Origin of the sequence: Pseudomonas sp. 1912-s, assembly GCF_029269205.1 — a bacterium.
Lineage (GTDB): Bacteria > Pseudomonadota > Gammaproteobacteria > Pseudomonadales > Pseudomonadaceae > Aquipseudomonas.
The window spans coordinates 1-115343 of record NZ_JARIXR010000015.1 but is presented as its reverse complement, the minus strand read 5'-3'; the positions used below and the strand labels follow the sequence as shown (position 1 = coordinate 115343).

Genomic DNA, 115343 nt, shown 5'->3' with positions numbered 1-115343 from the left:
GTGGCTGGCCGATGCCGACATCAGCTTTTCCGAAATCGCCACCCGTCTGGGGTTTGCCGACGCCAGCTCGTTCTACAAGGCGTTTCGCAAGTGGTCGGGCTCAAACCCGGGGCACTATCGCAGCCTGATATTGAACGAAGCGATGAGCCAATAGGTCACTGCCAGGCTGGACTGCTTATCCACGGCTTTGATGATCTGGGTCACTTTCCTGTGCCGCAATGCGTGTGATATTCGGCGCCACCACTCCATCGTTTGTTTCCTGACGCAGCCTGATCGGCATTTGTCGCGATCAACGTCTACGCCATTTCCCTCATTCAAGAGCAGGATTTCATGGCACTTCACAGAACCGTAGAGACCCAGGACCAAGCCATCGAAGACGTCTATTCGAGTGGCTCTGCCCAGCACAAGCTCCCCAAGTACCGCCTCCCGGACCACTCGACCACACCCTCGGCCGCCTACAACCTGGTGCGTGACGAACTGCTGCTGGACGGTAACTCCCGGCAAAACCTGGCGACCTTCTGCACCACCTGGGTCGAGCCCGAAGTACAGCAGTTGATGGCCGATGCCCTCGACAAAAACATGATCGACAAGGATGAATACCCGCAAACGGCCGAAATCGAAAACCGTTGCGTGCACATCATTGCCGACCTGTGGCACGCACCGAAGTCGTGGCAAACCGTCGGCTGCTCCACCACCGGCTCCAGCGAAGCGGCGATGCTCGGAGGTCTGGCCCTTAAATGGAGCTGGAAGAAGCGCCGCGAAGCCGCAGGCTTGCCCACCGACAAACCGAACTTCGTGTGCGGGCCGGTACAGATTTGCTGGAAGAAATTCGCCCGCTATTTCGACGTGGAGATTCGCGAAGTGCCATTGCGCGGCGACGCCCTGGGCCTGCGCCCGGCCGACCTGCGGGAATATTGCGACGAAAACACCATCGGCGTGGTGGCGACCTTGGGCGTGACTTTTACCGGGATCTACGAACCGGTCGCCGCCCTGGCGGCCGAGCTGGACTCGATGCAACGTGATCTCGGCCTGGATATCCCGATCCATGTCGACGCAGCCAGCGGCGGGTTTATCGCCCCGTTTATCCAGCAGGAATTGCAATGGGACTTCATGATCGAGCGTGTCAAATCGATCAACGCCTCGGGCCACAAGTACGGCCTGGCACCGCTGGGTGTGGGCTGGGTGATCTGGCGCTCCACCGAAGACCTGCCGGAAGAGCTGATCTTCTACGTCGATTACCTGGGCGGCAACATGGCCACCTTTGCCCTCAACTTCAGCCGGCCGGGCGGTGAAATCATCGCCCAGTACTACAACTTCCTGCGGCTGGGGCGCGATGGCTACACGCGGATTCAACAAGCGTGCTCGGATACGGCGCAATGGCTGGCGTCGGAAATTACCAAATTCGCCCCGCTGGAACTGGTGTACGACGGCAAGGACGGGCTGCCGGCGGTTTGCTACAAGCTCAAGGAAGGCGTTGATCACGGTTTCAGCCTCTATGACCTGTCGGAGCGCGTGCGCATGCGCGGCTGGCAGATTGCGTCTTACCCGTTGCCGTCCGATCGCCAGAACATCGTGGTGCAGCGCATCCTGGTACGGCATGGGGTGAGCCGTGACCTTGTAGCGCTGTTGCTGGAAGACTTGCGCAAGGCAGTTGCCTACCTGCAGAAAAACCCCGTGGAGCATTCCGACGCGGGCCCAAGCTTCAGCCATGGCGCCATTGCCGACCCGGTCGTGCCGGCCGACACCCCGAACCTCGACTGAACGCACTGAACACTCACCGGGCCTCGAAGCCCGGTGCCTTTAGCGTTGCATCGCCAGGTACGCATCATCGTGATTGCCTTCTTCAGTTTCCTGCACGACAACCCTTACATCCTGCTGTTCCTGGTGGTCGGCCTGTCCGTCTGGGTCGGGCGCGGTACCATCAAGGGCTATGGCCTGGGCGCGGTGGCCGGGGCCATCGTGATCGGCTGCGCGATTGCGACCTGGGCGTCGTACTACGGCGTGCATTTCGAACTCGATAACTTCACCAAGAGCCTGTTTTATTACCTGTTCATGTACGGCGTCGGCCTGCGTGTGGGGCCTTCGTTCATCAACAGCCTCAAGGGCGATGGCCTGAAGTTCACCTTCCTGGCGATTCTGTCCTCGTTCCTCGGGCTCGGCATCGTGGTGCTTGGCGTGCGCCTGTTATCGCTGCCGGTAGGCGCGGCGGGCGGGATTCTTGCCGGTTCGCAAACCATGTCGGCGGCCATTGGCTCCGCCGAACAGGCGATTACCTCGGGCGTGGTGCCACTGCCGCCTGGCACCACGGCGGCAGCGGCCACGGCGATGATCGCGCTGTCCTACGGCATCACTTATATCTGGGGCACGGTCGGCATCATCCTGATCTGCAAATACCTGCCGCGCTGGTGGGGTGTGGATGCGCGCAAGGCGGCCAAGCAATATGAAGTCGAGCACGGCGTGCCGAACGTCGATGATGCGGGGCTCAGCGGTTATCGACCGTTTGACCTGCGGGCTTATCGGCTGGTGAATCCGGAGCTGGTGGGGCAGAGCATCGCGCAGTTTCGCGAGCGGTTTGCGCTGTACCAGATCGAGAACGTCGAGCGCGGTGACCAGTTGCTGGGGGCCGATCCGACATTGGTGTTGCAACTGGGCGACGTGATTGCGCTGGGTGGGAGCCTGGACGCACTGACCGATCACATGGGCCTGATCGGTCCGGAAGTGCCGGATGCCCGGGCGCTGAATATACCGCTGGATGAAGCGGTGATTCTGGTGACCCACAAGGATGCCGTGGGCAAGGCACTCAAGGAATTCAGCCAGTCGCCGATTGCCGGGCAGGTGCAGTTGGTGGGGATTGAGCGGGGTGGGGCGCCGATTCCCGTGGGGTTGGAAACCCGTCTGCAACGCCTGGATGTGATGCACCTGATTGGCCTGCGCAGTGCTATCGACAAGGCCACGGCGTTGTTGGGCAAGGCGGGGCGGCAGAGTACCGCGACTGATTTGCTCACGTTGTCCCTGGGCATGGTGCTGGGCTTGCTGATCGGGCTGATTCAAGTGCCGGCGTTCGGTGCGGCGGTTGGGCTGGGGAATGCCGGTGGGTTGCTGGTGTCGGGGATTATTGTTTCGTCGCTGGTATCCCGGGTGCGGTTTTTTGGTAATACGCCGAACGCGGCACGCAACATCCTCGAAGACATGGGGCTGATTTTCTTTGTTGCGATTGTGGGGGTGAATGCGGGGGCGAATCTGGTTTCGCAGATCAGCGCGATTATTGCGTTGAAGATCTTTTTGCTGGGGTTTGTGGCGTGCACGATTCCGCCGTTTATTGTTTGGGCGGTGGGGTTTCATCTGTTCAAGATCAACCCGGCGATTCTCATGGGCGGTGTCGCAGGGGCGCGCAGCCACTCGGGGCCGGCGCGTGAGGCGGCCAAGGAAATCGACAGTACTGTGCCGTGGATTGGGTTTCCTGTGGCGTATGCGGTGTCGGGGATTTTGCTCACTGTGTTTGGGTATTTTGCCATGGTGCTTGCGCGGTAGCGGTTTGAGGGGGCATATCCATTATTTAGGTAACGGCTACCTATGGTTTCGCTCTTACAGCGAGTCACTTTGCAAAAGCGGCAAAGTAACCAAAACGCTCTGCCCCGCCTGTCGGCACCTCGCTAGGGCTCGGTGTTCCCTCACTCCGGCGATGCTCCGCGGGCCGCCGCGATGGGCCATCCTTGGCCCAGCGCGGCTAAACCGGCGTCCTGCCGGTTTACCCGCTCCGCACCGCCTGCGTTCGGCCTCGGGCTGAATGGGGCAGTCAGATCAAGATCAAGATCAACAGCACGGCGGCCTGAAAGCCGACCTGAGTGTTAAAAACAAGATCCAGAGCGAAAGCAGAGCTGCTTTTCTGTAGGAGCTGGCTTGCCGGCGATGCGGACAACTCGGTACATCAGACACACCGAGGTGATGCCATCGCCGGCAAGCCAGCTCCTACAGGGGGCGTGCCCGCTTTAGATGTTGATGTTGCCTTTGCTTCACCACACTCAAGCCGGCCTGTAGGCCGCTGTGCTCTTGATCTGCTTTTGATCTTGATCTTAGGCGCCCCGTTAAACCACGATGGCCGCAAGTAGGCACGGTGGAGCGGGTAAATCGGCAAGGATGCCGATTTAGCCGCGACGGGCCAGGGACGGGCCGTCGCGGCGGCCCGCGGAGCCGTGCCGGAGTGCGGGCATGCCGAGCCTAGGCGAGGCACCGAGTGGTGGGGCAAGAGCGTTTTGCTTACTTTTGCGCTTTTCAAAAGTGAGCCGCTGTAAGAGCGGAACCCATAGCGGCCCTGACCGAAATAACGGATATGTACACACCACAAATGAGCAAAAAAAAGCCCCGCGACCGAATGAGGGCACGGGGCAAAAAATTGGCTGGATGCGACCAACCAAAGGAGCTCTTTAAATCACATCACTTGGCACTGGCGATGGTGGTACTCGGCTGCCAGCCACCCCCCAACGCCTTGTAGATCGCCACGATGCCGCGATACAGATCCACCTCGGCCTGAGCCTGGGAGTCCTCGGCGGCCAGACGCTCACGCTGTGCGTCCAGCAACACTAGGAAGTCCACGGTCCCTTCGCGGTAGCGAATCTCCGCCAGATCGGCAGCAGCGCGGCTCGACTCACTCTGACGAATCAGCGACACCAGGCGCTGCTGGCGTTTGCCGTAATCACTGAAGGCATTTTCCGATTCTTCCAGCGCCAGCAACACCTGCTGCTCATACGTCGCCAGGGCACCATCAGCCTCGGCATCCGCACCCCGCAACCGCGCCCGCACGCTGCCCAAATCGAACGCCGCCCAGGTAATGCTTGGGCCCAGCGACCAGGCATTGGCTGCTGCCGAACCAATCTGCGAACCACGCCCGGCAGTAAAGCCAAGGAAACCACTGAGGCTCACCCGTGGAAACAGATCAGCCTTGGCCACCCCAATCCGCGCGGTGGCTGCTGCCAATTTACGCTCGGCACTGAGAATGTCCGGACGACGCTGCAACAGTTGCCCCGGATCGCCAATCGGCAATGCCTTGGCAATCGCCGGCAAGTCTTTCGGGCTCAGGTCCACGGTCAACTTGTCCGGGCGCTCGCCGAGCAGGGTGGCGATGCGGTTACGCTCGCGCACTTCCTCGGCCTGCAGTTGCGGCACGCTGGCTTCTACAGCGGCCAGACGCGCATCGGCACGCACCACGTCGAGCTGATCGCCCACACCGGCATCCCGCAGGCTGACGGTGATGCCCCGTGAATCTTCCTGGTTCTTCAGGTTGGCAACGGCGATTTTCTCGCGCAGTTGCGCGCCCCGCAGTTGACCGTAAGCATCCACCAGCTCGGCAATCATGGTGACTTGCAGCTGATACAGATCGGCTTCGGCTGCCTGTTGGTCAGCGTCGCTGGCTTCCAGGTTGCGGCGGATGCGCCCGAACAAATCCACTTCCCAGGCCATGTCCAGGCCCAGGTCATACCGCTCGCTGTTGACGCGGTTGGTGGTCTGGCCGGGAATCTGGCCTTTGCCCACGTCGCTGCTGACGCGGCTGGTGATCACCGGCATCACGTCGTTGGCGGCGTCGTCACGAATCGCCCGGGCCGCCCGCAGGCGGGCAAATGCCACCCGCAGGTCACGGTTGCCGTTCAGGGATTGAGTCACCAACTGGTTGAGGGTCGGGTCGTCGAACTGCTGCCACCAGATACCTTCGTACTTCGCGTGGTCGTACTGCTTGGCGTCGGCGGCGGCCGTTACGTTGGCCGCCTCCAGTGGCTGGGTTTTATAGTCCGGGCCCACGGCACAGGCGCTCAGCGCCAGTACCAGCAAGCTCGGCAGAAATACTTTCACGCTCATTGCTGTGTCTCCAGCTTCAAGGCCTTGGCCGCTTTGCGGGCCTCACCGCGCTCAACAAACCGGCGGATCAGTACATAGAACACTGGCGTCAGCAGCAGACCGAAGAAGGTCACACCGATCATCCCGGAGAACACCGCCACACCCATCGCATGACGCATCTCGGCACCGGCACCGCTGGACAACACCAGAGGCACCACACCCATGATGAAGGCGAACGAGGTCATCAGGATCGGCCGCAGACGCAGACGGCAGGCTTCCAGTACCGCGGCGAGCGGGTCGAGGCCTTCCTGCTGTTTATCCTTGGCGAACTCGACGATCAGAATCGCGTTCTTACAGGCCAGGCCCACCAGTACGATCAGGCCAATCTGGGTAAAGATGTTGTTGTCGCCGCCGGAGATAATCACCCCGGTGATGGCCGACAGCAGGGTCATCGGTACGATCAGGATCACCGCCAGTGGCAGGCTCCAGCTTTCGTATTGGGCGGCCAGTACCAGGAACGCCAGCAGTACGCAGAGCGGGAACACGAACAGCGCGGTGTTGCCCGAGAGGATTTGCTGATAGGTCAGGTCGGTCCACTCGTAGGTCATGCCGTTGGGCAGTTCATCTTTCAACAGTTTCTCGATCGCCGCCTGGGCCTGGCCGGAGCTGTAGCCCGGTGCGGCGTTGCCGTTGATCTCTGCAGTGATGAAGCCGTTGTAGTGCATCACGCGGTCCGGGCCCGAGGTGTCGCTGACCTTGATGAAGGTCGCCAGCGGTATCATCTCGCCTTTGTTGTTACGCACCTTCAACTGACCGATCTGGTCTTCATCCAGGCGGAACTGTTGATCAGCCTGCACGTTGACCTGGTAAGTCCGGCCGAAGCGGTTGAAGTCGTTGGCATACAACGAACCCAGGTAGATCTGCAGGGTGTCGAAGATGTCGCTGATCGCCACGCCGTGGGTCTTGGCCTTTTCGCGGTCGATGGCGGCATCGACCTGGGGCACGTTGACCGTGTAGCTGGTGAACAGGCCGAACAACTCAGGGGTGGTGCGGCTCTTGGTGATGATGTTCTGCACTTCTTTGTACAGTTCTTCATACCCGAGGTTGCCACGGTCTTCGATCTGCAGGCGGAACCCGCCGATCGTCCCCAGGCCCTGTACCGGCGGCGGCGGGAAGATCGCCATGTAGGCTTCCTGGATGCCGGCGTACTTGCCGTTCAGTGCGCCGGCAATCGCGCCGGCCGACATGCTCGGGTCTTTACGCTCGTCGAACGGTTTCAAGGTCACGAACACGATGCCGCTGTTCGGGCTGTTGGTGAACCCGTTGATCGACAGGCCGGGGAACGCCACGGCGCTGTCCACGCCTGGCTGTTTCAGCGCGATGTCGGACATGCGCTTGATCACGTCTTCGGTACGGTCCAGGCTCGCGGCGTCCGGCAATTGCGCGAAGGCCACCAGGTATTGCTTGTCCTGGGCCGGTACGAAACCGGTAGGTGTGTGGGCAAAGCCCAGCCACGTCAGGACCATCAGGCCGGCGTACAGGAACAGGGCGATACCACTGCCGCGAATCACTCGGCGCACAGTGCCGACGTAACCATGGCTGGCCTTGTCGAAGAAGCGGTTGAACGGTTTGAACAACCAGCCGCCCAGCAGTTTGTCGAGGAACTTGGAGAAGCCGTCTTTCGGTGCGTTGTGACCTTTAAGCAATACCGCGGCCAGTGCCGGCGACAAGGTCAGCGAGTTGAACGCCGAAATCACCGTCGAGATCGCAATGGTCAAGGCGAACTGCTTGTAGAACTGCCCGGTCAAGCCGCTGATAAAGGCCGCTGGAATGAACACCGCACACAGCACCAACGCGGTCGCGATGATCGGGCCGGTCACTTCGCTCATGGCTTTTTCGGTGGCCTGGAACGGTTCCAGTCCCAATTCAATGTTCCGCTCGACGTTCTCCACCACCACGATGGCGTCGTCCACCACGATACCAATGGCGAGTACCAGGCCGAACAGCGACAGCGCGTTGAGCGAGAAGCCAAACAGGTGCATCACCGCAAACGTACCGATCAACGATACCGGCACCGCCACCAACGGAATGATCGAGGCGCGCCAGGTTTGCAGGAACAGGATCACCACCAGCACCACGAGGATCAGGGCTTCGAACAGCGTATGTACCACCGCCTCGATGGAGCCACGCACGAAGATGGTCGGGTCATAGACGATGCTGAAGTCCATGCCTTCCGGGAAGCTCTTTTTCAGCTCCGCCATCTTGTCGCGTACTTCGTTGGAGATCTCGATCGCGTTGGAACCCGGGCGCTGGAAGATCGGGATTGCCACCGCCGGTTGGTTGTTGAGCAGCGAACGCAGGGCGTATTGGCTGGAACCCAGCTCAACCCGTGCGATGTCTTTGAGGCGGGTGATTTCACCGTTGTCGCCTGCGCGAATAACGATGTTCTCGAACTCTTCCTCGGTGACCAGGCGACCCTGGGTGTTCACCGACAACTGGAAGCTGGTGGCATTCGGTGCAGGTTGCGCACCCAGGGCACCGGCGGCCACTTGACGGTTCTGCTCGCGAATCGCGGTCACCACATCCGTGGCGGTCAGGTTGCGCGAAGCGGTCTTGTTCGGGTCCAGCCAAACACGCAGGGAGTAGTCGCCCATGCCGAACAGTTGCACGTCACCCACGCCGCCCAGGCGTGCCAGCTCATCCTTTACGTTGAGCAAGGCATAGTTGGACAGGTAGAGCATGTCGTAGCGCTTGTCCGGGGAGGTCAAGTGCACAACCATGGTCAGGTCGGGGGAGGCCTTGTCCACGGTAATACCGATACGCGTCACTTCCTCAGGCAGCTTTGGCTGAGTCCGGGTGACACGGTTCTGTACCTGCACCTGCGCGTTGTCCAGGTCGGTGCCCAGGGCGAAGGTGATGGTCAGGGTCAGCTTGCCGTCGGCGGTCGACTGCGAGGACATGTACAGCATGTTCTCGACGCCGGTGATCGCTTGCTCCAGCGGGGCGGCTACGGTTTCACCGATGACCTTGGGGTTGGCGCCCGGGAAGTTCGCACGTACCACGACGGTCGGCGGCACCACTTCCGGGTATTCGCTGATCGGCAGCTGGAACAGCGAGATCGCACCCGCGATCAGGATCAGCAGCGAGAGCACCGCTGCGAAGATCGGCCGCGAAATGAAGAACTTGGAAAAATTCATCTTGAGTTGTATCCCTTAACCGCGTGGAGTCGCGACACTGGCGAGCTTGGGCGCGGCTTTATCCGGCGCCACTTGCTCCAGGTTGCTGGCTTCAAGCGCTTGTCGTTGTTGTGCCAAGGCGGCGAGGGTTTCCTTGCTGGCCATCGGGATGGTTTCCGGCGCAACCGGCGACCCCGGGCGAACGCGCTGCAAGCCCTTGACGATGATCGTGTCGTCCTTGTTCAGGCCGCTGCGCACGATGCGCAAGCCTTCGATCTTCGGCCCCAGTTCCACGGCGCGATAGGCGGGCTTGTCGCCGTCCATCACCAGTACGAACTTCTTGCCAAGGTCAGTGCCCACGGCTTCATCGTTGATCAGCACGGCGGAGTAGGTGCCGCTGCCGACCAGCTTCAAGCGGGCATACAGGCCAGGGGTGTATTCACCCTTGCTGTTGTCGAACACGGCGCGACCGCGAATGGTGCCGGTGGCCGGGTTGACCTGGTTGTCGACGAAGTTCATCTGGCCCAGGTGCGGGTTGCCGTCTTCATTGGACAGGCCCAGGTACACCGGGGTGGTAGCGCCACGGCGACCCTGGCGTGCGAGTTCGGTGTACTTGAGGTACACGCGCTCATCGGCGTCGAAGTAGGCGTAGACCTTGTCGGTGGACACCACGCTGGTCAGCGCGGTGACATCGGCGGTGACCAGGTTGCCGGCGGTGATCTCGGCACGGCTGACACGGCCGCTGATGGGCGAGGTGACGCGGGTGAAGCTCAGGTTCAGCTTGGCCAGGTCCAACTGCGCCTGGATCCCGGCTACCGTGGCGTGGGCTTCCTGGGCGGCGGTGGTGCGCGAGTCGGCCAGTTCGGCGGAGATCGCATTGCTCTGGCGCAGGCGTTCGCCGCGCTGGGCTTCGTTATCGCTGCGGGTGGCGGCGGCCTTGGTTTGGGCAAGTTGTGCTTCGAGGCGGCGCACTTCAGCCTGGAACGGACGCGGGTCGATCTGGAACAGCAGGTCGCCTTTCTTGACCAGTGCGCCTTCGGTAAAGGCTACCTGATCGATCTGGCCCGACACGCGCGGACGAATCTGTACGGTTTCCGGTGCTTCGAGGCGGCCGGTGAACTCGTCCCACTCGTTGACCGGTTGTTCCAGCACCTTGGCCACGCTGACGTGGCTCGGTGGCATGGCGGCCGCTTGTTCTGGGGTCTTGCCGCACGCGCTCATCACCATCACGGCCAAAATGGCCAGGGGATAGCGCAAATGTTTGAGTGACTGTTCCATGAGGTGCATCCGCCAATGTATTTAAGATGGGCGGATCATGCTCGGCGGGGTGCTATCTCAGAAATCGAATGAAACAAAGGTAACTATCATTCGGAATGATATAAGCGTAAAGCGAGCCCTCTAGGATGAGGGTTTCGTTAGGGAGCTATCAATAGCGTTGATGACAAAGGACTGTTGCGCAGGATGCAAGGAACAGCGCGCCGTGCAAACTGTCGAGGGTGGTTGCTATTCGAATGTGCACAGCGCGGGGTTGGTTGCCTTGCATTCGTTTCCTGTCCAGGCGCTGCCAACAGGCTTGGCGTTGGCTTGGTTTTTCAGGGTCATGCTCACCGGTTCATGGTTCTGATCGAGGTAGTGGCACGCCACAGACGACTGACCCTGGCTGCTTTGGATCACCGCCTTTTCGAACTGGACCTGGTGCAGGTCCGTCTGCTCTGTCATCGGGTTTTGCCCGGTCCATTGCTGACCGCCCGGGCCGGACGCGGTGTAGGCAACCACTTCGCCGGACGGCGTCTTTTTGAAAGCATCTTTAAGGGCATTGGTGGGCGGGCAGGCGCCAGCCCCAGCATAGGCGTTGCCCACCAACGCCATCAGGGTAATCACGAGGGCTGAGGTTTTCTTGAGCTGCCTATTCATCACGCGTGCTCCTGATCTTGAGAAACAGTGACGTGAAGACTAGCCCAAACAGGCAACGCCGGACGCTGTTAAATCCACACGTCGTTGATCGCGGTGCGCTCCCCACCTTCCGTGCCGGTGTTCAGCACGCCGCAGGGCTCGATCAACAGCAACTTGACCTCACCCAATGCGTGGGGCTTGTGCTCGACGCCTTTGGGCACCACGTACATTTCCCCCTGCCTGATCGTCACGGCGCCATCGCGAAAATCGATGCGCAGCGTGCCTTCCAGCACGATAAAGGTTTCATCGGTGTCGGCATGGTCGTGCCAGATGAAATCACCCTCGATCTTCACCACCTTGAACTGGTAGTCGTTCATTTGCGCGACGACCTTGGGCGCCCATTGCTCGCTGAACAGGGCGTATTTGCTGGCGAAGTTGACCGGTGTGTAATTCGTCGAGGTGGAGGTGGCGGGCATTTGGAGGTTCCAGGGTTTCAATAGGTCGGAGCCCTAAGTTAGGCGCATCGGTCCCGCCGGATATTGAATGATCGTGCAGCGCGCAACGCTGGGGTGTGGACGCAACTGTTGGCTGGGCAACAGCAGTCGGACAGTTGTGGTTTGCGCGGGACAGCGCAATACCGGCGGTTGTTTTCATCCAGTTGATTTTATTGATATTTATTTGTGGCACGGGCTCTGCAATACACACAGGTGAACCCTTTCACCCGTCGCTCAGCGGAGCCTTGTATGCCTTGCACCTTTTTCTCGCGTTCACGTTTCATCTGGCTGGGCGCAGCGCTCTTGCTGGGTCACGCCGCCATCTCCCAGGCCGCCGAGGGCGATGACGCGGTGCCGTCCCTGGTCGGCAAGCGCATTGCCGTGAGCATGACCGGCACCAGTCACTATTTCGATATCAAGGCCTTCCAGGCACAGGTCGACGAGATCAAGCGTCTGGGTGGCACGCCCATCACCCTGGATGCCGGGCGCAATGACAAGAATCTGGTGACCCAGTTGCAAACCGTGGTCACCCAGAAACCCGATGCCGTGATCCAGACCCTCGGCACCCTCAGCGTGATCGATCCGTGGCTCAAGCGCATCAGCAAGGCCGGCATTCCGCTGTTCACCATCGACGCGCCTTCGCAGTACAGCCTCAACAACACCACCTCCGATAACGTCGCCACCGGCAAGGCCCTGGCCGACCAGTTGATCAAGGACGCCGGTGGCAAGGGCAAGATCCTGGTGTTCAACGGCTTCTATGGCGTGCCGGTATGCGCGATTCGCTACGACCAGCTGAAGCTGGCGCTCAAGGATCACCCGCAACTGGAGATCATCCAGCCGGAGCTGCGGGATGTGATCCCCAACACGGTGCAGGATGCCTATTCCCAAGTGTCTGCGTTGCTCAACAAGTACCCGGCCGGCAGTGTCTCGGCGATCTGGGCGGCGTGGGACATTCCGCAACTCGGCGCGAGCAAGGCGCTGATCGATGCCAAGCGCACCGAGATCAAGACCTATGGCGTGGACGGCACGCCTGAAGTGCTGGAACTGCTTGGCCAGGCGAACTCGCCGGTGGGCGCGGTTGTGGCCCAGCAACCGGCGCTGATCGGCAAGACCGCGGTGCAGAACGTCGCCCGTTACCTGGCCGGGCAGCGCGACCTGCCCAAGGAAACCCATGTACCGACGTTGCTGACCACCGCTGCCAACCTGGCGCAGGTCCAGCAATTGCGGGGTGATTGATGGCGGCGTTGCACCTGCAGCATCTGCGCAAACGCTTCGGCGCCACCCTGGCGCTGGATGATGCGAGCTTGAAAGTCGAGCGCGGCACCATTCACGGCCTGGTGGGCGAGAACGGTGCCGGCAAGTCGACCTTGATCAAGGTGTTGGCGGGTATCCATAAGGCGGATTCGGGGCAGGTGAGCATTGACGGCCAGTCGTACGCCTCGCTCTCGCCGCGCCAGGTGGACGCGCTGGGTGTGCAGTTCATTCATCAGGAGCGGCTGTTGCCGGCGAGTTTCACCGTGGGCGAAGCGCTGTTCTTCGGGCACGAGTTGCGCCGGGGCCCGTTTGTCGATCGGCGGCGGCAACAGCGCGAAGCCGAGCGCTTGCTGGCGGACTATTTTGAACTGCAACTGCCGGCCGGCGCACTGGTGGGCGAGCTGAACAGCGCTGAACGCCAGGTGCTGCAAATCACCCGGGCGTTGATTCGCCAGCCGAAGATCCTGGTGTTCGACGAGCCCAGCGTGGCCCTGGTCAAGCGTGAGGTCGACCAGTTGCTGCGGATCGTCAAGCGTTTGCGGGACCAGGGGTTGTCGATCCTCTACATTTCCCACTATCTGCAGGAAATCGACAGCCTGTGCGATGAGGTGACGGTATTGCGCAATGGCCGCGATGTGGCGGTGGTGCAGCCGCGGCACACCTCCAGCGCGCAGATTGCGCGGTTGATGGTCAATCGCGACGTCCAGGAGATGTACCCCAAGGCGCAGGCCGAACTCGGCGAGCCGTTGCTGCAAGTGCGCGGGCTGAACCTGGCCCGGCGCTACCGGCAGGTCGACCTGGAACTGCGCCGGGGCGAAATCGTCGGCCTGACCGGGCTGGTCGGCTCGGGGGCCAAGGATTTGCTCAAGACCCTGTTTGGGGGGGTGCGTGCCGACAGCGGCAGCATTCATCTGGAAGGTCGTTTGTTGCGCCTGCGTTCCCCTGGCGACGCCATCGCCCAAGGGATTGCCCTGGTGCCGGAAGAGCGCCGCAGCCAGGGGATTTCGCCCCTGCTCTCGGTGCTGGAAAACCTCACTCTTGCTGGCCTTGAGCGCTTCAGTCGCTGGGGTGTGCTGAGCAAACGCCAGGAACAGGCTGAAAGCCTGCGGCTGATCCATGAATTGGCAATCAAGGCGCCGGGCCCGCAGGCAGCGGTCAGCCAGTTGAGCGGCGGCAACCAGCAGAAGGTTGCCCTGGGCAAATGGCTGAGCCGGCGCTCGGCGGTGTACCTGCTGGATGAGCCGTGCGTGGGGGTGGATGTCGGCGCCAAAGTCGAAATTTATCGCCTGATCGGGCGTCTGGTGGAAGAGGGCGCTGCGGTGCTGGTGTTGTCCTCGGACCTGCCGGAGCTGCTGGGCATTTGCGACCGCATCCTGGTGTTGCACCGAGGCGAGATTGCCGGCGAATTCCAGGCCGGTGAGGCGGACAGCGATCAACTGCTGGCGTGTGCGACGGGCGCGGTGCTACCCACCGCATCCGTACCGGTGAAACAGGAGGTGGCGCATGTCCCTGCTTGAAACGGCTACCCCGGGTTTGTCCCAGCGATTATGGGTGCTGCTGTTGCGCCGTGGTTCGGCGGGGGTGTTCCTCGCGATCTTGCTGGGGTTTGCCGTCTCTGCGCCGAACTTCCTGTCGGTGGGCAATATTGCCAATGTGTTCAGCCAGTCGGCGATCCTCGGTGTACTTGCCTTCGGCCTGACCTGCGTGATTATCGGCGGCGGCTCCAACGTGGTGGCCGGCGGCCTCGACCTGTCGCTGGCGGCAAACCTGGGGCTGTGTGCGGCGGTGTTCAGCCGGCTGAACAACGCCGGGCTCGACCTTTGGGCCAGCCTGTTGCTGACCCTGGCCTGCGGCCTGACGGTCGGCCTGCTCAATGGCCTGGCCGTGGTGGTGCTGCGCCTGCCACCCTTGCTCGCGACCCTGGCAAGCATGAACGTGCTGGCCGGGCTGGAGCTGGTCCTGACCGAAAACACCGTGGTCTCCACCGACTCGCCGTTGCTCGACCTGCTCAGCGGCGGGACCTGGCTGGCCGTGCCGGCGCTCGCCTGGGTGTTGCTGGTGACAGCCTTCCTGCTGACGTTGTTGATCCAGCACACCGCCTACGGGTTGCGCCTGCATGCCGTCGGCGAATATCCACACGCTGCCGAGGCCGCCGGGATTCGGGTGCCGGCCTATGTGCTTTCCAGCTATTTGCTGTCGGGGCTGTGTGCAGCGGTGGCGGCCTTGTGTTCAGCCGCCTTTTTCAGCGGCAGCACCACGGGCTCCGGCGACATGCTGTTGTCGGTGGTGGCGATCGCTTTTCTCGGGGTGGTGTTTTCCCGGCGACTGGTGGCGAGCATTCCCGGGACCTTGCTGGCGACCTTGTTGATCGGTTTTTTGATCAACGGATTTCAGTTGCTCAACCTGTCGAGCTTCTGGGTCAACGGTGTGCAGGGCGTGCTGATTCTGCTGGTGGTCGCGGCTTCCAGTGCATTGAACCGGGGAGAGCGGTCATGAGTCGGGTCATAGCGTTAAAGGTGCAAGGCGGCTGGCGTTCGCTGTTGCCCCTGACGTTGCCGCTGGTATTCGTGGCAATCGTGCTGGTGTTTGCCTGGCAGGCGCCCGCATTCCTCAGTGGCGGCAACCTGAAAAGCCTGGTGCTGAACAACTTCGTGCTGCTGGGGATTGTCGCCATCGGCATGACCTACGCGGTGGCGGCGGGCGGCATTGATTTGTCGGTAGGCACCGCGCTGGATTTCGCCAGTTTCAGCTTCGTGGTGTTGCTGAATGCCGGGCACGGGTTGGGTGTGGCGATTGCTGGCGCGTTGGCCGCCGGGTTGTTGGTCGGGCTGTTCAATGCCGGGTTGATCGCGGGGCTGCGGATCAGTCCGTTCCTGGCAACCCTGGGCACCTTGTTTATCGGCACCAGTGCCCAGCAGTTGCTCTCGGACGGCGGCCAGCCGATCTACATCGCCCAAGGCTTCAAGCCGGAGCTGGCGAGCTTCAGCCTGTTGGGCGTGCCCTTGCCGTTATTGATCGTGCTGGTATTGGCCGTGGTCTACGGCTTGTTGCTGGCCCGTGGACGCCTGGGGCGCGAACTGCTGGCCCAGGGCACCCAGCCGTTGCTGGCGTATTACTCGGGGCTGTCGGTGCGGCGCATCGTCACCACCACGGTGCTGTCGGCGGCGCTGGCGTGCGCGGTGGCGGGGATTCTGCTCAGTTCGACGGTGAGCGCGTATGTGCCGTTGTCGGGCAATGCGTTCCTGCTGAACGCGATTGGCGCGGTGTTTATCGGCACCACGCTGAATCGCCAGGGCCGGGCGAATATCCCGGGCACGCTGCTGGGGGTGTTGTTTATCAACGTGATCGCCAATGGCCTGCTGCTGATCGGCTGGAATTTCTACTGGCAGCAGGTGGCCACGGGCGTGCTGATTTTTGTCGTGCTGGCCTTCAGCTTCGTGAGCCGAAGGATGGCCCAGCGCGCCTAGGGTTTATTCAGCCCTGAGCAGGGTCATGCTGGTTTTGACCAGGCCGGCAAGGTCGTTCTTGCTGGTAAAGAAGTAGCCGTAGTCCTGCAGGTAAACCACCGTGCTGGTGGTGACGAGTTTTGCGCCGGTGCTGGTACAGCTCAGTTCCTTGGCGGAGCCACTCAGGTCTGCGTTGATCTTACTGGCCGGCAGTTCGCGCTTGACCACGCAGGAATCGGTACGCGGCAGTACCCGGTCTTCTTCGGCCGTATTGCGGTTCAGCTCTTTCAGACTGAAGCCCAGGGTGGCGCCCACCGGCATCTGTTTCCAGTCACCCGTGAAACTGAGTGCTTCAACGTTGCTGGCGTACGAGATAGTCAGGCCATCCCTTTTGGATTCGGCCTGGTAATTCAGATTGAACAGCCCGCGAAACATCACTTTTTGGGTGGTGGAGTATTTGCCCACTTCACGAACATGCACTTGTGCGCTGCGGGTATCCGGTTCAATGAACAACTCGGATTGCACGTTGCCGACGCCGAATTCGCTGCGCTGCACCAGGTGATGCAAGGGCTTGTTGGCGTTGGGCAGGCCCAGTGCGGTGATGGCGTCGAGCACCGGCGCCGGGATGGCGGGCGGCGTTACGGTCAGGGGGACCTGGGTGCGGGACGTTGCAACCGGTAGCTGCTCGAGTGCCGTTGAGGGCGTACAGGCGGCGTTCAAGAGGGCCTGCGTATCGGCGTCGGCGGCGCTGAACGGTTGGTCCTGGGGCGCCGTTTGCGTCTGGCCGAACGTCACCAGATTGTCGGTCGTGAGCCCGAAGGTGGCGAGGGTGCGATAGCTCTGGCGACTGCAACTGGCCTGCAAACGCATGCGCTGCTGGACGTACGGCATCTTCTTTTGCTTGTTGATCAGAATATGCGGCTCGTCGAACGCGCCCCAGAACTGCAACTGATCACCGGTGGATTTCAGGCTGGCACGGTCGATCAACAACCAGCGCTCATTCGCTGCCCCTCTGACCACGCGCCAGTCCGGCCGGGGCGTGCGGGCACAGGCTTCGATAAAGCCGGGGTTCTGTTGCAGATTAACGACCACCGCCGCCGTCAGGTCGCGCATCACCGTGAACCGTTCGGGCTGACCGCTGGCGGTCAGGGTGCCGGGAGACTCGACGAACAGCAGGTTTGCCGCTGGCGTGCTGCACGAGGCCCGAATCTGCGCAATATCAGGGGTGGTTGCGGTTTTGGCTGACACGATTTGCGCCTGGTAGCTCAGTTGGTCGCCATCGCGCATGACCGAATCCGCCAGCGGCGGCTGTTTGAGCATGTCGCCAAAGAGTGCCTGGCCATGGCTGACGGTGCTTGAGGGCTGAAGGCTGCAACCACTGAGCAGGCCAAGGGTGACAACAACCGCGATGCGTTTCATGAACCTTCCTTGCGATAGACGAAATCTCGATGAACAAAGGCTTTCGGCAGGGCGGGGCGGTTCTTGAGGGGGGAGTGAGGGCAAGACACCCGGGGCAGGCGCCCCCGGGTGCCTCTTTTCTTGCGGCGCTTATTTCTCCCAGTCAGCCTTGGGAATCAACAGGCCGTGGTTGCCGTTATAGGCGGCGCGCTCGGGTTGTTTCCAGCCCTCCAGCAGCGCGTCGTCGAGGCGGTAGATCTCAACCCCCAGCGGCCGGCAGACCTTCAGCGGGTCTTCGGCGTCCGGCCCCCACATCGGCAGCGACAGGTCGCCACCGGGGCAGGTGGAGAGGGCGCACAGCAGGTCGATTTCGGCAAAGAACTCCAGGTAGTCGCCCTGCTTGGCCGGGCAGGCTTTCATGAAGTACATGTCGTCGTGGTTGAGGCCGGTGCACTGGAAGATGTTCAGCACGTCGTGCACGTCGAACTCGGTCAGGCCGTGGGGCAGCACCGCACGGGTCAGGTTGGAGTGGCAGTGGTGGTGGAAGTCTTCGCCGGTGAGCATCTTGTTCACGTAAGGGTCGCAGCGCGTGCCCAGCAAGTCGTGCAGGCGCCCGCCGTGCTCGTCGATGCCGTAGTCGGCCAGGCTGTCGTCGGTGATGGTGACCATCGGCCGCAAAAACGGCAGGTTCGACCACAGGCGGTCGTAGGTCGTGACGTGGGCGCCTTGCAGTTGGCGGGTACGCGCCGCCCACATGCGTTCGCGGGGGTCGTTGGCGCTCCACACATTGAAGTCGCCGACCTGCGGGCCAACCGGTGTGGTCACGCGGAACACATGGCCCGCCGGGACTTTCCAGGCGCGGCCGGTGCGGATCGGCACTTCGAACTGCTCGATCAGGGTGCGGCCATCCCGGGACTCGCGCACGCGGTCATAGAAAGCCTTGTCGACCTGCAAGGCAGCGCCTTTGCTGACTTGGTAGGCCGCTGGGTAGTCCTTGTACATGGTGGGTCCTCGCTTCAGGGTTTTGGATGGCTGCTGAGGATGTCCAGCAGCAGCGATTCGGAGTCGTTGAGGTAGCTGGCGAGGGCTTCGCCGGCGGCTTGTTTGTGGCCGTCCACCAACAGGTCGTGGATCTGCCGGTCACGTTCCAGCCAGGGTCTCTGGAAGGTTTCCTCGCTGGGCGCGTTGGAAAACACCAGGCGCATCTGGGCCGCAATATGGGTGAAAAACTCGTCGAATAACGGGCTGCGCATCAGCCCGACGATGTGTTGGTGAAACCGCAGGCTGTGGGTACCGAAGGCTTGCCAGTTCTCGCGGTCCTGGGCCAGTTGCGCGGCCTCGATGGCTTCCAGCATCAGGTCGGACTGGTACTCGCGCAGCGGCTTGCTGGCGGCAATCGCCTGCAACTCCAGGGTGCGCCGCACCTTGAAGATGTCGCGCACTTCATCCACGCCCAGGCGGCGCACGATCACGCCTTTATTGCGCACGTAACTGGTCAGGCCTTCACGGCCCAGGTGGTGCAAGGCTTCGCGCACGGTGTTGCGCGACGCGTTGTAGGCGTTGACCAGCTCGCTCTCCACCAGCGGCATGCCGGGCAGCAGGCGGCCGCCGATGATGTCTTCGCGCAGTTCGATGGCAACCTGGTCGGCCAGCGACAGGCTGGGTTCCTTGGCTTGACTCACGGTGGGGCTCCTTGGGCTCACGCCAGTTGGACGTCTTTGAGGAACTTGGTCATGCGTTCGCTGCGTTGTTCGAGCATGTCACGCGGTGCGGCGTCCTGGATAATCTCGCCGCCTTCCATGAACACCACGCGATCGGAAAGCCTGAACGCGAAGTTCATTTCATGGGTGACGATGACCATGGTCATGCCTTCGCGGGCCAGTTCTTCGATCACCGCCAGCACGTCACCCACCAGTTCCGGGTCGAGGGCCGAGGTGGGCTCATCAAACAGCATCACCGAAGGCCGCATCGCCAGGGCCCGGGCAATTGCCACGCGCTGCTGTTGGCCGCCGGACAACTGGTGCGGGTATTTGCCGGCATGCTCCAGCATGCCCACCTTGCGCAACAGGGCGAGGCTCAACAGGCGCAGTTCTTCGCCGCCGCCATGGGCATGGTAGACGGGCGCCAGCATCACGTTCTCAAGCGCGGTTTTGTGGGGGAACAGGTTGAACCCCTGGAACACCATGCCCACCTGCACGATGCCGCGCATATGCACCTTGTGGCCCAGTGCGCCTTGCGGCTCCCGGGTACCGCGCAGGAACGGCTGGCCTTGCAGGGTGATTTCGCCCCGGTCCAGGCTTTCGAGGCCGTTCATGGTGCGAATCAGCGTGGTCTTGCCTGAGCCCGACGGGCCGATGATCGACACCACCTCGCCCCAGCGTACGTTCAGTTCAACGCCCTTGAGCACTTCCAGGTCGCCATAGGCCTTGCGCACGGCGCGGGCCTGCAAGGCGAACTCGCCGGGTTCGGCCTGGCCGGCTGCGCGCCGTGTCGCCACCCCGTCGAGTTCGGCGGGGGCGATGGCCTTGGGTTTTCGGCGGGTCACGTCCAGGTGGTTTTCCAGCACACGCAACAGCCAGCTGAACACCGTCACGATGAACACGTAATAGAACGCCACGGCCAGCATGGTCTCCATCACCAGGAAGTTCTGGGTGTAGAGCTGTTGGCCCACCAGCAGGATTTCCGAGAGCGAAATCACCGACACCAGCGAGGTGAGCTTGACGATAGTGATGTACTCGTTGGCCAGGGTCGGCAGTGCCACCCGCAGCGCCTGGGGCACCACAATCAAGCGCTGCACGCCGCGATAACCGACGCCCAGCGCCTTGCCGGCTTCGCGCTGGCCCTTGACCACCGCCAGCAGGCCGCCGCGATGGATCTCGGCAATGTAGGCCGCCTCACTCAGCACCAGGGCGATCAGGCCCGCCGAGTAAGGGTTGGACAGCACCACGCTGGTGGACGGAAACACCTGCGGCAGGTTGTAGACGAAGATCAGCAGGACCAGCAACGGCAGGCTGCGGAAGAACCAGATGTAGACGCCGGCGGAGTCCCGCAGCCAACGGCGTTCCGACTGCCGGGCCAGCGCCAGGAAAAACCCCAGCACAATGCCCAGCAGCCAGGTTTCCAGGCTCAGTTCAACCACAGTGCCGACGGCTCGCCAGAAGTCGCCGTTCCATAACAGGCCCAGGGTGTAGTGCCAATCGAATTGCATACGTGTGCTCCGTGTTTCAGTTACCCAGTGCCGCGCTGATCTCGGCGGCGTTCGGCTCGGCCAGGTTGTAGCGCGCCAGCAGCTTGCCGTAGCTGCCGTCCTGCTTGATCTGGCTCAGGGCTCCGGTGAGTTCCTGGAGCAGCGCTGGGTTTTCCTTGCGCACGGCCAGGCCGACCACCACCGGGTAGATCAACTCGTTGGAGCTGATCACGGTCTTGCCTTGCAGTTTTTCCACGGTGATCTTGGCCACCGCCGCGTCTTCCATCTGCACATCGACCGCCTGGGCCAGCAGGGCCTGGGCGGCTTCCGGCGAGGTCGGGAACTCGCGGGACTCAATCGCCGGCTTGCCCGCTGGGAGGCAGTATTCAGCCGAGACTTTGTTCAGTTTCGGCACCCAGGAGGCGCCCTTGATCGAGCCGACGCGCTTGCCGCACAAGTCTTCCGGGCGCTGGGGCTTGAAGTCGCCGGCGCTGAGCACCATCAGTGAAGAACCGGTCTTCAGGTAGCTGAGGAAATCCACCTGCTTGGCGCGTTCGGGCGTGACATACAGCGCCGAGGCCACCACGTCGAAACGTTGCGCGTTGACGCCGAGGATCAGGTTGGCGAAACGGGTGTCGAGAAAACGCGGTTTCACCCCCAACTGCTTGCCCATCAACTGCATGAACTCCGGGTCGAAACCGGCGGGAGTTTTTTGCTCAAGGTAGGTGTAAGGCGGGTAGGTGAGGTCAGAGCCGATCGACAGCTCGCCCGGTTTCAGGGTGCCTTTGATCTCGGCCGCCGACACTAGCGGCGCCACACACGCCAGGGTGATCGCTAGCCCCAGGGTGCGCATGGTGTTCTTGCCCGTCAGACCTTTTTGCATGTTCGTCGCCTCGGTTGCTGGATACAGGGGGGTGATTTGGATTGTTCAACAATCCTGTATTAGCTAGTAAGCGGTTATCGTGCCAACTAAGAGTCTTGCGAGGTTTTTGATGGGTTTTGACGCGTGAGAGAGCCGTTTTTTGTAAACGCGCACACCAATTCGGGGCAATTCGTTACCGGGCGCCACGTTGTGAGGCAGGCATTTCGCGGACCATAAAGGACGCACTTATTGATAAAGTGCCGATTCAAAATCGTGAGTGACCCGCAATGACGTCGATGTCCCAACGCCGCTCAACCCTGATTGCCTTGCTGGTCGCCGTCACCTTCTTCATGGAGAACCTCGATGCCACGGTGATCGCCACCGCATTGCCGGACATCGCCAAGACCTTCGGCGTGGGCGCGGTGGACGTGAACATCGGCATGAGCGCCTACATGCTCGCCGTCGCGGTGTTCATTCCCATCAGCGGATGGCTGGCGGACCGCTTTGGCTCGCGCCTGGTGTTCGGTTGGGCGATCGTGCTGTTCAGCCTGTCGTCATTGTTGTGCGGCTTGAGCGACAGCCTGCAGACCTTCGTCGCCGCTCGCGTGCTGCAGGGCATCAGCGGGGCGATGATGGTGCCGGTAGGGCGCCTGGCGGTGTTGCGGGCTACCGAGAAAAAAGACCTGGTACGGGCGATTTCATTTATCACCTGGCCTGGTCTGGTGGCCCCGATACTCGGGCCGCCGGTGGGCGGGTTTATTGTGACCCATGCGTCCTGGCCGTGGATTTTCTACCTCAACCTGCCGCTGGGCCTGCTGGCATTGATCGCCACGCGGATGTTGATCCCCAAGCATGACGAGGTCGATTCCAGGTCGTTCGATTTCAGGGGCTTCCTGCTGGTGGGCGTTGCCAGTGCGGCGCTGCTGTACGGTGTCGAACTGCTCGGTCAAAGCCGTGGCAGCTTGTTGCAGGGCCTGTTACTCAGCGGTGCGGGCGTGATGCTTGGTGCCTTTGCCTGGCGCCATATGCGCCGGCATGCGCAGCCGTTGATGGCGCTGGGTGTGGTGAGCGTGCGCACGTTCAGCGTGTGCCTGTGTGGCGGGTCGGTTTTCCGGGTGGCCATCAGCACTTTGCCGTTCCTGCTGCCGTTGATGTTTCAACTGGCCTTCGGGCTGTCTGCCTTCGATGCGGGGTTGCTGGTGCTGGCGGTCTTCGCGGGCAACCTGGCGATGAAACCCTTCACCACCTCGGTCATGCAGCGTTGGGGCTTCCGCCCGGTGCTGATGATCAACGGCATCCTCGGCGTACTGGCGATTGCGGCGTGTGCATGGCTGGATGAGCGCATGAGCTGGGCGCTGATCCTGTTCATTCTGTTCGTGGGCGGCCTGTCACGCTCGATGCAGTTCACCTTGTTCAACACCCTGGGGTTTGCCGATATTCCCAAGGCGCAGATGAGCGACGCTTCAACCTTGTTCAGCATGTTCTTCCAACTGAGCATGGCCATGGGCGTGGCGATTGGCGCGCTGTTGTTACGTTTTGCCATGAATTTACACGGCAACACCGGGCAGGCCGCGACCGCCGATTTCCAGCTGACGTTTCTGTGGGTGGCGGTGATCGCGGGCGTGGCGTTGCTGGATAACCTGCGGCTGCCGCCCCGGGCGGGTGAGTCGGTGCTGCAGCGAAAGTGAACCACGATACCTTCGGGGTATGAAGCCACACCTATTGAATATTGGACGGCCTGCATCCCCGGCATCACCCTGCGTTGAAGTAGGGCTTTAGGGGCCAATAATAATAAAAGAGGCGCAACCATGACCGTGCTATTGAGTGAGCGCAGCCAGATATTTGATCGTGCCGATGCCTATGTGGTGTCGGATTATGTCAACCAGCATGTGGGCAGCCACCGCATCCGCTTGCCCCCGAAGGGGCGCCCGCAGGCCAGTATCAGCCACCGGACCTTTTCCAGCCTGGACCTGTGCCGTATCAGCTACGGCGCTCCGGTCAGGGTGACGTCGGTCGCGCTGCAAACGATTTATCACCTGCAGATCCTGCTCAACGGCCATTGCCGCTCGGCCGCCCGTGGCGAGGAGCAGGTATTCGGGCCGGGGGAAATCCTGCTGATCAACCCGGATGACCCGGTGGACCTGACCTATTCCGCGGACTGCGAAAAATTCATCATCAAGCTGCCGGTTCGCCTGCTGGAAAACGCCTGTCTGGAGCAGCACTGGACGCTGCCCCAGGATGGCATCCGGTTCGCGGCGACGCGCCATGTGCTGACCGAAATGGGCGGATTCCTGCCGTTGCTGGGGTTGATCTGCCACGAAGCTGAAAATGCCGCAGAGCCCGAACTGCAAGGCCTGTATGAACGTGTCGTGGCCAACAAGCTGCTGGCGCTGCTAGGCAGCAATGTGCCGCGTGTGATGCCCCGGCCCGATCAACGCGGCGGCTTTGAAGCGGTGCGCGAGTTTATCGAGGAACATCTGACTGCGGACATCAGCATCGAACAACTGATGGCCATCGCCAAGGTCAGCGAGCGCTCGTTGTATACCTTGTTTGAACGCCAGGTCGGCGTTTCGCCACGTGACTATATTCGCCAGCGCAAACTGGAGCGGGTGCACGCGGTATTGCTGCGGGGCAGCGCGCGCAGCGTCACCGAGGTGGCGCTGGACCACGGGTTCGTGCACCTGGGACGCTTCTCCGAGGCCTACCGCAAACGCTTTGGCGAGCTGCCTTCCTACACCTGGAAGCGCCGACTTGCGCCAGGCGGATAACGAATTGCAGCCAGCGGATATTGACGGGTAGGGCAAGCACATAAGGTGGAGGGGCCTGATACAAGAACAACCGAGGGCCTACCCCATGATCAGCACATTCGACCGACTCGCCCGACAATTGCGCGACTCCGTCCAGGAAGATCCCGCCACCGGGGTGTTCCGTTGCCGCCGCGACATCTTCACCGACCCCGACCTGTTCGACCTGGAGATCAAGCACATTTTCGAAGGGGGTTGGGTCTACCTGGCCCATGAAAGCCAGGTGCCAGAGATCAACGATTACTTCACCACCTGGATCGGCCGCCAACCTGTGGTCATCACCCGTGATAAACAAGGCACGCTGCACGGCCTGGTCAACGCCTGTGCCCACCGTGGCGCCATGCTCTGCCGCCGCAAACAAGGCAACAAAGGCTCGTTTACCTGCCCGTTCCACGGCTGGACCTTCAGCAACGCCGGCAAGCTGCTCAAAGTGAAAGACGCCAAGACCGGCGCCTATCCCGACAGTTTTGACTGTGACGGCTCCCACGACCTCAAGCGCCTCGGCCGCTTCGAAAACTACCGCGGCTTTCTGTTCGGCAGCCTCAGCGAGACAGTACCGGAACTGAGCGATTACCTGGGGGAAACCCGGGTGATCATCGACCAGATGGTCGATCAGGCACCGCTGGGCCTGGAGGTGCTGCGGGGCAGTTCGTCGTATGTCTACGACGGCAACTGGAAGCTGCAGATCGAGAACGGCGCCGACGGCTATCACGTCAGTTCTGTGCACTGGAACTACTCGGCGACCATGGGCCGGCGCAACTACGAAGCCGAGGGCACCCGTACCGTGGACGCCAATGGCTGGTCGAAAAGCCTGGGCGGCGTGTACGCCTATGAGCACGGCCATATCCTGCTGTGGACGCGCCTGCTTAACCCTGAAGTGCGCCCGGTGCATGCCCACCGTGAGGCGTTGGCCGAGCGCCTTGGCCAGGCGCGTGCCGATTTTATCGTCGATCAAACCCGAAACCTGTGCCTCTACCCGAACGTGTACCTGATGGACCAGTTCTCCACGCAGATCCGTGTGGTGCGGCCGATTGCGGTCGACAAGACCGAAGTCACCATCTACTGCATGGCGCCCAAGGGCGAAAGTGCCCAGGAACGCACCACGCGGATTCGCCAGTACGAAGACTTCTTTAACGTCAGCGGCATGGGTACCCCAGACGACCTGGAAGAATTCCGCGCCTGCCAGACCGGCTACCAGGGCGCGACCACCCTGTGGAATGACCTCAGTCGCGGCGCGAAACAGTGGGTCGAAGGCCCTGACGAAAACGCCCGGGCCATGGGCATGAACCCGCAGCTCAGCGGCGTGAAAACCGAAGATGAAGGCCTGTTTGTTCGTCAGCACGCCCATTGGGCGCAAAGCCTGCAACGTGCGATCCAGCGGGAGCAGCAAGGCCTGATCGCCACGGACAAGGAGGTGCTGTCATGAGCGCTTCCCGTGACCGCCTGCTGGACTTTCTGTACCGCGAAGCCCGCCTGCTGGATGACCGCCAGTGGGACGAATGGCTCGAATGTTACTCACCCAAGGTCGAGTACTGGATGCCCGCGTGGGACGACCACGACACCCTGACTGAAGACCCCCAGAGCGAAATCTCGCTGATCTATTACCCCAGCCGCGACGGCCTGGAAGACCGCGTGTTCCGGATCAAGACCGAGCGTTCCAGCGCCAGTACGCCGGAGCCTCGCACCGCGCACCTGATCACCAACCTCGAAGTGCTGGCCGATGACGGCCAGAACGTGGAACTGCGTTTCAACTGGCAGACACTCAGTCATCGCTACAAGACCACGGATACGTATTTCGGCACCTCGTTCTATCGCCTTGACATCAGCGCCGACCAACCGCTGATCACACGCAAGAAGGTCGTGCTGAAGAACGATTACATCCACCAGGTCATCGACATCTACCACATCTGAGGACGCGCCCATGACGTACTCCATTGCCCTGAACTTCGAGGACGGGGTGACCCGTTTCATCGACTGCAAGGTGGGTGAAAAGGTCCTCGACGCGGCCTTTCGCCAACGTATCAACCTGCCCATGGACTGCTCGGACGGGGTGTGTGGCACCTGCAAGTGCCACTGCGAAACCGGTGCCTACGACTTGGGTGACGACTATATCGAAGACGCCCTGAGCGAGGATGAAGCCAGTGAACGCCAGGTACTGACCTGCCAGATGGTGCCGCAATCGGACTGTGTGATTGCCGTGCCGGTGGCGTCCGGCGCCTGCAAGACCGGCACCGCGCAGTTTGCCGCGACAGTGGCGAGCATTACCCGGCACGCCGATGCGGCCCTGGAGGTGAGTTTCGAACTGGATCAGGCGCCGGTATTTCTGCCGGGCCAGTACGTGAATATCGGCGTGCCCGACAGTGGGCAGACCCGCTCGTATTCCTTCAGCAGCCGTCCCGGCGACAAACGCGCCAGCTTCCTGATCAAGCATGTGCCCGGCGGTTTGATGAGTGGCTGGCTGGAACGTGCCCAGCCGGGGGACGCCGTGCCGATGACCGGGCCGCTGGGCAGTTTTTACCTGCGTGAAGTGGCGCGGCCCTTGTTGCTGCTGGCGGGCGGCACCGGGTTGGCACCGTTCCTGTCGATGCTGGAAGTGCTGGCCGAACGTCGGGAAGCCCGGCCGGTCACGCTGATCTACGGCGTGACCCGGGACCAGGACCTGGTGATGGTCGAGGTGCTGGAAGCCTTCGCCAAACGCCTGCCCACCTTCAGTTTTGTCACCTGCGTGGCGGACCCACAGACCGCGCACCCCCGCCAGGGCTATGTCACCCAGCACATGGCTGCCGATGTGCTGAACGACGGCGACGTGGACGTGTACCTGTGCGGCCCGCCACCGATGGTCGACGCGGTGCGCCAGCACTTCAAGCAGCAGGGCGTTACCCCCGCGAGTTTCCACTACGAGAAGTTCACCCCCAACGCCATCGTCACCGGCGATGCCGCCTGAGGAGTCCCCATGAGTCTACGTTTTAACACCCGGGTTGCATTGGTCACCGGCGCCGCCCAAGGCATCGGCCGGCGTGTTGCCGAGCGGTTGCTGGAAGAGGGCGCCTTGCTGGTGGCGGTCGATCGCTCGGAACTCGTGCATGAATTGCAGCATGAGCGGGCGCTGATCCTCACCGCCGACCTGGAACAGCACGCCGAGTGCGCCCGGGTGATGGCCGCCGCGAAGGCGCGCTTCGGGCGTATCGACATCCTGGTCAACAACGTGGGCGGCACCATCTGGGCCAAACCGTTCGAGCACTACGCCGAGAATGAAATCGAGGCTGAAGTGCGCCGCTCGCTGTTCCCGACGCTGTGGTGCTGCCATTGCGTGTTGCCCTACATGCTGGAGCAAGGCAATGGCGCCATCGTCAATGTCTCGTCCGTGGCCACGCGCGGGGTGAATCGCGTGCCCTACGGCGCCGCCAAGGGCGGCGTCAATGCCCTGACCGCGTGCCTGGCCCTGGAGACCGCCGGCAGCGGCATTCGGGTCAACGCCACCGCACCGGGCGGCACCGAAGCGCCGCCACGGCGCATCCCGCGCAACAGCCAGCCCCAGAGCGACCAGGAGCGCGTCTGGTACCAACAGATTGTCGACCAGACCCTCGACAGCAGCCCGATGAAACGCTACGGCAGCATCGACGAACAGGCCGGCGCGATTCTGTTTCTTGCCTCCGATGAGGCTTCCTACATCACCGGCGTCACGTTGCCGGTAGGAGGCGGCGACCTCGGCTGACCCACCGCTGTACCTGCAGACACTGACTCACAACAACAATAATGAGAGCACTGCCATGCGTACCCATGACGTCAATTCGATTATCGATAACGCCCGTTTCAACCGTTTCCACTGGCTGGTGGTCAGCCTGTGTGCCTTGCTGTTGATCTTTGACGGCTATGACTTGTTCATCTACGGCGTGGTCTTGCCGTCGATCATGAAGGAATGGGGCCTGACGCCCTTGCAGGCCGGCGCGCTGGGTAGTTACGCGCTGTTTGGCATGATGTTCGGAGCGCTGGTCTTCGGCAGCCTTGCCGACAAGTTCGGTCGCCGCAAAGGCATCGCCATCTGCTTTGCCTTGTTCAGCGTCGCCACGGTGATCAACGGCTTTGCCAGCAACCCGACTGAGTTCGGGATCTGCCGGTTTATTGCCGGGCTTGGCTGTGGCGGCCTGATGCCCAACGCGGCCGCACTGATTACCGAATACGCACCGAAGAAAATGCGCAGCATCCTGATGGCGGTGATGTTCGGCGGTTACTCCCTGGGCGGCATGCTTTCAGCCGGTGTGGGAATTTTCATGCTGCCGCGTTTTGGCTGGTCGTCCATGTTCTTCGCGGCGGCGATCCCGCTGCTGCTGATGCCGCTGATTGTGTATTGGCTGCCCGAATCCATCGGCTTCCTGATTCGCCAGGGCCGCAAGGAACAGGCGCGTGAGCTGCTCAAGCGCCTGTCGCCTGATACCCGGATCGACCCGGACGATGAGCTGCACGTCAGTGCCGGCAAGGGCAAGGGCGCCTCGGTGCTGGAGTTGTTCCGCCACGGCCTGGCCTTGAGGACGGCGGCGATCTGGGTCGCGTTTTTCTGCTGCCTGTTGATGGTCTATGCCCTGAGTTCCTGGCTGCCCAAGCTGATGGCGGGTGCCGGTTACAGCCTGGGGTCGAGCCTGTCGTTCCTGCTGGCGCTGAATTTTGGCGGCATCGCCGGGGCGCTTGTCGGTGGCTGGCTGTGTGACCGGCTTAACCTGGTGAAGGTGGTGATCGGCTTCTTTATCGCCGCGCTGGTCTCCATCAGCCTGCTGGGGATCAAGAGCCCGATGCCGGTGCTGTACCTGCTGATCTTTTTTGCAGGCGCCACCACCATCGGCACGCAAATCCTGTTGTACGCCGGCGCTGCACAACTCTATGGCTTGAACATTCGAGCCACCGGCCTGGGCTGGGCTTCCGGCATCGGCCGCACCGGCGCCATTGTCGGCCCGCTGCTGGGCGGCGCGCTGATGGGGATTGAACTGCCGCTGCACCTGAACTTCATGGCCTTTGCCATCCCCGGGGCCATCGCAGTGCTGGCGATGACGGCGTATGCGCTGAATGAGTGTCGAGGCCGGCTTGGGGTGATCGCCGCCCCGGCGCAGTAACTGTCGATAACAATAACCAAGAGCAACGACATGAAGACACAACGTATCTGGCTGTCCCTGCTGGGCATGCCCCTTGCGGCGACGGCGGCCGAGGGTGGTTTTATCGAAGGTTCCACGGCCACCTTGCAGGCCCGTAATTACTACTTCAGCCGCGACTTCTCGGACATCGTCGGGGCCAACAAACAGTCGAAGGCCGAGGAGTGGGGCCAGGGTTTTATCCTGACCTACAAATCCGGCTACACCCCGGGGCCCGTCGGGTTTGGTTTGGATGCACTGGGCACCCTGGGCCTCAAGCTCGACAGCAGCCCGGACCGCACCAATACCGGCTTGCTCCCGGTCAAGGGCGATGGCAGCGTGCCGGACGATTACAGCCGTTTGGGGCTGACGTTCAAGGCCAGGTTCTCCAAGACAGAGTTGAAGGTCGGCGAACTGCAACCCAACCTGCCGGTGCTGGCGTTCAGCGATATCCGCCTGCTGCCGCCGAGCTATCAGGGCGTGAGTGTCAGCTCCGGTGAAATCGCCGGCCTTACGCTGCAGGCCGGGCACTTGACCACCACCAGCCTGCGCAACGAGGCCGGCGACGAGAAGATGATCGCCATGCTCGGCCACGTGCCGCAGCGCGGCGCTGAAAGTGATGCGTTCAACTACGTCGGCGGCGACTACGCCTTCAACACCAACCGCACCACGCTCAGCTACTGGCGCGGCCAGTTGAAAGACATCTATCGCCAGGACTTTGTCGGGCTCAAGCACAGCCAGCCGATGGGCGACTGGGTACTCGGCGCCAACCTGGGTTACTACGATGCCCGGGAAGACGGCGACAAACTGCTCGGCAAGATCGACAACCAGGCGTTTTTCTCGCTGCTGTCGGCCAAGCACGGCGGCCATATCTTCTACGTCGGTTACCAGGCCATGTACGGCGACAGCGCGTTCCCACGGGTCTTCGCCAATATCTCGCCATTGGGCAATGAGGTGCCCACCTACGAGTTCGCCTACACCGACGAACGCTCCTGGCAAGCGCGCTATGACTACGACTTTGCTGCGCTGGGCATTCCCGGGCTGACCACCACCGTGCGCTATATCACCGGTAACAACGTGACCACCGGCGCCGGTTACGAGGGCAAGGACCGCGAGCGCGACCTGGATATCGGGTATGTGGTGCAAAGCGGCACCTTGAGTGGCCTGGGTATTCGGGTGCGCAACGTCATGGCGCGTTCGAACTACCGCAGTGATATCGACGAGAACCGGCTGATCCTCAGTTACACCTGGAAGCTGCTTTAAACGCCGCCCTGGCAAGTACCCATGACCTGGTAGTTGACGGTGTGGCGCACGCCCTGGCTGTCGAGATAAACCATCGTCGCCGGTTCCACCTGGCAACTGCCGGGCACGGGTGAGATTGAAACGATGCGCTGGATGTCCGGCGCTTCATTGCTGACGGCCGCCATGGCGCCGGTGGCGGTGAACAGCATGATCAGACTGAGCCATTTGATATTGATGATGAGTCCCTCTGTGAGTAGGGTTCATTTTAGTGGTTGCCCCGCCGGGATAAAGACAGGAACAGGTGAATGACTCGTACGGATCAGGTAGCAATCGAGGGGCAGCGCTGATGGACCTGCTCAATGGCATGCAGGTGTTTGCCCGGGTTGTCGACACGGGCAGCTTTGCGGCGGCGGCGCAGGCGCTGGGCATGTCCGGGGCGCACGTGTCGCGGTTGATCGCCGAGCTGGAAAAACACCTAGAGACCCGCCTGTTGCAGCGCACCACCCGGCGCCTGAGCCTTACAGACTCGGGCGAGCGGTTCCTGTTGCGCTGTCGCGACATTCTTGAAGACGTGAGAGAAGCCACGGCAGAAGCCAGTGGCGCCCACCTCAACCCGCGCGGGCGGTTGCGGGTGCATTGCATGAGCGGCTTGGGGGTGCTGATCACGCCGTTGATTGCCCGCTACAGCGAGCACTGCCCGGACGTTTGCATGGAATTGACCCTGTCACAGCACAACCCGGACCCGCTCGAAGAGGGCCACGACGTGGTGATTTCCATCGCCCATTCATTGCCGGATTCGGCGCTGGTCAGCCAAACGGTGGGGCAGTTGTTCAGCGTGCCCTGTGCGGCGCCGGGGTACTTGGCCAGGTACGGCGTGCCCGAGCATCCGCAGCAGTTGATGCAACATCGACGCTTGCATCTTCAGGATTTCCAGGAAGATGCGTGGCTGTTCAAGGGTGAGGAGGGCGAGATTGCGATTGCGCCGGGTGATACCTTCAGGACCAATGTCGCGGATGCGATGGTCAAGGCCACGCAGGAGGGCATGGGCATCAGCCTGTTGCCGTTTTTCAGCGCAGCCCCGGCGTTGCGCGACGGCTCGCTGGTGCGGCTGTTGCCCGCCTATCGGCTAAGGGAACGGAGCATTTTTGCGGTGTACCCGTCGAGGCGCTTTCTGGATGCCAAGGTGCGGACGTGGGTGGCGTTCTTGCAAGCGCATCTGCCAGTGTTGCTGGCTGAACAGGTGTGGGGCTAGCGCGTTGCGGTACCGCGGATGTAGCGCGCCGGCGACGAGCCCAGGGTCTTGCGAAACATGCTGATGAACGAACTGACCGACTCGTACCCCAGCGCCTCGGCGGTTCGTTGCACCGACTCGCCTTCGGCCAGGCTCTGCAAGGCCACGATGATTTGCCATTGCTTGCGCCACTGGCCAAATGTCAGCCCTGTTTCGTTCTTGACCAGGCGCGCCAGGGATCGCTCGCTCATGGCGACCTGGCGTGCCCATTGGGCCATGGTGCAACGATTGGCCGGGTCCTGGGCCAGGCCGCGCGCGATAAACCGCAACTGCGCGGTGGCGGGAAGTGGCAGGTACAACTGCTCCGAGGGGGCCAGCTCCAATTGTTCCAGGAGCACGCTCGCCACGCGGGCATTGGCACTCGCGGGCGGATAATCCTGGGCCTGGGCGCTCAGGTGCAGGATCAGCTCCAGGATCAGCGGGGATAGCACCAGCGTGCAGCATTTCTCCGGTAACGCGGCGGCGCCCGGCTCGACAAACAGAAAGCCGATCCTGCCGTTGGCGGTCACCCGGTTGCTGTGGGCAACACCGCCGGGAATCCATACGCCGAAGCCCGACGGCACCATCCACACGCCATCCTCTACGGTGCACACGATGCCGCCGTGGTACGCCACCACCAACTGGCCTTTGCGGTGGCTGTGCACGGGGAATTCGGTGTCGTTGCGCTGGCTGCCGAGCATCAGCGCGACGGCGGGCTGGGCGAAACTGTCCAGCTCGAATTGATCAATTCCTTGAAGCTTCATCTCGCCCACGCCCTGTCGCCTCGATTGTCCGAATTTGATTATATGCTGGCAGCATACTCAATATCGGCACGACCTTGCAGTCCCTACCATCGTCACCAAGGCGATCAAGGTGATTGCCGACTGCGAGATTCAACCGATGCTCAGCGAAATTACGATTGCCCACCTCTACCTGCCTCCGTTCCTGCTCTACGTGGGGGTTGCCGCCCTGGTGTACGGGCTGCTGGAGCGGACCCTGCGACGCTGGCTGGACTGGGCCTGGCACCCGAGCCTGGCGCGCTTTTTTGTGTCGCTGATCGTGCTCTCGACCCTTGTCCTGACGTGTTGAGGGCGCCGCAATGACCCTCAAGGACATCCTCAAGACCCTCGTCACCCTGGTGCTTGGGCTGACGGCGTTGCTGTTCTGCACCCAGTTGTGGCGCGCGTATGAATTGGCACCCTGGACGCGGGACGGGCGTGTCAGCGCGCAAGTCATCCGGATTGCCCCCGAGGTGTCCGGCCAGGTGGAACAACTGCAGGTGGGCGACAACCAGTGGGTGGCCAAGGGCGCCTTGCTGTACCAGATCGACCGCAGCAGCTACCTGCTGGCCCAGCAACAGCGCATGGCCGAGCTTGCCGAGGCGCGCAGTGTGTTCGAGCAGCGCAGCGCACAGCTCAAACGCCGCAATCAGCTCGGCGATGCCATCGCGCGGGAGGAAACCGACAATGCGGCCCGGGACTTCGCCGTAGCCAGGGCGCGCCTGGAGGCTGCGCAGAGCCAATTGGCCCATGCACGGCTTGACCTGGACCCCACCACCATTCGTTCACCGGTCGACGGGTATGTGACCCAATTGCGCCTGCAGCCGGGTGACTACGCGGCGGCGGGCGAGACCAATATCTTCGTGGTCGATAGCCATAGCTTCTGGGTCACCGGTTACTTCGAGGAGACCAAGCTGGCCGGTATCCGGGTGGGTGCCAGGGCGTCAATCAAACTCATGGGGTTTGCACCGCTGCTCGAAGGGCATGTGGCGAGCATGGGCCGGGGCATTGCCGACGGTAACGAGTTGCGCAGTAACAGCGGCTTGCCCCAAGTGGCGCCGACGTTCAGCTGGATACGCCTGGCCCAGCGCGTGCCGGTGCGGATTGAACTGGACACCGTGCCGCAGGACGTAGAGCTGGCAGCCGGGATGACCGCCAGCGTCGAGGTCGCGGAGGCAGGGGCCGCACCGCGCTGGAGGCTTGTGCAATGGCTCCAGGCATTCATGTGAGGGTCCGGGCGCTGCGCATGCTTGGGGCATGGGAACCGGCTACATCTGGCTACGTGGTGCGCAGTCTGATGGCGGCCTCATTGGCCCTGTGGCTGGGGTTCCAATTGCACCTGGATTCGCCGTTCTCGGCGGCTTCAACGGTGTTGCTGCTGATCCACCCGCTACAGGGCGCGGTGGTCGGCAAGGGGTTCAACCGGGTGCTGGGCACCCTGGTGGGGTTGGCTGTCGCGCTGGTGCTGATCAGCCTGTTCGCCCAGAAAATGCTGCTGTTTATCCTCGGGATCGGGGTGTGGCTCGGCCTTTGTGTCGGTGCCATGACCGTGCTTCGGCACTACCAGGCCACGGCGGCGGTGGTTGCCGGCTACACCGTTTGTCTTGCCCTGGGGCCGGCCATTGTCGCGCCGCAGCAAGGTTTCGAGCATCTCGTCGGGCGGGGCACCGCCGTGGTACTCGGGGTGTTGAGCCTGAGCCTGGTGGCCACGCTGTTCAGCCGCAAGACCGTGGAGCGCACACTGCACACGGCGCTTCAGGACGTCTCGTCCCGCACCCTGGGTGTGCTGGCCACGCGGGTTAACGCAGAAACGACGAGTGCGCCGGGCCCGCTCACCCTCGATATCAGCAAGGTGGACGAACTGCTCGGGATGGGTCGTGGTGAGTCATTCCTGATCCGCACCAGGCGGGTGACCCTGCAGGCCGGGCTTGCGTACTTACATGCCGTGGTGCTGGACGAGTGTGTGTTGCCTTCGCAGGCTCGAATCGGCGCGGACCTGCAACAACTGGCGCAAGCCATGCCCGGGTTTGCCGTGGCGGCCGACCGCGTCCGGGCGCTGCAATCCAGCCTTGAAAGCAGTGCGGGCCAACAACGCCTGAATGAACAACTGACCGACCTGGCCAGCGCCTTGTCGAGTTTTGCCTGCCTTGAGCGCGCACCGCAACCGCCAGCCCGCGCCGTGGGCTTCCACCGGCATTACGGCGCCGCAGTGCGTAACGGCGTGCGGGCCTTGCTGGCCACGCTGGCGACCGGGGCTGTCTGGTACCTCACCGGCTGGGACCAGGGGCCAACCTTGCTGGCCGTACTGGGTCCGTTCTGCACCTTGCTGGCCATCAGCCCGGCGCCCGAGCAAGGCATCGCAAGCTTTGCCAGGGGAATCTTCTACGGAATACTGGCAGCGGCGGGGTGCAAGTTCCTGCTGTTGCCCCATGTCAGCGGATTCGGGTTGCTCACGGTGGTGCTGATTGCGTTCTGGTCGGTCGGGATTCATGCCACCACCCGGCCGCGCCATGCCCTGCAAGGCATCGCCTACCTGATTACCTTTAACACCCTCGTCGGCACCGGCGGGACCGCCCAATACGACTTCACCGACTTCGCCAATCAGGCACTCGCCTGGATGTTGACGATCGCTATCTGCCTGCTGGCCTTCCAGCTCATACCGGGGAAAACCGCCAGCCACGCTCACGTCCTGAGGAGGGCCCTGCACAAGGACACGCGCCGGTTACTTCGCCATGGGCACCGCATGGACCTGCTCAAGTGGCAGGCAACGCAACAGCACCGGATGGTTGCCTTGCAGGCGCTGTCGGGCGCCGATGAGGCCGGTTCAGTGTCGCTTCAATTGGGCCGGCAGTTGAGGTTGCTGCACCGCAAGACACGCGACCTGGACCCCGACTCATCCATCGCCCAGTGCGTGCAAACCGGCAACCGGCGCATTTCCAGGCATGCCTCCCATTCAGCGATCAGCGCGGCCCAGGCCCGGCGAACATCAAGGTCATTGACCCGGCTGGGCGCCCACGACCTGGCGGCTTGCTACCAGGACTTGGCGGGGTTGCTCGACCACTACACACAGGTTTCAGCCAACACAACGAAGGTGAGATGAAATGAAGCAACTCCTAGTCTGGACGCTGTTCGGGATGATCGTGTCTGCACCCGTCGCGGTGCAGGCATCGGACGGGGCTGAGGCGCTGGCGCGCTGGCAGCAGCAATTCAGGCAAGAGCAAGAAAAGCGCACTGAGCGTCGGGCGGGCGAGCAGCATCCGGCACCAGGCGAAGCTGATAGGAATAGGCAACGCTCATAGATTTACCGGCATAGGTCGACGGTGATTAGCTGACTACCATGGGTGCACGTCAACCGAGAGGTATTTCCCATGAGTATTCACAAAACCCTGTTCATCACCGGCATCAGCAGCGGCTTCGGCAAGGCGCTGGCGGCAGAGGCGTTGGCCGCCGGCCACCGTGTCATCGGTACCGTGCGTAACGAAGAAGCGCTGCAAGCCTTTGAGGCGTTGTCCGCGGAGCGTGCCCACGGGGTAATCCTCGATGTCACGGACTTTGAACGCATCGACAGTGTCGTTGCCGAGGTCGAGACCCGCTTCGGGCCGGTGGATGTCCTGGTGAACAACGCAGGTTACGGGCACGAGGGCATTTTCGAAGAGTCGCCGCTGGAAGACATGCGTCGTCAGTTCGACGTCAACGTGTTCGGCGCCGTGGCCGTGACCAAGGCCTTCGTGCCGTACTTGCGCCAGCGCCGCAGCGGTCACATCATCAACATCACGTCCATGGGCGGCACGATTACCATGCCGGGCATTGCCTACTACTGCGGTAGCAAGTTCGCCCTGGAGGGAATTTCCGACACCCTGAGCAAGGAACTCAAGCCATTCAATATTTTTGTCACCGCGGTGGCGCCGGGCTCGTTTCGCACCGATTGGGCGGGCCGCTCGATGCAGCGTACGCCCCGCAGCATTGCCGACTACGACGCCAGCTTTGATCCGGTGCGCCAGGCGCGGGAGGAGAAAAGCGGCCACCAACTGGGTGACCCGCAAAAAGCCGCACAGGCGATGTTGACGCTGATTGCCAGCGACAACCCACCGGCGCATCTGCTGCTGGGCAGTGATGCGCTGGGTTATGTGCGGGAAAAACTCGCGCAGTCCCTGCGGGATATCGATCAGTGGGAGGCACTCACGCGGTCTACCGATGGTTGAGCGGTGGATCAGCGGCTGTCCGGGTTTACTGATCGAGGTTCGGCGAGAACAACGTTACGGAGCTACGATCAGGCGGGAACCCGTTTTGATAACTGCGCTCGACGCTCCATATGCTCATTCGCGACTCTTACCGCCTCGTCAGTTCGCCCCCACAACCCCGTTATCTGTGCGACGATCTCTGGCCGCGCGGTACGTGGGTTGCCCGAGCGCATTGTCGGCTGCGGGTCGTACTCGAGCACGAGTTGCGTAAACTCAGCCGCGTCCCGACCTTTGAGCTCGGCGATGACCTTCAGCGCAAAGTCGATACCTGCCGTTACACCGCCACCTGTGATTCGGTTCCTGTCGACGCATACCCGTTCGTAGCTCGGTTCGATACCCAGTGCGATGAGGGGTGCGTAGAAAGGCCAATAGGTCGCTGCACGGTAGCCCTCCAGTAGTCCCGCCATAGCAAGAAGTACAGAGCCTGTGCACACGGCGGTTACATAGGTGGCCGTCTTTCCTGCGCGAGCAATAAAATCGAGCAGCTCCTGGTCCTTCATGATTTCAGGCGTTCCTCCGCCACCTGCGACAAACAGCACGTCCAGGTTATCTGGAACGTCATCAATCGTGATCGTGGGGTTCAGGGTGACGCCCATATCCGTGGGAACGGGCTCCAGCGTCTTCCAGATGATGTGGGTCCTGGCATGAAGGCCGAACGCCGTCTGTGGGCCAGCCAAGTCCTGCAGAGTGAAACCAGGAAAAATCACCATGCCAATCTGCAGTTGGCGGTCTTCAATCGTATTGCTCATCTCATCAGGCATTACCGTCTCCTCGCGTCGTGGTTGACGAAAGAGTATTCCTGCTGGACGCTACAGGTGAGTGGCTTAAATGACATCAAGCGATCGTTTACTGCCAATTGTTTTGAGTGTGAGAGCGGAGGCCAACGTCGTGCATAAAATTGCGGTTCTGGTATTGAATGACGTAGTGCCGTTGGACTTTGGTATCGCCTATCAGGTTTTCGCGTTGGCTTCCCAGGTCGATGGCAGCAACGCATACGAGGTTGAGGTGTGCGCACCCGAGCGGACAATTCGGTCTGCTGGTTTTGATATGCAGGTGCGGTACGGCCTCGACCGTCTTGAGCTCGCCCACACTATTGTCGTTCCAGGGTGTGAAGACCCGTTTGGAGAGGTTCCAGAGGCAGTAAGCATCGCCCTTCGCGAGGCATATGTTCGTGGTGCAAGATTGGTGTCAATCTGCACGGGGGCTTTTATCCTTGCCGCGAGCGGTCTTCTTGATGGAAAACGCGCTACCACCCATTGGCGTTTCGCCGAGGACTTGGCCAAGCTTCACCCAGAGATACAAGTAGAACCTAATGTTCTATTCGTCGATGAAGGAAGCATCGTGACTTCGGCCGGCGCGTCAGCAGGATTAGATATGTGTTTGCATCTCGTGCGACGCGATTATGGTCAGTCTGTTGCGGCAAACACTGCCCGCCTAGCGGTCGCGCCACTGTACCGTGACGGTGGTCAGGCGCAGTTCATTCGTCAGGAGCTTCCAGGCTCTTCAACGAGCTTAATGCCCTTGATCGAATGGATACGGGACAATCTGAGCAGTTCGCACACGGTCGACAATCTTGCGGCGCGTGCCAACATGAGCTCTCGCACCTTCGCTCGGCGATTTCAAGAACAGACCGGGACTACACCTCTACAGTGGCTTCTCACCGCCCGCATTGATCGAGCGCGTGCATTGCTTGAGGAGAGCGAGACATCGATTGATCAAACGGCATTTCTTTCCGGATTCGGGTCTGCGGTGACCTTCCGTTCACGGTTCCGGAGAGTCGTTGGCCTCACGCCCACGGAGTACCGACGTCGTTTCAACTCGGCAAGCTAACGTTGTCATCGCAGAACCATGCCGGCGCTGTTTCCGGCAAACGAAGATGATGACGCCGTCGGGGGGGGATTCCATTACAGGCTATCCGGATCCCCGAAAAACATTTTTCTGGGCTCTAAAACAATATTTTCAGGCAGAATAATTTTATACATGCCCCCGATTTTGCCCCCATTGGCTTGCGCCACATTTTGATGATCTTGACCACGTAGGAAGCAAACAGTGGGTTTTTGGTGATGATGTTACCGGTCTACGTGAACCTCGTTACGAGGCATCCCCAAAAAACTCTGAACCAGGCCCTGATTGAGTAGTTTCTAATCTGTAATCTCCAAGTGAGCCCTCTAGGTAAAGGGGACACGCTCGCCAGGGCTTTTTACTGTGCGATAAACCCTCCGTCGACTACAAATTCAGCCCCTGTCGCAAACCGCGACTCTTCCGAAGCGAGAAACAGCGCCATATTGGCGATGTCGATCGCTTCGCCCAAAAAGCCGATGGGGTGCAACTTCGCCAGCCGTTCCAGTTCGACTGTGTCATTCCCGATCATTGGCGTCACGATGTACCCAGGATGAATACTGTTGACCCGAATCCTGTAGCCACTTCGACCCGCATGCAAAGCCGCTGATTTGGTGAGGTTGCGGATGGCTCCCTTGCCGGCGCAGTAAGCGGCATATTCCGGATGGCCGACGATACCTTCTATCGAAGACAGATTGATGATCGAGCCTCCACTGTTTCTCAGGTACTTGAACCCGTGCTTTATGCCGAAGAAAGTGCCGTGCAGGTTTACCGAAAGTTCTTTGTTCCAATCTTCAAAGCTCATGGTTTCGACGCTACCCGGCAATGCTATGCCGGCACTGTTCATCACAACATTGACGAATCCGAAGCGCGCCACGGTCGCGTCGAACGCGCTTACCCACTTGTCTTCAACGCGTACATCCAGTGGAATAAACAGCGCTTCGCCACCCATTTCGTGTATGGCCTCAAGAACGCCGCCAGCCCTCGCACTATCAATATCGCACAAGGCAATCCTGGCGCCTTCTTCTGCAAAACGGATAGCGCTGGCGGCGCCTATACCCGATGCTGCGCCGGAAATCAGCGCGACTTTGCCCTGAAGCCTGTTCATTGTGTTTGACCTGCGGCTTGAAGGTGGCTGGCGTAGGTGGCGGCTATCCCGAGATGGCCGCGGCCCTCAGCCACGGCCATTTCCATACAGTGAAGATTGGCGGTGAAGAGGCTGGCGCGCTGCCCGCAATCGAGCATGGTCTGGCGCCAGGACTTCACTGCCGCCACATAGATTGAAAGGGTCGCCTGGTCTGTTCGATAGTCATTAGACTTGTGGTGTTTAATGACCGCGGTCAGTTCAGTCTTGAGCAGTTCAAGAAAGTAATCTAGGCAGTCTTCGAGTGGTTCGATACCGACGCCAGCTTTCCCTGCGAAGTCCAAGGCCTCCAGAAAAGCACCAATACCGGTGTTGTAAAATGCACCGGCCATGGCAGCGTCCAACACATTGGCCGCGCTGGCTAACTCGCCTATCCAGCGCGAAGCAGCGCCGGGCAATTGCAGCAGAGGTTTATGCCGCGACCAGATATCCTTGGGCCCCGAATAGTGGATCAACGTGCTATCCCGGCCAATATCGTCAGGGTAGGCCTCTATTGCCGCCTCAAGATAATGCCCTCCCTGAGAATTGATGTAGGCCTGGAGCTCGGTGGCGTCTTTCGCCGAACCGGTCATGAAATTGATAAAGTCGCGGCCTGCGATCAAATGTTCATGTCCCTCCATGACGCTTCTGAAAACGCTGTAATCCAGCAGTACGACCAGCACCAGAGAGTTGGCCTCCAGCGCCGACACCAGGCTGGGCGCTGCTTGTGCCCCGTTTTTGACTAGCGCAGCGCACCTCCCAGGGGAGCGGTTCCATACCGTCACCGCCACGCCGCGATTCAGATAGCAACTCGCTAAAGCAGAACCCATCAGGCCTGTACCAAGCAGCGTGAGTTGTTGAGCCATGATATTCCCCTGAGGTAATCGCATTGATGTCGCCTGCACCGAAATGTACGCTTCAGCGCTAATACGGCTTATCCGAAATTGGCAACTCGACGGGTGCGGCCTACGCGCACCTGTAGTGAGCAGTTCGGATGGGCGTAAGATGCGGTAACGCGATAAAGGAGCAGCCAGGGCGTGCTATCAGAACGCGGTGGAATCAAAGATGGGGACGCCAGCCCCTACAGTCGTGCCGGCAAGCGGCTCAAGAAGATTGAAGACATCAACGATGCCGCCGCGATGGTCTTCGTCCGCGACGGCTATGCGCAGTTCTCCGCCCGCAAGGTCGCCAAGGAGTTGGGGATCAGCCTGAACAACCTTCAGCACTACTGTGGCAATACCGAGAATCTTTGTCGCCAGATGATTGCGGCAAAGCTGGGCCACTATGTCGCGTCGGTGAACCAGTTGGTCGAACAAGCCCGCGCCGAGACGCCAATTGAAAAGTTGGCGGTGGCTATCCGCGAAAACTCCGCAGCCACGCTGGACTGCGCCACCGGCAAATTCTTTTTCCAGATGGGTGCGCTGGCCAGTCACGACGTGTCTATCAAAGCATTGATGGTTGAACAGTACGATCAGTTTCTTATGGGCTTTTGCCGGTTGATTACTGAGATCAGCCCCCAATTGCCAAACGATCAGGTGCGTACTTACGCCGCACTGATCGCGACGCAAATCGATGGGATCTTCTTTTATCAGGACCAGCTAAATCCGACATCCGGCGTTCGCGAGCAAATGGTCGAAACGGCGATCGCTTTATGGACGACCATTCTAATGCCCGCGAAGGCTGACCTCCTATAACCACCCGGCGACTCAGATTTTGAAGTGGCCGACTTTCTGTTCAAGGATTTTAGCCAGTTGGTCCAGGCGGACACTGACGGTTTCCAGTATTTCTGCATTCTGTGCCAGTGTCCGAGTAAAGTCCCTGATGTTGCTGACGTTGGTGCTGACTTCATCCGCCACATTGCTCTGCTCTTCGGTAGCCGTGGCAATCTGCAGCGTCAAATCGCTGATTTTCTCTACCCCGACGCTCATTTGCCCCAGTGCGTGGCCTACCTTGGCAAACTCTTCGACCGTAGTGCTGGTCAATGCATGGCTCACACTCATCGCCGCAACGACATTGTCGGTATTGTGCTGGAGCGTTTCGATGACGAACTGGCTCCTGGCGACAGATTCTTGGGTGCGTCGTGCCAGCGTGCGAACTTCGTCTGCAACGACCGCAAAACCACGGCCTGCCTCACCTGCTCGCGCAGCCTCGATGGCGGCATTCAAGGCGAGCAGGTTAGTTTGCTCGGCGATTCCCCGTATGACTTCCAGCACCGAACTGATTTCGGTGCTGCTGTCAGCGAGCGTTCTGACCTCCGACATGTTTTGCGCCATGCCAAGGGACAGCTTCTGGATGGTTTGGCTGGCGCTGATAATGATTTGGTCTGCTCGTGATCCAGCTCGGTGGCTGTCTTGTGCAGAGTCGGCGGCGTAGCCTGTGTTTCGCGCCATTTCCTGGGCCGTTGCGGCCATTTCATTCGACGCTGTAGCAACCTGGTCAACCTCGCTGGCCTGTGCGCGCAACTGGCTGCGGGTGGCGTGCGCAATCGTTGCCGCATGCTGAGTGGCCTCACGCGTTTGCCCCGTAGCGGCATGGATCTCTTTGATCAAATGATGCAACTGGTCCAGAAAGCGGTTGAAGCCGTTTGAAAGCTCACCCAGTTCGTTGGGCTGGTAATAGTTGATCCGCCGAGTCAGGTCGCCGTCGCCGCTGGCGATGTCCTTGATCATTTGTGTGATCAGATGAAGCGGCCGCAACGATTTGTGAATGACCAGCGCACACAGTGCCAGTCCAAAGGCCCCCAGCACGGAGGCCGAAACCAGCATATGCCACGTACTCAGATGCCGTCTGGTATCGAGCTGGTCTGCCAGTTTCTCGGAGGGGGCCATGAGCGTATCCCAAGGCACATCGATCTTTACGGCCCAGGGGGCGGAATTTTCAATAGGCGAGAAGGGCAGTGACAGTTGGTAATTGTCTTGTTCACGCGCCAGCACCACACCCGATTCGAAAGTTCCACGCTCAAGTCGGGCACCATAATCCGGCCAGATTTCTGAAGCGGGCTTGCCCATTGTTTTCGCTGAAGCGCTGTTGGCGGCGATGATCCCGGTATCGCTGACGACACTCACTGTGGAGTGTCCGTTGTAGATGCCCCGAGCCAGTTCCACACTTTGTTCCTGAAGGTCGTTCAGGCTCAAATCCACCACCAGCACCCCAATGTATTTACCCTTTTCCATATAAGGCAAAGCCAGCGAGACCAGCCCTTCGGTGTGCCCATTCAAGGTGTCGAAGTAAGGCGCGGTGATGCAAGGCTTGAGTGTGCTTTTCGAACAACTGTACCAATAGTTCATCGGTTGGCCACTGGTGTTGAGCTGGTCGCCATTGATGGCTTTTTCGTCCAGGGCAGTCAGTTCGAAGTCAATGCTGCCGTAACGCGAGTAGTAGGTTGAAAAACGTCCGGTTTCGTTTGAACCGAACTCAGCCTTGCCCTTGAAGTCCAGATCCTCTCCGCCCGCCTGGCCGGGTTCGAACGCGACGTACAACCCCAGGAAGGCGGGGTTGGAGACGATCGCTTGATGGATACTTTTAACCATGTTGCGGCGCAAGTTTTCAGCGTTGATACTGCCCTCGGCGTACTGGTCCCGCAGCGTGCTCATTTGCAGCGCCACAAGCTGCGCCATCTGGTTGGCGTTGCTGAACTTGTGTTCGATACGTAATTGCTGGGCTTTACCGGTACCGATCAATTGGTCGCGCGCGGCAATTTCCAAAAGTTCGGCGCTTTGCTTTCTGATCTCTTTGGAGGAGATTTTGCCTTGATAGAGGTTGATGGCTATGACGCTTGCCAGCATGGTTAGCAGGCAAAGGCCCGTCAGGGCGAGCATCCTGAATTTTATTGAATAAATCGATGGCATGCGCAGCGCCTTCTTTGGGTATAGGTAACTATGTGCACCGCAAAAAAAAGGGCGCCAATAAGACGCCCCGAAAGGGAACCATATGCCGGGTCAGCGGAAGCTGGGCATGGGCTGGATTGCAGCAGGGCGTTAGAGGCTGACCTTCATGGCGCCGGGCCCTGGGATAGGGTCAAGTGTGGGGCGGCTACTGAGCGCCGTTCCTTTTGTGTAGTGACCTTTGCCCAATGGCGCCACGATGAGCCTTACCGCCAGGTAATACGCGGCGCCCGAGAGGGCGATGACCGGAATGGACGCGCCGAGGTAGCGGAACCACCCGTTCATCGCCACCGTCACCGGATCGTACATCGCCAGGTAGCCCACCACGGCCACGATGCTGATGCCGACGGCGATCCAGTTGACCCCGCCCCAGTAGGCGTAATGGCTGTTACGTGTGGCGAACAGGCTGGGCGCGTCCAGTTGTTCGCGTCGCAGAATGAAGTAGTCCACCAAGGTGATGCCTGAGATGCCGACGAACATCACGCCGTTGTACGACAGCCAACTCATCACCTTGGACAGCAGCCATTCGGTTTCGAAGGCAAAGTACACGCCGGGCAGCAGGAGCAGCGCGAGCAGCAGTTCCCATTTCAATCGCGCGAAGAACTTCACCTGCTGAATGGAAACCCCGGCCAGGTACATCATCACCACCATGGTCGCAATGTTGGCCGTGAGAACCACGCTCATCACAATGGATCCGAACACCGGCCCACCAACGGCAATCATCCAGATCGTCGGGTCATAGGTGCCTGCGCTGATCGCCGCAAGGGCCGCGACCGTTGAGACAACGGCTGCACCGAGGATGCCAACGCCAATGATCGAGGGGCCCATGACATGGTGTTTGCTTTTGACCAGTCGCGTCAGGCCACCCATGATCGGCCACCACGTCATGGAGTTGGAGACGCCAAATTCGACCGCAAGTGCCAAGCCCTGTACGGGATCATGGGAGAGCATCTGGTCCTGCGGCACCTGGTTGTGCCACAGGCTGTCGAGGCCGAACTTGTGCACTAGGATGCCGAACATCACCAAGGTGATCAGCATGTGCAACGGGCCGATATAGCCATTGAGGCGCTCAAAGAATTTCGGCCCCTTGCAGGCGATGATCCAGACAACGAACAACGCCAGCAGCGCCACACCGATGACCAGATGCTCATGTGAGTCGCCAGTGACCTGGGTGCCTGTGACGGTCGCTGCGACGTTTGCCGCACCCCTGGCGGTCAGCGCCTCGACCACATAAGACCAGCCGATCAAGGTGGCCATCAGACCGAACAACGGCACCACGATGCCGCGATAGCCGAACGATGCCTTGGCCGTATCGATCGGGTCGGTGCCGTATTTGTAGCTGGGGACGCCAGACGCGAGCGACACCAGCGCCATGCCGATAATCAGGCCAATCACGTAGCCCATGACCCCGAGCCGCCAATCCCCGACATACGGCAGGTAACTGCCAATCAGGAAGGCCCAGGTGGCGGCGCTGAATGCACAACAGGTCCACAGGAACGAGCCATAGGATTTGTACACGCGGTTGCCCGACAGCACCGGCAGCCGACCCGCGAGCGCTTCTTGTTCGACACTCTGTGACGTGCTCATGCCGTTGCTCCCACCGCCATCAAGGTGCCGATCCACAGGGTCGCACCAAGGAGAATCCACAACGAAGCTTCTCTAACGAGCGGGGCAGCGCTGCTCCAACATTCGGAATGCGTATGCTCAGGCTGGTTCATGGCCTCCAGTTGTTTCAACAGATCCGTGTTCAAGCTTTCGCTTGTAGTCATCATTCCTGTGCCGTGTCCAACATCAGTTTTGCTCATGTGGTTGCTCTCTGGACGTGTGCTTGCGAGGCCGTCCGCTTTGGCTGTTTTAGAGAATTATTATGGCAGCGGTATTCAGTGTTGCCGGGCGCCGGTTAATGCGACCGGTTTTCAGCCTACGCCGGGCCAGCCGGCGCCTCGTATCCGTTTTTGGCAATCCGTCTGCCGATAGTGGCGACAGCCGGCCGCCTGCCCGCGTGGGTAGTTTGTTCCCGGTTCAACCGATAGGGGTTGAGTAAATTCGCACCTGTATGGGTCGGGCGACCCAGTTTGTGGTCAGTGCGTCGAGCGATGACACACACCGCCCCTGGCTTCGGATGCGCTGGGGGTTTCGTGCTCTGGCTGGAAGGTGCGCTCTAGACACTTTCCTCTGCCATGAGTCGAAATTTCGGAGTGGGTGATAGTGAAACGGCGCAAGGCTTGCATACAGGCAGGCGTCACCTGAGACACTGCGAGATCGCACCATGGCCACTCTTACCCCACCCAACGCTAACCAGTTCCGCTTTATGGAAAGCCACGATGCCTTCGAGCACGCGGGATGCCTGAGCGAATGGGATGACAACCGCTACCACCAGCTGGAGAAAAAGGCACCTTTTCACGGCGCCATCGCCAGCCACTCCATTGCCGGGAAGGTGCTGATCACGCGCGAGACGATGGACAGTCCCTGTGTGGAGCAGATCTGCCATGTGCCGCTGGATTCGATCGTCATCGTCAACGTACGCTCAGCTGAGGATGTGTTGCTCAATGGCCGGTACGTCAATGCGAACACCTTCCATGTCTCATCGGGGCGCTCATTCCATGCGGTCGCCAAGGCGCCCATCGAAGCGCTGATGTTGACGGTCAGCAAAGCGGCTTTTTTTGAGCGCTTCAACACGGAGACGTTCCTGGGCGGCGAGTCCAAGCCGTTCGAGCGATTCGTTCAACCTGCCCCGGCGACCCAGGTCGATTTCGAAGTGAACCTCAAATCGCATCTGAGTGACGTTCACGCAGGCATCGGGCTGACACCGTTCAGCACCAGCCTGGAGAGGGTGTTCGGCTGCGTTCAGGAGATTCTTGACTTCGATCGTTCAAGCCGGCTGGTGATTCCACCGTCCACCCGGACATACATCGTGGAAAAGAGCTGTGAGTTTTTTGCCCAGCGTGTCCAGGATGAAGACATCGGCGTGCTGGACCTCTGCAATCACCTACGGATCAGTCGCCGTACGCTTCAATACAGTTTCGAGGACGTGTTGGGCATGACGCCGCTGAACTACTTGAGGTCGGTACGGTTGAATATGGCCCGCAAGCTGTTGATGTCTTCACCCCAAGACACCATCCAGGGCGCAGCCCTGGATTCCGGCTTCAGCCATTTGGGGCGTTTCTCAAAGTACTACCAGGATTTTTTTGGCGAGTTGCCTTCCGAGACGGTCAGCCGTTTGGGGGCGAGTCGACGTCATCATTAAAGCGGCGGCCATGAAAAAGCCGGCCCTTTCGAGGCCGGCTTTTTAGCGGTTCCGGGGCTTATGCACCGGCTACCAAGTATTGCGAGTTGAAGCCCAAGGCACCATGGCCGGCGTCCTGGGCAATCTTCAGGTCGTCGGCGAGGGCCGATATGTGGCTGGCCCGCAGGCCGTTGGCCTGGAGTGCGTCGCGCCATTGCAGGACCGCATCCAGGTACACGTCCACCGTTGCCTGAATGGTGCTGAAGTCGTTGGCCTCGATCTCCTTGATGCTTTTTTGCACCTTGTAGCGCAGCAGGTCGAGCATCTTGTCTGCGAACTCTGCCAGTTGGCCGGCACTCACACCCTGGGTTTTGGCGTAGGCCGCAGCCTCCAGGAAACCTGCCAAGCCGACCGCGTAAAAACTGCCGGTCATGGCTGCATCGACGATCGGTGGCACCGAGAGGTCCTCACCCGTGTAAAGGGTGCCCTGCGGTGCCATCGGCGTAACGGTTTGCGCAATCTCATCCCAGGCGCAAGGCGCACAGGCGTATTGGATCGCCGTGTAAGGCCCGCCAATCAAGTCAGGGTAGGAGGAGATGGCCGCATTGATAAAGGTACCGCCGCAGCGTTCAACCACGGCGCGAAAGCGAGGCCCGTCTTCCGGCATGGAGGTGCTGAGATTGGCCACAAAGCGCCCCTTCAAGTCCAGCCTCTCGCTGTGGCTTTCAATAAGCGCGGCTCCGCCCGCCGCACTGCTGATAATCATGATGATCAGCTCACTGGCATGAACGGCATCTTCGAACGAGGGTGCAAGGACGGCGCCCTTTGCCTCCAGCGGTTGGGCGGCCTGCGCGCGACCGTCCCACACAGTGACCTTGCGACCCGCCGCAAGCAGCGTGCTGGCTAATCCGGAGCCCATCAGGCCGGTGCCTATAACCGATATTGTTTTAGTCATCTTCTTATTCCTCGAAGGGGCGAGGCGCACTCGCCGGGTTATCTACGCCCTGAAAGCTAAGGGCTGAACCCCCAAGTCGATAGCCATTTTTGGCAACTCCACGGTGGTGTGTTTCGGGACGGTGCCTGGCGTGTGCATTGCCGATTCTGGATAGGGCCAACCGAACCCTGCCTGTAGCGTGTGCCCACCGATAGACACAAACCGTGAGGCCTGAAATGAACCTTATCCAAAAACCACAAGACGCTTATGTACAGGTTGACCAAGTCGAATGGCAGGCGTTTCCCGAGCAATTCCATACCGGTGGGGTGAAGTGGAAACTGCTGCACGTGTCGCCTGAGTTCGGTATTTGGACCGTCATGTTTTACTGCCCCAACGGCTCCATTCTGTTGCCGCACATTCACCATGGCCCCGCAGAAGGCTACGTGTTCGAAGGCATTCTCGAACTGCGGGGAGGCCCGGAAAAGGGTGGGGCGCTGTGTGTCCAGCATGGGTTCTTGTATGAAGCGACCGGCGCTGAACACGAAGAAACCAAAATGCTTGCCGACACCACATTCATTCTGCAAATGGTGGGGCCCATCACCTGGAGAACCGCCGACGGTCAGGAAGTGAACCAGACCTGGTCCAGTGCTCAGGCTCTTTGGGAACAGCAGACCGCTGCCTGATTCCCGGTCTTCAATGACTACGTTGTGGGGTGCGCTCGATGAGTATTTTGTTTGTTTTGACTTCGCATGCTTCCTTTGGCGATACGGGCCGCGACACCGGGCTGTGGCTCGAGGAGTTTCTGGTGCCGTATTACACCTTTGTCGACGCGGGTTTCTCGGTCCGGCTGGCGTCACCAAAAGGTGGGCGCGCGCCAGTGGATCCGCTGTCGATTGACGCCTTCAAGGATCACCCTTTGTATAAACGCTATGGGGCGGATGGCATTCTCAGGGAGCGTCTGGGCTCTACCATCAAACTGTCGGCGATTATCGATTCGCAGGTCAGCGCCGCGGTTTATCCCGGTGGGCACGGCCCGTTGTGGGACCTGCGTAATCAGCCCGACTCCATTGCGCTTATCGAGTCACTTCTGGCCCAAGGCAAGCCGGTTGCAACCATCTGCCATGCAGGCTGCGCGCTGCTCGACGCACGTAAGCGCGATGGCCGGCCGCTGGTCGAAGGTGTGCAGGTGACGGCGTTCAGTGACAGTGAGGAGGCCGCCGTAGGCCTGGAAAAAGCCGTTCCCTACCTCGTCGAAACGGACTTGAAAGCGCGTGGCGCGGTGTATTCCAAGACCCTTGATTGGGAGCGCCACGTGGTGGTCAGCGGTGCGTTGATTACCGGGCAGAACCCGGCGTCTTCGCAAGGCGTGGCCGAAGCGGTTATCCAACAATTGAAAGCCTGAATCCAGGGAGATTGACGGCCATGAGCTTTGTCAAAACCAAAGAAGAACTTCAAGAAATTCAACGTATTCTGTCTGAGGGGCGCTGCACCATTGAGGCGCTGTCGATAGAGTTCGAAACCACATTCGAGTTCTTGCGTGCGGTGCTGCCACCGTGTTTCGACCTGCCAGAAACACCCACCGCGATTGCCAGCGTTTCCCGTTGGCAGAGCGAGCTGTGCGGTGAATTTGACTGCGGCATCATTTCCCTCAAGTGCCGGTACAAGGAGCTTGAAGGCACCACCATGCTGGTGTTGATTGTGAGTGGCGACATGCCCGTCACGATCGGTCGGGAGATGTGGGGGGAGGCGAAGAAAACCGGTATTGCCCAGGTCTATCTCGATGGCCACGAAGCCTATGGGTTCTGTGAGCGTAACGGTGCACGCTTGATCGAGATCGAGGCCGAGTTTGGCGAAAACCTCGGTCCTTCAAGCAGTGAAGCCTACGATTTTGAAATCAAGGCGGTGCCTCACTCCTCGGGTTACGGCCTGCAGCACGAGCCGATTTTGAATTGCATGAAGAACCAGGAAAACCTGCGGGTAAAACGTGTCGGGGCAGGGACCTTGAAACTCAGCGGAACGGCGCTGGACCCCCTTCACACCATTCCCGTGGTGTCAGTTGGCACGGCTTATTACACCGAAGGTGAGTCTAGCTGGACGGTGCCACGGCTGGAGGTGCTGCCGGATGGGGAGGCTTACCTGCCGTTTATCTATGGGCAGAAATTCGATGATTTCCGACTGTTTCGCAAGCCGGCGCGCTTCCAGAAAACGCTCCGGCCGGCGTAGTACCACGACCGTTCTGCCGGGCCTGCCGATGCCCGGTGCATGATGAAATTGTGCGGTAGCCCTTTTGGCGCCTGAAAAGGCGCCTTTTTTTTGCACTTTTTTAGCTGCGGCTTAACCAGGCTGGCGACATGTTCAGCCAGGAACTGCGCCTGGGCTACACGTCCGACACCATCCGAAAAACGCCTTCGGCAAGGAATACATCACCAGCAACCGCAGTGAGGGGGGGCCTTAAAGACTATCCGGATCCCCAAAGAACATCTGAATCCGCGACCTCAACCAACGTTCCCCCGGATCATTGTCCTGGGAGCCGCGCCACGCCATGTGCAATTCAAACGTGCGCACCGGCAATGGGGGCTCCTCAGCCCGCAAGCCACCGGCTGAAGTCAACGCTTCAGCGGCATAGTCCGGCACGGTCGCGACAATATCGGTCCCCGCCAGCAAAGTCCCCAGCCCATTGAACTGCGGCACCGCGAGCACCACGTGGCGCTTGCGACCGAGTTTCTCCAGTTCTTCATCCAGAAAACCGCTCAAGTCCCCGGCGAATGACACCAGGGCGTGGGGGCGGGCGCAGAAGTCGTCCAGGCTCATGGAGCCCGGCATGCTGTCGGCCCGCAGCAGCATCGGTTTGCTGCGGCGCAGGACCTTGCGCTTGGCGTTGGCCGGTAAATCGGTGGTGTAGCTCACGCCGATGGAGATTTCCCCGGAGGCCAGCAGGCCGGGCATCAAGATGTAGTTGACCCGACGCACCACCAGCACGATGCCAGGGGCTTCGGCCCGCAGGCGTTTGAGCAGCAGGGGCAGCAGGGCGAATTCGACGTCGTCGGACAGGCCGATGCGGAATACGGCGGTGCTGGTGGCCGGGTCGAATTCGGACGCGCGGCTGACGGCCGTGGAAATCGAGTCCAGGGCCGGGGAGAGCAGGGCGAAGATTTCCACCGCACGGGCCGACGGCTCCATGCTGCGCCCGGTACGCACGAACAGCGGGTCGTCGAACAGGCCGCGCAGGCGCGACAACGCCGCGCTGATGGCCGGCTGGCCAAGGAACAATTTCTCGGCAGCGCGGGTCACACTGCGCTCATGCATCAAGGTTTCGAATACGATCAACAGGTTGAGGTCGACACGACGCAGGTCGTTACGGTTCATCTTGTGTCCCAGGCGGCGTCAGTAAACTTGACGGGAGCGGTCATATAAGAACAATGACCGGCATGAATCTTACGGGGAAAGGCTGGTACTCTGCACCGGCTAATTCAGTTTTCCTACATGGCTTGGTACGTTTTCCGTATGTGCGGAATCAATGACAGGCATGTCGACTATTAACGGCGACCGGTGGTCTTGCTCCGAAAGCCCAGATAGAGTTCATGGCAATAGAGGTTACTTTGACGAGGTTTGCGATGTCCCGCACGATCCGTTTTCACAAGTTTGGTCCGGCCGAGGTGCTCAAATGCGAAGAGCATGCAGCCGCTAAGCCCGCACCGGGCGAAGTGCAGGTGCGCGTCGAGGCGATTGGCATCAGCTGGTACGACATCCTGTGGCGCCAGAACCTGGCGTCGTCCCATGCCCGCCTGCCATCAGGCCTGGGCCATGAAATGGCCGGTGTGGTCGTGGCGGTTGGCGAGGGTGTCGACGACCTGGCAGTGGGTGACAAGGTCGCCAGCTTCCCGGCCGAAAGCCCCAATGATTATCCGGTGTATGGCGAACAGATCGTCCTGCCCCGTTCGGCCCTGACCCGTTACCCGGATGTCTTGAGCCCGATTGAAGCCAGCGTGCACTACACGCCGCTGCTGATTGCCTATTTTGCGTACATGGACCTGGCGCGGGTCAAACCCGGGCAATTCGCCCTGGTGACAGACGCCAGCCACTGTGCCGGCCCGTCGTTCGTGCAACTGGGCAAAGCCCTGGGTGTACGGGTGATAGCCGCGACCAAGACCAGCGACGAGCGTGAGTACCTGCTGTCCCTCGGTGCAGAGAAGGTCATCGTCACCGAGGAACAGGACCTGCTGATGCAAGTCAACAAGCTCACCGATAACCGCGGCGTTGACGTGGTGTTCGATGGATTGGGTGGCCCGCAGATGTCGCTGCTGGGCGACGTATTGGCGCCCCGTGGCAGCCTGGTGCTGTATGGCCTGCAAGGTGGCAACCAGACGCCATTCCCGGCCTGTGCGGCGTTCCAGAAGAACATACAGTTCTTTGTGCACTGTATCGGCAACTTCACGGGCAAACCGGAACTGGGCATCATCCAGGACCAGGTAGCCTTGCAGCGCGCCCTGCGTGACATCAACCAACTGACGGCCGACAAGGTGCTGGTACCGCTGAAAACCACGGTATTTCCCTTCAGCCAATTCGTCGAAGCGCACCGCTATATGGATGAATGTCCATGCCGCGAGCGTGTTGCCTTGCAGGTAGAAGCTGTTTGATCTGTGGGAATATTCTCAAGCGAGTATTCCTGCCCCCGGGCGCATGGGGCAAATGCGCCATTTGACAGGATTTAACCTGCTCGCCGTTTAAACYGGGACTTAAGCGTTTCAGCCCGGTAAATCAGCTGCCTCCCCCTGACGCCGCCCTGAATCCCAGCGCGGCGTTGTCGTGTCTGGACGCTCCAGACCCACTGCATGCGCCCATCTGAACTGGTTTTAGCTCGGGTTCTGTATCTGTTAATCATTATTCAAGCGCTGATAATTGCCCGGTCACTTTCATCTCAAGGATTGAGCAATGATTGAATATCTGAAATCACCCTGTGCATCCGTTAAACCCAATAACGTTCCGTGTGCCTGTCCCGGCGGAAAACCATTATTAAAGTTGCTTGTGTCGGATGCTTCTTTAGTTTCCAAGTTAAAACAGCGTAGGAAGTTGTAAGAGCATTCCTAGGGCTGCCCGGTTGAGCTGCGCGCCGCGATGCCGGGCGTTTCCGGGGGCTGGAAGCCCCTCGAAGTGCCCCTCGGCGGGTATGGCCCGGTGCTAATCTTCATTGAATGTCACATGTTGCAATAGACAACGCCCCCCTACAGAAACAACAGGTCCGGCAAGTGCCGTTAACGGTTGCCCGAAACTGATATTTCAACTCAGGTAGTAGAACTATGAGCGCTATTCACGAGCAAGCCATGAACTATGTCTATCAACAAGTATTGCAACGCTTGGTAGGGCATTTTTCTCGAACAGAACGCACCTCGATTCAGTTGTTGATTCAACGCATCGTCGTGGCAGCAGGTGGCATGGAGCGGATCGGTGAGTACAAGGTATTGGTCGCCCATGGCACAGGCGCCGGCAGCAGCTATGCACTGGCGTTGCTGCGTGCGGCGCAGTTGACCCTCGCGGGCCGCACGCCGCGCACCTTTCAATTGCGCGTCGCCACCTTGCGCCATGCCGGGATGACGCAAACCGCGCTGGACACCCTGCATCGCGGCTACAGCGCGCTGTTTCTGCATGACGATCCGCGTGTCGAACTGCTGATGGTGGAGAATCAGGAGGTGTTGCCGTTCAATCATCTGCGGCCGGCCTCCGGCGTAGCGCGCGACACCAGCCGGCGCAACCTGTTGATGGTGGGCCACCTGACCTCCGGGGATCTTCGCCAGACGCTGTGCAATGACGGCTACCTGGCCCTCGGTGACTTTTACCAGCGCGTGAGCACCTGGAATGGCGGCGTGCATGCACTGGTCAGCGGTGACTCCACACGCAAGCAGCGCGCGTACCTGGCGTGGCTGAAGAAGGCTGCGCTGTCGGCCGGCGTAGCGGTTCCCGCGCGGCAACCCCTGGTTCTCAGCGGGTTGTTCGCGCGCATGGACGAGTGGAGTAACGGCTATTACTGCGACCTGTACGGCGAGCACCACGAAGTCGCCGATATGGCCGAGAAGGACGACCACCGCCACATCGCCTATATCGGTATTGCCGACCTGGTGGAAGCGGTCGAATACTCGTCCGGGCCTTTGGTGCGCCAGTTTCTGGCCTACCAGCCGGACGAGTTCGGGTTTCATCACAGTCATCCGGCCTACGTGAATCCGTTGCTGATGGCCCATCTGCGCGGCCTGCAAGCCGAGTGCCTGCGGGAACTGGACTATGCGGAGGGCGTAGCGGGCTTTGTGCAGCAGGCCATGCCGTTCATGCGGCGCAAGCAGATGCCCGAACAGCTGATTGCCCAGGCGGCGACCCAGGAAGGGCGTGCCTTGGCAGCCGGCTACACCCAGGAGCTGTTTGGCCTGGACGAAAATCAACTGAACTGCCTGATGTTTTCGCCGTTTATCCGTCATGGCGAACGCCTCGACAGCTTTTTGCGCCAATGCCACCCCGGCATGCTGGTGGCACTCCCTGAGCTGCACAAGGCACTGCAAGGCAAACCGGTGGCCGAGATGCTCGGGCAATGGGCTACCGACATCAGCGGGTTACCGATCGACTTGCTGCAACACCTTTATCGCAAGCGGCCTGCCACGGAAGTTCCGTGCATGGCCACGGCGCCGCAACAAGTCGCGCCCGCCATTGCAACCTGCCAACTGTCCGGGCGTTAAGCGGGTGGCGCCATGGGTGACGGTGGGTGGACGGCGATGAGCTTCAAGGATGACAGGCAAACCGACTTCGCCTACCAGGCGGTGTATCGCTACATGATCAACCTCATCAACGAGGTCGGCACCGATGCCCGGGTGAAGTTGCCGTCGTTGCGGCAACTGTCGGAGCGCCTGAACGTGTCGATCTCGACCATTCAATACGCGTATTCATTGCTGGAGAAGGAAGGCCGGGTCTATTCGGTGGCCAAGTCTGGCTATTACGCCTGGCCGGTGCTGAATAAACCGCCCGGCAGCAGTGGTGGTGACCTGCTGGAAAGGCTTTATGCGAATGCACGGCGCCCGGGCATGCTGGTCCTCAGCGCCGACGAGCCGGCGCTTGGGGTGTCTCTGGACGGGGCGCTGCTGCTGCTGGAACGCGAACTGTTGCGTCATTACCCGCGCCATTTGCAGCCATGGTCGCAGCCGTGCGGCGTCTGGGAACTGCGTGCAGCCCTGGCGGCGCGCTATACCTCGTCGCCCACCCGTTGTTGGCAGGCGGACGAGGTGTACATCGGCGCCGACCTGCGCGGTGTGCTGGAGATCCTGATTGAGGTGCTGGGGCTCAAGGGCGCCGCCGTTATCGTGGAATCACCCTGTGACTGGCTGATTCTGCGGTTGTTGCAGGGGGCGGGGGTGAGGATCATCGAATTGCCGTTCACGGCGGACGACGGCCTGGACCTGACGCTGCTGGAGCAGTTGCTCAACAATGAACCGGTGCAACTGGCGCTGCTGTCATCAGGCGTCAGCCTGCCGTCGGGCGTCCTCTTGTCCAACCATGACCGCATGCAATTGGTACGGCTGCTGGACCGGCATGGGTGCTGGTTGTTAGAAAATGACAGCCATGGCGACCTTGGCTTCGAACAGCCGATCACTGCGCTGCGGGACCTGGCCAACCCCGAGCGACTGATGGTGTTTTCCACCTTCGAGAAAGTGCTCGGGCCGGAAGCGCCCTTTGGATATTTGCTGTCGCGCCACCTCGGCAGCGAGTTGCAGCGCCAGTTCCTGCTGCGTGCGTTCCGGCTGTCGTCTATCCGCCAGCGCGCCATTGCCCGGCTCTATCAGAGCGGGCGGATCGACCAGCACCTGCGGGAGTTGCGACCCCAGCTCAAAGACCAGGCCTGGCGAATGAGCCAGCGCCTGGACGAGCACCTGGGGGATCACGTGACTTACCAAATGCCGGCGGCGGGCGCGACCTTCTGGCTGCGCTCCCGGGCGGCGGTGGACATGCGCCAGGTCTTTCAACGGCTGCTCGGCCGGCAGGTGGTGATAGCGCCAGGCGAGCTGTTCAGCATCAGTGGCCTGCATCGCCAGCACCTGCGGCTCAGTCACACGTTCGACGGGGCGTACAACCTGGGGAACGCCCTGAGCGACCTGGCCCTGGCATTGACCCAGGCGCAGACCGAATGAGAATGAAATATCGCTGATTGTTGTAGGATTTATAACGTCGCGGAGCAGTCCAACTCCCAGTAAACTGCACTCTTTTTCCGAATCCTTCTTTTTCAGAGGTTTATGCATGACTCTCAGTCCTTTTGCGGGCAAGCCGGCACCAGCTCAACTGCTGGTAGACATCCCGCGACTGGTAACGGCCTATTACACCGGCCAGCCTGATGCAGCGATCTCCACCCAGCGCGTCGCCTTTGGTACCTCCGGGCACCGGGGCAGCTCGTTCGACCTGAGCTTCAACGAATGGCACGTGCTTGCCATCAGCCAGGCCATCTGCCTTTACCGTGAGGCCCAAGGCATCAACGGCCCGTTGTTCGTTGGCCTGGACACCCATGCGCTGTCCACCCCGGCGGGCGCCAGCGCCCTGGAAGTGCTGGCGGCCAACGGCGTGCACGTGATGCTTGCCGAAGGCGATGAGTACACCCCGACACCGGCGATTTCCCACGCCATTATTTGCTACAACCGTGGCCGTACCAGCGGCCTGGCCGACGGCATCGTGATCACGCCGTCCCATAACCCGCCACAAAGCGGCGGCTACAAGTACAACCCGCCTAACGGTGGCCCGGCCGATACTCACATCACCAAATGGATCGAAGCCAAGGCCAACGAACTGCTGGCCAATAAACTGGCCGGGGTCAAACGCATCACCCACGCCCAGGCGCTTAAGGCTGACACCACCCATCGCCACGACTACCTCAACACCTACGTGGCCGACCTGGTCAACGTCATCGACTTTGATGCGATCCGCAACGCCGGCCTGCGCCTGGGCGTGGATCCGCTGGGCGGCGCAGGGGTGCGCTACTGGTCGGCCATCGCCGAGCATCACCGCCTGAACCTGGACGTGGTGAACACCGAAGTCGATTCGACCTTCCGCTTCATGAGCGTCGACTGGGATGGCCAGATCCGCATGGACCCATCCTCCAGCTACGCCATGCAAGGCCTGATCGGCCTCAAGGACCGTTACGACGTGGCCTTCGCCTGCGACCCGGACCACGACCGCCACGGCATCGTGACGCCAACCGGCGGACTGCTGGCGCCGAACAACTACCTCGCCGTGTCCATCGACTACCTGTTCCAGAACCGTCCTGAGTGGCGCGCGGATGCCGCGGTGGGCAAGACCGTGGTCAGCAGCGGCTTGATCGATCGCGTGGCCAAACGCATCGGCCGCCGCCTGTACGAAGTGCCGGTGGGCTTCAAGTGGTTTGCCGACGGCCTGTTCGACGGCTCCCTCGGCTTTGGCGGCGAAGAAAGCGCCGGCGCCTCGTTCCTGCGCAAGGACGGCAGCGTCTGGAGCACCGACAAGGACGGTTTGATCCCGGCACTGCTGGCCGCAGAGATGACTTCACGCAAAGGCCAGGACCCGAGCCAGATCTACCGCGGCTTGACTGACGCGCTGGGCGAGCCGTTCGCCATCCGGGTGGACGCCAAGGCGACACCGGCGCAGAAAGCCTTGCTGGGCAAGTTGTCGCCGGACCAGGTGACGTCCACGCAACTGGCAGGGGAAAGCATCCAGCAGATTCTCAGCCACGCGCCGGGTAACGACCAGGCGATTGGCGGGCTGAAAGTCATGACCGAAAACGGCTGGTTCGCCGCGCGGCCTTCGGGCACCGAGGACATCTACAAGATCTACGCCGAGAGCTTTATCGGTGAAGACCACCTCAAGCAACTGGTGGAAGAGGCGCAGGTGTTGGTGGACGGGGCGATATCCCAGTAACACCACACCTGAAGTGAGCCTGGCTTTTGTGGGAGCTGGCTTGCCTGCGATGGCATCACCCTGGTGTATCTGATACATCGAGGTGCCTGCATCGCGGGCAAGCCCGGCTCCCACATTGAATTGCGTCAAGCCAGGTCGACCAACACGATCTCGCTGTCTTCAACCGCCGTCACCCGCAACACCTGTTCATCCTCAATCGCCACACCGTCTCGAGCGTGTGCACGCAAGCCATTGACTTCAATCACCCCGGTCGCCGGCACCAGGTACGCCCGACGCCCGTTGTCCAGCCGATACTCGGCACTTTCACCGGCTTTCAAGTTGGCCGCCACCAGGCGAGCATCGGCACGAATGCGCAGGCTTTCGCTGTCTCCGGCCTTGCCGCTGGCCAGGGTCACAAACCCTTCGCGATCACCTTTCGGAAACGGCTTGGCGCCCCACGACGGCGGTAAACCCGCCTCGTTGGGAATAATCCAGATCTGGAAAATCTTCGTTGGCGTGGCTTCCAGGTTGTATTCGCTGTGGGCGATCCCGGTGCCTGCGCTCATTACCTGAACATCGCCGGCCTCGGTACGGCCCTTGTTACCCAGGTTGTCGGCATGGCTGATGGCGCCTTCCCGCACGTAGGTGATGATTTCCATGTCGCGGTGCGGGTGCTGCGGGAAGCCGGTGCCCGGTGCAATGAGGTCATCGTTCCATACCCGCAGGTTGCCCCAGTGCATACGCTTGGGGTCGTGGTATTCGGCAAAGGAAAAGTGGTGGTGAGCGTCCAGCCAGCCGTGATTGGCGCCGCCCAGCGTGTTGAAAGGTCGAAGTTCAAGCATGATCGTCTCCTGTGGATGGGGCCATGATCCATCAGCGCCAGATCGATAAAAAGCGTAAAAAATGCAGGATTCCTATCGAATGCTTCGATGCCGATGCTCAGGGCTTGTCTTCACTTCATCGCCTAACTGCCTGAGCGCAAAGTAATTGGCTGGAACTGAGGGGCATTTGCGGCGAACATAGGGCTCTTGTCCGAGTTAAAGCATCGCAGGAGTCCGCGTGCCGCAACACACCCCCGATCTGCCTCCCGAACTGCGGCCACTGGCCGAAATGCCCCTGTTGAAACGGCTTGCCGCCCGATTATTCGGTCACGGCCTGACGCGGCTGCGCGCCCAGCACCGTTTTTCATGGCTGCATGGCCAGGCCGATGGCTTTCGCAGCGGCCACACGGCTGGTGTGGAGTACGGTTACCAGGAAGGCAAGGCGGATGGCATTGAAGAGGGCCGCCAGGTCCTGCTGATTCGCGACTTCCGCCCGGATGAACACACCGCGCCGTGCGTCGACGACGACTTGTTCGACGACTGGCGCCTGCCGCTGACCGCCGAGCTGAAAAAACGCATCAAGGCCGATGTGGCGCGCCTGCTGCCGGCGCATGCCCAGCCAAGCGCGGCCCAATGGAAGATGATTTTCAGTGATACGCCGTCCACTTCGGTGATTGCCGGTGCCGGCGCCGGCAAATCCACTTCGCTGGTGCTGCGTATCCTGCTGCTGACCCATTACCTGGGCTTTGAACTCAGCTCGATGACGGTGGTGACCTTCACCCGCGAGTCGCGCAAAGACTTCATCAACAAGCTCATGGACATTCTCGCCTTGTGGGGCCAACCCCTTGGAATGAAAGAGGCGCAAGCGGTGGTGCGCACCTTTCACTCGCGCATTCTGCCGATGGTGCGCAGCCTGCCGGGCCTTGAGCGCCTGCAAGCCTTTGAGAACCTCAACGCCCGCACCGAAGCGGGGTTTGATGAAGCCGACAGCAATCCGTTCGAACTGCGCATCAACGACGCCCAGCGCCAGCAGTTGAACGCCTGCTATCACCAGCTGCACGGCCGTCACGAACGCTTCCGCGAGTTGATTGCCCCGCTGGCGCGCCATGCCCTGCAGCTCAAGGAGCTGGAACGTGACCATCCGGACGTGCAAAAACGCGTGGCCGTGACCGAACTGGCGGCCAAGCGCGATGAAGAACTCTGCGATGTGATCGAAGACCTGTGGTTTCGCGCGGGCGCCTGGCCGATCAAGGGCATTGAGCCCAATCGCCAGACCTTCGATATCAACGGCGCGCAGTTTCACTGCCACGGCTACATCGCCGAACTCGATGCCTGGGTGGTACTCGGCTTCGATCCTCGGGAAAACGCCCAGGTCAGCCGCCCGGGCTCAAAGCTGTCGGTACGCGCAGAGTGGGCGGTCAAGCGCACACTGTTTCAAGCTTTCTGCCGTAAGCCATTGATATGGCTTGAAAGCTACGATTCATCCAAGCGGATTTTGAGCAGCCTGGCGGGCGACGCAACTGCGGGCCCGGGCTTCGATTACAAGGTCAAGGGCGAGCTGAGTTCCGCGCCACTGCTGGACAGCTTTGTCGCCGCCGCCGGGTTTATCGAAAACCTGGGGCTGGACGTGCCCACGGCCGTGGGCAAGATGAGTTTTGCCAAGGATGACCCGGACCGCTTTTACTTCGAGGCCCTGAGCATCTTCTGGAAAGCCCTGGAAGATCATCTGCTGGACCAGTCGCCACCGGTCATGACCTATAACCGGATGTTCTCGCTGTTTGGCGAAAACACCCCGGAAAACCTCAAGCTGCTGAGCGACGGCCTGCTGCGACCGATGTCGCACCTGATGATCGACGAGTTCCAGGACGTGTCGCCGCAGATTGTCTCGTGGATCCGCGCCAGCCTGCGGGAGATTCGCAGCCGTGGCCCGGCCATGCACGTAGGGCGTGGCGCCCAGCGTTCTTCGCTGCTGTGCGTGGGGGATGACTGGCAGTCGATCTATGGCTGGCGGGGCAGTTCGCCCAAGTACTTCATGGAATTCAACAAGGAATTCCCGTCTCCGGCGACCACACGGGTGATGCTGGGCGAGAACTACCGCAGCCATCAGCACGTTATCGATGCCGCCGAACATATCGTACGGGCCGCCCCGGCCATCAGCGGCAAGAAAGCCAAGGCGAGCGGAACCCCGAAGGCGCTGGTGCCGGTGACCGTGCGTGATCGGGATGACGCGGCCCTGGGCCAGCAACTGCTGGCGCACTATCAAAAGGGTGATTCGATATTGATGCTGTATCGAAAAAGCAGCGATAAGCTATTGATACAAGAGCATATTAAGTCTGTAGTTAATCTGGATTCTAGCTTGCCGTACGATGCTCGTCGGCTCAAGCAACTGACCTATCACAGCGCCAAGGGCTTGCAGGCGGATGCGGTGTTCCTGCTGGGAGATTGCCAGCATTTGACCAGTTCGCCGTACAAGAACCAGGTTTACCGCATGGCAGGCCTGGGCAAGGACGGCGATACCGAGCCTTACGACAGCGCGCAAAAAGACGAAGTGCTGCGCCTGGCCTATGTGGGGATTACCCGGGCGGTGAGCCATTGCTACTGGTATGTCGAAGCGCAGGACGGCCAAGGGGTAAACGTGCCGAAAGCATCGGACCGGGTGGCCGGGGACAAAGCGTTTTTTGATGATCAGCGAAAATGAAAAAGGGCCACCCCAGGGTGGCCCTTCTTTTATGCCCGCAGCGACTAAGCCCGCAACGACAGCGGCGGCACAAACGACTCCAGCTCATCCTCGACGGCTTCAATGATCCGCTCCACGTCGGCGGCGTTCATTACCGTGGCGCAGGGAATGCCGGCAATCGCAATCAGGGTTTCTCCGCTGGCGCGGTCGAACAGGCGGGCGATCATGCTGCCGGGAGCGTCCATGCTCGCCTCAAAGCCCATGGGATGAAAATGCCAGCGCATCAACTGGCAGGCGTTGGGGAACGTCACTTTATTCATGTTGCCCACCTTGTTCATTGAGCGCTTCCTTTAGCTCGCTGCAGGGGCGCCATGACCGTCACTGGTCCTGGCCGTCGTGAGCCCTAAAAATAGCATTCGTTCGCATCCGGCAGGGGAGTTTTTTGGCCCCGTTCGGCAGTTGTTTTCAGGAAGTTTGATGTGGGTCATGTCCTGCACGGTAATGGGCGAAAGGCCACTGGTCGGAACTACCAATTGGTCATTGAGCCGGTGCCTGGAGTTCGGCAAGCTTCGTTTTTAAGTTGGCTTAGAGTTTGCCATGCAAGACATCATTCCGGATGACCACCAGAAAACGCAAGCCACGGCCAAGTTGGTGCTGCGTCACCACCTGTGTTGGAGGGATCGGGACCTGGATGGGGTGATCTCCTACTACCACCCGGACATCCAGTACCACGATTTCTTCCAGAACCGCGTCGTTGGGGCAGAGGGCCTGCGCGAGTACCTGCAAGCCAGCATGCCGCGTGGCACGGATGAGGCGATCGAGCACACCGACCGCATCCGCGCCGACGGCGACACAGCGTTCATTCAATACCGCATCACTTTGCGCGGCGGCCAGGGGCTGGTGTCGTTTCGCACCAGCGAAGCCATTACCGTGCGCGACGGCCTGATCTGGCGGGTCAACGAATACGCGTCCCTGGTGCACGAACAGTCCGCCAGCCGTAGCGAGACCACACGCCCGACCGTCAGCCGCCTGGGTCTGTCGCCCCAGCAACTGAGCTACATGGCCAACGACCTGCAACAGTATTTCCAGCGCCAGCAACCGTACCTGGACCCTGAACTGGACCTGCAACGGGTAGCGAAGGAGTGCGGGTACAGCCGCAACCAGATTTCCTACCTGTTGAACCAGGTGCTGGGCCAAAGCTTTTACCGCTACGTCAACCAGGCGCGCCTCCAGCATTTGCTGGCCGCACTGGATAACGCAACGCCACCGATACGCATCGATGAACTGGCGTTTGCCGCCGGTTTCAATTCGACATCGGCGTTCTATAGCTGCTTCCGCCAACACACCGGCCAGTCGCCCAAGGCCTACGTCAAACAAATTTCCCTGCGTGCACGCGCGCAAGACAGCCCCTGAGGCCAGGCTCTAGGATCACTGCCATCGAAGTGTGGTGGTGGAGCTTGGCATGCCTGCATGGCGCAATATCAGTTTATGGATGGACCAGTTGGACGAGCCGCTGGTGGCGCGCCCGTCCCTGGAGCACGACCTGGACGTCAACGTGGCCATTATCGGCGCCGGCTACACTGGGCTCTGGACCGCGTATTACCTGAAGCGCCAGGCGCCCGAGCTGAAGATCGCAATCATCGAAGCGCAAACCGCCGGCTTCGGAGCCTCGGGGCGTAACGGCGGCTGGTTGATGGGCAACCTGCTGGGGGAAGACCGGCTGCTGGCAGGGTTGTCCCCGGAGCAGCGCCGGGCCTCGTTCGACCTGCTGCATGCAATCCCTGATGAAGTGGCGCAGGTGATTGAGCGCGAAGGCATCGACTGTGACTACCGCAAGGGCGGCGTGCTGTATTGCGCCGCGCGCTACCCCGAACAGGAAGCCAGCCTGCGGGCCTACCTGGCCAAACTCCACGCCCAGGGCCTGACCGACGACGATTACCGCTGGCTCGGCCCGCAGCAGTTGGCCGAGCACATCCGCATCGCCAAGCCCTACGGCGGCATCTTTGCTCCCCACGTCGCCACGATTCACCCGGCCAGGCTGGTGCGTGGCCTGGCGCGGGCGGTCGAACAGATGGGCGTCACGATCTACGAAAACAGCCCCGTGACCCACTGGCAATCCGGCAGCCTGCGCACGGCCAAAGCATCGGTGCGCGCCTCATGGGTGGTGCCGGCGGTGGAGGGGTATGCCACGACATTGGCGCCGCTGGGGCGCTATCAGTTGCCGGTGCAAAGCCTGATCGTTGCCACCGAGCCGTTGCCGGCCAGCACCTGGGATGAGATCGGCCTGAACCGCGGCCAGGCGTTCGGCGAAAGCAGTCGGCAAGTCACCTACGGCCAGCGTTCAGCCGATAACCGCCTGGTGTTCGGTGCCCGTGGCGGCTATCAGTTTGCCGGCAAGCTGCGGCACAACTTCGACCTTACCGACAGCGAAATCGAACTGCGTCGCTACCTGTTCGGTGAACTCTTCCCGCAGCTCAAGAAAGTCCGCATCACCCACGCGTGGGGCGGCAACCTCGGCATGTCCCGACGCTTCAAGCCGCACATGCTCTGTGACCACGCGGCAGGCATCGCCCTGGCCGGTGGTTACGGCGGCGAGGGCGTAGGGGCCAGCAACCTGGGCGGCCGCACTTTGGCCGACCTGATCCTGGGGCTTGACACGCCGCTGGTGCAGCAGCCGTGGGTGATCCAGCCGGGCCGGCTGGACGGGCTCAAGGCCTGGGAGCCGGAACCGTGCCGCTGGCTGGGTTACAACGCGATCATTCGCAGCTTTGTCCACGAGGACCAGGTGCTGGCCAACCCCAACACCGCGCCGTGGCGTCGCAAGTTGGCCAGCGGGGTTGCCGGGTTCATGGAAGGTTTCATGCACTAAGTCGTTTCAATCACCACAGGTATGAACATGAGCATTACCCAGTTCAAAGACACACTGAGCGCCCATTTGCCCGACTCTTCGCCGGTTGCCGTGCCATTGGGCACGCCGGTGGCAGTGGCCTCCACCCTGAGCGTGGAGCGCAACGACGGCGTCGAAACCGGCATCTGGGAATGCACGCCCGGGCGCTGGCGCCGGCAGATTGTGGCCCAGGAGTTTTGCCACTTTATCCAGGGACGTTGCACCTTCACCCCCGACAACGGGGAAATGCTCCACATAGAAGCCGGCGACGCACTGATGTTGCCGGCCAACAGCACGGGTATCTGGGACATTCAGGAAACCGTACGCAAGACCTATGTATTGATCCTCTGATTCTTTGATCTTTGATCGCCTGCCATAAAAACAGCCCTAAAACCGCCAGGAAATCGAACCATGAGACCCATTGCCCTGTTGCCGCTGGTATTTGTCGCCACCCTCAGCCAAGCCGCCGAGACGGTAAAGATCTACAACTGGTCGGACTACATCGCCCCCGACACCACCAAGAACTTCCAGAAAGAAACCGGGATCGGCTTCACCTACGACGTGTACGACAGCAACGAAACCCTCGACGGCAAGTTGATGACCGGCAAATCCGGCTACGACGTGGTGTTTCCTTCCAACCACTTCATGGCGCGGCAGATCCAGGGCGGGGCACTGAAGAAACTCGACAAGAGCCAGTTGCCCAACTGGAAGAACCTCAATCCGGTGCTGCTCAAGGCCCTGGAAAACAACGACCCGGGCAACGCCCACGGCTTCCCTTACCTGTGGGGCAGCACCGGCATCGGCTACAACATCGACAAGGTCAAGGCCGTACTGGGGGACAACGCCCCGGTGGATTCCTGGGACCTGATCTTCAAGCCCGAAAACATGCAAAAGCTGCAGAAATGTGGCGTGGCGATCCTCGACAACGGCCCGGAACTGCTGCCGGCAGCGCTCAACTACCTGGGGCTGCCGCACCACAGCAAGAAGGCGGAAGACTACAAAAAGGCCGAGGACCTGCTGATGAAAGTACGGCCGTACGTGGCGTACTTCCACTCCTCGAAATACACCGCAGACCTGGCCAACGGCGACATCTGCGTGGCCGTGGGCTTCTCCGGCGACATCCTCCAGGCCGAAAGCCGCGCCAAGGAAGCCAAGAACGGCGTGAACATCGGCTACAACATTCCCAAGGAAGGCGCCGCCATCTGGTTCGACATGGTCGCCATGCCCGCCGATGCGCCGGATGAAAAAGCCGGCTACGCGTTCATGAACTACCTGCTGCGCCCGGAAGTGATGGCCAGCATCACCAACTACGTGCACTACGCCAACGGCAACGCGGCGGCAGACAGCCTGGTGGACCCGGCGATCAAGAGCGACACCAAGGTGTACCCAAGCCCGGAAATGATGGGCAAGTTGTTTGCGCTGGAAGCGATGCCGCTGAACATCGACCGGATTCGTACGCGGGTGTGGAACACGATTCGTACCGGTCGCTGATGATCGTTCCCACGCTCTGCGTGGGAATGCATCCTGTGACGCTCCGCGCCACGATTAAATAATAGTGTGTGACGAGTATGAGTGAGTTCCCGATATTTTGATTCGGAGAGTTTCATTAGTTATTCGTCACACGCCGTTATACAAGCAAGCTGGAAAATACTTTTATTAGCGGGGAAGGTTCACAGCCGAAGTTGGGTTTTAATCGCAATATTGACTGGCTGGTTTATTGAGATAAGGCAGCCGGTTTTGCACGGTGATTATTGCTTCTGGCTTCGTCAGTAACCTTCACTTTTATATAAAAGGTCATTCATATGTTAGTAGAGAGTCTCCCCGCAGGCGGAACCTGGACGTACCCCGAGCCCCCCAGTACAGCACGCCCAACCTTGCGCGGCACAGACGCAAGCGAACGACTGGAGGCCATTCGTGGCCAGGATTCCGTCATTATCGGCGGTGGCGGTGGCGATCAACTCGTCGCCAGTGTGGGCCGCAACAGCTTCAAGTATGAAAAGCCCACCGACTCGCTTGCAAGTGATGCGGACCGGATTACTAATTTCAATCCGAAGGACGACAGGATCGATGTGTCCAGAATGCTGAAAAAGTTGAATATAACGGAAGTCAAATTGACGGAAGGACCTCCCCAGCAGGTTGGGGATATGCAGTTGGCTTATTTGCGTCCCCAGGAAATTGGCGTTCTGACAATTAAGGTGACGCCCGAAGGTGAGAACTTTGCTGTGCACATCGATGGCGTTCACTTAACGGAAAAAAATATCAAGCTATTCAATAAACCCAAATAGCCCTGGCTCGGTGCTGTAGGTGCTCAAGGGTGACATGCCGTGAGCGCTTTTCGAGTCAGGGATTCTCCAAGTCATGCCCTAACGACTGGATAAACAACGAAAACAACTCCGGCTGCGACGAGATATCCAGCTTGGCGTACAGATGCCGACGATGCACCTTGACCGTGTCCGGCGAGATATTCAGCCGTTCGGCCATGGCTTTTGACGAAAACCCGCGCAGCACCAGCCGCGCAATCTCCAGCTCCCGCTCCGACAACACCCCACACCCGAAATGACTCAGCGCGTCGCGAATCTGGCTGGCCATTTGCGCAGGCGCCGCCACCCGCTGGGTACTTTGTTGCCAATGCTGCTGCATCAACGGCAACACCCAGGCCGCCAACGTCGTCATCAACCCGGTTTCCTCCCCGGTAAACAGCCGCTGCATGCCCAACGACAGCGACAACGTCCCCGCGCCCGGCAATTGCAGGATGAACTGCACCTCGTCCTCCAGCACGTTGTCGTGAAAGTAATTGAGGAAGTATTCACTCTGGCGAAAGTGATCCGGCGCCACTTCTTCAAGGCGGTACACACCACTGGCATAGCCTTCGCGGCAGGCCTGGAAGAACGGGTCGAGCAAGTACAAGCCATTGAGGTACACCAGCATCGATGCCGGTTTGCTGCTCGGCTGCGCGTCGTATTCCTCCAATGCCTGGGGCGGGCCGTCGGCGGGGTAGAAAATCGCCAGGGCATTGTCGAAAGGCACGCATTGGTGCAACAACAGCACCAGCTGTTTCCAGAATCGCTCGGTGCCGATCTGTGCGACGGTACGGCCCAGGCCCGCGTGCATGCCGACTTCCCTGAACAGGCTCATGTGCCGCTCCACGCAAAGAATGAGGCCGCAAGGGTTCGACTTTTGCCCGACGCCGTCAAGGGGAGTACTCCAATAGGGGAATTGGCCGCCTTATGCAGAGCGTTTAAGTTGGCCGTCAGTCAGCGGGGAACATACCCCGCGTCGCTTTGCCTTTTCGTTTCTGCCTCAAACCAAGAACAATCAAGAGGATAACGATATGAGTGCTCCTTCCACGCCCGACGGCGTGCTGAAACCCACCCTCAGCGTGTTCGATGTGGTGGCCATCACTGTCTCGGCGGTGACACCGGCCAGTTCGGTATTCGTGATTGCGCCGTTTGCGATCCAGCAGGCCGGCAGCGGGGTGTTCCTGGCCTTTGTGATGGCCGCGTTGCTCGCGCTGATGTTCGCCTTTTGCTACGCCGAACTCGGCCGCGCCCACAACAGCGCAGGCGGCGAGTACGTGTACGCCAAGCGGGTGTTCGGCGGCATGGCTGGCTACGCGACGTTTCTCACTGTATTGGTGATGTTGCTGTTTATCCCGCCGGTGCTGGCCACTGGCGCGGCGACGTACCTGAATAACGCCCTGGGCACCACATTCGACTCACAAACCGTGGCCCTGGTCATCGTGGTGTGCAGCTACGCCCTGGGTATCCTGAATATCAAGCTGAATGCCTGGATCACCGGCACTTGCCTGCTGCTGGAAGTGGCGGCGTTGCTGGTGATTGTGTTTATCGGCTTCGGCAACGCGGTGCAGCCGGTCAGCGTGTTGTTGCAACCGCATATCGTCGAAAACGGCGTGTTGCACCTCGCGCCCTGGGCGCTGGTGATCGGCGCGGTCGGCATCGGCCTGTTTTCATTCAATGGCTACGGCCCGGCAGTGTTGCTGGCGGAAGACATGAAGTGCGGCGGCAAGGGCGTGCACAAGGCGGTGTTGTGGTCCCTGGGGCTGGTGGTGGTCATCGAACTGGTGCCGATCACCGCGCTGCTGATCGGTGCCCCGTCCCTCAGCGCGATGATCAGCAGCCCCGATCCGATCGGCTACCTGCTGACCAGCCACGGCAATGAAACCCTGTCGCGGCTGGTGAGTGCCGGGATCTTCCTGTCGGTGTTCAACGCCATCGTCGCCATCGTGATCCAGATTGGCCGGGTGGTGTTCAGCAGCGGCCGCGATGCGCTGTGGACGCCGACCATCAACAAACTGTTCACCCGGATTCATCCACGCTGGGATTCGCCGTGGTTGGCTACGCTGTTCCTGGCGATTCCTTCGGCGTTGCTCAGCTTCAGCTCCAACCTGGCGGACCTGACGTCCTTCAGTGTGCTGCTGATCATGCTGGTGTACCTGATCGTCGCGCTGAGTGCGCTGATGAGCCGGGTCGTGCTGCGTGACCGTGAGCACCCGTATCGCATGCCGTTGTGGCCGGTGCCGGCCTTGCTGGCGGTGCTGGGCGCCGGCTACCTGTTGGTGACCCTGGCGATTGCCGCCTCGGTTCGCGACATCATGATTATCATCGGCCTGCTGGCGCTGTCGGTGATCCTGTATTGCATCAGTGGCCGGTTGAGTCCGGCGTTTCAGAAATTGTAAGGAGTGGTTATGCGCGCACGTCAAATGGGCATTACGTTGGGACTGGGTACGCCCGGTGAGTTGAATGCCATCACCGACGTTCCAGGGGTACGGGTCGGCCACAGCACGCTCAAGACCCGTATCGACGGCAAACAGGTGCGTACCGGCGTGACGGCGATCCAGCCGAGGGCCGGTGCTGCACGGCACCAGCCATGTTTTGCCGGCTACCACGTGCTCAACGGCAACGGCGATGCCACCGGCCTGGAATGGATCAGCGAGTCGGGGTTGCTGACCACGCCGCTGGCCATCACCAACACCCACAGTATCGGCATCGTGCGCGACACCTTGATCGCCCTGGAGCGCGAAAGCCTGGCAGACCCGGCGGTGTACTGGTGCATGCCGGTGGTGATGGAAACCTACGACGGTTTGCTCAACGACATCTGGGGCCAGCACGTCGGCCCGGAGCATGTGCGCGAGGCGTTGGCCAACGCTGAAACCGGGCCGGTGGCGGAGGGCGCCGTGGGCGGTGGCACCGGGATGATCTGCCACGAGTTCAAGGGCGGCATTGGCACCGCGTCGCGGCGGCTGTCGGCGGAGCAGGGCGGCTGGACCGTGGGCGTGCTGGTGCAGGCCAACCATGGCAAACGCCAGGAGTTGCGGGTGGACGGTTACCCGGTGGGCCGGCAGTTGATGGACATCCCGTCACCGTTTGCCGATCGCGGTACACCCGGCATGGGCTCCATCGTGGTGATCATCGCCACCGATGCGCCGTTGTTGCCCCATCAATGCCAGCGCCTGGCGCAGCGCGCGTCCATCGGCATTGCACGCACCGGCGGCGGCACCGAAGATTCCAGCGGGGACCTGTTCCTGGCGTTCGCCACCGGCAATCAGGATTTGCCGGTGGCCGATTACGGGCGCAAGGGGCTGCCCCTCAGCACGCGGCTGGACATGGTCAATAACGACCATATTTCGCCGTTGTTCAGCGCGGCGGCGGAGGCCGTGGAGGAAGCGATCATTAATGCGATTCTGGCCGGCGAAGAAATGACCACCGACCACGGTGTGCGGGTACCGGCACTGGATGCGCAAACACTCCTGCAGGCACTGCGCCAAACAGGCTGGCGCGATCAATAAATAGATTAAGTCTTGTCCCGGTAATACGGGACAAGTACTTAGATGGTGGCCATTCACTACTAACAATGACACGGTGACACTTTCTTAGTGCACCTCAATCAATACTTTGGATCCATTCCTCGCAAAACCACTTTAGCGGTATTTAATATTTAAATAGTTGTCTTTTTATAAGTCGCTACTAGCCAGCGTTTGCAGGAATTGTTCGCCGCGCCATGTTTTACCCTGCAAAAATAGCGCTGGACGAATGATTTCAAGTTGTGTCAGTTTTCTTTCGCCTTCAAAAGGGGCGAGTGATAGGACTTACTCGCCAGAGTGGGTTCTATCGGACAAAAACTGTTCCACTTGCAAACAAGGAAGTACGTTTATGTCAAAAGTAAAAGACAAAGCTATTGTATCGGCGGCTCAAGCAAGTACTGCCTATACGCAAATCGATAGCTTTAGCCATCAATATGACCGTGGCGGCAACCTCACGGTCAATGGCAAACCCTCGTTCACCGTTGACCAGGCCGCTGACCACCTGCTGCGTGAGAACGCCGCGTATCGGGACGTGGATGGCAACGGCAAGATCGACCTCACCTACACCTTCCTGACTTCGGCTTCCAACGCGACCATGAACAAACATGGGATTACCGGGTTCAGCCAGTTCAACACCCAGCAGAAAGCACAGGCCGTACTGGCCATGCAATCCTGGGCGGATGTGGCCAATGTCACCTTCACCGAGAAAGCCTCGGGCGGTGATTTCCACATGACCTTCGGCAACTACAGCGGCGGCCAGGACGGCGCAGCAGCCTTTGCCTACCTGCCGGGCACCAACGCCAAGTACAACGAAAGCGGCCTTGATGGCACTTCCTGGTACCTGACCAACAGCAGCTACACGCCGAACAAAACCCCGGACCTGAACAACTATGGCCGGCAGACCCTGACCCACGAAATCGGCCACACCCTGGGCCTGGACCACCCTGGCGACTACAACGCCGGGACCGGCAACCCTTCGTACAAAGACGCGGACTATGGACAGGACACGCGTGGCTACAGCGTCATGAGTTACTGGAGCGAGAGCAACACCAACCAGAACTTCAGCAAAGGCGGGGTAGAGGCTTACTCGTCCGGCCCGCTGATCGACGACATCGCCGCGATCCAGAAGCTCTACGGCGCCAACTACAACACCCGCGCCGGCGACACCACCTACGGCTTCAACTCCAACACCGGGCGTGATTTCCTCAGCGCCACTTCATCGGCCGACAAGCTGGTGTTCTCGGTGTGGGACGGTGGTGGCAACGACACCCTGGACTTCTCCGGTTTTACCCAAAACCAGAAGATCAACCTCAATGAGACCTCGTTCTCCGACGTTGGCGGCCTGGTGGGCAACGTTTCCATCGCCAAGGGCGTGACCGTGGAGAACGCTTTCGGCGGCTCGGGCAACGACCTGCTGATCGGTAACGCCGCCGCCAACATCCTCAAGGGCGGTGCCGGCAACGACATCATCTACGGCGGTGGCGGTGCAGACCAGTTGTGGGGCGGCGCAGGTTCGGACACTTTCGTGTTCGGTTCCAGCTCGGATTCCAAGCCGGGTGCGGCCGACAAGATCTTCGACTTCACCTCGGGTTCGGACAAGATCGACCTCACCGGCATCACCAAAGGTGCAGGCCTGACCTTCGTCAATGCCTTCACCGGTCACGCCGGCGATGCGGTGCTGTCCTACGCCTCGGGCACCAACCTGGGCACCTTGGCCGTGGACTTCTCCGGGCACGGAGTGGCGGATTTCCTCGTCACCACCGTCGGCCAGGCAGCGGTCAGCGACATCGTGGCCTGATACACGGGTAAAGGAGGGCGGCGCGCATGCGCTGCCCTCTGCCCTTGCATCCACCCCTTGAACGGGCGATGGTGATGACGTTATTTCGCACTACAGTGGCCTGGTGTTTCCAGGCATTGCTTATGTCGGCAGGAGCCTCAGCAATGGCAAGCAGTCTGGTTTTACCTACATCGGCGCAACTGGCCGGGCATTGGGCGCTGCACCAGCAGGAACAGGTGTGCGCGCTGGACTTGATCGAACAAGCCAACGCGCTCGGCGGTGATGTAGCGTGCGCCGGACAATGGCTAGGGGAAGCGCCCGTTAGTTGGACGCCGACTCCCGACGGTATTTGGTTGATGAATGCCGAAGGCACGGGCATTACACATTTGAATCGCCAGAAAGAAGGCGAATATGAAGGGCGCTCCAAATCTGGCGCGGTGTTGTTATTACAACGCGCACCTTAATAGGTCGTTATAACGATATAACCCGATTTTAATGTTTGCCCGCCCTTTAATGGGGCGCCGGGCAAACTATTGCGCGTCATTCGGCTCAGGGAAGATCAGGCAACATGGCGAAGACCACTCCCGTTGCACCACTGTTTAAAGCACTCGGTGATTACAAAAGTATTCTGATCAGTATTGGCTGCTTCACCGCATTGATTAACGTATTGATGCTGGTGCCGTCGATTTATATGTTGCAAGTCTACGACCGCGTGCTGTCGTCCCAGAACGAAACCACCCTGGTGATGTTGACGCTGATGGTGGTGGGCTTCTTCGCGTTTATCGGCGTGCTGGAGGTGATCCGCAGCTTTATCGTGATTCGCATCGGTAGCCAGTTGGAACGGCGTTTCAACCTGCGGGTGTACAAGGCAGCCTTCGAGCGCAACCTGCAACGGGGCGAGGGCCACGGCGGCCAATCCCTGGGGGATTTGACCCACATCCGCCAGTTCATCACCGGGCCTGCACTGTTCGCGTTTTTCGATGCGCCGTGGTTTCCGATTTATCTGTTTGTGATCTTCCTGTTCAACGTGTGGCTAGGGGTGTTGGCCAGCGCCGGGGCCGTGCTGCTGATCGGGCTGGCGTGCCTCAACGAGTACCTGACCAAAAAGCCCCTGGGCGAAGCCAGCGGGTATTCCCAGCAATCCACGCAATTGGCTACCAGCCACCTGCACAACGCCGAAACCATCCAGGCCATGGGCATGCTGGGGGCGTTGCGCAAGCGCTGGTTCAAGGTGCATTCGCAGTTTCTGGGCTTGCAAAACAAGGCCAGCGACACCGGCTCGATCATCAGCTCCCTGAGTAAATCCCTGCGCCTGTGCCTGCAATCACTGGTGCTGGGCCTGGGCGCATTGCTGGTGATCAAGGGCGACATGACCGCTGGGATGATGATCGCCGGTTCGATCCTGATGGGCCGGGTATTGAGCCCCATCGACCAGTTGATTGCCGTGTGGAAGCAATGGAGCTCGGCCAAGCTGGCCTACCAGCGCCTCGACAACCTGATGCGCGAGTTCCCGCCCCAGGGCGAACAGATGGCCTTGCCGGCGCCCAAGGGCCAGGTGAGTTTCGAGCAGGTCAGCGCCGGCCCGCCCGGGCGGCGTGTGCCGACCTTGCATCAGGTCAGCTTCAACCTGGCGGCCGGTGAAGTGCTCGGCGTGCTGGGCGCCTCGGGCTCCGGCAAGTCGACCCTGGCCCGTGTGCTGGTGGGCGTGTGGCCCACCCTGGCGGGCACCGTGCGCCTGGACGGTGCTGACATCCATCGCTGGGACCGTGACGACCTCGGCCCGCATATCGGCTATCTGCCCCAGGACATCGAGCTGTTCAGCGGCAGCATCGCCGACAACATCGCACGCTTTCGCGAAGCCGACCCGCAGTTAGTGGTGCAGGCCGCCCAGCAAGCCGGCGTGCACGAACTGATCCTGCGTTTGCCCCACGGCTACGACACCGTGCTCGGCGACGAAGGCAGCGGCCTGTCCGGTGGCCAGAAACAACGGGTCGCCCTGGCCCGCGCGTTGTATGGCGGCCCGCGGCTGATCGTACTGGATGAGCCCAACTCCAACCTCGACACCGTGGGCGAAGCCGCCCTGGCCAGCGCGATCATGCAGATGAAGGCCCAGGACAGCACGGTGGTGCTGGTGACGCACCGCTCCTCGGCGTTGGCCCAGGCCGACAAACTGCTGGTGCTCAACGAGGGCCGCTTGCAGGCCTTCGGACCCAGCCAGGACGTGCTGCGGGCGCTGTCCGGCCAGCAGGAAGCACCGCGAGAAAAGGCCGGGGTCAGCCTCAGCCGTCAGTATCAAGCCGGAAGGAATCCAGGCGCATGAGCAGCGACAGCAGCATTCAAATCAACCGCGATTACGAACAGGCTCACCCCGAACATGGCGCACGTTTCTTTGCCCGCATGGGCTGGCTGCTGACGGTGGTCGGCGCCGGTGGTTTCTTCCTGTGGGCCAGCCTGGCGCCGCTGGACCAGGGCATTCCGGTGCAGGGCACCGTGGTGGTCTCGGGCAAGCGCAAGGCCGTGCAAACCCTGAGCCCCGGTGTGGTCAGCCGGATCCTGGTGCGGGAAGGCGAGGCAGTGAAGCAGGGCCAGCCGCTGTTCCGCCTCGACCAGACGCAAAACCAGGCTGACGTGCACTCCCTGCAAGCCCAGTACCGCATGGCCTGGGCCAGCGTGGCGCGGTGGCAGAGTGAGCGTGATAACCAGTCGACGATCACCTTTCCGGCGGAACTGAGTGGCAACCCGGATCAAGCCCTGGCCTTGGTTCTGGAAGGCCAGCGCCAATTGTTCAGCAGCCGCCGCGAAGCCTTTGCCCGGGAACAGGCCGGGATTCGCGCGAATATCGAGGGCGCCACCGCCCAACTCAACGGCATGCGCCGCGCCCGCAGTGACCTGACCGCCCAGGCCCAATCCCTGCGCGACCAGTTGAACAACCTGCAACCCTTGGCCGACAACGGCTACATCCCGCGCAACCGGCTGATGGAGTACCAGCGGCAGCTGTCCCAGGTGCAACAGGACCTGGCGCAGAACACCGGCGAAAGCGGGCGGGTGGAGCAGGGCATTCTTGAATCGCGGCTCAAGCTGCAGCAGCACAGCGAGGAGTACCAGAAGGAAGTCCGCAGCCAACTGGCCGACGCGCAACTGCGCAGCCTGACCCTGGAGCAGCAACTGACCTCCGCGGGGTTCGACCTGCAGCACAGCGAGATCAACGCCCCGGCCGATGGCATCGCGGTCAACCTGAGCGTGCACACCGAAGGCGCCGTGGTGCGTGCCGGTGAAACCCTGCTGGAAATCGTGCCCCAGGACACCCGCCTGGAAGTAGAAGGGCGCTTGCCGGTGCACCTGGTGGACAAGGTCGGCGCCCACTTGCCAGTGGACATCCTGTTCACCGCCTTCAACCAGAGCCGCACGCCCCGGGTGCCGGGGGAGGTGAGCCTGATCTCTGCCGACCAGATGCTCGACGAAAAAACCGGCATGCCGTACTACGTGCTGCGTACCACCGTCAGCAGCAGCGCCCTGGAGAAACTCCATGGCCTGGTGATCAAGCCAGGCATGCCCGCCGAGATGTTTATCCGCACCGGCGAGCGCTCCTTGCTCAACTACCTGTTCAAGCCGCTGCTGGACCGCGCCGGCTCGGCGTTGACCGAGGAATGAACATGAAACCGATGTTCATCGCCTTGCTACTCGCCTGCAGCAGCGCCCAGGCCGCCATGGGCCCGTTTGATGTCTACGAACAGGCCCTGCGCAACGACCCGGTGTTCCTCGGCGCCGTCAAGGAACGTGACGCCGGCCTGGAAAACCGCACCATTGGCCGCGCCGGCCTGCTGCCCAAGCTGTCGTACAACTACAACAAGGGGCGCAACAACTCCCAGGCCACCTTGCCCGACGGGCGCGGCGGTAATTATCACGATGACCGCAACTACAACAGCTACGGCTCCACCTTCACCCTGCAACAGCCGCTGTTCGACTACGAAGCCTATGCCAACTACCGCAAGGGCGTGGCCCAGGCGCTGTTCGCCGACGAGAGTTTTCGCGACAAGAGCCAGGCGTTGCTGGTGCGGGTGCTGACCTATTACACCCAGGCCTTGTTTGCCCAGGACCAGATCGACATTGCCCGCGCCAAAAAGAAGGCGTACGAGCAGCAGTTCCAGCAGAACCAGCATTTGTTCCAACAAGGCGAAGGCACCCGTACCGATATCCTCGAAGCCGAATCCCGTTATGAGCTGGCCACCGCCGAAGAAATCCAGGCGCTGGATGAGCAGGACGCCTCGCTGCGGGAGCTGGGTGCGCTGATCGGCGTGCAGAGCGTCAACATCAACGACCTGGCGCCACTGAACCCGGGGTTTGCCGCCTTCACCCTGACGCCGGCCAACTACGACACCTGGCACGAACTCGCCCTGACCAACAACCCGACCCTGGCCTCGCAACGCCAATCCCTGGAAGTGGCGCGCTATGAAGTGGAGCGCAACCGTGCCGGGCATATGCCACGGGTGACGGCCTATGCCAGTTCGCGGCAGCAGGAATCCGACAGCGGCAACACCTACAACCAGCGCTACGACACCAACACCATTGGCGTGGAGATCAGCATGCCGCTGTATGCCGGTGGCGGGGTCTCGGCCTCCACCCGGCAGGCCAGCCGCGCCATGGAACAGGCCGAGTACGAGCTGGAAGGCAAGACCCGCGAAACCCTGATCGAACTGCGTCGCCAGTTCAGTGCGTGCCTGTCGGGCGTCAGCAAGCTGCGCGCCTACCAGAAGGCCCTGACCTCGGCCGAAGCGCTGGTGGTGTCGACCAAGCAAAGCATCCTCGGCGGCGAGCGGGTCAACCTCGATGCGCTGAACGCCGAACAGCAGCTGTACAGCACCCGTCGCGACCTGGCCCAGGCGCGCTACGACTACCTGATGGCCTGGACCAAATTGCATTACTACGCAGGCAACTTGCGCGACACCGACCTGGCCAAGGTGGATGAGGCGTTTGGCCCTATGAGCCGCTGATGCCTGGATGAGTATTGCTGGGTGCAGGGAGCTTGTTGTGGTGGAGGGAGCTTGCTGTGGCGAGGGAGCTCCCTCGCCACAGGAGGCAGCCTCGCTACAGGTATTTCAACAATAAGAAAAAGGACTCTTCATGATCACCGATTCACCTCGCTTCAAACCCTTCACCGCAGGCTCCTTGCTGCTGCTGTCCGTGGCGGCCCATGGGCAGTACCTCGAAGCCGGCAAACCGGGCGATCCCGCCAGTTGGCGTTCGGCCGAGTTCCAGAGCGACTGGGGCCTGGACCGGATGAAAGCCAACGAGGCCTACGCGGCCGGCATCACCGGCAGTGGCGTCAAGATCGGCGCGCTGGACTCGGGTTTTGACCCCAACCATCCCGAAGCCTCAAAAGACCGTTATCACGCGGTCACCGCCAGCGGAACCTACGTCGATGGCCGCCCGTTCAACACCACCGGCGCCCTCAACCCCAACAACGACTCCCACGGCACCCATGTGACCGGCACCATGGGCGCGGCCCGTGATGGCGTGGGCATGCACGGCGTGGCGTACAACGCGCAGATCTACGTCGGCAACACCAACGCCAACGACAGTTTCCTGTTTGGCCCCACACCGGACCCCCAGTACTTCAAGGCGGTGTACAGCGCCCTGGTGGATTCCGGCGTGCGCGCGATCAACAACAGCTGGGGCAGCCAACCCAAGGATGTCAGCTACCAGACCCTGGGCGACCTGCACGCGGCCTATGCCCAGCACTACCACCAGAACACCTGGCTCGACGCCGCCGCCGATGTGGCCAAGGCCGGGGTGATCAACGTGTTCAGCGCCGGCAACAGCGGCTATGCCAATGCCAGCGTGCGTTCGGCCTTGCCGTATTTCCAGCCTGGGCTGGAAGGCCACTGGCTGGCGGTGTCGGGCCTGGACAAGGCGAATAACCAGAAATACAACCAGTGTGGCATCGCCAAGTACTGGTGCATTTCCACGCCGGGAGCGTTGATCAACAGCACCATTCCCGAGGGCGGCTACGGGGTGAAATCCGGCACCTCGATGTCGGCACCCCATGCCACCGGCGCACTGGCACTGGTGATGGAACGCTACCCATACCTGAACAACGAGCAGGCCTTGCAGGTGTTGTTGACCACGGCCACCCAGCTTAATGGCGCGGTCACTGACGCACCCACCACACAGGTCGGCTGGGGCGTGCCGGACCTGGGCCGGGCGATGCACGGGCCTGGGCAGTTGCTGGGCCCCATGACGGTCACGCTGGCGGCCGGGCAGGGCGATGTGTGGAGTAACGCGATCTCCGACAAGGCGCTGATCCAGCGTCGGGCCGAAGACAGCGCCGAAACCCTGGCCTGGCAGCAAACCCTGCGCGACAAGGGCTGGGAAAACGGCGTGGGAGCCGGTGCGAGTCAGCAGGACCAGACCGACTACGCCGTTGGCACCGCCCGGGCGGCGGCAGCGGCCCAGCGTATCTACGAAGGCAGCCTGACCAAATCCGGCGCGGGCAGCCTGATCCTGACGGGTGACAATACCTACCGTGGCCCCACCACCGTGAATGGCGGCCGGTTGGCGGTGAACGGCTCACTGACCTCTGCGGTGACGGTCAATGACAGCGGCACCTTGGGCGGCTCCGGGCGTATTGCGGCGTTGCAGGTGAATAACGGCGGCACCGTGGCGCCGGGCAATTCCGTGGGCACCTTGCAGGTGGCCGGGGATGTGAACCTCGCCGCCGGCTCCACCTACGCAGTCGAACTCACACCCACCCGCAGCGACCAGATCGTCGCCACCGGCAAGGCTACCCTCGGGGGCGGCACCGTGACCCTGGCCCTGGAAAACAGCCCGACCCTGCTCAGCCAGCAGCAGGCCGAGAGCCTGGTGGGGCGCCAGTACACCATCCTGCAGGCGGCGGGCGGAATCCAGGGCCAGTTCGGTGCCGTGTTGCCCAACTACCTGTTCCTGGGCGGCACGCTGGACTATGCCGCCAACGGCGTGCAACTGGCCATTGCCCGCAGTGACGCGAGTTTTGCCAGTGTCGGCGCCAGCCGTAACCAGCGCTCGGTGGCGGCCGCCGCCGAGCAACTGGGCGCCGGCAACCCGGTGTATGAAAGCATTCTGCGCTCGGATTCACTGGCCACAGCACAACAGGGCTTCCAGCAACTGTCCGGAGAAATCTACCCGGCCATCGGCACGATGTTGATCAATGACAGCCGCCAGGTACGTGACGCCGTGGGCGAACGCCTGCGCCATACGCCGGTGGCCGGTGAGAGCAACGTGTGGGTCAAGGCGCTCGGCAGCTGGGGCAAGACCGACAGCCGCAGCGAAACCGCGGGCTACACCAGCTCCCTGGGCGGCATGCTGGCCGGCGTCGACGGCGCCCTGGACGAGCAGACCCGCGCAGGCCTGGTGGCCGGTTACAGCGACAGCTCCCTGAACATGGGCAGCGGCACCCATTCCTCGGCGTCCATCGACAGCTACCACCTCGGCGCCTATGCCGGGCATGAGCTGGGCAACTGGCGGCTGAGCGTCGGTGGCGCCTACAGCTGGCATCGCGGCGACGTGAAACGCGACTTGCAGTACGGCGAGGTCAGCGGCAAGCAGAAGGCCAAGCTGGATGCACGCAGCGCCCAGGTATTTACCGAGGCAGCCTACCGCTTGAACGTGCCAGCGGTAGCGCTGGAGCCGTTCGCCAACCTGGCTTACGTGCACCTGGACAACGAACGCTTTCACGAGAAAGGCGACGCCGCCGCACTGGCGCGTGGCAGTGACAGCCGCGACGCGGTGCTGAGCACTCTTGGCCTGCGGGCGTCGAAAACCCTGGCCCTCAATGACCGGCAGCAACTGGACGTTTCCGGTTCGTTGGGCTGGCAGCACAGCCTGAGCGCCGTCAAATCCGAGGAGCACCTGGCGTTTGTCGCCGGTGGGCCGTCGTTCGCTGTGCAAAGCTCGCCGCTGATGCGCGATGCGGCGCTGGTAGGGGTGCAGGCCAGCCTGGCGTTGAGCAAAAGCACGCGGGTCAACCTCGACTACACGGGCCAGTTGGCTGGTCGGGAGAAAATCCAGGGCGTGGGATTGAGCCTGAACTGGCAGTTCTGAGCAAGATCCTGAGGCCGACGTAATTCAAATGTGGGAGCGGGCTTGCTCGCGAATACGGTGGCTCAGTTAAAGGAGCATCGACTGACACACCGCATTCGCGAGCAAGCCCGCTCCCACATTGGGTCGGCGACGCCTGGAAGACATGTGATTTACACAAGTGCAATAAAAACTAAGGAAGGTCACCGTGAAAACAACAAAACGAGGGTTTCAATCCGCCATCCCGACAGGCCCGGGCTACCCGCTCAAGGCCCTGAGTGGCGTGCCATACGGCGCGTTGCTGTGTTGCCTGGCCAGCCTGGGTACCGCCCAGGCCGCACCCTACGTCGAAACCGGGAAACTGGGGGACGCTGCCAGTTGGCGCAGCAATGAGTTCAAGGCCGATTGGGGCCTGGGCGCCGTGCATGCAGACGCTGCCTACGCCGCCGGCTACACCGGCAAGGGCGTGAAGCTGGGGATCTTCGACCAGCCGGTGTACGCCCAGCACCCGGAATTCGCGAGCCCCGGCAAAGTGGTCACGATTGTGACCGAGGGCATCCGTCAATACACCGACCCGTACATCCCGGTGAAGGCCGGGGATGCCTTTCGCTACGACGGCACGCCGTCCCTGGGCTCCAACGGCAAGCTCGGCAATCACGGCACCCACGTCGGCGGCATTGCGGCGGGTAATCGCGATGGCGGGCCGATGCATGGCGTGGCGTTCGATGCGCAAATCATCAGTGCCGAAAACGGTGACCCGGGCCCCGAAGACGGGATCATCCTGGGCAACGACGGCGCGGTCTACAAAGCCGGTTGGGACGCGTTGGTGGCCAGCGGTGCGCGCATTATCAACAACAGCTGGGGCATTGGGATTGGTGACCAGTACGCCAAGGGCGGGCGTGATCCGGCGTTCCCCAACTTCACGGTCAATGAGGCCCAGGCCCAGTTCAATAACATCCGGCCGATCCTCGGCACGATCGCCGGCGGTGCCTATCAGGGTGCGATCGATGCGGCCCGCAGCGGGGTGCTGACGATCTTCGCCGCCGGAAACGACTACAACCGCAATAACCCGGATGCGATTTCGGGCCTGGCGTACTTCGTGCCGGAGATCGCACCCAACTGGTTGTCGGTGGCGGCCTTGCAGCAGAACCCCGACACCGCCAGTGCCGACCCGTACGTGATCAGCACCTTCTCCTCTCGCTGCGGTTATGCCGCGAGCTTTTGCGTCGCGGCGCCCGGCACCAAGATCTACAGCTCGGTGATCAACGGCACCACCCTGGAAAACCTGACCACCGACTACGCCAACTTCAACGGCACCTCCATGGCCGCGCCCCATGTGGCCGGCAGTGCGGCGGTGTTGATGGAGCGCTTCCCGTACATGAGCGGCGACCAGATTTCCACGTTGCTCAAAACCACCGCGACCGACCTCGGCGCACCGGGCATCGACTCGCTGTACGGCTGGGGCATGATAAACCTGGGCAAGGCCATCAACGGCCCGGGGATGTTTGTGACGGCTGAGGATATTCCGGCCGAGTTTCGAATCGACGGCGCCTACGGCTCCGGCCAATTCGTCGCGGACCTGCCAGGGATGGGCGCCGTGGTGGATGCCGGTAAACCGACCCAGCGCCTTTGCACCGATGTGCATTGCGGGCTGGACGTGTGGAGCAACGACATCGCCGGGCATGGCGGCCTGACCAAGCAAGGCATTGGCGCGCTGGTGCTGACCGGCACCAGCACCTACAGCGGCCCGACCCTGGTCAACCAGGGGTTGCTGGCAATCAATGGTTCGATCACCTCCGACGTCACCGTGGGCAGCAGCGGGGTAGTGGGTGGTTCCGGGCACATCGGTTCACTCACCGCCAACAGCGGCGGTACCGTGGCGCCGGGCAATTCCATTGGCACCCTGAACGTGGCAGGGGATGTGAACTTTGCGGCGGGCTCCACCTATGCGGTGGAGCTGTCGGCCACCAACAGTGATCGCATTGTCGCCGGTGGCAAGGCCACCCTCAGCGGCGGCACGGTGACCCTGGCCCTGGAAAACAGCCCGACATTGCTGACCCAGACCCAGGCCGAAAGCCTGATCGGGCGCCAGTACAACATCCTTCAGGCCGCCGGCGGCATTACTGGCAGCTTCGGTTCGGTGCTGCCCAACTACCTGTTTCTCGGCGGCACCCTGAACTATGCCGCCAACGGCGTGCAACTGGATGTAGCGCGCAACGCCAACACCTTCGCCAGCGTGGCGGCCACGCCGAATCAACGCTCGGTTGCAGCCGCTGCCGAACAGTTGGGCGCCGGTAACGCTGTGTATGAAAGTCTGTTGTCGGCGCCGAATGCGGCGTCGGCCCAGGGTGCATTCCAGCAGCTGTCCGGGGAAATCTACCCGGCGCTGGAAACTGCGCTGGTCAATGACAACCGCTACCTGCGCGAAGCCGTGGGCGAGCGTTTGCAGCAAGGCGAAATGGGCGCATCGACCGAGACTATCGACAGCCGCGGCAACGTTTGGGTCAAGGCCCTCGGCGCCTGGGGCAAGACCGACAGCCGCAGCGACACGGCAGGCTACACCACCTCCATCGGCGGCATGCTGGCGGGTGTGGACGGTGCGCTGGACGAAGACACCCGTTTGGGCCTGGTGGCGGGCTACAGCGACACGTCGCTGAATATGGGCAGTGACACCCACTCCCGCGCATCGGTCGACAGCTATCACCTGGGTGCCTATGCCGGGCACGAGATCGGCGCCTTGCGTTTGAGCGGGGGCGCAACCTACAGCTGGCACCGCGCCGATGTGAAGCGCGAGCTGCAATACGGTGAAGTCGCCGGCAAGCAAAAAGCCAAGGTCGATGCCCGCAGTACCCAGGTGTTTACCGAAGCGGCGTATCGCCTGAACTTGCAACCCCTTGCCCTGGAACCGTTCGCCAGCCTGGCGTATGTGCACCTGGATGCCGACGGGTTTACCGAGAAGGGTGATGCGGCGGCGTTGAAGGGCGGGGATGACAGCCGCGACCTGGTGTTGAGCACCCTGGGCGTAAGGGCGCTGAAAACCTTGAACGTGAGCGATCACCAGCAACTGGAGCTTTCCGGCACGCTGGGCTGGCAGCACAACCTGAGCAGCGTCGACTCCGAACGCCACCTGGCGTTTGCGTCGGGCAGCCCGTCGTTCTCCGTGGAAAGTTCGCCGATGGTGCGTGATGCGGCGCTGGTGGGCGCACGGGTCAGCCTGGCGCTGAGCAAGGACGCGAAGGTGAATCTTGATTACAACGGCCTGCTGGCCAGCAAGGAGAAAGTCCATGGCGTCGGCTTGAGCCTCGACTGGGCGTTCTGAAATACCGTTGTTTGGCTTTCTCGACAATTCCAACAAAAGAGAGGCAATACCATGGGTGTCTTTGACTATAAAAACCTCGGGACCGAGGGCTCCAAAGCGTTGTTCGCCGATGCCATGGCGATCACGTTGTACTCCTACCACAACCTGGATAACGGCTTCGCCGTGGGCTACCAGCACAACGGTTTTGGCTTGGGCCTGCCCGCAACCCTGGTGGGCGCGTTGCTGGGCAGTACCGATTCCCAAGGGGTGATTCCGGGGATTCCCTGGAACCCCGATTCGGAAAAGGCCGCCCTTGATGCGGTGCACAAGGCCGGCTGGACGCCCATCAGCGCCAGCACCCTGGGCTACGGCGGCAAGGTGGATGCCCGGGGCACGTTCTTCGGTGAAAAAGCCGGCTATACCACCGCTCAGGTGGAAGTGCTGGGCAAGTACGATGGTGACGGCAAGTTGTTGGAAATCGGCATCGGTTTTCGCGGCACCTCCGGCCCCCGGGAAACCCTGATCAGCGATTCCATCGGCGATTTGGTCAGTGACCTGCTGGCCGCGCTGGGGCCGAAGGATTACGCGAAAAACTACGCGGGCGAAGCCTTTGGCACCTTGCTCAAGGATGTCGCGGCGTATGCCGGCAGCCATGGGTTGACGGGCAAGGACGTGGTGGTCAGCGGCCATAGCCTGGGTGGCCTGGCGGTCAACAGCATGGCCGACTTGAGCGGCAACAAATGGTCGGGGTTCTACAAGGATTCTAACTACGTGGCCTACGCTTCGCCGACCCAGAGTGCCGGCGACAAGGTGCTGAACATCGGGTATGAAAATGACCCGGTATTTCGTGCCCTCGACGGTTCGTCGTTCAATTTCTCGTCCCTGGGCGTGCACGACAAGCCCCATGAGTCGACCACCGACAATATCGTCAGCTTCAACGATCACTATGCGTCGACGCTGTGGAATGTCCTGCCGTTTTCCATCGTCAATGTACCGACCTGGATCTCCCATTTGCCCACGGCGTATGGGGATGGCTTGACGCGGGTGCTGGACTCGCAGTTCTACGACCTGACCAGCCGGGATTCGACGATTATCGTGGCCAACCTGTCGGACCCGGGCCGGGCCAATACCTGGGTGCAGGACCTTAACCGCAACGCCGAGCCTCACAAGGGCAACACGTTCATCATTGGCAGTGACGGTGATGACCTGATTCAGGGCGGCAAGGGCGTGGACTTCATCGAGGGCGGCAAGGGCAATGACACGATCCGCGACAACAGTGGGCATAACACCTTTCTGTTCGGAGGGCAGTTTGGGCAGGACCGGGTGATCGGCTATCAGCCCACCGACAAGCTGGTGTTCCGGGATGTGGAGGGCAGTGCTGACTGGCGTGATCACGCCAAGGTGGTGGGGGGCGATACGGTGCTGAGTTTTGGCGCGGACTCGGTAACGCTGGTGGGGGTTGGACTGGCCGGGGTGTGGGGCGATGGAATTTCCATCAGCTAAATAGCGCTGCTGTTGTGGCGAGGGAGCTTGTTCCCGCTGGACTGCGCAGCAGGCCGATTTTTGGGTCCGCTTCGCGGCCCAGCGGGAGCAAGCTCCCTCGCCACGGGGTTAATCAGCGTCTGGGGAGGGGTTATCTCCAGTAGTGGCCGTGGTTCCAGTACGGGCGATGGGGTTGGCCGTAGCCGTAGCCGTAGTAATGACCGCGTGGCCAGTAGCCTCGCGGGCCGTAGCCATAACCCCAGTGGCCGTAGTAGCCGGGAGGAGGCGGTTGCACGATCACCACGCGCGCTGGCGCCTGGCGGATGATGAGGGTGTCGGCAAACACCGGCGTACTCGCCAGCGCAGCCCACATCACGGGAATGAGTAGCAGAGCGCGCACCGCTCGGGACATGAATGCCATGGCCATGGTTCTCCGTCGTACCGCTTTCGAAGATGAAGGCGGTTGATCGGTTAAACGCGGGAGCGGGGGAAATCCTTCGGTAAAATTTTGTTTATTTTGCCCAAGCCAAAAAAAACCGCGCATTTGCGCGGTTTTCTTTACTTCTCCTTGATCACGGTCGCGACGTCGGCGGCCTTGACCCGTATGTGCTTGCCGGCGATGTCGGTGAATTCGTAGAAACCATCCGCAGTCTTCGCGTTCGGCACATCCCTGGTCAAATATTGGGTGCCGTTCTGCAACGTCACTACGGTTTGCGTGGAGCAACCGGCCAATACCAACATCGTCAACATACCCAGTGCCAGACCCAAATTCTTCATGCTCATAACCCTTACCCTGACCCTTCGAAAACCCCGCGCCTGAGCGGTCGGGGGAGACACATTTAATGTGGCTGACAGCCATCTGATCATTATTACGCAAAAAGTTGCGTGTGCCTTTGATCTATTACCGATTGCAACAGCCGGCCGGGGACGGCACTCTGTATGCATAACCAGTATTTGATCCAGCGCCTGAAGTGCCTGAAATGTCCAATCCCCTAGAAGATCCGCTCTATTACCTGCATAACTTCCGCCAAGTGCTCGACTGGCTGGGGCAGCGTTATGCCGATTTGCTGGCCCCTGACGAAGAGCATTTCATTCAGCAATTTGACAGCTTGCCGCAAGCGTCCCAGGCCTTGCTGGTGCGAATGGTAATGCGCAAGGGCGTGCATTTTCGCGCTGGCAAGCTCAACTATGTCGAGATCGGCGCAGTGCAGGAGGCGGTGGTGCCGTTGCTCGAGCAGGGCTGGGTGAGCGATCAGTGCCTGGTGTCGTTTGAAGAGCTGTTCGGCCTGTTGCAGAAAGCCGAAATCCTCGTGGCGTTCAAACCCTGGATCGAGCAACCCAAGGCCAGGAAGTCTGACTGGTTGGCGGTGCTGTCCGCCCAGTTCTGCGAAGCGCGCTGCTTCCAGGATTGGTGCCCGGACGTGGCCGATCAACTCTACAGCCTGACGGTGATGGACCTGTGCGACCGCCTGCGCCTGATGTTCTTTGGCAATCTGTACCAGGACTGGTCGGAGTTTGTGCTGGCAGACCTGGGGATTTTCACTTACGAGAAAGTCGAGTTCTGCGACGAGTCCCGCGGCTTGCGCAGCCGTGACGACGTGCACGGTTTCCTGTTCCTGCACCAGTGCCAGCAGGCTTTTGAAGCGGGTGAGGCGTTGGACGTGGTATTGGAAAACATCACCACCCTGCAGACTGACAACCCCTGGCTGGAAAAGCGCCGGGCCAAGCTGTTGTTTCAAGTAGGCCAGTACTGCGAGCGCAGTGCCGAGCTGGCCCTGGCCGAGGCGATCTACCGGGGCTGCGCTTATCCCGGCGCCCGGGCCCGATTGATTCGGGTACTGGAGCGCCAGGAAGACTACGCCCAGGCGATGCTGCTGGCCCGTGAGGCGCAGGTGGCACCGGAGAGCGCCGCCGAGCAGCAGCATCTGTTGCGGGTGATCCCCAGGCTGCGGCGCAAACTCGGCGAGCCGGCGATACCCAAGGCAAAGCCCCGCGAGATCGTGCGCCTGGACCTTGAGCTGCCGGCCCCGGAGCCGCTGATGTCGGTGGAGTATTGCGTGCAGGCGCACCTGAGCGACCACGGCGCGCCGGTGCATTACGTCGAGAACAGCCTGATCAATTCGTTGTTCGGCCTGCTGTGCTGGCCGGCGATTTTTGCGCCGTTGCCGGGCTCTTTTTTCCACCCGTTCCAGCGCGGCCCGGTGGACCTGCACAGCGAGGATTTTCATCAGCGGCGTGCCGAGCTGTTTGCCGCATGCCTGGATCAACTGGGCGATGAGCGCTACAAGACCACCATCCGCCAGCGGTACATCGACAAATGGGGCATCCAGTCACCCTTCGTGTTCTGGAACGTTCTCAGCGAAGAGCTGCTGGACCAGGCACTCGACTGCCTGCCCGCCGCGCACCTGCGTCACTGGTTCGAGCGCCTGCTGCTGGATATCCGCGCCAATCGTGCCGGCATGCCCGACCTGATCCAGTTCTGGCCCGAGGAAAAAACCTACCGCATGATCGAAGTCAAAGGCCCCGGTGATCGCCTGCAGGACAACCAATTGCGCTGGCTGGAGTTCTGCGGCGAGCACCAGATGCCCGTGACGGTGTGTTATGTGCGCTGGGCGGAGCAGCAGGCTTGAGCTACAGCGTCGCAGTGCGTGCGCTATGTGAGTTCACCGCCAAGGTCGGCGACCTCGACTTGCGGTTTACCCCGTCCCCCAGCGCCCAGGAAGGCATTGTCGGCCACCGCACCGTGGCGTCGCGGCGCAGTGCCCAGTACCAGAACGAAGTTGCGCTGGAGGGCGAATACCGGCAGTTGAAAGTCCGGGGCAGGGCAGATGGCTACGACCCGGACCGCAACCAGCTGGAAGAAGTGAAAACCTATCGCGGCGACCTGGACAAGCAGCCGGCCAACCACCGCCAACTGCACTGGGCCCAGGTCAAGGTGTACGGCTGGCTGATGTGCCAGAAGCTCGGGTTATCGGAGATTGTGCTGGCGCTGGTGTACTTCGACATCGTTGGCGAGCACGAAACCCTCTTGAGCCAACCCTTCCAGGCCGCCGACCTGGAACACTTCTTCAACCAGCAATGCGCGTTGTTCCTCGGGTGGGCCGAACAGGAAATGCGTCAGCGCGAAGCCCGCAACGCCGCAGCGGCGGCCCTGGGCTTTCCCCATGCGGCGTTTCGCCCGGGCCAGCGCTCCCTGGCAGAAACGGTCTACAAGGCCGTCAGCACCGGCCGTTGCCTGATGGCCCAGGCGCCTACCGGGATTGGCAAGACCGTCGGCACGATTTTTCCGATGCTCAAGGCCCTGGCGCCGCAGCAACTGGACAAGGTGTTCTTTCTCACGGCCAAGACCCCCGGCCGCAAATTGGCGCTGGACGCCGCGCAAGTGCTCTATGACAGCAGCCCGGAGCTGCCGCTGCGGGTGCTGGAACTGGTCGCGCGGGACAAGGCCTGCGAACACCTCGACAAAGCCTGTCACGGTGACTCATGCCCTTTGGCCAAGGGCTTTTACGACCGCCTGCCCGCCGCCCGCCAGGCCGCTTCGCAGGTGCGCCTGCTGGACCAGCGCAACCTGCGGGACGTCGCCCTGGCCCATGACGTGTGCCCCTATTACCTGAGCCAGGAAATGGCGCGCTGGACCGACGTGGTGGTTGCCGACTACAACTACTACTTCGATTTCGGCGCCATGCTGTTCGGCCTGGCCCAGCTCAACCAGTGGCGGGTGACGGTGCTGGTGGATGAAGCCCATAACCTGGTGGAACGCGGCCGTTCGATGTACAGCGCCGCCCTCGATCAGTACAGCCTCAAGACGTTTCGTGACACCGCCCCGGAACCGCTCAAGAAGTCCTTGCAGCGCCTGAACCGAGAGTGGAACGCCTTGCACAAAGAACAAGTCGCGCCGTATCAGGCCTATGCCCGCAAACCCGAGAAACTGCTGCAAGCGTTGAGCCTGTGCACCAGCGCCATGGGCGAGTATTTCAACGATCACCCCGAAGCGCTTAATGGCGACCTGCAGGCCTTTTACTTCGAGGCGTTGCAGTTCGCCAAGGTCGCCGAACTGTTCAACGAACACTTCATTTTCGACATCAGCAAGCGCGAACTCAGCGGCAAACGCAGCTCATCCAATCTGTGCCTGCGCAACGTAGTGCCCGCCGAGTTCATTCGCCCGCGATTGACGGCGGCCCGCAGCAGCGTGCTGTTTTCCGCCACCCTGAGCCCGCGGCATTACTACGCGGACTTGCTCGGAATGCCGCCCGACACGGCCTGGGTCGATGTGGAGTCGCCGTTCAAGGCCGAGCAATTGCAGGTGCATATCGTCGACCGGATCTCCACCCGGTTCGTGCATCGCCAGGCGTCCCTGGAACCCATCGTCGAGCTGATCGCCACACAGTTTGCGCAGGCGCCGGGCAACTACCTGGCGTTTTTCAGCAGCTTCGATTATTTGCAGCAAGTGGCGCAATTGTTGGCCGAACGGCACCCGCACATCCCGCTGTGGCAGCAATCACGGGGCATGGCCGAGGCCGAGCGCCAGGCGTTTCTCGACCAGTTCACCCAGCACAGCCAGGGCATCGGTTTTGCCGTACTGGGCGGTGCATTCGGCGAAGGCATTGACCTGCCGGGAACGCGACTGATCGGTGCGTTTATCGCCACCCTGGGCCTGGCACAACTGAACCCGGTGAATGAGCAGCTCAAAGTGCGGATGGGCGCGATTTTCGGCGCCGGTTACGACTACACCTACCTGTACCCGGGCATTCAGAAGGTGGTGCAGGCCGCGGGCCGGGTGATTCGCAGCCAGCAGGACCGCGGCGTGGTGATGCTGATCGATGACCGTTTTGGCGAAGCCCGAGTGCGGCAGTTGTTGCCACGCTGGTGGTCGATCACTGCGGCGGATACACCGCGTCCCGCAACTGGTGGGTGAACAGCCCGGACATGCCTTCGTACGCGGTATTGGTCAATGCGACCACTGTGAGCTTTTGCTGCGGGTCGACAAACCAGCTGTGACCGTAGGCACCGCCCCATTCAAAGGTGCCACGGGATTGCGGCGTGCCCGTCAGCGCCGGGTCATTCAGCACCGCCCAACCGTAACCGAACCCCCAACCCGGGCCCTGGGTTTGCGCCATGGCGCCGACCTGATCGGTGACCATCAACTGCACGCTGTGCGCGGACAGGATCGGTGCGCCGCCCTGGCGAATGGTTTCCAGGAACCGCGCAATATCACTTGCCGTCCCGGCCATGCCGGCGCCGCCGGAAGGGTAGGCACGGGGATCAAGAATCCGCCGCACATCAAACAGCGCGGTGCTGTTGCCCGAGGTGATGGTGGCCTTGTCGACCATACGCAACGGCTGCGGTGATCCATCCTGATACGCGGCGGCCAGCCGCGTGAGGTCGGTCACGGCAAACCCGGTATCGCGCAGGCCCAGAGGCCCGGTCACCGACTCATGGAGCAATTCCGGCAAGCGCTGGCCCGACGCTTTTTCCAGCACCGCACCCAGCACATCGGTGGCCATCGAATACTGCCAGCCGGTACCCGGCGGGTAACTCAAGGGCACGCTGGCGATGCGCTTCAGGTTCTCGGCAAAGCTGATTTCCGGCTCGCCCAAACCATCGGAAACCCCGGCGGTGCGGTAGGGTCCGTGCGGGCTTTCCAGAAAACCGTAGCTGAGGCCGGCGGTGTGGTTGAGCAATTGGCTGACGGTGATCACCGGGGTGGTGCCATCCGCCAGCTTGGGATTGAAGTCGGGCAGCCAGCGGCTGACCGGATCGTCCAGGCCCAGGCGGCCTTGTTCCACCAGGTGCATCGCGGCGGCGGAGACCAGCGGCTTGGTGACCGATGCCAGGCGAAAGATCGTGTCCTCCGTCATCGGCCGCCCGGCTTCCCGGTCCGCCAACCCGGCAGCACGGTGGTAAACCAACTGCCCATCCCGCAGCACCAGCACCACTGTGCCCACCAGGCGCTTGTCGGCAATGGCGCTGTCGACTACCGCATCCACCCGTTGCGCGAGCAGCGGGTCCTGGCTGTCGGCGCAGGCGAGGGTAGTGCAAAGCGAGGCGGCGAAGGCCACAAGGTGTCTGGTAGACGGCTGCATGGGTCAGGCTCTCTCATCGGTAGTGCATGACCAACAAATATGAACACAAGGGCCCCAAACTACAACGAGACACTGCACAGTTGCTGACTCAGTCCCCACAAACGTTCGGCTTGCTCCGGGTCGACGGCCCAAGCCCGTACTCCGTTACGCCGGGAGTCATCCTGCGACGGCGCAGCCACATCGCAATCTTCGCAGTAGACTCCGCCCAGACCCTCTAGTTGCGGGCTGACGGCGCACCATACCGACGTTGCGGCGCCTTGCTCGGGGCTCTTGTAGTGACTGGCGCGACGGATATTGCCTTGGTCATCCAGGGCACCGACGAACGCCAGGTCGTCCTTGTTCAAATAGCGGATCAAGTCAGTGAGAATTTCCCCAGGATGCACGGAGAATGCGCGCACACCATCAGCTATACCGCGTCGGTCGAGCGCTACCGCGAACAGCGCGTTGGCGGTTTTTGATTGGCCATAGGCGAGCCACTTGTCATAGGGGCGGCGCTCAAATTGCGGGTCATCGAAGTGCACAGGGCTGAGCCGATGGCCGAGGGACGACACCGAAACCACCCGTGCCCCGCGGGCCTGGCACAGCGCCGGCCACAGCCTTGCGGTGAGCTGGAAGTGGCCCAGGTGGTTGGTAGCGAACTGAGCTTCGAGGCCTCGTGCATCCCGTTGCAGTGGCGTGGCCATGATTCCGGCGCTATTGATCAGCAGGTCCAATGCCCGCCCGCTGGATAGAAAGTTTTCGGCAAAGCGATCAATTGAGGTCGGGTCGAGTAAATCGAGGCTGGTATGTTCAACGCCGATAATGCCCGCAAGATTGCGTTCGGCCTTTTGAGGATCCCGTGCGGGAACGATCACCTGTGCACCGGCGTTGGACAGCACGCGAACAGTTTCCAGGCCAATGCCGGAATAGCCGCCAGTGACGATCACAGTCTTGCCAAGCAAGTCGCAGGCCGCCAAGGCTTGCAGGGCGGTAGTGCAGGCGTTGAAGCCGCTGCCAACCGGGATTTGTTTTTCAGTCATGAAAGATCTCCTTAAGGGAGGCCTAGGTTCCCCGCTGGAACCCGGACGCGGAATGCCCTAGAGTCCGTTTTTCTGTCGCGATCGTCCGGAGCTTTTATGGATACCCTTTCCGATGTGCTGGCACTGTTAAAAAGCCATCGCTCGACCTTCGCCGGCCTGAAGGCCGGAGGCACATGGGCCATTAACTTTGCGGCGCCGGACGGCATCAAGTTCAACGCGGTGGTGGAGGGCAGTTGCTGGCTGGAGGTGGAAGGGCTGGTGGTGCCGATGCGCTTGTATGAGGGTGATTGTTTCCTGTTGACCCAGGCACGCCCGTGGAGGCTGTCCAGTCATCTGTCGGGTGAAGGCGTTGATGCACGGGAGGTGTATGCCGATGCGGTGGGCGGTATCGCCACACTGGGGGACACGGTGGATCTGTTTTTGATTGCCGGGCGCTTTATCTACGGGGATGACGCTCGGCTGTTGCTGGACAGCCTGCCGCCGGTGCTGCGGGTGAGCGCCCACTCCGAACAGGCCGCCGTATTGCGCTGGTGCCTGGACCGCCTGGCCCGGGAATATGCCAGCCCGCTACAAGGTGCGGCGCTGATGACCGAGCATTTGGCGCAAATGATGCTGGTGCAAATCCTGCGGCTCTATCAATCTTCCATGGGCGCGAACGCCACTGGCTGGTTGGGGGCATTGACCGATCCAAGGCTGGCTCCGGTGCTGCGGGAAATTCACGCGGCACCTGCCCGGCGCTGGACATTGAATGAAATGGCCGCCGTGGCGAGTCAATCCCGCTCTACCTTTGCCTTGCACTTCAAGCAACGGGTAGGACTGGCACCGCAGGAATACCTGACCCGCTGGCGCATGCACCTGGCGGTGCAGGCCTTGAAAGCCAGCGATAACAGCGTGTCCACGATCGGCCAGTCCCTGGGTTATCAGTCAGACAGCGCGTTCAGCAATGCTTTCAAGCGGGTGATGGCCTGCTCTCCCCGGGAATACCGCGAGCGAACCCCACACAAGGAACCCAGTGATGAGCGAGATCCAGCAGCAGAAGGTCAAGGTCAACGGCATTGAATTGAACGTGCACATCGCCGGGCCCGAGAACGGTCCGCCGGTGTGGCTGCTGCATGGGTTTCCCGAGTGCTGGTACTCCTGGCGCGAGCAGATTCCGGCGCTTGTCGCGCTGGGTTATCGGGTGTTTGTGCCGCAAATGCGCGGTTATGGACAGTCCAGCGCGCCGCCGGAGGTGGCCGACTATGAGCTGCTGACCCTGTGCGCCGATATCCAGGGCGCCATGGACCTGTTCGGGCATCGCCAGGTCGTCATGGTCGGCCACGACTGGGGCGCAGTGGTGGCCTGGCACCTGGCGTTGCTGGAGCCTGAGCGGGTCACCCGGCTGGTAACGATGTCGGTGCCGTTCGCCGGGCGCTCGCGCAGGCCGGTGATCGAGATCATGCGCGAGCTGTACGCCGATCGCTTCAATTACATCCTGTACTTCCAGGCCCCGGGCGTGGCCGAAAAGGAGCTGGATGCCGACATTGAGCGAACCCTGCGCCTGTTCATGCAGGACCAGGACGTGTTCCTGCAGCAGAAACCCGCCAGCGCGAAACTGCTGGAAGGTGTCCCGCTGCCGGGCAAGCTTCCGGCCTGGTGCAGCCAGCAGGATCTCGATGTGTATGTGCAGACCTTCGCCAATGACGGCTTTCGCGGCCCGTTGAACTGGTACCGCAACTTCGAGCGTAACTGGCAGCGCACCGAGTTCATGGCCGGCAAACAGGTGCTGCAACCGACGCTGTTCCTGATCGGCGACCGCGACCCGGTGGGCGTGTTCGAAGCTCACACCCTCAAGCGCATGCCTGAGGTGGTGCCCAACCTGCAGCAAGCGGTCCTGGCCAACTGCGGCCACTGGATTCAGAACGAGCAGGGGGCCAGGGTCAACGAGTTGCTGGTCGGGTTTCTAGGGCGAACGTGAACGTCGCGCCGCGTCCTGGCACGTCGATCAGGCGGATTTCCTGACCGTGCAACTGCAGGATCCGGTGCACGATGCGCAAGCCCAGGCCGCCATCGCGTCGGGCACCGCCAATGGTGAACGCACGCAGGAACAGACCTTCGCGCAAATCCGCCGCAATCCCCGGGCCGCTGTCGCTCACCGTCACTTCAACAACGCCGGCCCTGGGCGCCAGGGTCACTTCAATTTCGCCATTGAGCGGCGTATGGCGCAAGGCATTGTCCAGCAGGTTGGTGAGCACCCGTTCGATCAGGCCCAAATCCGCCAATACGGTCGGCACTACCGGCGGCAGGCTGGCGGTGAGGGTGATGCTGCGGGCTTCGGCCGTGAGTTCGAACTTCTGGAAGATGTCCTGCACCAGGTCGGGCAACGAAAAACCTTCGATGACCGGCTGCACAAACCCGTGTTCCAGGCGCACCAGCTCCAGCAGCGACTGGGCAAGCCCACCGACCTTGCGACTCTGGTCCAGGGCGATACCCAGGTAGCGCCGGCGTTCCTGCGGGGTCAGGCTGGCGTCTTTCAGGGACAGGGTTTCCAGGTAGCCATGCAAGGAGGCCAGGGGCGTGCGCAGGTCGTGGGAGATATTCGCGACCATCTCCCGGCGTTCCTGCTCTTGATGAGTGATGGCCCGCCACTGTTCACCCAGGCGGTTTTCCATCTGCACGAAGGCGTGGTCGAGCACCGCAATCTCATCCTGGCTGGCCACCTCGGGGGCCACGGCTTGCGGGACTTTCGGTGCGCCGTTGATATCGAACTGGCCAACCTTTTCGGTTAACTGCCGCAGGGGCCGGGTGATCCATGCAAACGCGGTCAAACCCGCCAACAGGCACAGCAACGCCACCAGCGCGATGGACCACAGGGCGATATTCAGGGCCATGCCGGTGGCGTCCCGGGCGTCGAATACATCATGGGCCTCGCCCAACAGCACCACATACAGGTAGCCGGCCTGCTGGCCATTGACCCGCAGCGGTGCGGCGCTGAACACCTTGAGGCCGTCGACGCTGCGCGGGTCATCGCCGAGGATCGGCAACATTGCTCCGCTGAGGAACCGCCGCACCGGTGCCAGGTTGACCTGGTCGCGGCGCAGGTGGCCGCTGGGCGCCGCATTGCCAACCACGCGGCCGTTGATGTCCAGCAGGTACACCTCGACGCTCGGGTTCACCAGCATCAATTGGCTGAACAGGTTGCGCACCGCCTCAGGCTTCAGGCCGTCGGCGTCCATCAGTTGGGTGTCGCGGGCGATGTGCGCGGCGAGGTCGCGGGACAGGCCTTGCACCACTTCCAGCTCATGCATGTGGTTGGAGCGCACTTGCAGCCACGCCGAGGTGCCGCTGCAAATCAACAGCAACAGGGCGAACACCAGGGACAGGCGCTGGGTCAGGGTCAGCCTCATGCGGACTGCTCGGCAAATTTGTAGCCACGGCCCCACACCGTGAGGATGCGCGCCGGGTTGGCCGGATCAGCCTCGACCTTGGCCCGCAGGCGGTTGATATGGGTGTTGACCGTGTGCTCATAGCCTTCGTGGCTGTAGCCCCAGACGGCGTTGAGCAGGTCCATGCGCGAAAACACCTTGCCCGGCTGGCGGGCGAAAAAGTACAGCAGGTCGAATTCCCGGGGCGTGAGGTCCAGCCGCTGGCCTTGCAGGGTGGCGTCGCGGGTCAGCGGGTTGATGAACAACTGGCCGAGGTCAAGGCTGCCGGCGTCCATCTTCAGGTTGCGCGCCATGGCGTCGACCCGACGCAGCAGTGCCTTGACCCGCGCCACCAACTCCGGCATGGAAAACGGCTTGGCCAGGTAGTCGTCGGCCCCCAGTTCCAGGCCCAGGATGCGGTGCAGCTCACTGGAGCGGGCACTTGTGATAATGATCGGCGTGTAGCGCGTCATGGCCCGGGCCCGCCGGCAGATTTCCAGGCCGTCGACGCCGGGCAGCATCAAGTCGAGGATCAGCGCATCCCAACCGCCTTGCTCCAGCAGGCGCAGGCCTTCGTCACCGTCGGCGCTGTGGACCACCTCGAACTGCTCGTCCCGCAAGTGCAGGCAGATCAAATCGGCAATATGGGCATCGTCCTCGACCACCAGGACACGTTTGGGCTGATCCATTGATAGAAACCTGTCTTCGTAATTCGCGCATTGTGCGGCTTTTGCAACAGTGTAGTTATCACGAATTGTTTAACTCTGCGTGAGGATTCCGCGACCACCCCGGGCCTAACCTTCACTCATCGCAATGGCAAAAATTGTGGCGAGGGGGCTTGTCCCCCGTTGGGCTGCGTAGCGGCCCCAAAAAAAGCGGGAGCGCTGCGCACTCCAACGGGGGACAAGCCCCCTCGCCACAGGGTTATTTGCCGGCCGTATAGCGTTGGAACTTAGGAGAAGGTCATGTATTCACGTCGACAGATCTTGCTGGCCGGCGGCGGCCTTGGGCTCGCGGTCATCGCCGGTGGCCTGCTGCAAAAAATCAACGCCGGCCCCGGGCTGATCGCCGAAGCCGAGGCCGCCGAAAACTTCGAAGTCAGCCACACCGATGCCGAATGGCGCACCCTGCTGACCGCCGAGCAATACGCGATCCTGCGCGAGGAGGGCACCGAACGCCCCTACAGCAGCGCGCTCAACAGTGAACACCGCAATGGCACCTTCGCCTGCGCCGGTTGCGCACTGCCTCTTTATTCCTCGACCACCAAGTTTGAAAGCCACACCGGCTGGCCCAGCTTCTGGCAACCGCTGGAAAACGCCGTGGCCAGCCACGTCGACACCTCCTTTGGCGTGGTGCGCAAGGAAATCCACTGCCGGCGCTGTGGCGGCCATCAGGGCCACGTATTCGACGACGGCCCGGCCCCCACCGGCCTGCGCTACTGCATGAACGGCGCAGCCATGACGTTCACCGCGGCTTAATTCAATGTCGTCTTATAAGGGAATACCCCATGTGGCTTTTGGTTCTCGCGTACCTGGGCGGCGTGCTGACAATTGTCAGCCCCTGCATCCTGCCGGTTCTGCCTTTTGTCTTCGCTCGCACCGGGCAGCCGTTTTTGCGCAGTGGCTTGCCGCTGTTGCTGGGGATGGCGATGACCTTCGCCCTGGTCGCGTCGCTCGCGGCGGTGGGCGGCGGTTGGGTGGTGCAAGTCAATCAGTACGGTCGCTGGCTCGCGTTGCTGTTTGTTGCGCTATTCGGGCTGACGCTGCTGCTGCCCAGCCTGTCCGAGCGCCTGACCCGGCCACTGGTGGCCGCGGGCAGTCGCCTGTCGGAAGCCGCCGGGGCCGATTCGCGGCCGCGTCCCGGCGCATCGTTCCTGATCGGCGTGGCCACCGGGCTGCTGTGGGCACCGTGCGCCGGGCCCATCCTGGGGCTGGTGCTGACGGGCGCCGCGCTGCAGGGCGCCAGTATCGGCACTACCTTGCTCTTGCTGGCCTACGCGGCCGGGGCTGCCACCTCCCTGGCCTTGGCGCTGCTGGTCGGCGGTAAAGTCTTTGGCTTCATGAAGCGCTCGCTCGGTGCCGGTGAATGGCTGCGTCGCGGCTTGGGCGCGCTGATGCTGGCGGGTGTGGCGGCGATTGCCCTGGGCCTGGACACCGGGATTCTCGCACGCTTGTCGACGGCCTCCACCGGCGGCCTGGAACAGAGCCTGGTGGAAAAACTCAGCGCCAAGCCTGAACAGAAGAGCGGGGCGATGATGGCCGGTGGCGCGATGATGATGTCGGCCAACCACAGCGACACCCTGCCGGTGGAAGGCCAGTTGCCGCCGCTGGACGGCGCCGTGCAATGGCTCAACTCCGAGCCGCTGACCGCCGAGGCGTTGAAAGGCAAGGTGGTGCTGGTGGATTTCTGGACCTACTCCTGCATCAACTGCCTGCGCACCTTGCCGTACGTGAAAGCCTGGGCCGAGAAGTACCGTGACCAGGGCCTGGTCGTGATCGGTGTGCACGCCCCGGAATTTGCCTTCGAGCGCGACGTCAACAACGTCACCAAGGCCATGAAGGACCTGGGCATTACCTACCCGGTGGCGATCGACAACAACTACAAAATCTGGCGCGCGTTCAACAACCAGTACTGGCCGGCGCATTACTTTGCCGACGCCAAGGGCCAGATCCGCTACCACCATTTTGGCGAGGGTGATTACGCCGAGTCCGAACGGGTTATCCAGCAACTGCTGCGTGAAGCGGGCGCCACCCAGGTGGCGGGCGGTTTGATCGAAGCCGACGCCAAGGGCATCCAGGCCGCACCGGACATGAACGAAGTGCAATCGCCGGAAACCTACCTGGGCTTCCAGCGTGCCGAGAACTTCGTGTCCACCGGCACCCTGGCCACTGACAAGGTCGCCAACTACCCGGCAGCCGGCAATCTCGCGCTGAACAACTGGACCCTGGAAGGCCAGTGGAACGTCGGTGGGCAGCAAGCCACCCTCGCGGCGGCCAACGGCAAGATCGTCTACCGCTTTCACGCCCGTGATTTGCACCTGGTGCTGGGCCCTGGCGCCGACGGCAAGCCGGTGCGCTTCAAGGTCACCGTCGACGGCCAGGCGCCGGGTGATGCCCATGGCACCGACGTCGCACCGGACGGCAGCGGCACCGTGACCGAACAACGCTTGTACCAGCTTGTTCGTCAGCCGGGCGCGGTCAAGGATCGTACGTTCAGCATCGAGTTTCTTGACCCACACGTGGCGGCTTACGCCTTCACCTTCGGCTAACCCGGCGACGTAACGCTTGAACTGAAAACCCAATCAATGTGGGAGCTGGCTTGCCTGCGATAGCGATGTTGAATTCACCACCGCCATCGCAGGCAAGCCAGCTCCCACCGTTGACCGTGTTTATTCTGATGTCTTGGAGTGAATGAGATGAAACTGCTTAATTACTTACCGGCCCTCGCGTTTGCTGCCTTCGTCGGCCACGCCTCGGCGTTCTCTTTCGGCCCGTCCGACGACGCCGTGGCCATCGCACCACCGGCCATGGACCTGCCGGCAAACGGTAGCAATCTGCAAACCGCGGTGTTCGCCGGCGGCTGCTTCTGGGGCGTGCAGGGCGTGTTCCAACACGTGCAGGGGGTGAAAAACGCCGTCTCCGGCTATGACGGCGGCGCGGCCAGCACCGCCCAGTACGAAAGCGTCAGCGGCGGTGATACCGGCCACGCCGAATCCGTCTCCGTGACCTACGACCCGAGCAAGGTCAGCTACGGCAAGCTGCTGCAGATCTACTTCTCGGTGGCCCACAACCCCACGGAACTCAATCGCCAGGGGCCGGACAGCGGCACCCAGTACCGCTCGGCGATCTTTGCCCAGAATGCCGAACAGCAAAAAGTCGCCCAGGCCTACATCGACCAGCTCGACGCCGCCAAATCCTTCGACAAGCCGATCGTGACCAGGATCGAAATGGGCAAGGCGTTCTACCCGGCGGAGTCCTATCACCAGGACTTCCTGACGGAAAACCCGTCCTACCCGTACATCGTGATCAACGATCTGCCCAAGGTGGCCCAGCTGAAAAAACTGTTCCCCGATCAATACCGGGCAGAGCCGGTGCTGGTGAAAAACCAGTAGGCTCTCAGCCCTTGGCTTTTGCCAGGTAGGGCGCCAGGCGCCGGCCCATTTCCTCACCCAGGGCTTGCAGCCCGCTCAAGGGGCGGATCATCACTTCAAACTCGATGATCTGCCCTTGCTCGTTAAAGCGAATCAGGTCGATGCCCTTGAGCTGCTTGTCACCCACCCGTGCGCTGAACTCCAGCACCACGCTTTGACCGTCGGCGGTGGCCAGCTCGCGGTGATAGGTGAAGTCTTCAAAGACGTTGAACACGGTGTTGAGGATCATCGACACCACCGGCGCGCCCGGGTAGGGCGTGTGGGCCATGGGCGAGCGGAATACCGCGTCGGGGGCCAGCAATTCGGGGAGGGCTTTCAAATCACCGGCAACCAGCATGGCGTGCCAGCGCTTGAGGCTGTGGGCGGCCTGGGGCGATAGGTTCAGTTGTTCGGACATGTCGGGCACCTGTTCTTATGATTGGCGGGGCGTTGCACCCCACCAACATAAGAGCGGCACCAAGGCCGATCAATGATCCAAATTGACAGTTATATGATTGAGCCGCACATCAGACCACTTCCAGGTACGAGCTATGAATCGCCCGCGCCAGCTCGCGCACGGTGTCGATAAACTCCGTCAGCCGGCTGTGCAGCCCGTCCTCCAGAATCTCGTCAATCCCCGTATACCTCAGCCGCGCTTCAAACTCGGCCGCCAGGCGCTGGGCCGTGCGCCCATAACTCCCGGGCAAATCCGCCAGGATGTGGCTCAACTCCTCGATACACGCATGCAACGAGCGGGGCACATCACTGCGCAACAGCAACAGCTCCGACACTGACCGCGCATTCAACGCATTCGGGTACAGCTCCGTATACGCCTCAAACGACGACAACGCCCGCAGCAACGCGCTCCACTGGTAATACCCGCGTGCCGACAGGTCGCTGACCTCTTCGGACTCTTCGCCAAACATCTCATACCGCGCATCCAGCAGGCGCAGGGTGTTATCCGCTCGCTCGACAAACGTGCCCAGCCGGATAAACCGATACGCGTCATTACGCATGATCGTCCCGGAAGTGGCCCCGCGAAACAGGTGCGAACGCTGCTTCACCCAGTCACAAAAGTGGCTGATGCCATGGCGCGCCAACCCGCCGGCCGCGATGCTGCGCATCTCCAGCCAGGTGGCGTTGAGGTTTTCCCACATGTCGGCGGTGATCCGCCCGCGCACCGCATGGGCATTCCCGCGAGCGGCCCGCAGGCAGTTGTAGATACTGGCCGGGTTTTCCTCGTCGAGGGCGAAGAAGTGCAGCATGCGCTCGGCGTCCAGCTGTTGATGGCGCTCAAGGTAACTGTCCAGGGTGCCGCTGCTGAGCAACGACATGGCCAACTCGTCCAGCCCGTCACTGCGCCCGGCCTGGGGCATCAGCGACAGCGAATAACTGACTTCCAGCATGCGCGCCAGGTTCTCGGCGCGCTCCAGGTAACGGGACATCCAATACAAATCTGCGGCGGTTCTACTCAGCATACTCAGCCCTCCACCACCCAGGTGTCCTTGGTTCCGCCGCCTTGCGACGAGTTGACGATCAATGAGCCTTCGCGCAGTGCCACGCGGGTCAAGCCACCGGGCACCAGGCGGGTTTCCTTGCCCGAAAGCACAAATGGCCGCAGGTCGATGTGCCGGGGCGCGATGCCGTTTTCGACAAAGGTCGGGCAGGTGGACAGGCTCAAGGTCGGTTGGGCGATGTAGGCGTGGGGGCGGGCCTTGATGCGTTGACGGAAGTCCTCGATCTCGGCGGCGCTGGAAGCGGGGCCCACCAGCATGCCGTAACCGCCGGAGCCCTGGGTTTCCTTGACCACCAGTTCCGGCAGGTGCGCGAGGACGTGGGACAACTCGTCCGGCTTGCGGCACTGGAACGTCGGCACGTTTTGCAGGATCGGCTCTTCATCCAGGTAGAAACGGATCATCTCCGGCACATACGGGTAGATCGACTTGTCGTCCGCCACGCCGGTGCCGATGGCGTTCGCCAGCACCACGTTGCCCGCACAATAGGCGGCCACCAGCCCCGGGACGCCGAGCATCGAGTCGGGGTTGAACGCCTGCGGGTCGAGGAAGGCGTCGTCGATGCGACGGTAGATCACATCAACGGCCTTGGGGCCATCGGTGGTGCGCATGAACACCTTGAGGTCGTGCACGAACAGGTCGGCGCCTTCCACCAGTTCGACGCCCATTTCCCGGGCCAGGAACGCATGCTCAAAAAACGCGCTGTTGAAGCGGCCCGGCGTCAGCACCACCACATTCGGGTTGTCGAGGCGGCTGGAGCTTTTCAGGGTCTTGAGCAGCAGGTTGGGGTAGTGGTCCACCGGGGCGATGCGCTGCTTGGCGAACACCTCGGGGAACAGGCGCATCATCATCTTGCGGTCTTCGAGCATGTAGCTCACGCCGCTGGGGGTGCGCAGGTTGTCTTCGAGCACGTAGTAAGTGCCGTCGCCATCGCGAACCAGGTCGACCCCGGAGATGTGCGAGTAGATATCGCGGTGCAGGTCCAGGCCGACCATGGCCTTCTGGTAACCCTCGTTACCGAGCACCTGATCGGCGGGGATGATTCCGGCCTTGATGATGCGTTGGTCGTGGTAGATGTCGGCAAGGAACATGTTCAATGCATTGACCCGCTGGATACAGCCGCGCTCGATGACGCTCCACTCGCTGGCGGGGATGCTGCGGGGGATGATATCGAAGGGGATCAGGCGCTCGGTGTCTTGCTCGTCGCCATACAGGGTGAAGGTGATCCCGGCGCGGTGAAACAGCAGGTCGGCTTCACGGCGGCGCTGGGCCAGCAGTTCTGGCGGCGTATTGGCCAGCCAGCGGGAGAATTCCTGATAGTGCGCACGGCAAACGCCTTGTGCGTCATTCATTTCATCAAAGAAAGATCGAGCCATTCCAATTACCTTGTCAGTGCCGGGACTAACTGCGCTTTGGCACTGCCGCTTTAGAAAACGCATTTTTTTATGAGCCCGTGGCTGATGGTGCCAACAGGCCTGGTCCTTACTTTCTTTTGGGGTGGGCTCTGGGTCGAGGGGTAACGATTGCTCCTGTATTCAGGCGGGGCAGGTGGATGATTGAAGGAACAAAGCAATGCCTGTGCCATCCACCCGTAGCGACTCCCCTGTGGCGAGGGAGCTTGCTCCCGCTGGGGTGCGAAGCGCCCCCAGGAAGCAGGTAGGCTACGCAGTCCAGCGCGAGCAAGCGCCCTCGCCACATAGAACGCACGATTGCCTCAAAACGGTGCATCGATTACTTGAACTTTGCACCAGCGCGGTTCTTCTAACGGGCTTCAACTACCTGCGTGGAGCACTGATCGTGCCCAGAATCATTTCCCCACAGAACCCTGAGTCGGCCGTGACCGACCACAGCGAACACTCCGCGAAGATGTTCGGTTCACCCAAGGACCGCCTCGACTTCTACCGGCGCGAGATCCAGTACGAAACCAGCATCCTGGCCAACCGCACCGATGCCTACCTCACGGCGCAGTCTTTCCTGGTGATCGCCTTTGTGTCCGGCATGGGCAACCTCAACCCGGAATGGGGCAAGCTGTTCACTCTGGTGGTGCCGGTATTCCTGGCGATGCTGGGCATCCTCAGTTCCCTCAACGCCTGGCCAGGCATTCGGGCGGCCTACGACATCATTGACCACTGGCACTACAAGCAAAGCGAACTGCTGCGCAGTGAGCCGGTGATGGGCCTGGCGTATGACGAGTCGCCGCTGTTCAGCGAGACGGAGTCGTCCCACAAGGGCTATCGCAAGTCGCTGTTGTTCTCGATGCGTGCACCCTGGTTGTTCATGGTGTTCTGGGTGATCCTGGGGGCCTATGCGTTCTATATCCAGGTCGACAACCCGGGCTCCTAGGGAATCGGAATGAACTTCCACCCGGCGTGCGGCGCCTTACGTTTACGCAGGGCACGTTTCCCCAAGATCTGCGAAGAGGTGACCATGAACGCAACCGATAAAGACGACCCGCAAGTCAGCAGCCGCAATGACCCCGCCATCGACGGCGGTGAGCCTGCACCGGGTACAGCGGCCGACGCGCCGAAAGACCCAACGCCTGCCGCCGACCCCAAGGCGGCAGAAAACGACTACAGTCCAGACTTCAAGCCCGAGCGCGAGCCCAAGCCTGAAACCGATGCCGATATCGATACTCAAGGCGGTTAGAGGAGACGGTCATGTCAGTTGAAATAGACGAAGACGATGAACTCAATGACCCGGGCAATGAAGACCCGGGCTCACTGATGGATGATGCCGAAGTTCCGCTTAACGACCTGGATGATGCCGCCGACGTCGGCAACACCGAAAACCAGGAATAACCGTCATTGTTGTGCCTGGGCGCGTCGTTCATACCACGCCAGCATCGGCTGTGTGCTGAGGCCATGAACGATGATGCTCAGGGCAATGACTGACAGCGTCAGGTTCACCGCAACGGTACTGCTGGTGCCCACCAACCCATGGTTGATGGCATAGAACAGGTAGTAGATGCTGCCGATCCCGCGAATCCCGAACCAGCCCACCAGCCCGCGCTGATTGCGATCCAGCAGGCGGCCCCAGGGCACCGACAACACGCTGAGCGGGCGAATCACGCAAAACAGCAAAGCGCCCACCGCCAGCGCCCGCCAGTCCCAGTGACTGACCAGCACCACGCCCAGCAGGGTCACCAGAAACACCTCCATCGAACGCTCCACCAGGCCGCCAAACGCGAGCATGTCGCCCATCATCACGCCGGCAGCGATCTGCGTGTCTTGCAACTGCCCGACGTCACCGTGCAATGCGTGCTCCGGTTCCACTTCCATGTGGCCCACTAACGGTTTTGCCAGATGCTCGGCAGGGGTTTGTGAGTTGCCGGTGGACTTGAACTCTGCCTGGCGCAGGCCGAGGCCGGCGGCAAATACCGACAGAAAGCCATAGCCGCCGATGGCCTCGGCCACCACATAGGCCAGGGCGATCAGGGCCAGCGTCAGGTAGTCATTCGGGGAGAGGGTGCTGTCGGCATTGGTGATGCGCATCTTGAGGGTCAGCCGGCCGATGCCCCGGGCCATCCAATAACCGGTCAACAAGCCGGCCGGCACCGCCCACAGCAGGTTTTTCAGGACCCACCCGCCAAGCCAGTCACCGTCGAACCCACCGTGCTGCATGAACATCAGCGCGAAGATCACAAACGGGAAGGCGGTGCCATCGTTCAAGCCGGCCTCGCCGGAGAGGCCGAAGCGCAGTGCGTCATAGTCCTGAGCGTTATTGACCTGCACCAGGCCTGCGAGCACCGGGTCGGTGGGCGCGAGAATCGCCCCCACCAACAGCGAAACGCCCCACGACAACCCCAGCAGCCAATGCAGTACCAGGCACGTCCCGAGTATGGTCAGGAGCATGACCGGACCGGCCATGCCAAACGCAATGCGCCAGGTTCGATGTTTGAGGGGCAGGCGCAGCTTCAAGCCGCTGACAAACAGCGAAAACAGCACCGCGACCTCCGTCAGGTGTTCCATCCAGCGGGCGGAGTCCTTGATGTCCAGGTGCAGCAGGTCCGCGCCCAGCGGGCCAATACCCACGCCAAGCAACAGGCACACCGCCGAGGTGGTGACCGGCATCCAGCGCAGGTAGGAGGAGGTGAGGGCGAGGGTGAGCAACACCGCGCCGAGTACGGCCATCCATAGAATAAAAGTCATCGGGTGTGCACCGGGCCGTGGTCTGTCCAGGTTTGAGGACCACGGCCGGGCCCAGGTTCAATGTGATTCCAACAACTGTGAACCGATGGTTTTCACACGGATCATGTCTATCAACTGCCGCAACCCTGGATGAGACTGACGCCGGCTGGGGTAATACATGCACAGTGGCGCGCCGATGCAGGCCCAGTCGGGCAGCACTTCCACCAGGCGGCCGTCTGCCAGTTCCGATAACACGCGATTCTCCAGGCAGTAGGCGATGCCCACGCCTTGCAGGGCCGCGTCGACGATGGTTTGTGTGTCGGCCGCGCTGAAGTGGCCGGGCACATCCAGGCGCTGTTGGCGGGTGCCGTTGCCCAGCTCCCACTTGTAGGTGGTCTTGTCGCCCAGGTACATGCGGATGCAAGCGTGGGCGAGCAGGTCCTTGGGCACGGCAGGCCTTCCGGCCTTTGCAAGGTAGGCCGGGGAGGCGACCATGATCCAGCGCAGCTCGCCGGTCAGCGGCACGGCCACCATGTCCTGGGGCACGGTGGCGCCATAGCGGATACCCGCGTCGTAGCCTTCGGCGATGATGTCGAGCATGCGGTCTTCGATCATCACGTCCAGGCGCAGTTGCGGATAGGCGCGGGTGAACTCGCCCAACAGTGGCGAGATCAGCAGCACCGCGGCGTCCCGGGGAACGTTCAGGCGCAGCCGGCCAATCGGTGCCTCGCGGTACAACTCCAGGGTGTCGAGGCCATCCTGGATCGTCGCAAAGCCCGCACTGAGTTTTTCCGCCAGCACCACACCGGCGTCGGTGGGCTCCACCGCACGGCTGGTGCGGTAGAGCAACTTGACCCCCAGGCGGGTTTCCAGGTTGCGCATGGTGTGGCTCAGGGCCGAGGTGGTGACGCCCAGTTCATGGGCGGCATGCCGGAAACTCCGGCGACGGATGATCGCCATGAACACATTCAGGTCGGCCAACTCGGAGCGGTTGAACGCAGCCATATCAAGCACCTTTTGTACGGTTTGGGTTTCACGCGGCGTTGAGCCCGATTCAACCACGGATGATCTAGAGTAATCGTTTTTTTACTGAATGTTTCTGGCGGAGGCTTTTTAATGAGTATCGAAACCATCAAGATCCCGGGGATCGACAAGGCCGTCTCGCGGATTGCCCTGGGTACCTGGTCCATGGGCGGTTCGATGTGGGGTGGCGCCGATAATGAGGTGTCGATCAAGACCATTCGCCATGCGCTGGCCAGCGGCATCAATTTTATCGACAGTGCGCCGGTCTACGGCCTCGGTTTGTCTGAAGAGCTGATCGGCCGTGCCCTGCGCGGCGTGCGCCATACGGCGGTGATCGCGACCAAGGCCGGCCTGCAATGGGACGACGGCACCGTGCGCCGCAACGCCACGGCCCAGCGCATCCGCAAGGAAGTCGAAGACTCGCTGCTGCGCCTGGAAACCGACTACATCGACCTCTACCAGATTCACTGGCCCGACCCGCTGGTGGCCCAGGAAGAAACCGCCGGCGAGCTGGAAAAACTGCGCCGCGAAGGCAAGATCCTGGCGGTGGGCGTGAGCAATTATTCCCCCGCGCAGATGGACGACTTCCGCCAGTACACCCACCTGGACACGGTGCAGCCACCCTACAACCTGTTCGAACGGGCGATCGACAGCGACATCCTGCCGTACGCCAGACAAAACGCCCTGGTGGTCCTGGCCTATGGCTCGCTGTGCCGGGGCCTGTTGACCGGCAGCATGCACGCCGCCACACGCTTTACCGGTGATGATGTGCGCAAGCTCGACCCGAAATTCAAGGCGCCACGCTTTGAGCAATACCTGGCGGCGGTCGCGGCGCTGGATGTGTATGCCCGCGAGTGCCACGGCAAGTCCGTGCTGGCCCTGGCATTGCGCTGGGTGCTGGACCAGGGTCCGACGGTGGCGTTGTGGGGCGCCCGTCGCCCGGAACAATTGAAAGGCATCGAGGACGCATTCGGCTGGCAACTCAGCGCCGATGACCTGCAACATATCGACCGTATTCTGGCCAACACGATAAAAGATCCGGTAGGCCCGGAATTTATGGCCCCGGCCAAACGTTAACCTTTGCGACAGGGATGTCTGGCAGTTGTAAAACAACAAAAGACATCCCTTTGGCGTTGAGGTTTTTGGCATGAAGCGCGGTACCGTATTCAAGAGCATCGGTGGTTTGCTGTGTGTGGTGGCGTTGGCGGGCGCCTGGAAATGGCGGGGCAATCCCGATGTGTTGTGGCAGATCGTCAGCCGCCAATGTGTGCCCGACCAGAGCCAGCATCAAAACCCCAGCCCCTGCCTCAAGGTCGACCCGGACAAGGGTTTCGTGTTGCTCAAGGACCTCAATGGCCCGTATCAGGACCTGCTGATCCCCACCGACAAAGTCACCGGCATCGAAGACGTCGCACTGACCCGCAACCTGCTGCCGCATTACTTTGCCCAGGCCTGGAAAAACCACGACGTGCTCTCCACCGGCCTGCAAACGCCGATTGCCGACCGCTATGTGTCGCTGGCGATCAACTCGCGTTACGGCCGCTCGCAAAACCAGTTGCATATCCATATCGCCTGCCTGCGCCCCGACGTGTTCAACACCCTCACCGAACGCGCCGCCACCCTTAACGAGCAATGGCAAACCCTGCCGGTCAAACTGCAGGGGCATACCTACAGCGCCCGCACCTTGTCGGCAGCCGACTTCGACCTGCGTGACCCGCTGGCGATCCTGAATGACTACGTGCAGGACCAGGGCGATGCCATGGCCAGCTACAGCCTGCTGCTGGCACCCGAGGCGGATGGCAACTTCGTGCTGCTGGCCACCCGCTTGACGCTCAAGGAGTGGAACCTGGCGTCCGCCGAGGAGCTGCAAGACCACCAGTGCAAGCTGATGACCCAGACTGCCGGCTGAATTCATACCCATCTGGAGGTATCCACCACAACGACCTGTTTTAACTGTTTACGACATCCGCGACGCTACCCGTTGAACGAGTGTTCAGTTTCAATTATGTTGGCTGCAACCCCCCGCTGGGCAACCATCGGGCTTGCGCTTTTTCTGATTGAACGAGAGGCACTGGAATGCGGTTTTCACCCTTTGTTGAGCGAATTGCAGGGCAGGGCGTAGCCGCCTGGGACATCCACCACGCCGCGTTCCAGGCCAGCAGCAAAGGCGAAGACATCATCATCCTGAGCGTCGGCGACCCGGATTTCGCCACCCCCTCGTTCATCACCGACGCCGCCGTCGAAGCCCTGCGCCAGGGCGATACCCACTACACCGAAATCCCCGGCCGCCCGGCACTGCGGGATGCGATCGCCGCCCGTTACAGCCAGTCCCTGGCTCGCCCGTTAAACGCTGAAAACGTCATCACCGTGGCCGGCGCGCAGAACGCGTTGTTCGTCACCTCGCTGTGCCTGTTGCAGGCCGGTGATGAAGTGATCGTCCTCGACCCGATGTACGTCACCTACGAAGCCACGCTCAAGGCCAGCGGCGCAACGCTGGTGCGGGTGCCGTGTGCTGCCGATTCGGGCTTTCGCCTCGACCCGGCGCTGCTGGCCGCCGCCATCACGCCGCGCACCCGGGCGATTTTCTTCTCCAACCCCAACAACCCCACCGGCGTGGTGCTCAACCCCCAGGAGCTGCAGGCAATTGCCGACCTGGCGATCGAGCATGAACTGTGGGTCGTGGTAGACGAAGTCTACGAAAGCCTGGTGTTCGACGGTGAGTACCACAGCCTCGCCGCGCTGCCGGGCATGGCCGACCGCTGCATCGTGATCGGCAGCCTGTCGAAATCCCACGCCATGACCGGCTGGCGTATCGGCTGGATCGTTGCCGAGCCTGCCATGGTGGCCCACGCCGAAACCCTGGTGTTGAGCATGCTGTACGGCTTGCCGGGGTTTGTGATGGAAGCCGCCACCGCCGCCGTGTTGGCCCACGATGAAGTCACCCAGGGCATGCGTGAAACCTACCGGCGACGCCGCGACCTGGTGGTCGCCGGCCTGAGCGATTGCCCGGGCATTCACGTACGCGCCCCCCAAGCCGGCATGTTCGTGCTGGTGGATGTGCGGGACACCGGCCTCAGTTCCCTGGATTTTGCCTGGCGGCTGTTCCGCGAAGCGGGCGTTTCCGTATTGGATGCTGCCGCTTTCGGTGAACCGGCCCAGGGCTTTGTGCGGCTGTCGTTCACCCTGGGTGAAGCGCGACTGGCCGAGGCCTGCGAGCGCATCAGCCGCTTCGTCGCCAAGCTCGCCGGCGAGCCGCGAATAAAGCCTGCTGCGAAAATCATCAGCGTGCAGCCGGCGGCCGCGAAGAAGATGATCGAGGTGCTCGACCTGCACAAACGCTTCGGCAATATCGAAGTGCTCAAGGGCATCTCCCTGACTGCGCACGAAGGCGAAGTCATCTCGCTGATCGGCGCCAGCGGCTCGGGTAAAAGCACCTTGCTGCGTTGCATCAACATGCTCGAAGTGCCGGACCAGGGCAGCATTCATGTCGACGGCGAGAGCATCAAGCTCAACTACGGTCGCCCCGGCGCACCACTGGTGGCCGACGCCAAACAGCTGGTACGGATTCGCTCGACGCTGGGCATGGTGTTCCAGAACTTCAACCTGTGGCCCCATCGCACCGTGCTGGAAAACCTTATCGAAGCGCCGATCCAGGTCCTGCGCGAAAGCCGTGCCGAAGCCATCGAGCGCGCCGAAGCCTTGCTCGACCGGGTTGGCCTGGCCGCCAAGCGCAACGAATACCCGGCGTTCCTTTCCGGCGGCCAGCAACAGCGGGTGGCCATCGCCCGTGCGTTGGCCATGCGCCCCAAAGTCATGTTGTTCGACGAACCCACCTCGGCCCTCGACCCGGAGCTGGTGGGCGAAGTGCTGCGGGTGATTCGTTCCCTGGCCGAAGAAGGCCGCACCATGATCCTGGTGACCCATGAAATGGCGTTCGCCCGGGACGTGTCATCCAAAGTCGCGTTTTTGCACCAAGGCTTGATCGAGGAAACCGGCTCGCCGGACTCGGTGTTTATCGACCCACGCAGTGAACGTTGCCGGCAGTTCGTCAACGCGCATCAAACTCGCTAACTCCAAAAAAGACGGGGCAAGATCATGAAATCCAAACGATTGGCAAAGTGGTTGAGCAGTGCAGTGTTGATGCTGGCGGCAGGTACTGCGTTGGCGGCGGAGAAACCCATCGTGTTCGCGGTGGCGGCGGAGCCCTACCCACCGTTCACGGTGAAGGGCGGCAACGGCGAATGGACAGGGTTTGAGGTGGACCTGATCCACAAGCTCTGCGACTTGATGAAAGCTGAGTGCCAGATCAAGGAAGTGGCGTGGGACGGGATCATCCCGTCGTTGCTGGCGAAGAAAATCGACGTGATTTTCTCCTCGATGTCGGTCACCGAGGAGCGTGAAAAACAGATCGCGTTCAGCCGCGCCTACTACGATTCGCTGCTGGGCATTGCCGGTCCCAAGGGCACCACCGTCGACGTCTCGCCGGCGGGCCTGAAAGGCAAGATCATCGGCGTGCAGATCTCCACCGTCAGCGCCAACTACCTGAAGAAGTACTACGAGAAAATTGCTGACCTGAAGTACTACGACACCCAGGAGTCGGCCAACGCCGACCTGATTGCCGGGCGCACCGACCTGATGATGGCCGACGGTGTCGCCATCGCCATGATGGTGAAAACGCCTGAAGCCCAGGGCCTGGCCGAGATCGCCGAAGTGCCTTACGACCCGATCATCGGCCGTGGCGTGGGCGCCGGCCTGCGCAAGGAAGACACCGAACTCAAGGCACGGCTGGACAAGGCCATCGGTGAGCTGCTGGTGAGCAAGGACTACGCTGACCTCTCGCAGAGTGTGTTTGGTGTGTCCGTCAGCCCGTGCAAGCGCGCCGACACGCCAGCGTACGTCAGCAAGGTATGTGACAGCCCCTACACAAACTGACCTGTGACCTTCCTGTGGTGAAGGGGCTTGTCCTGTGGCGAGGGGGCTTGTCCCCCGTTGGAGTGCGCAGCGCTCCCGCTTTTTTGGGGCTGCTCCGCAGCCCAACGGGGGACAAGCCCCCTCGCCACAAGGGTCATTGCGCATCATTGAAATAGGGAGCGCCGATGTTCGATCTACTCAACTTCAGCGAGCAAGGCTGGGGCAACGCATTGCTCAAAGGGTTATGGATGACCCTGCAGATCTCCGCCGGCTCGTTTGCGGTGGGGCTGCTGATCGGCCTGGTGGTTGCCTGCGCCAAGCTCAGTGCGCCGCGCCCGATTGCCATGCTGATGCGCGGCTACACCACGGTGTTCCGCGCGGTGCCCGAGTTGCTGCTGATCCTGTTGCTGTATTACGCAGGCTCCATGGCCCTCAATGCGCTGATGCTGTGGCTGGGGTTCGAGCAGTTCAACATCAGCGGGCCGCTGGTTGCGATCCTGGTATTGGGGCTGGTGCAGGGCGCGTACGCCTCGGAGATTTTCCGCGCGGCGATCCTGGCGATTCCCCACGGGCAGATCGAAGCGGCACGGGCCTTCGGCTTGAGCGGCTTGGGTCTGTTTCGCCGGGTGACCCTGCCGATCATGGCGCCGTACGCGCTGGCCGGCATGTCGAACCTGTGGATCAACCTGATCAAGGACAGCGCGCTGATCAGCGTGGTGGGCACCAACGAACTGCTGTACACCGCCAAGCAGGCGGCGGGCTCGACCCGGCAATACCTGTTGTTCTACCTCACGGCCGCCGCCTTGTATTACCTGGTGACACTGGCCTCCAACTACCTGTCCGGGCGCCTGGAACGACGTATTCGTCGCTGGATGCCGGTTGTCGAGTGAGCCGCACATGCCTGAGTGGATAAGTTATTACGCAGGACTGATCGCCAAGGGCTTGCAGACGACCCTGTCGTTGCTGGTGATCTCGGCGCTGCTGGGTTTCGCCCTGGCGGTGCTGGTGGCGCTGGCACGGCTGTCGCGGCGCAAATGGCTGGCGCGGTGTGCGCTAGGGTACACCAGCGTGCTGCGGGGCACGCCGTTGTTGATCCAGATCTACATTTTCTACTACGGCCTGGGCAGCCTGTTTGCCCAGTTCCCGATGATTCGTGGCAGCTTTTTCTGGCCGTTCCTGCGGGACGGCTACTGGTACATCGTGTTCGCCCTGGTGCTGTCGGTGGGGGCGTACGTCGGTGAGGTGATTCGCGGCGGCCTGCTGGCGGTGCCCAAGGGCGAAATGGAAGCCGCCTCGGCGTTTGGCATGACGCCTCGCCAGGCGCTATTGCGCGTGCGCCTGCCACGGGCCATGCGCCTGTTGCTGCCCACACTGGCGGGGGAAACGGTGATGTTGCTCAAGTCCACGGCACTGGCCTCCACCATCGCGGTGGTCGACCTGCTCGGCGCCGCCAACGTGGTGCGCGCCCAGACCCTGCAGATCTACCAGCCACTGCTGCTGGTGGCCGGGGTTTACCTGTGCCTGACCTTTTTGATTGAAGCCCTGTACGCGATTGCCGAGCGGCGTGGCACACCGTTGCGCAGGTCTGCCGGATGAAAACCGATCGCTCGTTGCAAGGGATTGCCCTGTGCTCACTGGCCTATGCGTTCCTGGCGTTGCAGGACGCCGGGATCAAATGGCTGGTGGCCGACTATTCGGTGTTCACCATCCTGTTCTGGCGCAGCCTGGTGGTGGTTTCCGCCTGCGTGATCGCCGGGCGCCTGGGCCTGCTCAAGCGTGCCTGGCACTCGGTCAGCCGCAGGCTGTTGATCATCCGGGGCCTGTTGTCGCTGCTGGCCTGGCTGCTGTACTACACCGCCGCCAAGGACCTGACCCTGGCGGAAATGACCACCCTGTATTTTTCCGCGCCGATCATGGTCACGTTGCTGGCCGCGCTGATCCTCAAGGAGCGCGCCAGCCGTGGCCAGTGGGTTTCGCTGATCATTGGCTTTGTGGGCGTGGTGATTGCCTGTCGCCCCAGCAGCATGGTCGACCCGCTGCCCATTGGCCTGACGCTGGCCGCAGCGCTGTGCTGGGCGTTTACCTATATCCAGCTGCGCCAGGTGGATGACAACACCTCGGTGCTCGAACAGATGCTGATCACCAACGTGGTGTTCGTGATTTGCATGGCGGTGACATTGCCCTGGACGCACACACCCTCACCGACACCGGCATGGCTGGGCATGCTCGGCGCCGGGCTGGTGGGCGGAATTGGCCAGTTCCTGTTGTTTGCGAGTTTCCGCCGGGCCACGGCAACGCTGTTGGCGCCGTTCGAGTACACCGGGTTGATTTGGGCGTTCCTGCTGTCGAGCCTGGTGTGGGGCACGCTGATGGATGTATCGCTGATCTTCGGCGCCGTACTGATCGCCATCAGCGGCACCCTGGCCATGCTCAGCGCCCGGCACCCTGTGTCACAAGACGTGGTCGGCGCTGAATGCTCCGTGACGCAGCCCTTGTATCCAGCAGCGGCAGATGTGCAGCCCGTCGGCGGGGCTGAAGGTGCCGGGGTTGAGGCACCACTCGAGCCAGAGTCCGTCGAGCATCGCCGATAAGCCGATGGCCGCCAGACGCGTGTCGTGGATCACGAAGCCTTCGCTCGCGGCCAGGTCGTCGAGCAGTTGGCGAATCAGTTCGAGGTAGGCGCGGTAGCTGTTTTCGTGGGAGTCGTTCACGGGGTCTGAATGGCGGATCAGGCTCCAGAACACCACCCACACCCCCAGCAATTTCGGGTCCATGACCCGTGAGGAAAACGAGCCGGCGAGGAACGCATCCAGCCGTGCGGCAGGGCCCTGGGCCTGGTCGACTTCCTGCCACAGGGCGGTGGTCAGTTCGCTGGCGAGCTTGTGGTAGGTCTCGGCGATCAGTGCATCGATGCTGCCGAAATGGTGATTGAGCAACCCCACCGAAACCCCGGCTTCAGCGGCGATGCGCCGCACGGAAATGCCGGCATGCCCGTCCCGGGCGAGGCTGGTGAGGGTGGCGGCAATCAACAGGTCGCGACGGTCTTCGGTCACAGGCACACCCTTGGTAAAAGTACATGGTTGAACGTGTGTTCAATATATACCCACAGCTCCAACAAGAGGAGGGCAGCGGCATGGCAAAAGACCTTTCGTGGCAAGTCCCGGGCGATTCGGGGAACACCCTGCACATCGGCGCCTGGCGCTTTGAGGGGGACGGCAGCGGCCCGCGGGTGCACCTGCAAGCCGGCGTGCACGCCGATGAAATCGCCGGGATGCTGGTGTTGCACCAACTGCTGCCGCGTTTGCAGGCGTGCCATGACCAGGGGCGGCTCAAGGGCACGGTGACAGTGGTGCCCCAGGCCAACCCGTTCGGCATTGGCCAGTTTCGCCAGGGGCGGTTGCTGGGGCGCTTTCATGAAGCCACCGGGCAGAATTTTAACCGGGCGTTCGATCATTCATTGGCGATGGAGCGCCCGGCCAGCAACCTGGCGCAATGGCAGAAAAGCCTGGTGCAACTGGCGGCCGATGCCGAGTTGGTGCTGGACCTGCACACGGATGATGAAGCGCTGCCGTACCTGTATATCCACCGCAGCTTTTGGCCCGAGGGTCGGGCATTGGCGGCGGCGTTGCAGGTGGACGTGGTGATTGTCTGGGACGAGGGCGGCGACGGGTCGTTTGAGGAAACCATCATCAATCACGCCAACCCGCGAATGGCAGCGACCATTGAATTGCGCGGGCAGGCGGATGTGAGTGACGCCCTGGCCGGGCAGGATGGCGATGGTATCTGGGCCTGGCTCTGTGCAAGCGGGGTGATCGACGAAGCCCCGGCGATTGCCGATTGGCAGGGGCAGGTGGTGGACATGGGGTGCATGGAGACCATCCTGGCGCCGTGCCCCGGGGTGTTGGTGTTTGAAAAACGCCTCGGTGAACAGGTCGAGGAGGGCGAGCGGTTTGCACGGATTATCCGGCGGCCCGGGGACCCGGCGTCTGAAGTGGTACTGCATGCCGTGCAAACCGGGCGCATGGTGACGGGGCATCGGGAGCGCCTGGTGTCGCAGGGGTCGGTGGTGGCCAAGTTTACCGGTTCGCGGTTGTCTGACAGCTACAGCGGTGGGGTGTTGGATCCTTAGTAGAGGTGTACATATCCGTTTTTTTTGTGATGGCTTCGATGGGTTCCGCTCTTACAGCGGGTCACTTTTGAAAGGAGCCCAAAAGTAACCAAAAGGCTCTTGCCCCACCACTCGGCACCTCGCTAATGCTCGGTGTGCCCTCACTCCGGTATTACTACGCGGGCCGCCGCGACGGGGCGTCCCTGCCCCGTCGCGGCTAAACCGGCGTCCTGCCGGTTTACCCGCTCCGTACTACCTGCGTTCGGCCAGCGTGGTTTAACGGGGCGCCTAAGATCAAGATCAAATCAAGATCAA

General features: G+C 61.4%; 99 protein-coding genes and 1 pseudogene (1 of these 100 running past the window's edge). 65 read left to right on the top strand and 35 right to left on the bottom strand.

The features are described from left to right. The 3 genes from P3C29_RS19435 to P3C29_RS19425 all read left to right on the top strand — a co-directional run. Positions 1-154, top strand: the 3' end of a protein-coding gene (locus tag P3C29_RS19435) for an AraC family transcriptional regulator (RefSeq protein WP_275965230.1). The gene continues 869 nt to the left of window position 1, outside the view; 154 of the gene's 1023 nt are visible here — the last part of the coding sequence; its start codon lies beyond the left edge, outside the window; it ends in the stop codon at positions 152-154. A gap of 176 nt (positions 155-330) precedes the next feature. Further along, positions 331-1761 carry a glutamate decarboxylase gene (locus tag P3C29_RS19430; RefSeq protein ID WP_275965229.1) on the top strand — a complete coding sequence of 477 codons (1431 nt, stop codon included), beginning with the start codon at positions 331-333 and terminating at the stop codon, positions 1759-1761. A 33-nt stretch (positions 1762-1794) separates the two neighbouring features. Then, a complete protein-coding gene (locus tag P3C29_RS19425; RefSeq protein WP_275965228.1) occupies positions 1795-3531 on the top strand; it encodes a TrkA C-terminal domain-containing protein in 1737 nt (578 codons plus the stop codon). Between the two features lie 903 nt (positions 3532-4434). Here P3C29_RS19425 and P3C29_RS19420 read toward each other — a convergent pair. The 5 genes from P3C29_RS19420 to P3C29_RS19400 form a co-directional block, all read right to left on the bottom strand. Then, positions 4435-5850 carry a TolC family protein gene (locus tag P3C29_RS19420; protein ID WP_169388308.1) on the bottom strand — a complete coding sequence of 472 codons (1416 nt, stop codon included), beginning with the start codon at positions 5848-5850 and terminating at the stop codon, positions 4435-4437. Next, a complete protein-coding gene (locus P3C29_RS19415) occupies positions 5847-9026 on the bottom strand; it encodes an efflux RND transporter permease subunit (protein ID WP_201123906.1) in 3180 nt (1059 codons plus the stop codon). Before P3C29_RS19415 ends, P3C29_RS19420 begins: the two co-directional genes overlap by 4 nt. A 15-nt stretch (positions 9027-9041) precedes the next feature. Continuing rightward, positions 9042-10283, bottom strand: coding sequence for a multidrug efflux RND transporter periplasmic adaptor subunit MexE (gene mexE / locus P3C29_RS19410; protein WP_010169483.1), 1242 nt, complete (start codon positions 10281-10283; stop codon positions 9042-9044). Between the two features lie 225 nt (positions 10284-10508). Beyond that, positions 10509-10919, bottom strand: a complete 411-nt coding sequence (locus tag P3C29_RS19405; protein WP_177045407.1) for a DUF3757 domain-containing protein — start codon at positions 10917-10919, stop codon at positions 10509-10511. A gap of 68 nt (positions 10920-10987) precedes the next feature. Further along, complete coding sequence (locus P3C29_RS19400) at positions 10988-11374, bottom strand: cupin domain-containing protein (RefSeq protein WP_275965227.1); 387 nt, start codon at positions 11372-11374, stop codon at positions 10988-10990. Between the two features lie 267 nt (positions 11375-11641). On the opposite strand from P3C29_RS19400, the gene P3C29_RS19395 reads away from it, so the two are divergent. The 4 genes from P3C29_RS19395 to P3C29_RS19380 are packed head-to-tail and all read left to right on the top strand — an operon-like array spanning position 11642 to position 16113. After that, a complete protein-coding gene (locus tag P3C29_RS19395) occupies positions 11642-12628 on the top strand; it encodes a sugar ABC transporter substrate-binding protein (protein ID WP_275965226.1) in 987 nt (328 codons plus the stop codon). Then, positions 12628-14163, top strand: a complete 1536-nt coding sequence (locus P3C29_RS19390) for a sugar ABC transporter ATP-binding protein (protein ID WP_275965225.1) — start codon at positions 12628-12630, stop codon at positions 14161-14163. Before P3C29_RS19395 ends, P3C29_RS19390 begins: the two co-directional genes overlap by 1 nt. Next, entirely contained in the window at positions 14150-15142 is a 993-nt protein-coding gene (locus tag P3C29_RS19385) for an ABC transporter permease (protein WP_201123912.1), read from the top strand. Before P3C29_RS19390 ends, P3C29_RS19385 begins: the two co-directional genes overlap by 14 nt. Beyond that, the gene (locus P3C29_RS19380; RefSeq protein WP_275965224.1) at positions 15139-16113 is read left to right on the top strand and encodes an ABC transporter permease; all 975 of its coding nucleotides are present in this window, start codon (positions 15139-15141) and stop codon (positions 16111-16113) included. Before P3C29_RS19385 ends, P3C29_RS19380 begins: the two co-directional genes overlap by 4 nt. A 3-nt stretch (positions 16114-16116) precedes the next feature. Here the strand turns inward: P3C29_RS19380 and P3C29_RS19375 are convergent, their stop codons facing one another. The 5 genes from P3C29_RS19375 to P3C29_RS19355 form a co-directional block, all read right to left on the bottom strand. Continuing rightward, positions 16117-17511, bottom strand: a complete 1395-nt coding sequence (locus tag P3C29_RS19375) for a hypothetical protein (RefSeq protein WP_275965223.1) — start codon at positions 17509-17511, stop codon at positions 16117-16119. Between the two features lie 129 nt (positions 17512-17640). Continuing rightward, a complete protein-coding gene (locus tag P3C29_RS19370) occupies positions 17641-18492 on the bottom strand; it encodes a DUF1989 domain-containing protein (RefSeq protein WP_003210853.1) in 852 nt (283 codons plus the stop codon). Positions 18493-18506: 14 nt separating this feature from the next. Then, on the bottom strand, positions 18507-19172 hold the full coding sequence (locus P3C29_RS19365) for a GntR family transcriptional regulator (RefSeq protein ID WP_010169469.1): 666 nt from the start codon (positions 19170-19172) through the stop codon (positions 18507-18509). A 17-nt stretch (positions 19173-19189) separates the two neighbouring features. Then, a complete protein-coding gene (locus P3C29_RS19360; RefSeq protein ID WP_275965222.1) occupies positions 19190-20698 on the bottom strand; it encodes an amino acid ABC transporter permease/ATP-binding protein in 1509 nt (502 codons plus the stop codon). Between the two features lie 16 nt (positions 20699-20714). Beyond that, positions 20715-21560, bottom strand: coding sequence for an ABC transporter substrate-binding protein (locus tag P3C29_RS19355; RefSeq protein ID WP_275965221.1), 846 nt, complete (start codon positions 21558-21560; stop codon positions 20715-20717). 266 nt (positions 21561-21826) lie between these two features. On the opposite strand from P3C29_RS19355, the gene P3C29_RS19350 reads away from it, so the two are divergent. The 8 genes from P3C29_RS19350 to P3C29_RS19315 all read left to right on the top strand — a co-directional run bounded on the left by P3C29_RS19350 (position 21827) and on the right by P3C29_RS19315 (position 30726). Continuing rightward, positions 21827-23227, top strand: coding sequence for a DHA2 family efflux MFS transporter permease subunit (locus P3C29_RS19350; RefSeq protein ID WP_275965220.1), 1401 nt, complete (start codon positions 21827-21829; stop codon positions 23225-23227). A 120-nt stretch (positions 23228-23347) separates the two neighbouring features. Next, positions 23348-24307 carry an AraC family transcriptional regulator gene (locus tag P3C29_RS19345; protein WP_275965219.1) on the top strand — a complete coding sequence of 320 codons (960 nt, stop codon included), beginning with the start codon at positions 23348-23350 and terminating at the stop codon, positions 24305-24307. 85 nt (positions 24308-24392) lie between these two features. Beyond that, a complete protein-coding gene (locus tag P3C29_RS19340; RefSeq protein ID WP_275965218.1) occupies positions 24393-25769 on the top strand; it encodes a Rieske 2Fe-2S domain-containing protein in 1377 nt (458 codons plus the stop codon). Continuing rightward, positions 25766-26254, top strand: a complete 489-nt coding sequence (gene benB / locus P3C29_RS19335) for a benzoate 1,2-dioxygenase small subunit (protein ID WP_010169459.1) — start codon at positions 25766-25768, stop codon at positions 26252-26254. The genes P3C29_RS19340 and benB overlap by 4 nt, the downstream gene beginning before the upstream one ends. 10 nt (positions 26255-26264) lie before the next feature. Continuing rightward, on the top strand, positions 26265-27287 hold the full coding sequence (gene benC, locus P3C29_RS19330) for a benzoate 1,2-dioxygenase electron transfer component BenC (RefSeq protein WP_275965217.1): 1023 nt from the start codon (positions 26265-26267) through the stop codon (positions 27285-27287). Between the two features lie 9 nt (positions 27288-27296). Further along, on the top strand, positions 27297-28058 hold the full coding sequence (locus P3C29_RS19325; RefSeq protein ID WP_275965216.1) for a 1,6-dihydroxycyclohexa-2,4-diene-1-carboxylate dehydrogenase: 762 nt from the start codon (positions 27297-27299) through the stop codon (positions 28056-28058). 55 nt (positions 28059-28113) lie between these two features. Next, entirely contained in the window at positions 28114-29448 is a 1335-nt protein-coding gene (locus P3C29_RS19320; RefSeq protein WP_275965215.1) for an MFS transporter, read from the top strand. A 30-nt stretch (positions 29449-29478) separates the two neighbouring features. Next, positions 29479-30726: an OprD family porin gene (locus P3C29_RS19315; RefSeq protein ID WP_275965214.1), complete on the top strand. Its 1248-nt coding sequence runs from the start codon at positions 29479-29481 to the stop codon at positions 30724-30726. Here P3C29_RS19315 and P3C29_RS19310 read toward each other — a convergent pair. Continuing rightward, entirely contained in the window at positions 30723-30914 is a 192-nt protein-coding gene (locus P3C29_RS19310; protein ID WP_275965213.1) for a DUF2790 domain-containing protein, read from the bottom strand. The genes P3C29_RS19315 and P3C29_RS19310 overlap by 4 nt on opposite strands. A gap of 137 nt (positions 30915-31051) precedes the next feature. On the opposite strand from P3C29_RS19310, the gene P3C29_RS19305 reads away from it, so the two are divergent. Then, positions 31052-31957 (top strand): LysR family transcriptional regulator, encoded by a 906-nt coding sequence (locus tag P3C29_RS19305; protein WP_275965212.1) that lies wholly within the window; start codon positions 31052-31054, stop codon positions 31955-31957. Here the strand turns inward: P3C29_RS19305 and P3C29_RS19300 are convergent. Beyond that, complete coding sequence (locus P3C29_RS19300; RefSeq protein ID WP_275965211.1) at positions 31954-32739, bottom strand: helix-turn-helix transcriptional regulator; 786 nt, start codon at positions 32737-32739, stop codon at positions 31954-31956. The genes P3C29_RS19305 and P3C29_RS19300 overlap by 4 nt on opposite strands. 136 nt (positions 32740-32875) lie before the next feature. On the opposite strand from P3C29_RS19300, the gene P3C29_RS19295 reads away from it, so the two are divergent. From P3C29_RS19295 to P3C29_RS19275, 5 genes are all read left to right on the top strand, one after another. Then, on the top strand, positions 32876-33064 hold the full coding sequence (locus P3C29_RS19295) for a DUF1656 domain-containing protein (RefSeq protein WP_201126170.1): 189 nt from the start codon (positions 32876-32878) through the stop codon (positions 33062-33064). 10 nt (positions 33065-33074) lie between these two features. Next, the gene (locus P3C29_RS19290) at positions 33075-33983 is read left to right on the top strand and encodes an HlyD family secretion protein (RefSeq protein WP_275965209.1); all 909 of its coding nucleotides are present in this window, start codon (positions 33075-33077) and stop codon (positions 33981-33983) included. 17 nt (positions 33984-34000) lie between these two features. Then, complete coding sequence (locus P3C29_RS19285; RefSeq protein ID WP_275965249.1) at positions 34001-35854, top strand: FUSC family protein; 1854 nt, start codon at positions 34001-34003, stop codon at positions 35852-35854. Between the two features lies 1 nt (position 35855). Continuing rightward, complete coding sequence (locus P3C29_RS19280; RefSeq protein ID WP_275965208.1) at positions 35856-36053, top strand: hypothetical protein; 198 nt, start codon at positions 35856-35858, stop codon at positions 36051-36053. Between the two features lie 69 nt (positions 36054-36122). Beyond that, positions 36123-36956 carry an oxidoreductase gene (locus tag P3C29_RS19275; RefSeq protein WP_275965207.1) on the top strand — a complete coding sequence of 278 codons (834 nt, stop codon included), beginning with the start codon at positions 36123-36125 and terminating at the stop codon, positions 36954-36956. Positions 36957-37024: 68 nt separating this feature from the next. Here P3C29_RS19275 and P3C29_RS19270 read toward each other — a convergent pair whose 3' ends face one another. Continuing rightward, entirely contained in the window at positions 37025-37756 is a 732-nt protein-coding gene (locus P3C29_RS19270; protein WP_201123946.1) for a DJ-1/PfpI family protein, read from the bottom strand. Between the two features lie 67 nt (positions 37757-37823). Here P3C29_RS19270 and P3C29_RS19265 point away from each other — a divergent pair, with 67 nt between their 5' ends. Beyond that, positions 37824-38825, top strand: a complete 1002-nt coding sequence (locus P3C29_RS19265; protein ID WP_275965206.1) for a helix-turn-helix domain-containing protein — start codon at positions 37824-37826, stop codon at positions 38823-38825. Between the two features lie 370 nt (positions 38826-39195). On the opposite strand, the gene P3C29_RS19260 is transcribed toward P3C29_RS19265, so the two are convergent. Both P3C29_RS19260 and P3C29_RS19255 read right to left on the bottom strand, forming a co-directional pair. Then, a complete protein-coding gene (locus P3C29_RS19260; RefSeq protein WP_275965205.1) occupies positions 39196-39942 on the bottom strand; it encodes an SDR family oxidoreductase in 747 nt (248 codons plus the stop codon). Then, positions 39939-40823, bottom strand: a complete 885-nt coding sequence (locus tag P3C29_RS19255; RefSeq protein ID WP_275965204.1) for an NAD(P)-binding domain-containing protein — start codon at positions 40821-40823, stop codon at positions 39939-39941. The genes P3C29_RS19260 and P3C29_RS19255 overlap by 4 nt, the downstream gene beginning before the upstream one ends. 171 nt (positions 40824-40994) lie before the next feature. Between P3C29_RS19255 and P3C29_RS19250 the strand changes: the two genes are divergently transcribed. Next, positions 40995-41651: a TetR/AcrR family transcriptional regulator gene (locus P3C29_RS19250; RefSeq protein WP_275965203.1), complete on the top strand. Its 657-nt coding sequence runs from the start codon at positions 40995-40997 to the stop codon at positions 41649-41651. 12 nt (positions 41652-41663) lie between these two features. On the opposite strand, the gene P3C29_RS19245 is transcribed toward P3C29_RS19250, so the two are convergent. The 3 genes from P3C29_RS19245 to P3C29_RS19235 form a co-directional block, all read right to left on the bottom strand. After that, positions 41664-43805: a methyl-accepting chemotaxis protein gene (locus tag P3C29_RS19245; RefSeq protein WP_201123958.1), complete on the bottom strand. Its 2142-nt coding sequence runs from the start codon at positions 43803-43805 to the stop codon at positions 41664-41666. Between the two features lie 129 nt (positions 43806-43934). Beyond that, positions 43935-45428, bottom strand: a complete 1494-nt coding sequence (locus tag P3C29_RS19240; RefSeq protein WP_242487062.1) for a cytosine permease — start codon at positions 45426-45428, stop codon at positions 43935-43937. After that, positions 45425-45646, bottom strand: a complete 222-nt coding sequence (locus tag P3C29_RS19235; protein ID WP_201123961.1) for a hypothetical protein — start codon at positions 45644-45646, stop codon at positions 45425-45427. Before P3C29_RS19235 ends, P3C29_RS19240 begins: the two co-directional genes overlap by 4 nt. A gap of 464 nt (positions 45647-46110) precedes the next feature. Between P3C29_RS19235 and P3C29_RS19230 the strand changes: the two genes are divergently transcribed. After that, on the top strand, positions 46111-47088 hold the full coding sequence (locus tag P3C29_RS19230) for a helix-turn-helix domain-containing protein (RefSeq protein WP_201123962.1): 978 nt from the start codon (positions 46111-46113) through the stop codon (positions 47086-47088). A 58-nt stretch (positions 47089-47146) separates the two neighbouring features. On the opposite strand, the gene P3C29_RS19225 is transcribed toward P3C29_RS19230, so the two are convergent. After that, positions 47147-48022, bottom strand: a complete 876-nt coding sequence (locus P3C29_RS19225; protein ID WP_275965202.1) for an NAD(P)-binding domain-containing protein — start codon at positions 48020-48022, stop codon at positions 47147-47149. A gap of 215 nt (positions 48023-48237) precedes the next feature. On the opposite strand from P3C29_RS19225, the gene P3C29_RS19220 reads away from it, so the two are divergent. Genes P3C29_RS19220 through P3C29_RS19210 form a run of 3 tightly spaced genes read left to right on the top strand, consistent with a single transcriptional unit; the run spans position 48238 to position 50224 of the window. Continuing rightward, positions 48238-48684, top strand: coding sequence for an acetylacetone-cleaving protein (locus tag P3C29_RS19220; protein ID WP_275965201.1), 447 nt, complete (start codon positions 48238-48240; stop codon positions 48682-48684). A gap of 38 nt (positions 48685-48722) precedes the next feature. Further along, positions 48723-49403: a type 1 glutamine amidotransferase domain-containing protein gene (locus P3C29_RS19215; RefSeq protein WP_201123968.1), complete on the top strand. Its 681-nt coding sequence runs from the start codon at positions 48723-48725 to the stop codon at positions 49401-49403. 20 nt (positions 49404-49423) lie between these two features. Continuing rightward, the gene (locus tag P3C29_RS19210) at positions 49424-50224 is read left to right on the top strand and encodes an acetoacetate decarboxylase family protein (RefSeq protein WP_275965200.1); all 801 of its coding nucleotides are present in this window, start codon (positions 49424-49426) and stop codon (positions 50222-50224) included. A gap of 228 nt (positions 50225-50452) precedes the next feature. Here P3C29_RS19210 and P3C29_RS19205 read toward each other — a convergent pair whose 3' ends face one another. Beyond that, the gene (locus P3C29_RS19205; protein ID WP_003217142.1) at positions 50453-51367 is read right to left on the bottom strand and encodes a LysR family transcriptional regulator; all 915 of its coding nucleotides are present in this window, start codon (positions 51365-51367) and stop codon (positions 50453-50455) included. Positions 51368-51615: 248 nt separating this feature from the next. On the opposite strand from P3C29_RS19205, the gene P3C29_RS19200 reads away from it, so the two are divergent. The 4 genes from P3C29_RS19200 to pgm all read left to right on the top strand — a co-directional run bounded on the left by P3C29_RS19200 (position 51616) and on the right by pgm (position 57913). Next, positions 51616-52638 (top strand): zinc-dependent alcohol dehydrogenase family protein, encoded by a 1023-nt coding sequence (locus P3C29_RS19200; RefSeq protein ID WP_275965199.1) that lies wholly within the window; start codon positions 51616-51618, stop codon positions 52636-52638. 660 nt (positions 52639-53298) lie between these two features. Then, positions 53299-54720 carry a hypothetical protein gene (locus tag P3C29_RS19195; RefSeq protein WP_275965198.1) on the top strand — a complete coding sequence of 474 codons (1422 nt, stop codon included), beginning with the start codon at positions 53299-53301 and terminating at the stop codon, positions 54718-54720. Between the two features lie 36 nt (positions 54721-54756). After that, positions 54757-56163: a PLP-dependent aminotransferase family protein gene (locus tag P3C29_RS19190; protein ID WP_275965248.1), complete on the top strand. Its 1407-nt coding sequence runs from the start codon at positions 54757-54759 to the stop codon at positions 56161-56163. Positions 56164-56269: 106 nt separating this feature from the next. Continuing rightward, positions 56270-57913, top strand: coding sequence for a phosphoglucomutase (alpha-D-glucose-1,6-bisphosphate-dependent) (pgm, locus tag P3C29_RS19185; RefSeq protein WP_275965197.1), 1644 nt, complete (start codon positions 56270-56272; stop codon positions 57911-57913). A 125-nt stretch (positions 57914-58038) separates the two neighbouring features. Here the strand turns inward: pgm and P3C29_RS19180 are convergent, their stop codons facing one another. After that, complete coding sequence (locus P3C29_RS19180) at positions 58039-58734, bottom strand: pirin family protein (RefSeq protein ID WP_201123975.1); 696 nt, start codon at positions 58732-58734, stop codon at positions 58039-58041. A 217-nt stretch (positions 58735-58951) separates the two neighbouring features. On the opposite strand from P3C29_RS19180, the gene P3C29_RS19175 reads away from it, so the two are divergent. Beyond that, positions 58952-61411, top strand: coding sequence for a UvrD-helicase domain-containing protein (locus P3C29_RS19175; protein ID WP_275965196.1), 2460 nt, complete (start codon positions 58952-58954; stop codon positions 61409-61411). A 44-nt stretch (positions 61412-61455) separates the two neighbouring features. On the opposite strand, the gene P3C29_RS19170 is transcribed toward P3C29_RS19175, so the two are convergent. Continuing rightward, complete coding sequence (locus P3C29_RS19170) at positions 61456-61728, bottom strand: DUF1652 domain-containing protein (RefSeq protein ID WP_003217129.1); 273 nt, start codon at positions 61726-61728, stop codon at positions 61456-61458. A 259-nt stretch (positions 61729-61987) separates the two neighbouring features. On the opposite strand from P3C29_RS19170, the gene P3C29_RS19165 reads away from it, so the two are divergent. From P3C29_RS19165 to P3C29_RS19145, 5 genes are all read left to right on the top strand, one after another. After that, positions 61988-62803 (top strand): helix-turn-helix domain-containing protein, encoded by an 816-nt coding sequence (locus P3C29_RS19165; protein WP_275965195.1) that lies wholly within the window; start codon positions 61988-61990, stop codon positions 62801-62803. A 49-nt stretch (positions 62804-62852) separates the two neighbouring features. Then, positions 62853-64259: an FAD-dependent oxidoreductase gene (locus P3C29_RS19160; protein WP_201123982.1), complete on the top strand. Its 1407-nt coding sequence runs from the start codon at positions 62853-62855 to the stop codon at positions 64257-64259. Positions 64260-64286: 27 nt separating this feature from the next. Next, positions 64287-64628 (top strand): cupin domain-containing protein, encoded by a 342-nt coding sequence (locus tag P3C29_RS19155; RefSeq protein WP_010169420.1) that lies wholly within the window; start codon positions 64287-64289, stop codon positions 64626-64628. Positions 64629-64688: 60 nt separating this feature from the next. Further along, positions 64689-65768, top strand: coding sequence for a polyamine ABC transporter substrate-binding protein (locus P3C29_RS19150; protein ID WP_010169417.1), 1080 nt, complete (start codon positions 64689-64691; stop codon positions 65766-65768). 383 nt (positions 65769-66151) lie between these two features. Next, entirely contained in the window at positions 66152-66562 is a 411-nt protein-coding gene (locus P3C29_RS19145) for a M10 family metallopeptidase C-terminal domain-containing protein (protein WP_275965194.1), read from the top strand. A gap of 55 nt (positions 66563-66617) precedes the next feature. Here P3C29_RS19145 and P3C29_RS19140 read toward each other — a convergent pair whose 3' ends face one another. After that, positions 66618-67412 carry a helix-turn-helix transcriptional regulator gene (locus tag P3C29_RS19140; RefSeq protein WP_169388339.1) on the bottom strand — a complete coding sequence of 265 codons (795 nt, stop codon included), beginning with the start codon at positions 67410-67412 and terminating at the stop codon, positions 66618-66620. Between the two features lie 196 nt (positions 67413-67608). On the opposite strand from P3C29_RS19140, the gene P3C29_RS19135 reads away from it, so the two are divergent. The 10 genes from P3C29_RS19135 to P3C29_RS19090 all read left to right on the top strand — a co-directional run bounded on the left by P3C29_RS19135 (position 67609) and on the right by P3C29_RS19090 (position 84731). Continuing rightward, positions 67609-68973, top strand: coding sequence for an APC family permease (locus P3C29_RS19135; protein ID WP_275965193.1), 1365 nt, complete (start codon positions 67609-67611; stop codon positions 68971-68973). Between the two features lie 9 nt (positions 68974-68982). Beyond that, complete coding sequence (locus P3C29_RS19130; protein ID WP_275965192.1) at positions 68983-70083, top strand: P1 family peptidase; 1101 nt, start codon at positions 68983-68985, stop codon at positions 70081-70083. A gap of 364 nt (positions 70084-70447) precedes the next feature. Next, complete coding sequence (locus P3C29_RS19125; RefSeq protein ID WP_010169402.1) at positions 70448-71896, top strand: serralysin family metalloprotease; 1449 nt, start codon at positions 70448-70450, stop codon at positions 71894-71896. Between the two features lie 74 nt (positions 71897-71970). After that, on the top strand, positions 71971-72339 hold the full coding sequence (locus P3C29_RS19120) for a protease inhibitor Inh/omp19 family protein (protein WP_275965247.1): 369 nt from the start codon (positions 71971-71973) through the stop codon (positions 72337-72339). A 104-nt stretch (positions 72340-72443) separates the two neighbouring features. Further along, positions 72444-74195 (top strand): type I secretion system permease/ATPase, encoded by a 1752-nt coding sequence (locus P3C29_RS19115; RefSeq protein WP_275965191.1) that lies wholly within the window; start codon positions 72444-72446, stop codon positions 74193-74195. Then, positions 74192-75526 carry an HlyD family type I secretion periplasmic adaptor subunit gene (locus tag P3C29_RS19110; protein ID WP_275965190.1) on the top strand — a complete coding sequence of 445 codons (1335 nt, stop codon included), beginning with the start codon at positions 74192-74194 and terminating at the stop codon, positions 75524-75526. The genes P3C29_RS19115 and P3C29_RS19110 overlap by 4 nt, the downstream gene beginning before the upstream one ends. Positions 75527-75528: 2 nt before the next feature. Beyond that, entirely contained in the window at positions 75529-76866 is a 1338-nt protein-coding gene (locus tag P3C29_RS19105) for a TolC family outer membrane protein (protein ID WP_275965189.1), read from the top strand. A gap of 130 nt (positions 76867-76996) precedes the next feature. Continuing rightward, positions 76997-79954 carry an autotransporter serine protease gene (locus P3C29_RS19100; protein WP_275965188.1) on the top strand — a complete coding sequence of 986 codons (2958 nt, stop codon included), beginning with the start codon at positions 76997-76999 and terminating at the stop codon, positions 79952-79954. A 184-nt stretch (positions 79955-80138) separates the two neighbouring features. Then, positions 80139-83249: an autotransporter serine protease gene (locus P3C29_RS19095; protein WP_275965187.1), complete on the top strand. Its 3111-nt coding sequence runs from the start codon at positions 80139-80141 to the stop codon at positions 83247-83249. A gap of 51 nt (positions 83250-83300) precedes the next feature. Then, positions 83301-84731 (top strand): lipase, encoded by a 1431-nt coding sequence (locus tag P3C29_RS19090; RefSeq protein ID WP_275965186.1) that lies wholly within the window; start codon positions 83301-83303, stop codon positions 84729-84731. Positions 84732-84861: 130 nt separating this feature from the next. Here the strand turns inward: P3C29_RS19090 and P3C29_RS19085 are convergent, their stop codons facing one another. Both P3C29_RS19085 and P3C29_RS19080 read right to left on the bottom strand, forming a co-directional pair. Continuing rightward, on the bottom strand, positions 84862-85131 hold the full coding sequence (locus P3C29_RS19085; RefSeq protein ID WP_169388349.1) for a hypothetical protein: 270 nt from the start codon (positions 85129-85131) through the stop codon (positions 84862-84864). 137 nt (positions 85132-85268) lie between these two features. Beyond that, complete coding sequence (locus tag P3C29_RS19080) at positions 85269-85493, bottom strand: YgdI/YgdR family lipoprotein (RefSeq protein WP_010169379.1); 225 nt, start codon at positions 85491-85493, stop codon at positions 85269-85271. Positions 85494-85690: 197 nt separating this feature from the next. On the opposite strand from P3C29_RS19080, the gene P3C29_RS19075 reads away from it, so the two are divergent. Continuing rightward, the gene (locus tag P3C29_RS19075) at positions 85691-87340 is read left to right on the top strand and encodes a VRR-NUC domain-containing protein (protein ID WP_275965185.1); all 1650 of its coding nucleotides are present in this window, start codon (positions 85691-85693) and stop codon (positions 87338-87340) included. Then, positions 87337-89625, top strand: coding sequence for an ATP-dependent DNA helicase (locus P3C29_RS19070; RefSeq protein ID WP_275965184.1), 2289 nt, complete (start codon positions 87337-87339; stop codon positions 89623-89625). Before P3C29_RS19075 ends, P3C29_RS19070 begins: the two co-directional genes overlap by 4 nt. On the opposite strand, the gene P3C29_RS19065 is transcribed toward P3C29_RS19070, so the two are convergent. Beyond that, entirely contained in the window at positions 89585-90793 is a 1209-nt protein-coding gene (locus tag P3C29_RS19065) for a serine hydrolase domain-containing protein (RefSeq protein ID WP_201124009.1), read from the bottom strand. The two genes, P3C29_RS19070 and P3C29_RS19065, sit on opposite strands and share 41 nt — an antisense overlap. A gap of 59 nt (positions 90794-90852) precedes the next feature. After that, positions 90853-91812, bottom strand: a complete 960-nt coding sequence (locus P3C29_RS19060; protein ID WP_275965183.1) for an oxidoreductase — start codon at positions 91810-91812, stop codon at positions 90853-90855. Positions 91813-91908: 96 nt separating this feature from the next. Here P3C29_RS19060 and P3C29_RS19055 point away from each other — a divergent pair, with 96 nt between their 5' ends. Together P3C29_RS19055 and P3C29_RS19050 are read left to right on the top strand one after the other, a co-directional pair. Beyond that, positions 91909-92871, top strand: a complete 963-nt coding sequence (locus tag P3C29_RS19055; protein ID WP_201124013.1) for an AraC family transcriptional regulator — start codon at positions 91909-91911, stop codon at positions 92869-92871. After that, positions 92828-93769, top strand: coding sequence for an alpha/beta hydrolase (locus P3C29_RS19050; RefSeq protein WP_275965181.1), 942 nt, complete (start codon positions 92828-92830; stop codon positions 93767-93769). Before P3C29_RS19055 ends, P3C29_RS19050 begins: the two co-directional genes overlap by 44 nt. On the opposite strand, the gene P3C29_RS19045 is transcribed toward P3C29_RS19050, so the two are convergent. Both P3C29_RS19045 and P3C29_RS19040 read right to left on the bottom strand, forming a co-directional pair. Next, positions 93732-95198: a HAMP domain-containing sensor histidine kinase gene (locus P3C29_RS19045; RefSeq protein ID WP_275965180.1), complete on the bottom strand. Its 1467-nt coding sequence runs from the start codon at positions 95196-95198 to the stop codon at positions 93732-93734. The genes P3C29_RS19050 and P3C29_RS19045 overlap by 38 nt on opposite strands. Further along, positions 95195-95905 (bottom strand): response regulator transcription factor, encoded by a 711-nt coding sequence (locus P3C29_RS19040; protein ID WP_003217086.1) that lies wholly within the window; start codon positions 95903-95905, stop codon positions 95195-95197. The genes P3C29_RS19045 and P3C29_RS19040 overlap by 4 nt, the downstream gene beginning before the upstream one ends. Positions 95906-96181: 276 nt before the next feature. Between P3C29_RS19040 and msrB the strand changes: the two genes are divergently transcribed. The 3 genes from msrB (at position 96182) to msrA (ending at position 99327) form a co-directional block, all read left to right on the top strand. Further along, positions 96182-96694 carry a peptide-methionine (R)-S-oxide reductase MsrB gene (gene msrB, locus P3C29_RS19035; RefSeq protein ID WP_169388357.1) on the top strand — a complete coding sequence of 171 codons (513 nt, stop codon included), beginning with the start codon at positions 96182-96184 and terminating at the stop codon, positions 96692-96694. A gap of 29 nt (positions 96695-96723) precedes the next feature. After that, positions 96724-98484, top strand: a complete 1761-nt coding sequence (locus P3C29_RS19030; protein WP_275965179.1) for a cytochrome c biogenesis protein DipZ — start codon at positions 96724-96726, stop codon at positions 98482-98484. Positions 98485-98631: 147 nt separating this feature from the next. After that, positions 98632-99327 carry a peptide-methionine (S)-S-oxide reductase MsrA gene (msrA, locus tag P3C29_RS19025; protein ID WP_010169368.1) on the top strand — a complete coding sequence of 232 codons (696 nt, stop codon included), beginning with the start codon at positions 98632-98634 and terminating at the stop codon, positions 99325-99327. Positions 99328-99331: 4 nt separating this feature from the next. Here msrA and P3C29_RS19020 read toward each other — a convergent pair whose 3' ends face one another. The 3 genes from P3C29_RS19020 to P3C29_RS19010 form a co-directional block, all read right to left on the bottom strand. Continuing rightward, positions 99332-99763 carry a nuclear transport factor 2 family protein gene (locus P3C29_RS19020; protein ID WP_010169367.1) on the bottom strand — a complete coding sequence of 144 codons (432 nt, stop codon included), beginning with the start codon at positions 99761-99763 and terminating at the stop codon, positions 99332-99334. A gap of 109 nt (positions 99764-99872) precedes the next feature. Continuing rightward, a complete protein-coding gene (locus P3C29_RS19015) occupies positions 99873-100823 on the bottom strand; it encodes an alpha-E domain-containing protein (RefSeq protein WP_010169366.1) in 951 nt (316 codons plus the stop codon). A 2-nt stretch (positions 100824-100825) separates the two neighbouring features. Then, the gene (locus P3C29_RS19010; RefSeq protein WP_010169365.1) at positions 100826-102235 is read right to left on the bottom strand and encodes a circularly permuted type 2 ATP-grasp protein; all 1410 of its coding nucleotides are present in this window, start codon (positions 102233-102235) and stop codon (positions 100826-100828) included. A 421-nt stretch (positions 102236-102656) separates the two neighbouring features. On the opposite strand from P3C29_RS19010, the gene P3C29_RS19005 reads away from it, so the two are divergent. The 3 genes from P3C29_RS19005 to P3C29_RS18995 all read left to right on the top strand — a co-directional run bounded on the left by P3C29_RS19005 (position 102657) and on the right by P3C29_RS18995 (position 103657). After that, positions 102657-103202, top strand: coding sequence for a hypothetical protein (locus tag P3C29_RS19005; RefSeq protein WP_029615826.1), 546 nt, complete (start codon positions 102657-102659; stop codon positions 103200-103202). Between the two features lie 84 nt (positions 103203-103286). Further along, positions 103287-103505 carry a hypothetical protein gene (locus P3C29_RS19000; protein ID WP_275965178.1) on the top strand — a complete coding sequence of 73 codons (219 nt, stop codon included), beginning with the start codon at positions 103287-103289 and terminating at the stop codon, positions 103503-103505. 11 nt (positions 103506-103516) lie between these two features. Further along, the gene (locus P3C29_RS18995) at positions 103517-103657 is read left to right on the top strand and encodes a hypothetical protein (protein ID WP_003217070.1); all 141 of its coding nucleotides are present in this window, start codon (positions 103517-103519) and stop codon (positions 103655-103657) included. 3 nt (positions 103658-103660) lie between these two features. Here P3C29_RS18995 and P3C29_RS18990 read toward each other — a convergent pair whose 3' ends face one another. Further along, complete coding sequence (locus P3C29_RS18990; protein WP_275965177.1) at positions 103661-105007, bottom strand: sodium:proton antiporter; 1347 nt, start codon at positions 105005-105007, stop codon at positions 103661-103663. A gap of 57 nt (positions 105008-105064) precedes the next feature. After that, positions 105065-105991: a LysR family transcriptional regulator gene (locus tag P3C29_RS18985; RefSeq protein ID WP_275965176.1), complete on the bottom strand. Its 927-nt coding sequence runs from the start codon at positions 105989-105991 to the stop codon at positions 105065-105067. A 111-nt stretch (positions 105992-106102) separates the two neighbouring features. On the opposite strand from P3C29_RS18985, the gene P3C29_RS18980 reads away from it, so the two are divergent. From P3C29_RS18980 to P3C29_RS18950, 7 genes are all read left to right on the top strand, one after another. Further along, positions 106103-107086, top strand: coding sequence for an aldo/keto reductase (locus P3C29_RS18980; RefSeq protein WP_010169355.1), 984 nt, complete (start codon positions 106103-106105; stop codon positions 107084-107086). Between the two features lie 70 nt (positions 107087-107156). Continuing rightward, positions 107157-107918: a CDP-diacylglycerol diphosphatase gene (locus P3C29_RS18975; RefSeq protein WP_275965175.1), complete on the top strand. Its 762-nt coding sequence runs from the start codon at positions 107157-107159 to the stop codon at positions 107916-107918. Positions 107919-108085: 167 nt separating this feature from the next. Beyond that, positions 108086-110080, top strand: coding sequence for an aminotransferase class I/II-fold pyridoxal phosphate-dependent enzyme (locus P3C29_RS18970; RefSeq protein WP_275965174.1), 1995 nt, complete (start codon positions 108086-108088; stop codon positions 110078-110080). A gap of 24 nt (positions 110081-110104) precedes the next feature. After that, positions 110105-110941, top strand: coding sequence for a transporter substrate-binding domain-containing protein (locus P3C29_RS18965; RefSeq protein WP_201124030.1), 837 nt, complete (start codon positions 110105-110107; stop codon positions 110939-110941). Positions 110942-111105: 164 nt separating this feature from the next. Next, positions 111106-111810, top strand: coding sequence for an ABC transporter permease subunit (locus P3C29_RS18960; protein WP_010169350.1), 705 nt, complete (start codon positions 111106-111108; stop codon positions 111808-111810). Positions 111811-111817: 7 nt separating this feature from the next. Beyond that, positions 111818-112516 (top strand): ABC transporter permease subunit, encoded by a 699-nt coding sequence (locus P3C29_RS18955; protein ID WP_169388363.1) that lies wholly within the window; start codon positions 111818-111820, stop codon positions 112514-112516. Next, positions 112513-113511, top strand: a complete 999-nt coding sequence (locus tag P3C29_RS18950; RefSeq protein WP_169388364.1) for a DMT family transporter — start codon at positions 112513-112515, stop codon at positions 113509-113511. Before P3C29_RS18955 ends, P3C29_RS18950 begins: the two co-directional genes overlap by 4 nt. On the opposite strand, the pseudogene P3C29_RS18945 reads toward P3C29_RS18950, so the two are convergent. Then, positions 113467-113895 (bottom strand): annotated as a pseudogene (locus P3C29_RS18945) (TetR family transcriptional regulator C-terminal domain-containing protein); the annotation flags it as partial. The gene P3C29_RS18950 and the pseudogene P3C29_RS18945 overlap by 45 nt on opposite strands. 158 nt (positions 113896-114053) lie before the next feature. Between P3C29_RS18945 and P3C29_RS18940 the strand changes: the two are divergent. Further along, positions 114054-115049 (top strand): succinylglutamate desuccinylase/aspartoacylase family protein, encoded by a 996-nt coding sequence (locus P3C29_RS18940; protein ID WP_275965173.1) that lies wholly within the window; start codon positions 114054-114056, stop codon positions 115047-115049. Positions 115050-115343 lie beyond the last annotated feature (294 nt).

What these genes read in the sequence shown, in the direction of transcription:
- P3C29_RS18995 (WP_003217070.1), top strand. Translation starts at nt 103,517, where the DNA reads ATGTCAGTTGAAATAGACGAAGACGATGAACTCAATGACCCGGGCAAT.
- P3C29_RS18960 (WP_010169350.1), top strand. Translation starts at nt 111,106, where the DNA reads ATGTTCGATCTACTCAACTTCAGCGAGCAAGGCTGGGGCAACGCATTG.
- P3C29_RS19285 (WP_275965249.1), top strand. Translation starts at nt 34,001, where the DNA reads ATGCTTGGGGCATGGGAACCGGCTACATCTGGCTACGTGGTGCGCAGT.
- P3C29_RS19155 (WP_010169420.1), top strand. Translation starts at nt 64,287, where the DNA reads ATGAGCATTACCCAGTTCAAAGACACACTGAGCGCCCATTTGCCCGAC.
- P3C29_RS19200 (WP_275965199.1), top strand. Translation starts at nt 51,616, where the DNA reads ATGTCCCGCACGATCCGTTTTCACAAGTTTGGTCCGGCCGAGGTGCTC.
- P3C29_RS19380 (WP_275965224.1), top strand. Translation starts at nt 15,139, where the DNA reads ATGAGTCGGGTCATAGCGTTAAAGGTGCAAGGCGGCTGGCGTTCGCTG.
- P3C29_RS19245 (WP_201123958.1), bottom strand. Translation starts at nt 43,805, where the DNA reads ATGCCATCGATTTATTCAATAAAATTCAGGATGCTCGCCCTGACGGGC.
- P3C29_RS19340 (WP_275965218.1), top strand. Translation starts at nt 24,393, where the DNA reads ATGATCAGCACATTCGACCGACTCGCCCGACAATTGCGCGACTCCGTC.
- P3C29_RS19045 (WP_275965180.1), bottom strand. Translation starts at nt 95,198, where the DNA reads ATGAGGCTGACCCTGACCCAGCGCCTGTCCCTGGTGTTCGCCCTGTTG.
- P3C29_RS19360 (WP_275965222.1), bottom strand. Translation starts at nt 20,698, where the DNA reads ATGCAATTCGATTGGCACTACACCCTGGGCCTGTTATGGAACGGCGAC.
- P3C29_RS19205 (WP_003217142.1), bottom strand. Translation starts at nt 51,367, where the DNA reads ATGAACCGTAACGACCTGCGTCGTGTCGACCTCAACCTGTTGATCGTA.
- P3C29_RS18975 (WP_275965175.1), top strand. Translation starts at nt 107,157, where the DNA reads ATGAAGCGCGGTACCGTATTCAAGAGCATCGGTGGTTTGCTGTGTGTG.
- P3C29_RS19180 (WP_201123975.1), bottom strand. Translation starts at nt 58,734, where the DNA reads ATGCTTGAACTTCGACCTTTCAACACGCTGGGCGGCGCCAATCACGGC.
- P3C29_RS19255 (WP_275965204.1), bottom strand. Translation starts at nt 40,823, where the DNA reads ATGGCTCAACAACTCACGCTGCTTGGTACAGGCCTGATGGGTTCTGCT.
- P3C29_RS19015 (WP_010169366.1), bottom strand. Translation starts at nt 100,823, where the DNA reads ATGCTGAGTAGAACCGCCGCAGATTTGTATTGGATGTCCCGTTACCTG.
- P3C29_RS19280 (WP_275965208.1), top strand. Translation starts at nt 35,856, where the DNA reads ATGAAGCAACTCCTAGTCTGGACGCTGTTCGGGATGATCGTGTCTGCA.
- P3C29_RS18985 (WP_275965176.1), bottom strand. Translation starts at nt 105,991, where the DNA reads ATGGCTGCGTTCAACCGCTCCGAGTTGGCCGACCTGAATGTGTTCATG.
- P3C29_RS19405 (WP_177045407.1), bottom strand. Translation starts at nt 10,919, where the DNA reads ATGAATAGGCAGCTCAAGAAAACCTCAGCCCTCGTGATTACCCTGATG.
- P3C29_RS19305 (WP_275965212.1), top strand. Translation starts at nt 31,052, where the DNA reads ATGGACCTGCTCAATGGCATGCAGGTGTTTGCCCGGGTTGTCGACACG.
- pgm (WP_275965197.1), top strand. Translation starts at nt 56,270, where the DNA reads ATGACTCTCAGTCCTTTTGCGGGCAAGCCGGCACCAGCTCAACTGCTG.
- P3C29_RS19325 (WP_275965216.1), top strand. Translation starts at nt 27,297, where the DNA reads ATGAGTCTACGTTTTAACACCCGGGTTGCATTGGTCACCGGCGCCGCC.
- P3C29_RS19275 (WP_275965207.1), top strand. Translation starts at nt 36,123, where the DNA reads ATGAGTATTCACAAAACCCTGTTCATCACCGGCATCAGCAGCGGCTTC.
- msrB (WP_169388357.1), top strand. Translation starts at nt 96,182, where the DNA reads ATGTATTCACGTCGACAGATCTTGCTGGCCGGCGGCGGCCTTGGGCTC.
- P3C29_RS19230 (WP_201123962.1), top strand. Translation starts at nt 46,111, where the DNA reads ATGGCCACTCTTACCCCACCCAACGCTAACCAGTTCCGCTTTATGGAA.
- P3C29_RS19430 (WP_275965229.1), top strand. Translation starts at nt 331, where the DNA reads ATGGCACTTCACAGAACCGTAGAGACCCAGGACCAAGCCATCGAAGAC.
- P3C29_RS19355 (WP_275965221.1), bottom strand. Translation starts at nt 21,560, where the DNA reads ATGCAAAAAGGTCTGACGGGCAAGAACACCATGCGCACCCTGGGGCTA.
- P3C29_RS19125 (WP_010169402.1), top strand. Translation starts at nt 70,448, where the DNA reads ATGTCAAAAGTAAAAGACAAAGCTATTGTATCGGCGGCTCAAGCAAGT.
- P3C29_RS19300 (WP_275965211.1), bottom strand. Translation starts at nt 32,739, where the DNA reads ATGAAGCTTCAAGGAATTGATCAATTCGAGCTGGACAGTTTCGCCCAG.
- benB (WP_010169459.1), top strand. Translation starts at nt 25,766, where the DNA reads ATGAGCGCTTCCCGTGACCGCCTGCTGGACTTTCTGTACCGCGAAGCC.
- P3C29_RS19080 (WP_010169379.1), bottom strand. Translation starts at nt 85,493, where the DNA reads ATGAGCATGAAGAATTTGGGTCTGGCACTGGGTATGTTGACGATGTTG.
- P3C29_RS19220 (WP_275965201.1), top strand. Translation starts at nt 48,238, where the DNA reads ATGAACCTTATCCAAAAACCACAAGACGCTTATGTACAGGTTGACCAA.
- P3C29_RS19235 (WP_201123961.1), bottom strand. Translation starts at nt 45,646, where the DNA reads ATGAGCAAAACTGATGTTGGACACGGCACAGGAATGATGACTACAAGC.
- P3C29_RS19060 (WP_275965183.1), bottom strand. Translation starts at nt 91,812, where the DNA reads ATGACTGAAAAACAAATCCCGGTTGGCAGCGGCTTCAACGCCTGCACT.
- P3C29_RS19260 (WP_275965205.1), bottom strand. Translation starts at nt 39,942, where the DNA reads ATGAACAGGCTTCAGGGCAAAGTCGCGCTGATTTCCGGCGCAGCATCG.
- P3C29_RS19310 (WP_275965213.1), bottom strand. Translation starts at nt 30,914, where the DNA reads ATGCTGTTCACCGCCACCGGCGCCATGGCGGCCGTCAGCAATGAAGCG.
- P3C29_RS18990 (WP_275965177.1), bottom strand. Translation starts at nt 105,007, where the DNA reads ATGACTTTTATTCTATGGATGGCCGTACTCGGCGCGGTGTTGCTCACC.
- P3C29_RS19315 (WP_275965214.1), top strand. Translation starts at nt 29,479, where the DNA reads ATGAAGACACAACGTATCTGGCTGTCCCTGCTGGGCATGCCCCTTGCG.
- P3C29_RS19210 (WP_275965200.1), top strand. Translation starts at nt 49,424, where the DNA reads ATGAGCTTTGTCAAAACCAAAGAAGAACTTCAAGAAATTCAACGTATT.
- P3C29_RS19345 (WP_275965219.1), top strand. Translation starts at nt 23,348, where the DNA reads ATGACCGTGCTATTGAGTGAGCGCAGCCAGATATTTGATCGTGCCGAT.
- P3C29_RS19170 (WP_003217129.1), bottom strand. Translation starts at nt 61,728, where the DNA reads ATGAACAAGGTGGGCAACATGAATAAAGTGACGTTCCCCAACGCCTGC.
- P3C29_RS18955 (WP_169388363.1), top strand. Translation starts at nt 111,818, where the DNA reads ATGCCTGAGTGGATAAGTTATTACGCAGGACTGATCGCCAAGGGCTTG.
- P3C29_RS18970 (WP_275965174.1), top strand. Translation starts at nt 108,086, where the DNA reads ATGCGGTTTTCACCCTTTGTTGAGCGAATTGCAGGGCAGGGCGTAGCC.
- P3C29_RS19195 (WP_275965198.1), top strand. Translation starts at nt 53,299, where the DNA reads ATGAGCGCTATTCACGAGCAAGCCATGAACTATGTCTATCAACAAGTA.
- P3C29_RS19415 (WP_201123906.1), bottom strand. Translation starts at nt 9,026, where the DNA reads ATGAATTTTTCCAAGTTCTTCATTTCGCGGCCGATCTTCGCAGCGGTG.
- P3C29_RS19055 (WP_201124013.1), top strand. Translation starts at nt 91,909, where the DNA reads ATGGATACCCTTTCCGATGTGCTGGCACTGTTAAAAAGCCATCGCTCG.
- P3C29_RS18965 (WP_201124030.1), top strand. Translation starts at nt 110,105, where the DNA reads ATGAAATCCAAACGATTGGCAAAGTGGTTGAGCAGTGCAGTGTTGATG.
- msrA (WP_010169368.1), top strand. Translation starts at nt 98,632, where the DNA reads ATGAAACTGCTTAATTACTTACCGGCCCTCGCGTTTGCTGCCTTCGTC.
- P3C29_RS19295 (WP_201126170.1), top strand. Translation starts at nt 32,876, where the DNA reads ATGCTCAGCGAAATTACGATTGCCCACCTCTACCTGCCTCCGTTCCTG.
- P3C29_RS19120 (WP_275965247.1), top strand. Translation starts at nt 71,971, where the DNA reads ATGACGTTATTTCGCACTACAGTGGCCTGGTGTTTCCAGGCATTGCTT.
- P3C29_RS19370 (WP_003210853.1), bottom strand. Translation starts at nt 18,492, where the DNA reads ATGTACAAGGACTACCCAGCGGCCTACCAAGTCAGCAAAGGCGCTGCC.
- P3C29_RS19240 (WP_242487062.1), bottom strand. Translation starts at nt 45,428, where the DNA reads ATGAGCACGTCACAGAGTGTCGAACAAGAAGCGCTCGCGGGTCGGCTG.
- P3C29_RS18940 (WP_275965173.1), top strand. Translation starts at nt 114,054, where the DNA reads ATGGCAAAAGACCTTTCGTGGCAAGTCCCGGGCGATTCGGGGAACACC.
- P3C29_RS19010 (WP_010169365.1), bottom strand. Translation starts at nt 102,235, where the DNA reads ATGGCTCGATCTTTCTTTGATGAAATGAATGACGCACAAGGCGTTTGC.
- P3C29_RS19065 (WP_201124009.1), bottom strand. Translation starts at nt 90,793, where the DNA reads ATGCAGCCGTCTACCAGACACCTTGTGGCCTTCGCCGCCTCGCTTTGC.
- P3C29_RS19040 (WP_003217086.1), bottom strand. Translation starts at nt 95,905, where the DNA reads ATGGATCAGCCCAAACGTGTCCTGGTGGTCGAGGACGATGCCCATATT.
- P3C29_RS19375 (WP_275965223.1), bottom strand. Translation starts at nt 17,511, where the DNA reads ATGAAACGCATCGCGGTTGTTGTCACCCTTGGCCTGCTCAGTGGTTGC.
- P3C29_RS19320 (WP_275965215.1), top strand. Translation starts at nt 28,114, where the DNA reads ATGCGTACCCATGACGTCAATTCGATTATCGATAACGCCCGTTTCAAC.
- P3C29_RS19150 (WP_010169417.1), top strand. Translation starts at nt 64,689, where the DNA reads ATGAGACCCATTGCCCTGTTGCCGCTGGTATTTGTCGCCACCCTCAGC.
- P3C29_RS19100 (WP_275965188.1), top strand. Translation starts at nt 76,997, where the DNA reads ATGATCACCGATTCACCTCGCTTCAAACCCTTCACCGCAGGCTCCTTG.
- P3C29_RS19075 (WP_275965185.1), top strand. Translation starts at nt 85,691, where the DNA reads ATGTCCAATCCCCTAGAAGATCCGCTCTATTACCTGCATAACTTCCGC.
- mexE (WP_010169483.1), bottom strand. Translation starts at nt 10,283, where the DNA reads ATGGAACAGTCACTCAAACATTTGCGCTATCCCCTGGCCATTTTGGCC.
- benC (WP_275965217.1), top strand. Translation starts at nt 26,265, where the DNA reads ATGACGTACTCCATTGCCCTGAACTTCGAGGACGGGGTGACCCGTTTC.
- P3C29_RS18980 (WP_010169355.1), top strand. Translation starts at nt 106,103, where the DNA reads ATGAGTATCGAAACCATCAAGATCCCGGGGATCGACAAGGCCGTCTCG.
- P3C29_RS19395 (WP_275965226.1), top strand. Translation starts at nt 11,642, where the DNA reads ATGCCTTGCACCTTTTTCTCGCGTTCACGTTTCATCTGGCTGGGCGCA.
- P3C29_RS19215 (WP_201123968.1), top strand. Translation starts at nt 48,723, where the DNA reads ATGAGTATTTTGTTTGTTTTGACTTCGCATGCTTCCTTTGGCGATACG.
- P3C29_RS19160 (WP_201123982.1), top strand. Translation starts at nt 62,853, where the DNA reads ATGCCTGCATGGCGCAATATCAGTTTATGGATGGACCAGTTGGACGAG.
- P3C29_RS19265 (WP_275965206.1), top strand. Translation starts at nt 37,824, where the DNA reads ATGACATCAAGCGATCGTTTACTGCCAATTGTTTTGAGTGTGAGAGCG.
- P3C29_RS18950 (WP_169388364.1), top strand. Translation starts at nt 112,513, where the DNA reads ATGAAAACCGATCGCTCGTTGCAAGGGATTGCCCTGTGCTCACTGGCC.
- P3C29_RS19270 (WP_201123946.1), bottom strand. Translation starts at nt 37,756, where the DNA reads ATGCCTGATGAGATGAGCAATACGATTGAAGACCGCCAACTGCAGATT.
- P3C29_RS19085 (WP_169388349.1), bottom strand. Translation starts at nt 85,131, where the DNA reads ATGGCATTCATGTCCCGAGCGGTGCGCGCTCTGCTACTCATTCCCGTG.
- P3C29_RS19135 (WP_275965193.1), top strand. Translation starts at nt 67,609, where the DNA reads ATGAGTGCTCCTTCCACGCCCGACGGCGTGCTGAAACCCACCCTCAGC.
- P3C29_RS19050 (WP_275965181.1), top strand. Translation starts at nt 92,828, where the DNA reads ATGAGCGAGATCCAGCAGCAGAAGGTCAAGGTCAACGGCATTGAATTG.
- P3C29_RS19350 (WP_275965220.1), top strand. Translation starts at nt 21,827, where the DNA reads ATGACGTCGATGTCCCAACGCCGCTCAACCCTGATTGCCTTGCTGGTC.
- P3C29_RS19225 (WP_275965202.1), bottom strand. Translation starts at nt 48,022, where the DNA reads ATGACTAAAACAATATCGGTTATAGGCACCGGCCTGATGGGCTCCGGA.
- P3C29_RS19290 (WP_275965209.1), top strand. Translation starts at nt 33,075, where the DNA reads ATGACCCTCAAGGACATCCTCAAGACCCTCGTCACCCTGGTGCTTGGG.
- P3C29_RS19090 (WP_275965186.1), top strand. Translation starts at nt 83,301, where the DNA reads ATGGGTGTCTTTGACTATAAAAACCTCGGGACCGAGGGCTCCAAAGCG.
- P3C29_RS19190 (WP_275965248.1), top strand. Translation starts at nt 54,757, where the DNA reads ATGAGCTTCAAGGATGACAGGCAAACCGACTTCGCCTACCAGGCGGTG.
- P3C29_RS19115 (WP_275965191.1), top strand. Translation starts at nt 72,444, where the DNA reads ATGGCGAAGACCACTCCCGTTGCACCACTGTTTAAAGCACTCGGTGAT.
- P3C29_RS19420 (WP_169388308.1), bottom strand. Translation starts at nt 5,850, where the DNA reads ATGAGCGTGAAAGTATTTCTGCCGAGCTTGCTGGTACTGGCGCTGAGC.
- P3C29_RS19130 (WP_275965192.1), top strand. Translation starts at nt 68,983, where the DNA reads ATGCGCGCACGTCAAATGGGCATTACGTTGGGACTGGGTACGCCCGGT.
- P3C29_RS19400 (WP_275965227.1), bottom strand. Translation starts at nt 11,374, where the DNA reads ATGCCCGCCACCTCCACCTCGACGAATTACACACCGGTCAACTTCGCC.
- P3C29_RS19385 (WP_201123912.1), top strand. Translation starts at nt 14,150, where the DNA reads ATGTCCCTGCTTGAAACGGCTACCCCGGGTTTGTCCCAGCGATTATGG.
- P3C29_RS19140 (WP_169388339.1), bottom strand. Translation starts at nt 67,412, where the DNA reads ATGAGCCTGTTCAGGGAAGTCGGCATGCACGCGGGCCTGGGCCGTACC.
- P3C29_RS19165 (WP_275965195.1), top strand. Translation starts at nt 61,988, where the DNA reads ATGCAAGACATCATTCCGGATGACCACCAGAAAACGCAAGCCACGGCC.
- P3C29_RS19105 (WP_275965189.1), top strand. Translation starts at nt 75,529, where the DNA reads ATGAAACCGATGTTCATCGCCTTGCTACTCGCCTGCAGCAGCGCCCAG.
- P3C29_RS19020 (WP_010169367.1), bottom strand. Translation starts at nt 99,763, where the DNA reads ATGTCCGAACAACTGAACCTATCGCCCCAGGCCGCCCACAGCCTCAAG.
- P3C29_RS19000 (WP_275965178.1), top strand. Translation starts at nt 103,287, where the DNA reads ATGAACGCAACCGATAAAGACGACCCGCAAGTCAGCAGCCGCAATGAC.
- P3C29_RS19390 (WP_275965225.1), top strand. Translation starts at nt 12,628, where the DNA reads ATGGCGGCGTTGCACCTGCAGCATCTGCGCAAACGCTTCGGCGCCACC.
- P3C29_RS19110 (WP_275965190.1), top strand. Translation starts at nt 74,192, where the DNA reads ATGAGCAGCGACAGCAGCATTCAAATCAACCGCGATTACGAACAGGCT.
- P3C29_RS19030 (WP_275965179.1), top strand. Translation starts at nt 96,724, where the DNA reads ATGTGGCTTTTGGTTCTCGCGTACCTGGGCGGCGTGCTGACAATTGTC.